The sequence below is a fragment of the Enterobacter sp. ECC-249 genome, from assembly GCF_043965265.1.
Taxonomy (GTDB): Bacteria; Pseudomonadota; Gammaproteobacteria; order Enterobacterales; family Enterobacteriaceae; genus Enterobacter; species Enterobacter quasiroggenkampii.
The window spans coordinates 4136925-4252267 of record NZ_CP143660.1 but is presented as its reverse complement, the minus strand read 5'-3'; the positions used below and the strand labels follow the sequence as shown (position 1 = coordinate 4252267).

The following is a 115343-nucleotide window of genomic DNA, read 5'->3' as shown; positions in this document are numbered from 1 at the left end:
TCCCCTATGGGGAGAGGGTTAGGGTGAGGGGTATTAACGTTCTAAACGCAACTGCTGTAAATTCCCATCCAGCTGTAAATCCGTCTGTAGCGTTGCGATTTCCCGGCAGATAAACGCCATCTCTTTATGAGCCTCCAGCTTCTTGCGCCACTTTTCTGGCACCTCATCCAGACGGGCGTAAATCCCTTCCAGACTCTGAAAATCGATCAGCAGCTGCGCGGCGCTCTTCGGCCCAATCCCGGCGACACCCGGAACCTTTGAGCTGCTGATGCCTGCCAGGCCCCAGTAATCCGGCAGTTGCTCAGGCGAGACGCCGAACTCGCTGGCAATAAACGGCGCGTCCAGCCAGCGTTTTTGAAAATAGTCGCGAATGCGGATAGTCGGGGAGAGCAGCTGGCAGTAGCCTTTGTCAGTTGAAACGATAGTGGCCTGATGCCCGGCACTCGCCACCTTTACGGCCAGGGTGGCCGCGAGATCGTCGGCTTCATTTCCCTGAGCGCCCCAGCAGGGGACGCCCCGCTGTTCAAATGCGGCGCGCAGCATGGGTAATTCAGCGTGAAGATCGTCCGGCATCGGTGCGCGTCCGGCTTTGTAGTCCGGCAGACGCTGATGTCGCCAGCCCGTGTTGCGGGCTTCGTCATCAAATACCGCGACCGCGTGGGTGGGCTCACTGTGGCGGATAAGCTGTTCCAGCGCGTGCAGGCATGTGTCTTTACAAGGCGTCCCCTGTACCGCATGGATACGGCGAATCAGGTTAAGAGCATCGACGATAAGTAAATGAACGGCCACAGATAATCTCCCTTCTATCTAATGCGTGAAGGGTAACACTGTCAGCAGCATGAAACTATGAATGGTGGGGAAAACAGGAAGAAGCCTCGCAAAACGAGGCTTCCCGAGAGGCTTAATCGCAGGTCACGATCTTCATCGCCAGGCCGCCGCGAGAGGTTTCGCGGTATTTGGCGTTCATATCTTTACCCGTTTCGTACATGGTTTCGATAACCTTATCGAGACAGACGCGCGGCTCGCTGGTGCGGCGCAGCGCCATACGTGCCGCGTTTACCGCCTTCACGGAGGCAATCGCGTTACGTTCGATGCACGGCACCTGTACCTGTCCGGCCACCGGGTCACAGGTCAGCCCCAGGTTGTGTTCCATGCCGATTTCCGCAGCAATGCACACCTGCGCCGGGCTTGCGCCCAACAGCTCCGCCAGACCCGCCGCCGCCATGGAACATGCCACGCCGACTTCACCCTGACAGCCCACTTCCGCACCGGAAATGGACGCGTTCATCTTATACAGGGAACCAATCGCACTGGCGACCAGCAGGTAGCGCGCCAGTGAGTTCGCGTTCACTTCACGGATAAACTTGTCGTAATACGCCAGCACCGCCGGAACGATACCGCAGGCGCCGTTAGTCGGCGCGGTGACCACACGGCCCCCTGCGGCGTTCTCTTCGTTTACCGCCAGGGCGAACATGTTGATCCAGTCTACGACGGCCATCGGGTCCGTTGTCGTTTTATCGGTGCTCACCAGCATGCGGCGCAGCGCAGCAGCACGACGCGGCACGCGAAGCTTGCCCGGCAGAACGCCTTCGGTGGTGATCCCGCGCTCAATACCGCCGCGCATCACTTCCCAGACGTTAGTGAAGTGCTGTTCGAGCTCTTCTTTACTGTGCAGGGCCAGCTCGTTTTTCATCATCAGGCCGGAGAGGGAAAGGCCCGTCTCCTGGCAGTGACGCTGAAGGTCTGCCGCAGTTTTGTACGGATACGGCACCTCAACAGAAGAGGTATTGGTTTGACCAAAGTGGTCTTCGTCGACGATAAAACCGCCGCCGATAGAATAATACGTCTGGCTGTATACCGCTTTGTCGCCGGCCAGCGCGGTAATGCGCATGCCGTTTTCGTGCAGCGACAGGTTGTCCGCATGGAAATTCATGCAGTGGTCAACCGGGAATTCCACTTCGTGTTCACCGTTTGCCAGCAGCAGGCGACCGTGGGTATTAACGTCCTGGATGAAACCAGGGATCGCATCAATATCAACGGTATCCGGCAGGTTTCCCGCCAGGCCCATGATAATGGCGATATCGGTATGGTGGCCTTTCCCGGTCAGGGAAAGCGAGCCGTATACATCGACAACCACGCGGGTAATGTCATGCAAGATGCCGCGTGCAATCAAGTCATCCGTGAACTGCTTACCGGCTTTCATTGGTCCGACGGTGTGAGAGCTGGAAGGACCAATACCGATTTTGAAGATATCGAATACGCTAATCATGATGCGTCCATTGCTTTCAGTCAGAGAGGGAGGAGTGCGCCGTCCGAAGACGGCGCGGGTGATAATCAGAACATGGTGTACAGGGAGTAGAAGATCGCAGAGATTGCGATAAGACCCATGATAACCACAAAGGCGTTGCTCACATGACCGCTGTACTTACGCATAGCTGGGACTTTCTGAATCGCGTACATCGGCATCAGGAACAGAATCATCGCGATGACCGGGCCGCCCAGGGTTTCGATCATGCCCAGGATGCTTGGGTTCAGCGTTGCTACCGCCCAGGTGGTGAGCAGCATGAACAGTGCAGTGATTTTGTTCAGCTTGTTGATTTCAATGCTCTTGCCTTTACCGCGCAGAGATTTAATCACCATACCGTTGAAGCCTTCACGTGCGCCGAGGTAGTGGCCCAGGAAGGATTTGGTGATGGCGATAATCGCGATGATAGGTGCCATCCACGCAATGACCGGTGCGTTAAAGTGGTTTGCCAGGTAAGACAGAATAGAGATGTTCTGCTCTTTCGCTGCCGCCAGGTCCGCCGGGGAGAGGCTCAGTACGCAGCTGAAGACGAAGAACATAACGGTCAGAACCATCATGATGTGAGCGCGTGCCAGGATGCTGGAGCACTTCTTCTCTGCGCCATTACCGTACTCTTCACGTTTCGCAACGGCGAAAGAAGAGATGATTGGGGAGTGGTTGAAAGAGAACACCATCACCGGAATCGCCAGCCAGAGGGTCATCAGCAGGCCGTTACCGGTTGCCGATGCGCTGCTCAGGGACAGGGTTTCCAGCGCTGCACCGTTCCACTGTGGGATCAGGTAGCAAGCCAGTACCATCAGAGCAATCACGAACGGGAAGACCAGTACGCTCATTGCTTTCACAATCATCTGCTCACCGAAGCGCACGATGGTCATCATGCCCACAATCAGGATCAGAGACAGAATCGCACGCGGTGGCGGCGTCATGTGCAGCTGGTGCATCATGAAGCTTTCTACGGTGTTGGTGATCGCCACGCTGTAGACCAGCAGAATAGGGTAAATCGCGAAGAAGTAGAGCAGGGTAATCAGCTTACCTGCGCCAACGCCGAAATGCTCTTCAACCACTTCAGTGATGTCTTCGCCCGGGTTTTTACCGGACAGCACGAAGCGGGTCAGACCGCGGTGTGCAAAGAAGGTCATCGGGAAAGCAATGATAGCCATAATGATCAGCGGGATCAGACCGCCGACGCCTGCGTTGATAGGAAGGAACAGTACACCAGCGCCGATTGCTGTGCCGTAAAGGCCAAGCATCCACATGGTATCCGTTTTGCGCCAACCACTTCGGGATTCAATCGAAGCAACGGTGCTGGTTTGAGTGGTTTCCATCTGTATCTCCTGGAGGAAGCGAATTGTCAGGTTTTTAGTCAAATCCGATGAAAAAGTGCCTGACGGTAATATGAAATTCGTTCAGTGACGGTTTTTTAATAATTTTTGCCCGTAACTATTGGCGGGCGGAAAGATACATTCTAGTAATGAATCTATCAGTGATCGTGATCCCAAATGCAATAATCCACTTATGATGTGGGCATCTTTAGACCATTTATCTGTTAAAAAAACATCAAAGAGAATTTACGGGCGCGAAGGCTACCACCAACGACATGTGAGCTGAAAGACTGAGCCGCGATATAGGTGTCTTTAGCTGTAAAGAAATGGGTTTTTAGTATTTTCTGGCAGGTAATTTGGATTAAGGCTGATAACTCACGGTTGTAAAAATGAGGTAATCGTTTGCGTTTGTGATAATTTTGTAAAAGATATAAGTGATACCTATGAATTACATCGGGAATAAAAAAAGCCGGGACGCGCGACAGGGCGACCCGGCTTTAATGAGATACCGCTAAGCGTTATGTGCAGATTTCGTAGCAAGGAATATAGGCAGAGCCCGGCAGCTTCATGCGGTGCTGGGCGACAAAGCCCTGCAGCATGTCGTCCATACGGCGCATCATCTCCGGGTCGCCGTGGATCTTGTACGGACCGTACTGCTCAATGGCGCGGATGCCCACCTCTTTGACGTTGCCCGCCACAATCCCGGAGAAGGCACGACGCAGATCGGCGGCCAGAACCTCCACCGGCTGGTCCGGGTAGAGTTTCAGGTTCGCCATGTTCTCGTGTGAAGGCTCGAACGGGATCTGCAGATCCGGCGCAATGCGGATTGACCAGTTAAAGCTGTAGGCATCACCGGTATCGCGACGGTTCTCTTTCACCAACGGCATCGCTTTCTTCATCTGGCGCGCCACTTCTGCGGCATCGTCAATGATGATGCGATAGTGACGACGTGCGGCTTCCCCCAGCGTGTGCACGATAAATTCGTCCAGCACGCGGAAGTAGTCGGCGCTCTCTTTTGGCCCGGTCAGGATCAGCGGCAGAACCTGATCTTTGTTGGCCGGATTCATCAGAATACCCAGCAGGTAGAGCAGCTCTTCCGCCGTCCCCACGCCGCCCGGGAAGATGATAATGCCGTGGGCGATACGGACAAACGCCTCAAGACGTTTCTCGATATCCGGCATGATAATCAGTTCGTTGACCAGCGGGTTAGGTGGCTCAGCGGCGATGATTGACGGCTCGGTCATGCCGATAAACCGCCCCTCTTTATAACGCTGCTGCGCATGCCCAACCGCCGCACCTTTCATTGGCGCTTCCATCGCACCCGGACCACAGCCGGTACAGATATTCAGCTCGCGCAGGCCGAGCTGGGTACCCACCCGACGCGCATAAAGGTATTCGGTTTCGTTAATGGAGTGACCGCCCCAGCAGACGACCATGTTCGGTGCTTCACCAACGTGCAGGGCACGGGCGTTACGCAAAATGGAGAACACCAGGTTGGTGATATGGACCGAGCTTTCCAGGTCAAGATGCTGGAAACGGCCTGCGTTGTGGATCTGCCCGTTAACAAACAGGATGTCACGTAGCACGGCAAACAGGTTAGCCTGAAGTGAACGAATGATGCGTCCGTCGACAAACGCCTCTTCCGGCGGGTTGATGACTTCAAGCTTCACGCCGCGCTCGCGGCGCAGCACGTTGATATCAAAGCTTTCGAAGCGGGACAGCAGTTCTTTACTGTTATCTGTCAGGCTTCCGGAGTTCAGAACGGCAAGTGAACAGTTACGAAACAGTTGATAAAGATCGCTGCTGGCCGTGCGTTTAAGCATGTCCACTTCCAGTTGCGACAACATATCCATTGAGCCAAGCGGGCTAATATGTGTAATCAAGTGAGCTCCTTACGGGACGATTATCGTCTTTCCCTGTTGATTACAATAGCCCTGGCGCGTGACGTTTCACAACCTAAAGCGCGGAAGATACCGCGCATATTGTGAAAATATTTATATTACTGACGCACCAGCCGGCCCGTTGCCGGCACAAAATCGGTGTTGGTGCGCCACGGGTTGATGTCCAGACCGCCGCGGCGGGTGTAGCGCGCGTAAACGCTCAATTTTTCTGGCTGGCAGAAGCGCTGGATATCGCTAAAGATACGCTCCACGCACTGCTCGTGGAATTCATTGTGATGGCGGAACGACACCAGGTAGCGCAGCAATTTTTCCCGGTCAATTTTCGGGCCGCGGTACTGGATCTGCACCGAGCCCCAGTCCGGCTGATGCGTGATCAGGCAGTTGGATTTCAGCAGATGACTGACCAGCGTCTCTTCAACCACCTTGCCGCTCGCCGCGTCTTCGAGGTAATCGGCGCTGAATTCATAATTTTCCACTTCAATATCCTGATCGTCGATGCAGGTTCCGTTGAAGTGGGCGACAGGCTGCCCTTCCAGCTCGTGCAGGCGATACAGCGAGACGCTCACCTTTCCCTGCGCGCAGGCGCTTAAATCACGTTCCAGGGTGTGCTGAACGTCGTCCCAGCTGTTGAATTTTGTCTGGTTAAAGCTGTTGAGATAGAGCTTAAAGCTTTTGGACTCGACGAGATTTACGCTGGCGTGGTCCAGCTCAACGTGGCCCACCGCCACCTGCGGCAGGCCGCGCGCGTTGAGCCACGAGAGTTCGTACAGCGTCCAGATATCGCCGCCGACAAACGGCAACGCGTCAGCATGCAGGCCCAGAGGATCGCGGTTCAGGCTGCGCGGCACGCCCTGCAGCAGGCTCGCATCGTAGGTATCGCGGTAATCGGTCGATTTACCCAGCGTTAAGCCGGTTAACGCCTGATGATTTTCGTAAGACATGTTTCATAGCCACTTTACAGGTACACTTATGGGCTGAGTTTATCCTGTCTGACAAGAAGAGAGAAATCGGTGGACATCGAAACTGCAAATGCCCTCACTACCTTCACGACCCGCTATTGCGACGCATGGCATGGAAAGCAGGGATCGTGGCCGCAAAGTACTGATTTATATGGCGTACCCTCGCCGTGCATTATCTCTTCGCTCGACGATTGCGTTATCTGGCAGCCGAAGCCCACTACCGGCGAGCAAAATGTAAATGCGGTTGAACGGGCAATGGACATTGTGGTACAACCAGCGGTTCATGCGTTTTATACCACGCAGTTCGCAGGGGATATGCCCGCGCGCTTTGCTGATATCACGCTGACGCTGTTGCAGACCTGGAGCGAAGACGATCTGCAGCGTGTTCAGGAAAACCTGATTGGTCATCTGGTCACACAAAAGCGCCTGAAGCTTTCTCCGACGCTCTTTATTGCCACGCTGGACAGCGAACTTGACGTTATCTCCGTCTGTAACCTGTCAGGTGCAGTGGTTAAAGAGACTATCGGCACCCGCAATCGCGAGACTCTCGCTCCCTCTCTTGCGGATTTCCTCACCCGACTTGAGCCCCTTCTGTAATCCATGCTGCTAGAGCGCGTGTGAGAGATCTCTTACAAGGTTTGTGAGAGATCGCTGGAACATTCAGTATTACCTCATTAAATTCAGATTAATATCACTCTATTTTTCAATGGATTAGTTGTTCATCCTATTATTTTTAGGGAGTCACTGCGTCTTACAACGCTGGCTGAGTGGGTTGTAAGACGAAGCGGAATAGCGGATTCTATCTCCGTCGACAGGAAGCCGACACGAGAAACGAACATCAGGATGATGGCGTTTCTCACTCAGGACTCGTCAGGATGGCGCTGCAGGAAGGCTTCAGGATGAAGCGAAGTGGATAACGCAGGATGCGTAAGGGACACCTCCAGGAAGGAGAACGAGAGCCGGTCAGGATGGTCGGTGGGTCAGGAAGGCCAGGACGTTTCAGGATGAAACAAACACGTCAGGAAGATGTGTGAAGGATGCAAAAGGTAGACGGATGACCAGGCCTTCGGGCTTCAGGAAAAGTTGTCACGGATGAGCAGGGAGCACGAATTGTAGCTGGAATGCTGCGGAACGAACCGGGAGCACTGTTTTTACAGTGCTCCCTTTTTTTATTTCTGCCTTTCGCAATGCTATGCTGCGCGCCGTTCACTTTTTCAGTTGAGGTTACTATGACGCAACACGATAGCGTTCGTGCTCAGTTGCACGCCATCGAAGCCCTTTTGCGCCAACATCAGCTGTGGCAGGAGACCGCGCCGCAGCCAGAAGCGTTCGCCAGCACCCAGCCCTTTTGCCTGGATACGCTGGCGCCTTTCGAGTGGCTGCAGTGGGTGTTAATTCCGCGCATGCACGCCCTGCTTGAGGGGGGGCACCCCTTGCCCCAGGCGTTTGCTGTCTCTCCCTATTATGAAATGGCGCTCGAGGCGACGCACCCTGCGCGCGACGTCATGCTGGTCGAACTGGAAAAACTGGATGCCCTGTTTGCCGGTGAAGATGCATGACGCTTGAGATCCTCTATCAGGACGAGTGGCTGGTGGCGGTGAATAAACCGTCAGGCTGGCTGGTGCACCGCAGCTGGCTGGATCGCGACGAGAAAGTGGTGGTGATGCAGACCGTTCGCGACCAGATTGGTCAGCATGTTTTTACCGCCCATCGTCTCGACCGGCCGACCTCCGGCGTGCTGCTGATGGGGCTTTCCAGCGAAGCTGGCCGTCTGCTGGCGCAGCAGTTTGAACAGCACCAGATCCAGAAGCGCTATCACGCGATCGTGCGTGGCTGGCTGACCGAGTCCGCCACCCTGGACTACCCGCTGGTGGAGGAGCTGGACAAAATCGCCGATAAATTTGCCCGCGATGACAAAGGCCCGCAGCCCGCCGTGACGGATTATCGCGGCATGGCGACGACGGAAATGCCGGTGGCCACCAGCAAATTTCCGACCACACGCTACAGCCTGGTTGAGCTTCTGCCCAAAACCGGGCGTAAGCACCAGCTGCGACGCCACCTTGCGCATCTGCGCCACCCGATTATTGGCGACAGCAAACACGGTGATTTACGCCAGAACCGCAGCGCGGCCGAACACTTTGGCTGCCATCGTCTGATGCTACACGCAAGCGAGCTCAGCCTGACGCACCCGTTTACCGGCGAGCCGCTGACTATCCGCGCGGGGCTGGACGACGTCTGGATGCAGGCGCTGTCACAGTTTGGCTGGCTGGGACAACTCCCCGAAAATGAAAGGGTTGAGTTTGTACCGGGCAACGTTCAGGATGAACAGTAAACGCATTCATTATGGGAAAATAGCATGGCTGAAGTAGGCATTTTTGTCGGCACAATGTACGGCAACTCGCTGCTGGTCGCGGAAGAGGCGGAAGCGATTCTGGCAGGCCAGGGCCATAAAGCCACGGTCTATGAAGATCCGGAGCTGGCGGACTGGGAAAAGTATAAAGATAAATACATTCTGGTGGTGACCTCCACCACCGGGCAGGGCGATCTGCCGGACAGCATCATGCCGCTGTTCCAGGGCATTAAAGACCAGCTTGGCTATCAGCCAGATGTTCACTACGGCATCATCGCCCTCGGCGACAGCTCTTACGCCAACTTCTGCGGCGGCGGGAAGCAGTTTGATGCGCTCCTGCAGGAGCAGAGCGCCCAGCGCGTTGGCGAGATGCTGCTGATTGATGCGGGTGAGCACCCGGAGCCAGAAAGCGAATCAAACCCGTGGGTCGAACACTGGGCAACGCTGCTTAAATAACCCTGCGCGATACCAATGGTAGGCCGGGTCAGGCGTAGCCGCCACCCGGCATTACATCCCGCACCAAACGCCATTTCCGTGAACTACCTTCCACTCCTCTGGGCTTATGCCCTAAACAACCTCCCTCACACCCTTTAATACTGTGTTTTTGCACGGTGAGTAGAAGCGCCACTCCTTCATATACTTTTCCGGTCACTATAAAACGGCGTCAGGCCGTACCAAAACGACAAAACCAATCTCATTCTGCTTACCCTACCGGTGCTGTACAGAATGAACCAGGCGAAAGCTATGTTTCAGGAGTGCAACAATGAGTACATTAAGCCACGCGGCGAGCAGCGCTGAAAAGCGCACCAATGCCCGCTACTGGATAGTGGTGATGCTGTTTATCGTCACGTCCTTTAACTATGGTGACCGCGCCACGCTGTCGATTGCCGGTTCGGAAATGGCAAAAGATATCGGCCTCGATCCGGTGGGCATGGGTTACGTTTTCTCCGCATTCTCATGGGCCTACGTCATCGGGCAAATCCCTGGCGGCTGGCTGCTGGACCGCTTTGGCTCTAAACGGGTCTATTTCTGGTCCATCTTCATCTGGTCTGCCTTTACCCTGCTGCAGGGCTTCGTCGATATCTTCAGCGGCTTCGGCATTATCGTGGCGCTCTTCACGCTGCGCTTCCTGGTAGGGCTAGCGGAAGCGCCTTCCTTCCCGGGTAACAGCCGCATTGTGGCGGCCTGGTTCCCGGCGCAGGAGAGGGGAACGGCGGTGGCAATTTTTAACTCCGCACAGTACTTCGCGACGGTGATCTTTGCGCCCATTATGGGCTGGCTGACCCATGAGGTGGGCTGGTCGCACGTGTTCTTCTTTATGGGCGGACTCGGGATCGTCATCAGCTTCGTCTGGCTGAAAGTGATCCACGAACCCAACCAGCATCCCGGCGTGAACAAAAAAGAGCTGGAGTACATCGCGGAAGGCGGCGCGCTGATCAACATGGATCAGAAATCCTCGACGGCGAAAGTCCCGTTCAGCCAGAAATGGGCGCAGATCAGGCAGCTCGTCGGCTCGCGCATGATGATAGGGATCTATCTTGGCCAGTACTGTATCAACGCCTTAACCTACTTCTTCATCACCTGGTTCCCGGTATACCTGGTGCAGGCACGCGGCATGTCGATCCTGAAAGCGGGATTTGTCGCCTCGGTCCCTGCCATCTGCGGCTTCGTGGGGGGCGTGCTCGGCGGGGTGATCTCCGACTGGCTGATGCGCCGCACGGGCTCGCTGAACATCGCGCGTAAAACGCCTATCGTGCTCGGCATGCTGCTCTCCATGACTATGGTGTTCTGTAACTACGTCAATGCCGAGTGGATGATTATCGGCTTTATGGCGATGGCCTTCTTCGGCAAAGGCATTGGCGCGCTGGGCTGGGCGGTGATGGCGGATACGGCCCCGAAAGAGATCAGCGGCCTGAGCGGCGGTCTGTTCAATATGTTCGGCAACATCTCCGGGATTGTTACGCCCATCGCTATCGGCTACATCGTCGGCACCACCGGATCGTTCAACGGTGCGCTAATCTACGTGGGTGTGCATGCGCTGGTGGCGGTACTGAGTTACCTGGTGCTGGTGGGGGATATCAAACGCGTCGAACTTAAACCTGTTGCGGAGCGTGGATGATGACAACGCAATCGAGCCCAACCGTCACTGAGATGAAAGTCATCCCGGTGGCCGGGCAGGACAGCATGCTGCTCAATATTGGCGGGGCACATAACGCCTGGTTTACCCGTAATATCGTCGTGCTGAAAGACAGCGCAGGGAATACCGGCGTGGGTGAGGCTCCTGGCGGAGAGGTGATTTACCAGACGCTGGTCGATGCCATGCCGCAGGTCGTGGGGCAAGAGATTGCTCGCCTGAACAAGGTGGTTCAGCGGGTGCATAAAGGCAACCAGTCGGCAGACTTTGATACGTTCGGAAAAGGTGCCTGGACGTTTGAACTGCGCGTCAACGCGGTCGCCGCCCTGGAAGCGGCTCTGCTTGATTTACTGGGGAAGGCGCTCAGGGTTCCGGTCTGCGAACTGCTGGGGCCCGGCAAACAGCGCGATGCGGTCACCGTGCTGGGCTATCTGTTCTACGTTGGCGATCGCAATAAAACCGATCTCCCCTATCTGGCCCGAACCGCGGGCGACCACGACTGGTATCAGTTGCGCCACCAGGAAGCGCTCTCCAGCGACGCGGTAGTGCGGCTGGCCGAGGCGGCGCAGGATCGCTACGGCTTTAAAGATTTCAAGCTGAAGGGCGGCGTGCTGCCCGGCGAGCAGGAGATTGAAACGGCCCGGGCGCTGAAAAAACGCTTCCCGGATGCACGGATCACCGTCGATCCCAACGGCGCATGGCTGCTGGATGAAGCGATTAGCCTGTGCAAAGGGCTGGGGGATGTCCTGACCTATGCGGAAGACCCCTGCGGCGCGGAGCAGGGCTTCTCGGGCCGCGAAGTCATGGCCGAGTTCCGTCGCGCCACCGGGCTGCCGGTCGCGACCAATATGATCGCCACCAACTGGCGCGAAATGGGTCACGCGGTGATGCTGAACGCGGTCGACATACCGCTGGCGGACCCGCACTTCTGGACGCTCTCCGGCGCAGTGCGCGTGGCCCAGCTGTGCGATGACTGGGGACTCACCTGGGGCTGTCACTCGAACAATCACTTTGATATTTCGCTGGCGATGTTTACCCACGTTGGCGCCGCAGCGCCGGGTAACCCGACCGCCATCGACACCCACTGGATTTGGCAGGAAGGGGAAGCCCGCCTGACGAAAAATCCGCTGGAAATCATCAATGGCAAAATTGCCGTACCGGATGAGCCGGGCCTGGGCGTGGAGCTGGACTGGGATCGGATCCATAAAGCCCATGAGGCGTATAAAAAGCTGCCGGGCGGCGCGCGTAACGATGCGGGCCCGATGCAGTACCTTATCCCCGGCTGGACATTTGACCGTAAGCGCCCTGTGTTTGGACGTCACTGATAAAAGGATTACACGATGAGTACTTTTACGACCCCTGTCGTTACTTCCATGCAAATCATTCCGGTTGCGGGCCATGACAGCATGCTGATGAACCTGAGCGGCGCGCATGCGCCATTCTTTACCCGCAACATTGTCATTATCAAAGACAATTCCGGCCATACCGGCGTGGGCGAGATTCCGGGCGGGGAGAAGATCCGCAAAACCCTGGAAGATGCCATTCCGCTGGTGGTGGGTAAAACGCTGGGCGAGTACAAAAATGTCCTCAACACCGTGCGCAATACCTTTGCCGATCGCGATGCCGGAGGCCGGGGCCTGCAGACCTTCGATCTGCGCACCACTATCCACGTGGTGACCGGAATTGAAGCCGCGATGCTGGATCTGCTGGGTCAGCATCTGGGCGTTAACGTTGCGTCGCTGCTGGGCGAGGGGCAGCAGCGCAGCGAAGTGGAAATGCTGGGCTATCTGTTCTTTGTCGGTGACCGCAAGCTGACGCCACTGCCGTATCAGAGCCAGCCCGAAGAACAGTGCGACTGGTACCGGCTTCGCCATGACAAGGCCATGACCCCGGATGCGGTGGTGCGCCTGGCGGAAGCCGCTTACGAGAAATATGGTTTCAACGATTTTAAACTGAAGGGCGGCGTGCTGGCCGGGGTAGAAGAGGCGGAAGCCATCACCGCGCTGGCAAAACGTTTCCCGCAGGCGCGCGTGACGCTGGATCCGAACGGAGCATGGTCGCTTGATGAAGCGATCAAAATTGGTAAACAGCTGAAAGGCGTGCTGGCGTATGCGGAAGATCCGTGTGGGGCTGAGCAAGGCTTCTCGGGCCGTGAAGTCATGGCGGAATTCCGCCGCGCAACGGGGCTGCCGACCGCGACCAATATGATTGCCACCGACTGGCGTCAGATGGGACACACCCTGTCATTGCAGTCTGTCGACATTCCGCTGGCCGACCCGCATTTCTGGACGATGCAGGGTTCGGTGCGCGTGGCGCAGATGTGCCATGAGTTTGGCCTGACCTGGGGTTCGCACTCCAACAACCACTTCGATATCTCTCTGGCGATGTTCACGCACGTCGCCGCCGCCGCGCCGGGGACAATCACCGCTATCGACACCCACTGGATCTGGCAGGAAGGTAATCAGCGTCTCACTAAGCAGCCGTTTGAGATCAAAGGTGGCATGGTGCAGGTGCCTTCCACGCCGGGGCTGGGGGTTGAGCTGGATATGGACCAGGTCATGAAGGCCCATGAGCTGTATCAAAAACACGGTCTGGGCGCGCGCGACGACGCGATGGCGATGCAGTATTTGATCCCGGACTGGACATTCGACAATAAACGCCCGTGCATGGTACGATAAACGCATTGGGACCGCTCCCATGAGCGGTCTTTTACGTGGTGTATGCTTAACGTAACGACTATGCGTAAGGATGGCTTATGAAAATTGTTATCGCACCGGACTCGTATAAGGAAAGTTTGAGTGCGCTTGAGGTTGCGACAGCGATAGAGCGTGGTTTTCGCGAGATCTTTCCCGAGGCGGTTTACGTCAAACTGCCGGTCGCGGACGGTGGCGAAGGGACGGTTGAGGCGATGATCGCGGCAACGCAGGGACGCATTGTGCATGTTCCGGTGACGGGCCCGCTGGGTGAACGCGTAGAAGGATTTTATGGCTTATCCGGTGACGAGCAGAGCGCCTTTATTGAAATGGCGGCGGCAAGCGGCCTGGAGCTGGTTGCGCCTTCGCAGCGTAATCCCCTGAAAACCACCTCCTGGGGCACGGGCGAACTGATTCGTCACGCGCTGGATGCGGGCGTTAAGCATATCATTATTGGCATTGGCGGCAGCGCCACCAATGACGGCGGCGCAGGAATGGTGCAGGCGCTGGGCGCTAAATTGCTCGACGCGAGTGAACAGCCTCTTGGGCTGGGCGGTGGCGAGCTGGGAAAACTCGCGCGTATCGACCTGAGCGGGCTGGACAGACGTCTGGCGGAGTGCCGGATAGAAGTCGCCTGCGATGTGACCAATCCGCTAACCGGGAAGGACGGTGCGTCAGCCGTATTTGGCCCGCAAAAGGGCGCCACCGCAGAAATGATTGTCACCCTGGACAACGCGCTTGCGCACTATGCGAGCGTCATTGCCCGGGATCTGGATATCGACGTGCTAAACCTTGCTGGCGGCGGCGCGGCGGGGGGTATGGGGGCCGCGCTGTACGCCTTTTGCGGCGCGCAGCTGCGCCAGGGCATTGAGATCGTGACCGATGCGCTACACCTGGCCGACCAGGTGGCCGATGCGGATTTGGTGATCACCGGTGAAGGCCGCATTGACAGTCAGACGATCCACGGCAAAGTCCCGGTGGGGGTGGCGAAGGTGGCGAAACGCTTTAACAAACCCGTCATCGGTATTGCAGGCAGCCTGACGGCGGACGTTGGCGTGGTACACGATCACGGCATTGATGCCGTGTTTAGCGTGATCTACACCATCTGCTCGCTGGAAGACGCGCTGGAAAATGCTGGCGAGAACGTCAGGATGGCCGCAAGAAATATCGCGGCGGTGCTGAAAGTGGGGCAGGGGATGTAGTTCTCCCTCTCCCCGTGGGAGAGGGTCGGGGTGAGGGCATCAGGCCGAACCCGCAATCGTAGGCCCGGTAAGGCGAAGCCGCCACCGGGCTTTTACCTCAGCTCCCCAACACCTTCATCGCTTCCCGCGTCACGTTATCCATTTCATCCAGCAGTTCCAGGAACTCCGGCTCAAGCTCCGATTCCGGCGTGCCCGCACGCAGCTGCTGCTCCAGCAGCTGGCAGAGGTTTTTTAGCCGCGGTACGCCGCTGTACCCGCAGCTGCCGTGCAGCTTGTGGATCGCGTCCAGCAGATCTTCCGGGTTTTCACCCACCAGCTGCTCTTCCACCTTATTGCGAATTTCCGGCAGAAACGCGACCAGCATTTGCAGCATATCGCGGGCGAGATCGGGTTTACCAGCCGCCTGGCGCAGGGCAAGCTGCCAGTCAAAGGTCGCGTTCTGGTTGACGCTGATTTCTACCAGCTCGCTGGAAACCGTGTACGTTCCGCCAATATGACCCGGCTTGTAGCGCAACAGCAGGCTATGAAGTTTCTCTTCATCGATGGGCTTTGCCAGATAGTCGTTCATCCCGGCGCTCAGCAGCTTCTCTTTCTGACCGGCCATCGCGTGCGCGGTGACCGCAATGACCGGCGTTTGCTGCTGATGTGGCAGCTGGTGGATCAGCTCGCAGGCCCGGATACCGTCCATATCCGGCATCTGAATATCCATCAGGATTAAATCGAACTGCATCTGCTTAGCCTGTTCAACCGCCTGCACGCCGCTGGTACACAGCTCAACATGCTGAACCTGGTCTTCCAGCAATGCGCCAATGAGCTTCAGGTTGGCCGGATTATCATCCACCGCCATTACGCTCATCGGCAATTTTTGCTCATCGTTAATTAGCGGAAGGGCATGCTGGCTAAGACGACAATACTCCGTGAGCGCGGGCAGAAGGCGGGTCGCGGTAAGCGGTTTTAACAGACAGGCGGCTGCTCCGTCATTTTTCAACTCCTCCGCATTAATCTGGGCGTGGCAGGGCAGCGCCAGCAGCAGGTAGTCGGTCATCGACGCGGCTTTCGCCAGCCGCTCCTGCTGCATGGTCAGTTCGCCGGTGAAGGTCACCGGGATCCCCATCAGCAGAATGTCGTAATGGTCAACGGCAAGCGCTGAGAAGGTTGGGCTGTAGACCACCTCCAGCGGCGTGGTGCTTAAGATATCGAGCGTACACTGCGCCGCCGCAGCGTTAGGTTCGACGTAGGCCAGACGTTTGCCCTTCAGGCAGTCCGTCACCGGGCCATCGGTCAGCACGTTCGGATTGAGATCCAGATTAATGTGGAACCAGAAGGTTGAACCGCGGTTTGGCTGGCTGTGGAAAGAGATATCGCCGCCCATCTCGTTCACCAGGCGTTGCGTGATCACCAGCCCCAGGCCGGTGCCGCCATGACGGCGGGAGATACTGGCGTCTGCCTGACGGAACGCCTGGAACAGACGCGACTGGTCCCGCTCCGGAATACCGATGCCGGTATCGCGGATCTGGACTTCTATTTGCACTTTATTGCTGCTGATCGAGCGTTTCTCTACCAGGACGTCGATATTACCGCTTTCGGTGAATTTAATGGCATTCCCGACAAGGTTAGTAATGACCTGCTGCAGGCGCAGCGGATCGCCAATGACGTTATCCGGCACGTCGTTTTTAATGTTAAGCGTCAGCTCAAGGCCTTTGTCGTGCGACGAGTGCGCGAGCAGCGTCACCACCTCATCCAGCGTGCTGCGCAGCGGGAAGGGGATACTCTCAAGGATCAGCTTGCCCGCTTCCAGCTTGGAGAAGTCCAGCACGTCGTTGATGATCGCCAGCAGGTTGTTGGCCGAGCGTTCAATGGTGTGCAGGTGATCGCGCTGAGTAGGATTCAGCTCGCTTTTCAGGGTCAGTCGGGTAAAGCCGATCACGCCATTGAGCGGCGTGCGCAGCTCGTGCGACATATTGGCAAGGAATTCCGATTTAATACGCGCCGCTTCCTGAGCGCGCTTTTTCGCCAGATCCAGCTCAACGTTCTGGATCTCCATCTGCTCCAGCGTTTCGCGCAGGTCGGACGTCGCCTGGTCAACGTTGTGCTGCATCTCTTCGTGATACGCCGCCAGCGACATCGCCATCGAGTTGATGCCGTTTTTCAGCATATCCAACTCGCCCAGCATAAACCCTTCCACACGGCTGTCGAGCTGTCCCCGGCGGATGCGGTCAACCGTGTTAACCATGTTGCGGATGGGGCCCGTCACGTCGCGCATCAGGCGCCAGCCGAAGATCAGCGCAATGCCGATGCAAAACAGCATCATCACGCCGGAGATGAAGATCTCTTTGTACTGCTGTAGCCGGACCGACTTGAGATCCAGCTCCAGCGCCACATATCCCAGCATATTATTGCTGGATTTGGCGTCGGATTGCGCAGACTCATCGGGGGAATAGCTTTCCGATACGATCGGCGTGCGCAGGATCATGATATCGCCGCGCCGCAGTACGGTGAGGTGGCGCGGGAACGGCGTACCGTCCGGGATCTTTAAGGCCGCCGGATCGAGATGAAAATTCGAGGTGACAAACAGGCGGTTATGTTCGTCGTAAACCGAAATGGCGCGTACGATGTCCGAGTGGCGGCGGTGGAGTACGCTGATTAACTGCCCAATGGATTCGCGGTTTTGCAGATTCATGCCGTACTCGCTGGAGACGGCAAGCGGTTCGATAATGCTGGCGCCTGCATCCTCCAGCTGTCGCTGCAAATCGTTATAGCGGTGCACCACAAAGAAGATACTCAGCAGCAAACCGATGAGAACGGTGGGGGCGAGGATCAAAATCATCATGCGCGCGCGCAGGCTGTAGTTGGTCATGGCGTTCCGTTATGGGACAATTAAGATAATTATGTTTATGTGAGAAAAATCTCGGCAATGGCGCAATTCTACTCTGCAAAACGACGCGTGACGACGCGTCAAATCATCACTGTTGAAGCCACGGATCTCGATCCGTTTGGTCAGGGAGTGGCACGCCACAATGGTAAGGCTCTGTTTATAACAGGTTTACTGCCAGCAGAACGAGCAGAAATTACGCTGACGGAAGATAAACGCCAGTTTGCGCGCGGGCAGGTTAAGCGTCGCCTCAACGATAGCCCGGAGCGTGTGGCGCCCCGCTGTCCCCATTTTGGCGTGTGCGGCGGCTGCCAGCAACAGCATGCGAGCACAGAATTACAGCAAAAAAGCAAAAGCCGCGCGCTGGCGCGTCTGCTTAAACATGACGTTAACGAAATTGTCGCCGATATGCCCTGGGGCTATCGTCGTCGCGCGCGCCTGAGCCTCAGCTATCAGCCAAAAACGGAGCGGCTGGAGATGGGGTTTCGCAAGGCCGGCTCCAGCGACATCGTTGACGTGAAGCAGTGCCCCATTTTGGTGCCCCATCTTGAGGCATTGCTTCCGGAAGTGCGCATCTGCCTCTCCGGGCTGGACGGCGTTCGCCACCTCGGGCACGTCGAACTGGTCATGGCAAACAATGGCCCGCTGATGGTGCTGCGCCATACCGCGCCGTTGTCGAAAAAAGATCGCGAAAAACTGGAACGCTTTTCGCATTCCCACGACCTGGCGCTTTTCCTTGCACCACAAAGCGAGATACTTGAACAGGTTACCGGTGAGGCGCCCTGGTATGCCTCAAACGGGCTACGCTTAACGTTCAGCCCGCGGGATTTCATTCAGGTGAATGATGGCGTTAACCAGCAGATGGTGGCGAAAGCGCTGGCGTGGCTGGATGTTCAGAAAAGCGACCGGGTGCTCGATCTGTTCTGCGGAATGGGGAACTTCACGCTGCCGCTGGCGCGAGAAGCGGCCAGCGTCGTCGGCGTGGAAGGCGTTGAGGCGCTGGTGGCGAAAGGGCAGGAGAACGCGCGGCAGAACGGCTTGCAAAATGTGACATTCTTTCATCAAAATCTTGAGGAAGATGTCACCCAACAGCCGTGGGCAAAGCAGGGCTTTGATAAAATTTTGCTCGACCCGGCACGCGCCGGTGCCCCGGGCGTGATGGCACATATTATTAAACTCGCGCCGAAGCGTGTGGTCTATGTTTCCTGTAATCCGGCAACGCTTGCCCGGGACAGCGAGGCATTACTCAGCGCGGGTTACCAGATTCAGCGTCTGGCAATGCTGGACATGTTCCCGCACACTGGGCATCTGGAATCGATGGTGTTGTTCGAGCACATCTAATTTGTTTGGCTTGTCGACTTCGACAGGCCCTGGTCCCTAAAGGAGAGGACAATGGTTGCGGTAAGAAGTGCACATCTCAATAAAGCTGGGGAGTTTGACCCACAAAAATGGATCGCAAGTCTGGGAATTTCCAGCCAGCAGTCGTGTGAACGCTTAACCGAAACCTGGGCCTATTGTCTGCGCACCACGCAGGGGCATCCCGACGCCGATCTTCTCCTGTGGCGCGGCGTGGAGATGGTTGAAATCCTGTCCATGCTGAACATGGACATCGAAACGCTGCAGGCCGCGCTGCTCTTCCCCCTCGCGGATGCGGACGTGGTCAGCGAAGACGTGCTGCGCGATAGCGTCGGGAAATCCGTCGTCGCGCTGATCCACGGCGTGCGCGATATGGCGGCTATCCGCCAGCTCAAAGCCGCGCACACCGATTCCGTCTCCTCAGAGCAGGTCGATAACGTTCGCCGGATGCTGCTGGCCATGGTGGATGATTTCCGCTGCGTGGTCATCAAGCTGGCCGAGCGTATTGCACACCTGCGAGAGGTGAAGGATGCGCCGGAAGACGAGCGCGTGCTCGCCGCCAAAGAGTGTACGAACATCTATGCGCCGCTGGCGAACCGCTTAGGGATTGGTCAGCTGAAATGGGAGCTGGAAGATTATTGCTTCCGCTATCTGCACCCGGCGGAATATAAACGGATTGCCAAACTCCTGCACGAGCGCCGCATTGACCGCGAGCACTATATCGAGGAGTTTGTCGGCGGCCTGCGTCAGGCCATGAAAGAAGAGAACGTGCGCGCCGAAGTCTACGGTCGACCTAAGCACATCTATAGCATCTGGCGCAAAATGCAGAAGAAACACCTCGCCTTTGACGAGCTGTTTGACGTGCGCGCCGTGCGTATCGTGGCGGAGCGTCTGCAGGACTGCTACGCCGCGCTAGGGATAGTGCACACTCACTTCCGTCATCTGCCCGATGAGTTCGATGACTATGTCGCCAACCCAAAACCGAACGGCTACCAGTCTATTCATACCGTGGTGCTTGGCCCTGGAGGCAAAACGGTCGAGATTCAGATCCGCACCAAACAGATGCATGAAGATGCCGAGCTGGGCGTTGCCGCGCACTGGAAATACAAAGAAGGCACGTCCGGCGGGGCGCGTTCAGGCCACGAAGACCGCATTGCCTGGCTGCGTAAGCTGATTGCGTGGCAGGAAGAGATGGCCGATTCCGGCGAGATGCTCGACGAAGTGCGCAGCCAGGTCTTTGACGATCGGGTGTATGTCTTTACGCCGAAAGGGGACGTTGTCGACCTACCGGCCGGATCTACGCCGCTCGACTTTGCCTACCACATCCATAGCGATGTGGGGCACCGCTGCATCGGGGCGAAAATTGGCGGGCGTATCGTACCGTTCACCTATCAGCTGCAGATGGGTGACCAGATTGAAATCATTACCCAGAAGCAGCCGAACCCGAGCCGGGACTGGCTTAACCCGAACCTGGGGTATGTCACCACCAGCCGCGGACGCTCGAAAATTCACGCCTGGTTCCGTAAACAGGACCGTGACAAGAATATCCTTGCCGGTCGTCAGATCCTCGACGACGAGCTGGAGCATATCGGAATCAGCCTCAAAGAGGCGGAGAAATTCCTGCTGCCGCGCTACAACTTCAACGAGCTTGACGAGCTGTTAGCGGCGATTGGCGGCGGTGATATCCGTCTGAATCAGATGGTGAACTTCCTGCAGGCGCAGTTCAATAAGCCAAGCGCGGAAGAGCAGGACGCGGCGGCGCTGAAGCAGCTGCAGCAGAAAACCTACGCGCCGCAGCAGCGCAGCAAAGACAACGGCCGCGTGGTGGTCGAAGGTGTAGGTAACCTGATGCACCACATTGCCCGCTGCTGTCAGCCAATCCCAGGGGACGATATCGTCGGCTTTATCACCCAGGGGCGCGGAATTTCGATTCACCGTTCTGACTGCGACCAGCTTGCCGAGCTTCAGTCCCATGCGCCGGAGCGCATCGTGGAAGCGGTCTGGGGGGAAAGCTATTCCGCTGGCTACTCGCTGGTGGTGCGCGTTACCGCCAACGACCGCAGCGGCCTGCTGCGCGACATCACGACCATTCTCGCCAACGAGAAGGTCAACGTGCTGGGCGTTGCCAGCCGCAGCGATACCCGCGAGCAGCTTGCCACCATCGATATGACTATCGAAATCTACAACCTGCAGGTGCTGGGCCGCGTGCTCGGTAAGCTGAACCAGGTGCCGGATGTGATTGACGCGCGTCGTCTGCACGGCGGCTAAGATTTCCCTCTTTTGTAGGCCGGGTAAGGCACAAGCCGCCACCCGGCATTTTTTCATCAGGACATAACCATGACTCAAATCGACCGCCTGCTCGGCATCATGAAACGCCTGCGCGACCCGGAAAACGGCTGCCCGTGGGACAAAGAGCAGACTTTCGCTACCATCGCCCCGTACACCCTTGAAGAGACCTACGAGGTGCTGGACGCCATTTCCCGTGAAGATTTTGACGACCTGCGCGGCGAGCTGGGCGATCTGCTGTTCCAGGTGGTGTTCTACGCGCAGATGGCGCAGGAAGAAGGGCGCTTTAACTTTGACGATATTTGCGCTGCCATCAGCGACAAGCTTGAGCGCCGTCATCCCCATATTTTCGGTGATGCTACCGCAGGAAACAGCACCGAAGTTCTGGCCCGCTGGGAGCAGATCAAAAGCGCCGAGCGGGCAGAAAAATCCCAGCACTCGGCGCTGGATGATATTCCGCTGAGCCTGCCCGCGCTGATGCGCGCGCATAAAATTCAGAAACGCTGCTCCGCCGTCGGTTTTGACTGGACCTCCCTCGGCCCGGTGCTGGATAAAGTGCACGAAGAGATTGACGAGGTCATGCACGAAGCGCAGCAGGCGGTGGTGGATGAAGCAAAGCTTGAGGAAGAAATGGGCGACCTGCTGTTTGCGACCGTCAACCTTTCTCGCCACCTGGGTGTAAAAGCGGAAACGGCGCTGCAAAAAGCCAACCTGAAATTCGAACGCCGCTTTCGCGAAGTGGAGCGGATTGTCGCCTCACGAGGCCTGGAAATGAGCGGTATTGACCTCGACGCGATGGAAGAAGTCTGGCAGGAAGTAAAGCGCCAGGAATCTGATCTCTAACGAAATTTTGCGATCAAGCGCAATTTGTGTGATTTTTTAAATGACAAGCGCTTGATTTGCGTCAAAAACATTTACCCAAAAGGGGCTATTTTCTCACTCCTTATGTTTGTCATGGCCTGGAATGGAGACGGAGAATGAAAGTTTGTGGCGCTCGCCGTGTTCGGGTATACTACTTTCCCGTCCTGGTTATTCCATCGTTTCACCCTAACTTCTCAGGTTCAGCATGACAACGAACTATATTTTTGTGACCGGCGGGGTCGTATCCTCTCTGGGTAAAGGCATTGCCGCAGCCTCCCTCGCAGCCATTCTTGAAGCCCGTGGCCTCAATGTGACCATGATGAAACTGGATCCGTACATCAACGTCGATCCGGGCACCATGAGCCCAATCCAACACGGGGAAGTGTTCGTTACTGAAGACGGCGCTGAAACCGATCTGGATCTTGGCCACTACGAGCGTTTCATCCGCACCAAAATGACCCGTCGTAACAACTTCACGACCGGTCGCATCTACTCCGACGTTCTGCGTAAAGAGCGCCGTGGTGATTATCTTGGTGCCACCGTTCAGGTTATCCCGCACATCACTAACGCCATCAAAGAACGTATTGTTGCGGGTGGCGAAGGCCACGACGTGGTGCTGGTTGAAATCGGCGGTACCGTGGGTGATATCGAATCCCTGCCATTCCTGGAAGCGATTCGTCAGCTGGCGGTAGACATTGGCCGTGAACACGCGCTGTTCATGCACCTGACTCTGGTGCCGTACATGGCCGCTGCAGGCGAAGTGAAAACCAAACCGACTCAGCACTCTGTTAAAGAGCTGCTCTCCATTGGTATTCAGCCAGACATCCTGGTTTGCCGTTCCGATCGTGCTGTGCCGGCGAACGAACGTGCGAAAATTGCATTGTTCTGTAACGTGCCTGAAAAAGCCGTTATTTCAATGAAAGATGTCGATTCCATTTATAAAATCCCGGGCCTGTTGAAATCTCAGGGCCTGGACGATTATATTTGTAAACGATTCAGCTTGAACTGTCCGGAAGCTAACCTGTCTGAATGGGAACAGGTTATTTACGAAGAAGCCAATCCGGCAGGCGAAGTGACTATCGGTATGGTCGGCAAGTACATTGAACTGCCGGATGCCTATAAGTCAGTGATCGAAGCGCTGAAACACGGTGGTCTGAAGAACCGTGTCTCCGTGAACATCAAGCTGATTGATTCGCAGGATGTTGAAACGCGTGGCGTTGAAATCCTGAAAGATCTGGATGCTATCCTTATCCCTGGCGGCTTCGGCTACCGTGGTGTAGAAGGCAAGATCGCCACCGCGCGCTATGCGCGTGAAAACAATATTCCATACCTCGGCATCTGTCTGGGTATGCAGGTTGCGCTGATCGAATTTGCGCGTAACGTAGCGGGAATGGAAAACGCGAACTCTACGGAATTTGTGCCAGACTGTAAGTACCCTGTTGTGGCGCTTATCACCGAATGGCGTGACGAAGAAGGTAACGTCGAAGTCCGTACCGAGAAGAGCGATCTGGGTGGCACCATGCGTCTTGGCGCACAGGCCTGCCAGCTGACTGATGATAGCGTGGTTCGCAAGCTGTATGGCGAGCCGGTCATCACCGAGCGCCATCGTCACCGCTATGAAGTCAACAACATGTTGTTGAAACCGATTGAAGCCGCGGGCCTGCGTGTTGCGGGACGCTCCGGGGATGATCAGTTAGTCGAGATCATTGAAGTGCCAAACCATCCGTGGTTTGTCGCCTGCCAGTTCCACCCGGAATTTACTTCAACGCCACGTGACGGGCATCCGCTGTTTGCAGGCTTTGTGAAGGCCGCCAGCGACTACCAGAAGCGTCAGGCGAAGTAAAAAAAGTTAGAACGGCAACGCGTACCTTTGGTACGCGTTGTTTGTCTGGAGTTTTAGTTTAACTTGTACTGAGGAAAATCTAATGTCCAAAATCGTTAAAGTCATCGGTCGTGAAATCATCGACTCCCGTGGTAACCCGACCGTTGAAGCCGAAGTTCACCTGGAAGGTGGTTTCGTTGGTATGGCTGCTGCTCCATCAGGTGCTTCTACCGGTTCCCGCGAAGCGCTGGAACTGCGCGATGGCGACAAATCTCGCTTCCTGGGTAAAGGCGTACTGAAAGCGGTTGGCGCTGTAAACGGTCCTATTGCTCAGGCAATCATTGGCAAAGACGCCAAAGACCAGGCTGGCATCGACAAGATCATGATCGATCTGGACGGTACTGAAAACAAATCTAACTTCGGTGCGAACGCAATCTTGGCTGTTTCTCTGGCAAACGCCAAAGCGGCTGCTGCTGCTAAAGGTATGCCACTGTTCGAGCACATCGCTGAACTGAACGGCACCCCAGGCAAATACTCCATGCCTGTACCAATGATGAACATCATCAACGGTGGTGAGCACGCAGACAACAACGTTGATATTCAGGAATTCATGATTCAGCCAGTTGGCGCGAAATCCCTGAAAGAAGCGGTACGTATGGGTTCTGAAGTGTTCCACAACCTGGCTAAAGTTCTGAAAGCTAAAGGTATGAACACGGCTGTTGGTGACGAAGGTGGCTATGCGCCAAACCTGGGTTCTAACGCAGAAGCTCTGGCTGTTATCGCAGAAGCAGTAAAAGCAGCTGGCTACGAGCTGGGCAAAGACATCACCCTGGCGATGGACTGTGCAGCATCTGAATTCTACAAAGACGGTAAATACGTTCTGGCTGGCGAAGGAAACAAAGCGTTCACCTCAGAAGAGTTCACTCACTTCCTGGAAGATCTGACCAAACAGTACCCAATCGTGTCTATCGAAGACGGTCTGGACGAGTCTGACTGGGCTGGCTTCGCATACCAGACTAAAGTACTGGGCGACAAAATCCAGCTGGTTGGTGACGACCTGTTCGTAACCAACACCAAGATCCTGAAAGAAGGCATCGAGAAAGGCATCGTTAACTCCATCCTGATCAAATTCAACCAGATCGGTTCTCTGACCGAAACTTTGGCTGCGATCAAAATGGCGAAAGACGCTGGCTACACCGCTGTTATCTCTCACCGTTCTGGCGAAACTGAAGACGCTACCATTGCCGACCTGGCTGTGGGTACCGCTGCAGGCCAGATCAAAACCGGTTCTATGAGCCGTTCTGACCGTGTTGCTAAATACAACCAGCTGATTCGTATCGAAGAAGCGCTGGGCGAAAAAGCACCATACAACGGTCGTAAAGAGATCAAAGGCCAGGCATAATCGCTTAAGCCTTAAAACGAAAATGCCAGTCGAATGACTGGCATTTTTTTTGGCTATTTAAAATCAACCGCCATTTGCTCCGGAATGGTCAGCCCCTGGGTGGTTTGCACGCAGCGGGCGATATAATCCGTAAACCGGGGCGGCTTCGGCATTCCCATGCTCAGCAGCTTATCGTTGCTGAAGCGCACGTTAAGCGTGGCAAACGCACCGTATAACCGCATGGCTTTCAGCATCAGACGTTCGTTGCACGGGCCAAAAATATGTTTCAACTCGCGGCGCATTCTGACCAGCGTTTCGTAACTGACCTGCGCATATTTATCACCGACGGGGGCTTTCTCCAGCGCCTGCGCCATTGCCTGATCGATATCCGCAAAGCGAACGCTGTTCTCTTCACCCGCAGAAATATGCACCACTTCCCCCGGACGCGCGTTGCTGTTCAGCAGCATTAACATCGCGTCGGCGCAGTAATCCACCGGAACAACGTCGATCCGGTCTTCCATAGAGCACATAAACTTCTGCAGCATCAGGCCCATGCTAAAGACCCAGAAAATGCTGCTCGACGGCGTGCAGCCGTGACGGGTATGGCCAACGACGATGGACGGACGGGCGATGAGCAGCGGTAGGTTAGGGCACTCCTGGCGCATCAGCTGTTCGATGGTTGACTTCGAAAACGTGTATTCCACCAGGTGTTCAGCATTCTCTCTGAATTCAGCGCTTTCGGCGACCAGGGAATCCTGCTCCGGCGTACATGACATCGCTGTGCCGACGTGGAGGAAACGTTGTAGCGTTGAAACCTGCTCCATACGGCGCGCCAGCGCCAGCGTACCTTCAACGTTGACCTTCCAGATCAGCGGGTTATTACCAAATGAGGCTACAGCCGCACAGTTCACGACGTGCGTGACCTGATCCAGACGGGGATCGTTCAGAAAGGCTTCAGGCTGGCTGAGGTCGCCAATCAGGATATTATCCACGCTCAGGGAGGCCAGTTTGTCCTCAGGAACGTTGAACTTGCGCATATTCTCCAGCACCCGCTCCAGACCGCTCTGCGGATCGCCGGCGCGCGCAAGCAAAAGGAGTTCTACGGATTGATCGTTGGTCAGGATTTTTTCAAGAACTGCACCACCCAGAAATCCGGTCACGCCTGTAATCAATAACATCTTCATTAATACCGTCTCATTATGATTGATGAGGCGGATTGTAGGCGCGCAAAAGTAAACGGCATTTAAATAATAAATCGCCGAAACTGACAGCATCTTAAGCTTATTTTAAGGAAAGGAAATCGGGTGGATATATTGGACATTAGCGGAAGGGTAAAAATTCAGTCTAATGAGATTTAAATTTTAACCTTTTGAATTTAATGTTGTTTATGGGCTGGGTTCCGAATGGTAAAGTTAATTCAAAATGTAATAAATATAATAATTTGTTACACCAAACATTTACCAAATAAATGATTTAAACCCCACTTAACGAAAATCAGACAATATAAGCCGCAGGCCGATTTATTTAGCCTGCGAATGATTTTCAGAGCAAAAGGGGAAGCGTGGCGCTGGCTGTTTGCTGGCTAACGTCGCCGTAATGACCATCCAGCGCAATCATGGACGTGGTCAGCAGCTCGACCAGCAGCATCACCCCAACCTTAGCATTGAGTGCGCCTGCGCTAAGGGGACCCTCAGGTTTGGCGGCAACCAGCAGCATGTCGCTCAAGGACGCCAGCGGGCTGCGGGGCGTATTGCTGAGTGCCAGAACCTGAACGCCGCGCTTGCGGGCAAGCTTCACCACGTGGAGTAAATCCCGCGTTGAACCCGAGCTGGAGATAGCCACCACCAGGGTCTCTTTTGAAAGCGTTGTCGCATTCATGGCCGCGCGGTGCATATCGCTAAACAGCTGTGCGGGTTTCCCCAAACGCAACAGCTTGTAGTGGAGATACTCCCCGAGGATCGCGCTGGCCGCAACGCCATAAATCTGCACCGACTGCGCCTGATGCAGCGCCATTGCGGCCTTTTCAAGCAGCGTGCGATCAAGGAGCCGGGCGGTATCCTGCAATGCCTGCACTGACTCATCAACCACATTATCTATCTCATCTCCCGCCTGACGCGCGGGCTGGCCCTGCTGAATATCCAGCGCAAGCGCCATTTTAAATTCGTTATAGCCCTTGCAGCCCAGCGTGCGGCAAAGGCGCGTGACGCTGGCCTCACTGGTGTGGCTCTCGCGCGCCAGCTCGGTGATCGTCAGGTAGAGCACCCGGGCAGGATCGCTGAGGACAAACTCACCGAGTTTTTGTTGTGTTGGGCTGTACCCGGAAGCCTCCTGGCGTAGCTTCAGCAGCAGGTTTTCATGGTCTGACATGCTCGATCCTTAATGCGTTTCTCTGCGACTAGTGTGGCGGAAAGCGGGGGAAAGATGCCAGTCATTTTGAAAAAGTATGATCGTCGTCCTGGTTATTGATGATAATTTTCACTATTTAATATTTATGTGGTAAAAATTTTCATCTTTTAGCGGGGGAATGAAAAAATGATGCAAATATTCAGTGGAGCTTCTTCAGGAGGATGGTTTGAAAAAGCGCAGCGCTTTGGCAAATCTTTCATGTTGCCGATTGCCGTGTTGCCTGCGGCGGGTCTGCTGCTGGGGATAGGCGGCGCGTTATCGAATCCCAACACGCTGGCGGCCTATCCGTTTTTAGACGTGAGCTGGCTGCAGGCTATTTTCACCATCATGAGCAGCGCAGGATCCATCGTGTTTGCGAACCTCTCGGTGCTGTTTGCGGTTGGTGTTGCCGTCGGGCTGGCAAAAAGCGATAAGGGCACCGCCGGGCTGGCGGCGTTACTCGCGTTTCTGGTGATGAATGCCACCATTAACGCGCTGCTGATCCTCACCGGCAAACTGGCGCATGCGAACCCGGGGGCCGTGGGGCAGGGCATGACGCTGGGTATTCAGACGCTGGAAACCGGCGTGTTTGGCGGCGTGGTGATTGGGCTGGTGACCTGCGCGCTCCATCATCGGTTTAATAAAATTGCCCTTCCGCAGTTCCTCGGGTTCTTTGGCGGTTCGCGCTTTGTTCCCATTATCAGCTCGCTGGCGGCAATACTCGTTGGGGCCGCAATGACCGTGGTTTGGCCGCATTTCCAGAAGCTGATTTTTGGTCTGGGCGGGCTGGTGGATGCGACCGGCTATCTGGGCACCCTGCTGTACGGCTTTATTCTCCGCATGCTGGGCCCGTTTGGTCTGCACCACATCTTCTATCTGCCGTTCTGGACCACCGCGCTTGGCGGGAGTGAAATCGTCAACGGCCATCTGGTGGAAGGCACACAGCGGATCTTCTTCGCCCAGTTGGCCGATCCGACCACGCGTCAGTTTTACGAAGGCACGTCACGCTTCATGTCAGGGCGCTTTATCACGATGATGTTTGGCCTGCTCGGCGCATGTCTGGCGATGTACCACACGGCAAAACCTGAGAATAAAAAGCGCGTTGCCGGGCTGCTGCTCTCTGCGGCGTTAACCTCGTTCCTGACCGGGATTACCGAGCCTATCGAGTTCTCCTTCCTGTTTATTGCACCGGTGCTTTACGTCATTCATGCGCTGTTTGACGGGCTGGCGTTCATGCTCGCACACATGCTGCATATCACCATCGGGCAAACCTTCTCCGGCGGTTTTATCGACTTCGTGCTGTTCGGCATTTTGCAGGGAGAGGCCAAAACCAACTGGATGTTCGTTCCGCTGGTCGGCGTGCCGTGGTTCTTCCTTTATTACTTCACCTTCCGCTACCTGATTAACCGCTTCGATTTTGCTACGCCGGGTCGGGAAAAGGAGGCGATAGCCGATGAGGTGACCTTCTCGCAGAGCGAGCGCGCGGTTGCGGTAATCGCCGGATTAGGCGGAAAAGACAATCTGGAAGAGGTGGACTGCTGCGCCACGCGTCTTCGCGTCACGGTGAAAGACGGTAGCAAAGTGAATGACGCGGCGCTGAAAGCCACCGGTGCGCGCGGCGTCATCGTGCGCTGCAACGGTGTTCAGGTCATCTATGGACCGCACGTCACGATTATCAAAAACGAAGTGGAAGAGATCTTATCGTAATGAAAACTGTACTGGATAACCTTAAGGGAAAACTGGTCGTCTCCTGTCAGGCGCTGGAAAATGAACCGCTGCATAGCCCGTTTATTATGTCGCGAATGGCGCTGGCGGCGGCACGGGGCGGGGCCGCGGCAATTCGTGCCAACAGCGTGGTGGATATCGAGGCCATTAAGCAGCAGGTATCTTTGCCGGTCATCGGCATCATCAAACGGGATTATCCGGAAAGCGAGGTGTTTATCACCGCCACGATGAAAGAGGTGGATGAGCTCATGAGCGTCTCCCCGGAAATCATTGCGCTTGATGCGACGGCGCGGGAGCGGCCCGGCGGAGAATCCCTGGAAACGCTTGTCTCGCGCATTCGCTCACGCTATCCCGCGGTACTGCTGATGGCGGATATCTCCTGCGTGGACGAAGCCGTTACGGCGCAGGCGCTGGGCTTCGACTGCGTCGGCACCACGCTTTACGGCTATACGGCGGAAACGGCGGGCCATTCGCTTCCTGAGAACGACTGCGCGTTCCTGAAAGCGGTGCTGGCGGCCGTGACGGTTCCCGTGGTTGCCGAAGGCAACGTGGATACGCCTGAACGCGCGGCCAGATGCCTGGCGCTGGGGGCGCATACGGTCGTCGTCGGCGGCGCGATCACCCGACCGCAACAAATCACGGAACGGTTTATGGCGGCGATTGGCGCGCAAAGCACCGATGGAGCATGACCATCCGGCGGGGATCTGCGATACTTATCGTTTATCCCCTTTACTGAGATGACTATGCAGTACCCGATTAACGAGATGTTCCAGACCCTGCAAGGCGAGGGTTACTTTACCGGCGTTCCCGCTATTTTCATTCGTTTACAGGGATGCCCGGTTGGCTGTGCCTGGTGTGATACCAAACATACGTGGGATAAGCTCGCAGATCGGGAAGTGTCGCTGTTTAGCATTCTGGCGAAAACCAAAGAGAGCGATAAGTGGGGCGCGGGCAGTTCCGAAGATCTGCTGGCCATTATTGGTCGTCAGGGCTGGACGGCGCGCCACGTGGTGATTACCGGCGGTGAACCCTGCATCCACGATCTGACCCCGCTGACCGAGCTGCTCGAAAAGAACGGCTACAGCTGCCAGATTGAAACCAGCGGCACCCATGAAGTGCGCTGTTCACACACCACCTGGGTGACGGTATCGCCAAAAGTGAATATGCGCGGCGGGTATGACGTGCTGTCTCAGGCGCTGGAACGCGCGGATGAGATTAAGCACCCGGTAGGGCGCGTGCGTGATATCGAAGCGCTGGATGAACTGCTGGCCACGCTGACGGATGAAAAGCAGCGGGTTATTGCGCTACAGCCGATCAGCCAGAAAGACGACGCCACGCGCCTGTGCATTGAAACCTGTATTGCGCGTAACTGGCGCCTGTCGATGCAGACGCACAAGTACCTGAATATTGCCTAAAAAAAAGCCCGGTTTAGCCGGGCTTTTTTTATTCCCCGCGATAGATACAGCCAGCGGTGCAGGTCTCTTTGATCATCACCGCGCTCAGCAGCGGTACCAGCGGCTTCATCTGATCCCAAATCCATTTTGCCAGCACTTCGCTGGTCGGGTTTTCAAGGCCCGGGATCTCATTCAGGTAGTAGTGATCCAGCCGATCGTAGGTCGGCTTAAACGCCGCCTTCAGCTCGGCAAAATCCATGATCCAACCGGTATGCGGATCAACTTCACCGGTGATCTCAAGACGCACCATGAACGAATGCCCGTGCAGACGGCCGCATTTATGCCCTTCAGGGACATGCGGAAGGTGGTGGGCGGCTTCGAAGGTGAAATCTTTAAACAGTGTGGTGGACATGATCGCTCTCAGTAATGCGGAAAAAACCGCCGCATAGTACCGGAAAGCACAATTTTTAGCATTAACTAAAACGGCTCAATAGGTACTGAGCCGCTAAATGCCCAGTTTTTGTTGATTTTTGTATTACATTTCAATGAGTTGATTAATCGGTTTTACTGTTAAGAACGATAAGTAAAACAGGTTAGTCCATTTGGTTATTTATTATTTCCATCCCTTCTTTAATTGTTATTATCCTCGCCGTTAACCTTATCTTCAGTTTGGATTTATTCGCTTAAAGTCCGCTTGGCTACTGGAACATAACGACGCATGACAACACAGGCCCCACCTTCAAATTTGCTTCCCCTGAACCCGGAGCAACTGGCGCGCCTTCAGGCTGCCACCTCTGATTTTTCTCCCACTCAGCTTGCCTGGGTCTCCGGTTATTTCTGGGGAATGCTCAATCAGCAGCCTGGCGCTGTGGCCGGTGCCCCGGCTACGGCCGTTGAAATTCCGGCCATTACCCTGATTTCCGCCTCGCAGACCGGCAATGCCCGCCGCGTGGCCGAAGCGCTGCGTGACGACCTGCTGGCCGCCAGGTTGAACGTGAACCTGGTCAACGCCGGGGATTATAAATTTAAGCAAATCGCGTCGGAAAAACTGCTGGTGGTGGTTGCCTCTACGCAGGGTGAAGGTGAACCCGCTGAAGAAGCGGTGGCGCTGCATAAGTTCCTGTTCTCGAAAAAAGCGCCGAAGCTGGATGGCACGGCGTTTGCCGTCTTTGGCCTGGGCGATACTTCCTATGAATTCTTCTGCCAGTCCGGTAAAGACTTCGACAGCAGGCTGGCGGAGCTGGGCGCGGAGCGCCTGCTGGACCGCGTTGACGCGGATGTCGAATACCAGGCCGCCGCCGCCGAATGGCGCGCCCGCATCGTTGAGGTGCTAAAAGCGCGCGTGCCGAAAGAGACGTCGACGCAGGCCGCGTTCACCGCGACGGGTGCCGTTAACGACATCCACACCAGCCCGTACACCAAAGAGGCGCCGCTGGCGGCGAGCCTGTCGGTGAACCAGAAAATTACCGGCCGCGACTCGGAAAAAGACGTGCGCCATATCGAAATCGATCTCGGCGACTCCGGCCTGCGCTATCAGCCGGGCGATGCGCTGGGCGTCTGGTATCAGAACGATCCGGCGCTGGTGAAAGAGCTGGTTGAGCTGCTGTGGCTGAAAGGCGACGAGCCTGTCACGGTTGACGGTAAAACGCAGCCGCTTTCTGAAGCGCTGCAGTGGCATTTTGAGCTGACGGTGAACACCCCGAATATCGTCGAAAATTATGCCACCTTGACGCGCAGCGAATCCCTGCTGCCGCTGGTGGGCGACAAGGCGAAACTGCAGCATTACGCCGCGACGACCCCAATTGTCGATATGGTGCGTTTCTCTCCGGCTCAGCTGGATGCCGATGCGCTGATCGGTCTGTTGCGTCCGTTGACCCCGCGCCTGTACTCGATTGCCTCTTCGCAGGCCGAAGTGGAGAGTGAAGTGCATGTTACCGTCGGCGTGGTGCGCTACGATATCGAAGGCCGCGCCCGTACGGGTGGGGCATCAGGCTTCCTGGCGGATCGCGTGGAAGAAGAGGGCGAAGTGCGCGTCTTTATCGAGCACAACGATAACTTCCGCCTGCCGGCAAACCCGGAAACGCCGGTCATTATGATTGGCCCGGGCACCGGCATTGCGCCGTTCCGCGCCTTTATGCAGCAGCGCGCGGCAGATGAAGCGCCGGGTAAAAACTGGCTTTTCTTCGGCAATCCGCACTTTACCGAAGATTTCCTCTACCAGGTTGAGTGGCAGCGCTATGTGAAAGAAGGCGTACTGACCCGCATCGATCTGGCCTGGTCCCGCGACCAGAAAGAAAAAGTATACGTACAAGACAAGCTGCGCGAACAGGGCGCAGAGCTGTGGCGCTGGATCAATGACGGTGCCCACATTTATGTCTGCGGCGACGCCAATCGCATGGCGAAAGACGTTGAGCAGACTTTGCTGGAAGTGATTGCCGAATTCGGCGGTATGGATGCCGAAGCGGCGGACGAATTTTTAAGTGAGCTGCGCGTCGAGCGCCGTTATCAGCGAGATGTCTACTAATGAGCGAAAAACATCCAGGGCCACTGGTGGTCGAAGGTAAACTGACAGACGCCGAGCGCATGAAGCTGGAAAGCAACTACCTGCGCGGCACCATTGCTGAAGATCTGAATGACGGTCTCACCGGCGGTTTCAAAGGCGACAACTTCCTGCTGATCCGCTTCCACGGCATGTACCAGCAGGACGACCGCGACATCCGCGCCGAGCGTGCAGAGCAGAAGCTGGAGCCGCGTCACGCGATGCTGCTGCGCTGCCGTCTGCCGGGCGGGGTGATCACCACCAAACAGTGGCAGGCGATCGACAAGTTTGCCGGTGAAAACACGATCTACGGCAGCATCCGTCTGACCAACCGTCAGACCTTCCAGTTCCACGGCATTCTGAAGAAGAACGTCAAGCCGGTGCACCAGATGCTGCACTCCGTTGGGCTGGACGCGCTGGCGACCGCCAACGACATGAACCGTAACGTGCTCTGCACCTCGAACCCGTATGAGTCCGAGCTGCACGCCGAAGCGTACGAGTGGGCGAAGAAGATCTCTGAGCACCTGCTCCCGCGCACGCGCGCCTATGCGGAGATCTGGCTCGATCAGGAAAAAGTCGCGACCACGGACGAAGAACCGATCCTTGGCCAGACCTATCTGCCGCGTAAGTTTAAAACTACGGTGGTTATTCCACCTCAGAACGATATCGACCTTCACGCCAACGACATGAACTTCGTGGCGATTGCCGAAAACGGCAAGCTGATTGGCTTTAACCTGCTGGTGGGCGGCGGCCTGTCCATCGAACACGGTAACAAGAAAACCTACGCCCGCACCGCGAGCGAGTTCGGCTTCCTGCCGCTTGAGCATACGCTGGCCGTGGCGGAAGCGGTAGTGACCACCCAGCGCGACTGGGGCAACCGTACCGACCGTAAAAACGCGAAAACCAAATACACCCTGGAGCGCGTGGGCGTCGAAACGTTCAAAGCGGAAGTTGAGCGTCGCGCGGGGATCAAGTTTGAGCCGATCCGCCCTTACGAATTCACCGGGCGCGGCGATCGCATTGGCTGGGTGAAGGGTATCGACAATAAATGGCACCTGACGCTGTTTATCGAAAATGGCCGTATTCTGGATTATCCGGGCCGTCCGCTTAAAACCGGTCTGCTGGAAATTGCGAAGATCCATAAGGGCGAGTTCCGCATTACGGCTAACCAGAACCTGATCATTGCCGGCGTGCCGGAAAGCCAGAAGGCGAAGATCGAGAAGCTGGCGCGCGAACATGGGCTGATGGATGCGGTGAAGCCGCAGCGCGAAAACTCAATGGCCTGCGTGTCGTTCCCGACCTGCCCGCTGGCGATGGCGGAAGCGGAACGTTTCCTGCCGTCGTTTACCGACAAAGTGGAAGCGATTCTGGAAAAACACGGCATTCCGGACGAGCATATTGTTATGCGCGTCACCGGCTGCCCGAACGGCTGCGGTCGCGCGATGCTGGCCGAGCTCGGACTGGTGGGGAAAGCGCCGGGGCGTTACAACCTGCACCTGGGCGGTAACCGTATCGGCACGCGTATTCCGCGTATGTTCCGCGAGAACATCACCGAGCCGGAAATTCTTGATTCCATCGACGAGCTTGTCGGGCGCTGGGCGAAAGAGCGCGAAGCGGGTGAAGGCTTCGGCGACTTTACGGTGCGTGCGGGCATCATTCGCCCGGTGCTCGATCCCGCAAGGGATTTCTGGGAGTAACCACGAGAGGTAATTATGTCCGTACTCGATCTAAACGCCCTAAATGACCTGCCAAAAGTCGAACGCATTCTGGCGCTGGCAGAAACCAATGCCCACCTTGAAAAGCTGGACGCCGAAGGGCGGGTGGCGTGGGCGCTGGAAAACCTGCCGGGCGACTATGTGCTCTCGTCGAGCTTTGGTATTCAGGCGGCGGTCAGCCTGCATCTGGTGAATCAGATCCGTCCGGACATTCCGGTGATCCTCACCGATACCGGCTACCTGTTCCCGGAAACCTACCAGTTTATAGACGAGCTGACGGATAAGCTCAGGCTTAACCTCAAAGTTTACCGCGCGACGGAAAGCGCGGCCTGGCAGGAGGCGCGCTACGGCAAGCTGTGGGAACAGGGCGTTGAGGGCATTGAGAAATACAATGAAATCAACAAAGTTGAGCCAATGAATCGGGCGCTGAAAGAACTCAATGCGCAGACGTGGTTTGCGGGTCTGCGCCGCGAGCAGTCCGGTAGCCGGGCAACCTTGCCGGTGCTGGCGGTGCAGCGCGGGGTGTTTAAAGTGCTGCCGATAATCGACTGGGATAACCGGACGGTGTATCAGTACCTGCAAAAGCACGGGCTGAAATACCATCCGCTGTGGGACCAGGGCTATCTGTCGGTGGGAGACACCCACACCACGCGTAAGTGGGAACCGGGAATGGCGGAAGAAGAGACGCGATTCTTCGGGCTGAAGCGCGAGTGCGGGCTGCACGAAGGGTGATAACCTTTTTGCCCGGTGGCGCTGCGCCTTACCGGGCCTACAAAGGCTCGTTCCATATGTAGGCCCGGTAAGGCGTAGCCGCCACCGGGCTTAACGGCCTCAGGCTTTCCCCGCTTTCGCCAGCTCCTTCACCAGCGGCAGCATCACCTTCACCACATCACGACTGCGGTGTTCAATCCGCTGCGGCAGCGCGCGATCGATGTGCTGCTGATTGTCCAGCATCACGTTGTGCCAGCTTGTCCCGTCCGGGAAGGCCTTCGATTTAGCCCGCTGCTGGTAGCCATCTTTTTTGCCCAATGCCCAGTTTGTCGCTTCGACATACAGCACCGGAATGCCCGCCTTATCGAACACTTCCCCGTCGTTGCAGCAGCCTGTGCCACGCGGATAATCCGGGTTACCGCCAGGGTTGCTGGTGGCATAAACACCATGGCTGCGGGCTATCGCCAGGGCCCGGTCGCGCGTCAGTTTCCGCACGGTACCCGGCGTACTCTGCCCGCTGTTGAAATAGAGCTTGTCGCCGACGATCAGGTTATCGAGGTTGATCACCAGCAGCGTATTTTTCTTCTCCTCAGCGCTCATGCGTTTAAGGAGATTCTCAGCGCCGAGTTTGCCCTCTTCTTCACCGCTGGTGGCAACAAAACGAATGCCATATTGGGTGGGAATATCTTTCATCCGCTCGGCCAGTTCGAGCATCACGCCCAGGCCTGCGGCATTGTCGTCCATGCCCTGCAGCGTCAGCCCGCCAAGATTATTATCCGTATCGGCGTCGCTCATCGGGGCGTAGGTATCAAGGTGCGCCATAATAATAATTTGCTCTTTTGCGCTACCTTCATGTGCCGCAATAACCGTACTGCCGGTCACGTTATGCCAGTTTTTGGTTTTATTTCGTGAGGTATAGACGTAGCGGCTGTTAAACGACCGGATATCGCTCTGGTAGCCCATCCCGGCAAACTGCTGGCGAAGATAGTCTGCGGAGAGCATCTCCGCAGGCGAGCCGGTCATGCGTCCGGGGAAGACGGTGGCAATATGCCGCGCCTGCATATTGGCGATTTCACCATAAGGTTGGTTTTTTGCCTGAGCAGGAAAAATAAAGCAAACGCCGAGCGCCAGGGCAGCGATACGGTGGCGCATTGCGGAAAACATAGTGAGTCCTTAAAAACAGAGCAAAATATTAACCCGCCTAGTATGAAACTGTGATCGCCCATACACAATTTGAATTGCTCTTAAATGCCCGAAATTTCGCGTGTTAAGCACTTTTTGGTATTAGCTTTTTCACGGCGTTATTCCATTGAGTAACTACTCATTCCAATTCGTAATTTCATTCGGTCTAAGCCGCCCCCTATAGTCCCTCTATTCCTCGTTGTTAGTGAGTTGTTGCTTGTGGACTATCTGCCCTTATTTGCCGCGATAAAAGAAAAACCGGTGCTGGTTGTAGGCAAGGGTGAAATTGCCGATCGCAAAATCGCGTTTCTGCAGCGCGCAGGGGCGCAGGTGCAGGTAGTGGCAGAAGCGGATTTTGACGAATCACAAATCGACAGCGTAGTGCTGGTGATTGCGGCAACCGAAGATCGCGATCTGAACCGGCGGATTTCCGACGCCGCTCAGGCCCGTTACCGCCTGGTGAACGTGGTGGACGACCAGCCATTATGCTCGTTTATCTTCCCGTCAATTGTCGATCGCTCGCCGCTGCTGGTGGCGATCTCCTCCGGCGGTACCGCACCGGTGCTGGCGCGCGTGCTGCGGGAAAAAATCGAAGCGCTGCTGCCGACCAGCCTCGGGCGCATGGCGGAGAAAGCCAGCTACTGGCGCAACCATCTGAAAACCCGCCTGACCAGCGTGACGGAACGCCGTCGCTTCTGGGAACGCGTGTTTCGCGGCCGCTTTGCCAGCCTGATGCATGCCGGTAATGAGACGGCGGCGCAGAAAATTCTTGAAGACGAACTGGATAACCCTGGCAGTACGGGCGGGGAGATCATTCTGGTAGGCGCAGGGCCGGGCGATGCCGGGCTCCTGACGCTGCGTGGCCTGCAGGTGCTGCAGGACGCGGACGTGGTGTTCTACGACCACCTGGTCACCGACGGCGTTCGCGAGCTGATCCGTCGCGACGCGGAGCAAATCTGTGTCGGCAAACGGGCAGGTGAGCACTCTGTGCCGCAGCACGACACCAACCAGATGCTGGTTGACGCCGCCAAAGCGGGTAAAACCGTGGTGCGCCTGAAAGGGGGAGACCCCTTTATCTTCGGTCGCGGCGGCGAAGAGCTGCAGGCGGCAGCCGAAGCGGGCGTACCGTTCCAGGTGGTGCCCGGCATCACGGCGGCCTCTGCGGTGACGGCTTACGCCGGTATTCCGCTCACCCATCGCGATTACGCTCAGAGCGTCACCTTTGTGACCGGCCACTATAAGGCGGACAGCACGCCGTTTGACTGGTCGCATCTCGCCCAGAGCCGCCAGACGCTGGCGATTTATATGGGCACGATGAAGGCGGCGGATATCAGCGAACAGCTTATTCAGCACGGTCGCGAGGCGACGACGCCCGTTGCCGTCATTTCTCGCGGCACGCGCGTCGATCAGCACGTTGCGACGGGCACGCTGGAACATCTTGCAACCCTGGCGAAAGACGCCCCTATGCCCGCCCTGATCGTGGTGGGGGAAGTGGTGCAGCTGCACAGCACGCTCGCCTGGTTCCAACACACAACCGATACAGAAGGCTTTGGTTCTTCTGTTGTAAATTTGGCTTAAGGAACGGTTATGGACCAAAAACGTCTTACACACCTGCGGCAGCTCGAAGCGGAAAGTATCCATATTATCCGCGAAGTGGCCGCCGAGTTTTCTAACCCGGTGATGATGTACTCCATCGGTAAAGATTCCAGCGTCATGCTGCATCTGGCGCGTAAAGCGTTTTATCCGGGCACGCTGCCGTTCCCGCTGCTGCACGTGGATACCGGCTGGAAATTCCGCGAAATGTACGAGTTCCGCGATCGTACTGCAAAAGCCTACGGCTGCGAGCTGCTGGTGCATAAAAACCCGGAAGGGGTGGCTATGGGCATTAACCCGTTCGTGCACGGCAGCGCCAAACACACCGATATCATGAAAACCGAAGGGCTGAAGCAGGCGCTGAATAAATACGGTTTTGATGCGGCCTTCGGCGGCGCGCGCCGTGACGAAGAGAAATCCCGCGCTAAAGAGCGTATCTACTCCTTCCGCGACCGCTTCCACCGCTGGGACCCAAAAAACCAGCGTCCGGAGCTGTGGCACAACTACAACGGTCAGATTAACAAAGGCGAAAGCATCCGCGTCTTCCCGCTCTCCAACTGGACCGAGCTGGATATCTGGCAGTACATCTATCTGGAAAACATCGAGATCGTTCCGCTGTATCTGGCCGCCGAGCGTCCGGTGCTGGAGCGCGACGGCATGCTGATGATGATCGACGACGATCGCATCGACCTGCAGCCGGGCGAGGTGATCAAAAAACAGATGGTCCGTTTCCGTACCCTCGGCTGCTGGCCGCTGACCGGCGCGGTGGAGTCCAGCGCGCAGACGCTGCCGGAGATCATCGAAGAGATGCTGGTGTCCACCACCAGCGAGCGACAGGGGCGCGTGATTGACCGCGACCAGGCAGGCTCCATGGAGCTGAAGAAACGTCAGGGTTATTTCTAAGGAGCCGCCATGAACACCACTATTGCTCAACAAATTGCCAAAGAAGGCGGCGTGGAAGCGTATCTGCACGCGCAGCAACACAAAAGCCTGCTGCGTTTTCTGACCTGCGGCAGCGTGGATGACGGGAAAAGTACCCTGATTGGCCGCCTGCTGCACGATACGCGCCAGATTTACGAAGATCAGCTCTCTTCCCTGCATAACGACAGTAAACGTCACGGTACCCAGGGTGAAAAGCTCGATCTGGCGCTGCTGGTGGACGGCCTGCAGGCGGAGCGCGAGCAGGGCATCACCATCGACGTGGCCTACCGCTATTTTTCTACCGAGAAGCGCAAATTTATTATTGCTGACACCCCGGGGCACGAGCAGTACACCCGCAATATGGCGACCGGCGCGTCCACCTGCGACCTGGCGATCCTGCTGATGGATGCCCGTAAAGGCGTGCTGGATCAGACCCGTCGCCACAGCTTTATCTCCACGCTGCTGGGGATCAAACACCTGGTGGTGGCGGTCAACAAGATGGATCTGGTGAACTTCAGCGAAGAGAAGTTCGAGGAGATCCGCCAGAGCTATCTGACCTTTGCCGAACAGCTGCCGGGCAACCTGGATATCCGCTTTGTGCCGCTCTCGGCGCTGGAAGGGGATAACGTCGCCTCCCAGAGCGCGAACATGCCGTGGTACAGCGGCCCGACGCTGCTGGAAGTGCTGGAAACCGTTGAAATCCAGCGAGTGGTCGATACCCAGCCGATGCGCTTCCCGGTGCAGTACGTGAACCGTCCTAACCTCGATTTCCGTGGTTTCTCGGGCACCCTCGCGTCAGGCTCCGTGAAGGTCGGTCAGCGCGTCAAGGTGCTGCCATCCGGCGTGGAATCCACCATCGCCCGCATCGTCACCTTCGACGGTGACCTGCAGGACGCTGGCGCCGGTGAAGCGGTAACGCTGGTGCTGAAAGACGAAATTGATATCAGCCGGGGCGATCTGCTGGTCGACGCGCAGGAAACGCTGGCCGCCGTACAGGGGGCTTCCGTGGACGTGGTGTGGATGGCGGAGCAACCGCTGACGCCGGGCCAGAGTTACGACATCAAAATTGCCGGCAAGAAAACCCGCGCCCGCGTGGACGGTATTCAGTTCCAGGTGGACATCAACAACCTGACCCAGCGTGAGGTCACCGAGCTGCCGCTGAACGGCATTGGTCTGGTCGATCTGACCTTCGACGAACCGCTGGTGCTGGATCCGTATCAGCAGAATCCGGTGACGGGAGGACTGATCTTTATTGACCGCCTGACGAACGTCACCGTCGGCGCGGGGATGGTCCGTGAGCCAAACGAACAGGCGTCCACGGCTTCAGAATTCAGCGCCTTTGAGCTGGAACTTAACGCGCTGGTGCGTAAACACTTCCCGCACTGGGGCGCGCGCGATCTGCTGGGAGGCAAGTAATGGCTGCCCATGATGAGAACGTCGTCTGGCATCCTCATCCGGTCACCGTCGCCCAGCGCGAAAAGCTCCACGGTCACCGTGGGGTTGTGCTGTGGTTTACCGGGCTGTCCGGCTCGGGTAAATCGACGGTGGCGGGCGCGCTGGAAGAGGCGCTGTATCAGCAGGGCGTGAGCACGTACCTGCTGGATGGCGACAACGTGCGCCACGGCCTGTGCAGCGATTTAGGGTTCAGCGACGACGACCGCAAAGAGAACATCCGCCGGGTCGGGGAAGTCGCCAGCCTGATGGCCGATGCCGGGCTGGTGGTGCTGACCGCGTTTATCTCGCCGCACCGCGCGGAGCGCCAGATGGTGCGCGAACGCGTGGGTCACGAGCGCTTTATCGAGGTGTTTGTCGATACGCCGCTGGAGATTTGCGAAGCGCGCGATCCAAAAGGGCTGTATAAGAAAGCGCGTGCCGGAGAACTGCGCAACTTCACCGGAATTGACGCGGTATACGAAGCGCCTGAATCGCCTGAAATTCACCTGGAAGGTCAACAATTGGTAACAAATTTAGTAAGCCAATTATTAGACCTGCTCAGACGGGACGATATTATCAGATCCTGAGACGGTATCGTTCGGGAGCTGTCTTCCCGAACGATGAGTCACGGTCACAGGACTAGCTATGCGCAACAGTGAACATTACATCACCACTACCGGGTCGGAGCCGCTTGCGACCGACGACGAAACGACCTGGTCATTTCCTGGGGCCATCATTGGCTTCGTCTCATGGTTGCTGGCGCTGGGTATCCCGTTTCTCATCTACGGCGGTAACACGCTGTTCTTCTTTCTCTACACCTGGCCTTTCTTTCTGGCGCTGATGCCCGTGGCGGTTGTCGTCGGCATTGCGCTGCACTCGCTGCTCAACGGTAAGCTCCTGTATAGCACCGTGGTCACGATTGTGACGGTGGTCCTGATGTTTGGTCTGTTATTTTTGTGGCTCATGGGCTAACTTCAGCCATAATTCAAACCGTAACCAACTGTGTAACGATATTGTGCAGGACGATTCTGCGGAAAAAATGTGGTACATTTGCCCGCGATGTTGCGGCATCTCTGTTACCCCGGCGTAGTGCTCTGGGGAAGTCTTGGGATGATGATGCCGTTTTTCAGGGGGCAGGATGGGTAAACTAACGCTGCTGTTGCTGGCTTTGCTAATCTGGCTGCAATACTCGCTGTGGTTCGGTAAGAACGGACTGCACGATTATAGCCGGGTGAGCGATGACGTCGCGGCTCAGCAGGCAACAAACGCCAAACTTAAGGCGCGAAACGATCAACTCTTTGCTGAAATTGATGACCTCAATGGCGGGCAAGAGGCGATTGAGGAACGCGCACGCAATGAACTCAGTATGACTAAGCCGGGCGAAACCTTTTATCGTCTGGTTCCGGATGCGTCTAAACGCAATCAGGGCTCAGCACAAAACAATCGATAATCAGGCCCAGGATTACGACATGGCAGTAACTTTTTCGGACGTATGCGCCGTGGTGCCGGCCGCAGGTTTTGGCCGGCGCATGCAGACAGAATGTCCCAAGCAATACCTCTCTATTGGCGATAAAACGATCCTCGAGCACGCCGTGGCGGCGCTGCTAGCGCACCCGCGGGTGACGCGGGTGATCATCGCTATCAGCCCGGGCGATGCGCGCTTCGCGCAGCTGCCGCTGGCTAATCATCCACAGATTACCGTCGTTGACGGTGGCGCCGAGCGCGCCGATTCCGTTTTGGCAGGCATTCAGGCTGCCGGTAACGCACCGTGGGTACTGGTGCATGACGCGGCGCGTCCGTGCCTGCATCAGGACGATCTCGCTCGCCTGCTGGCATTGAGCGAAACCAGCAAAGTGGGTGGCATTCTGGCCGCCCCCGTGCGCGACACCATGAAGCGCGCCGAGCCGGGCGAACAGGCTATCGCCCACACCGTCGATCGCGTCGATCTATGGCACGCGCTGACGCCACAATTTTTCCCCCGCGAATTACTCCACGACTGCCTAACGCGCGCGCTTAACGAAGGTGCGACCATTACGGACGAAGCCTCTGCGCTGGAGTATTGCGGTTTCCACCCTGAGCTTGTTGAAGGACGTGCTGATAATATTAAAGTGACGCGTCCGGAAGATTTACAGCTCGCGGAATTTTATCTTACCCGTTCGACCCATCAGGAGAAGGCATAATGCGAATTGGACACGGTTTTGATGTACACGCCTTTGGCGGCGAAGGCCCAATTATCATTGGCGGCGTGCGCATTCCTTATGAAAAAGGACTGCTGGCGCATTCTGATGGCGACGTGGCGCTGCATGCGCTGACCGACGCGCTGCTGGGCGCTGCCGCGCTGGGTGATATCGGCAAGCTGTTCCCGGACACCGACCCGGCATTTAAAGGCGCGGACAGCCGCGAGCTGCTGCGCGAAGCGTGGCGCCGTATTCAGGCGAAAGGCTACACCCTCGGCAACGTCGACGTGACGATTATTGCCCAGGCCCCGAAAATGCTGCCGCACATACCTCAGATGCGCGTGTTTATCGCAGAAGATCTGGGCTGCCATATGGACGACGTGAACGTCAAAGCGACGACCACCGAGAAGCTGGGCTTCACCGGTCGTGGCGAAGGGATTGCCTGTGAAGCCGTAGCGCTGCTGGTGAAGGCGAGCAAATGACGGACTTCGACAACCTGACATATCTGCACGGCAAACCGCAGGGGAACGGGGTGCTGAAAGCCAGCCCGGAAGATTTCCTCGTGGTGGAGGATCTGGGCTTTGAGCCGGATGGCGAAGGCGAACATATCCTGGTACGTATTCTGAAAAATGGCTGTAATACCCGTTTTGTGGCCGACGCGCTGGCAAAATTCCTCAAAATTCATGCCCGCGAGGTGAGCTTTGCCGGGCAGAAAGATAAACACGCCGTCACCGAACAGTGGCTCTGCGCGCGCGTTCCCGGCAATACGATGCCTGATTTAAGCAAATTTGAGCTTGAGGGCTGTAAGGTACTGGAATATGCCCGCCACAAGCGCAAGCTGCGTCTGGGGGCGCTGAAAGGGAACGACTTTACGCTGGTGCTGCGTGAGGTGACCCACCGCGAAGACGTTGAAAAACGTCTGAACGCCATCAGCGACCGCGGCGTGCCGAACTACTTTGGCGCGCAGCGCTTCGGGATTGGCGGCAGCAACCTGCAGGGCGCACTGCGCTGGGCGCAAAGCGACGCGCCGGTGCGGGACAGGAATAAACGCAGTTTTTGGTTGTCGGCGGCCCGCAGTGCGTTGTTTAATCAGATTGTGAGCGAAAGGCTGAAAAAACCGGACGCGAATCAAGTTGTTGTTGGCGATGCGCTACAATTAGCGGGACGCGGAAGCTGGTTTGTGGCAACGGCCGAAGAAATGGCCGATGTGCAGTCGCGCGTGGACGCAAAAGCGCTGATGATTACCGCCGCGTTGCCCGGTACGGGCGACTGGGGAACACAGGGCGACGCGCTGGCCGCCGAGCGGTCAGCCGTAGCGGATGCGCCAGAGTTGCAATCCTTGCTGGTGCGGGAAAAAGTTGAAGCGGCACGCCGCGCGATGCTGCTCTATCCGCAGCAGTTAAGCTGGAACTGGTGGGATGACGTAACCGTCGAGTTACGCTTCTGGCTACCGGCAGGTAGCTTTGCCACCAGTGTTGTCAGGGAACTTATCAACACCTCGGGTGATTATGCGAATATTGCTGAGTAACGATGACGGGATCCACGCGCCAGGCATTCAGACCCTGGCGAAACACCTCCGTGAATTTGCGGACGTGCAGGTCGTGGCACCCGATCGTAACCGCAGTGGAGCGTCTAACTCTCTGACGCTGGAGTCGTCGCTTCGCACCTTTACCTTTGAAAATGGCGATATTGCCGTGCAGATGGGCACGCCAACCGACTGCGTTTTTCTGGGCGTGAACGCGCTGATGCGTCCGCGTCCGGATATCGTCGTCTCCGGCATTAACGCCGGTCCTAACCTCGGCGATGACGTGATTTACTCCGGTACCGTGGCGGCCGCAATGGAAGGGCGCCATCTGGGGTTCCCGGCGCTGGCGGTCTCGTTGAACGGCTACACGCACTACGACACCGCTGCCGCGGTAACCTGCTCGATCCTGCGGGCGCTCGGCCGCGAGCCGTTGCGTACCGGGCGCATCCTCAACATCAACGTGCCGGATCTTCCTCTCGATGAAATTAAAGGCATTCGCGTCACCCGTTGCGGGAGCCGACATCCTGCCGACCAGGTGATCCCGCAGCAGGATCCTCGCGGCAACACGCTTTACTGGATTGGCCCTCCCGGCGATAAGTGCGATGCAGGTCCGGATACCGATTTTGCCGCCGTAGAGGAAGGCTATGTTTCGGTTACTCCGCTGCACGTAGATTTAACCGCGTATAGCGCGCATGATGTGGTGTCGGGCTGGCTGGATCGCGCAGGAGTGAACGCGCAATGGTAAACAAACGTGTACAAACTCTTCTGGAACAACTCCGCGCGCAGGGGATCCGCGACGAGCACGTGCTCGAAGCGCTTGCTCAGGTTCCGCGTGAGAAATTTGTAGACGAGGCGTTTGAGCACAAAGCGTGGGAAAACGTAGCGCTGCCCATCGGGCAGGGCCAGACGATTTCGCAGCCTTACATGGTAGCGCGTATGACGGAACTGCTGGAGCTGACGCCCGACTCCCGCGTGCTGGAGATTGGCACCGGATCGGGGTATCAGACCGCGATCCTGGCGCATCTGGTGCATCATGTTTGCTCCGTTGAGCGGATTAAAGGTTTACAGTGGCAGGCGCGTCGTCGCCTGAAACAACTTGATTTACATAATGTTTCGACACGACACGGTGATGGATGGCAGGGTTGGAAAGCTCGCGCCCCGTTTGACGCTATCATCGTGACGGCGGCCCCGCCTGAAATTCCTGCTGCCCTGTTGTCGCAGCTGGACGAGGGGGGCATTCTGGTTCTGCCTGTCGGGGACGAGCAGCAGCTGTTGAAGCGCGTTCGTCGGCGCGGCGGCGAGTTTATTATCGACACCGTGGAAGCCGTGCGCTTTGTGCCTCTGGTGAAGGGGGAGTTGGCCTGAGACTCGGAATTATCCAGGGTTATTAAGGCAAATTCAGCGTATGGTGTGGCGCGAAAGATTCGTGCCATCACGGTAAATTTTAAGTCACTGGTAGTTAACACATTCCTGGGGGATAAATGAGCGCGGGAAGCCCTAAATTCACCATCAGCCGTGTTGCGGCATTATCACTGGTTTCGCTCTGGCTGGCAGGCTGTACAAGTTCTAACAACGCGCCTGCGCCCGTCAGTTCCGTCGGCGGAAACAGCGGCTCCGGTAACACGTCCAGCGGAATGTTAATCACGCCGCCACCTAAAATGGGAACTGCTGCGCCGCAGCAAACACCACAAATTCAGCCTGTGCAACATCCTGTTACACAGCCAATGCAGGTTCAGCCAGTTGAACAGCCTGTTCAGACCCAAAATGGCCGCATAGTCTATAACCGCCAGTATGGGAACATTCCGAAAGGCAGCTATACCGGTGGCAGCACCTATACCGTGAAACGCGGCGATACGCTGTTCTACATTGCGTGGATCACCGGGAACGATTTCCGTGACCTCGCGCAGCGCAACAACGTCCAGGCCCCATACGGTCTGGAAGTCGGGCAAACGCTCCAGGTGGGCAACGCGACGGGCACGCCGCTGACCCCTGGCAACACGGTTTCAGCGGCGGATGTAACGGCTCAAAATAACAGCGTTAAGCCTGCACAAAAATCCACCACGGTGGTTGCTTCACAACCTGTAATTACGTATTCTGAGGATTCAGGTGATCAGACTGCTAACAAAATGTTGCCGAATAATAAAGGTACTGCGACTGCTGTCACAGCACCGGTAACGGCACCTGTGGTTAGCTCTACTGAACCGACTGCCAGCAGTATGACCTCCAGTTCGCCGATTTCTGCATGGCGCTGGCCGACTGACGGCAAGGTTATCGAAAACTTCTCTTCCTCCGAAGGGGGAAATAAAGGGATCGATATCGCAGGGAGTAAAGGACAGGCTATCATCGCGACCGCAGACGGGCGCGTTGTGTATGCCGGTAACGCTCTGCGCGGTTACGGTAATCTTATCATCATCAAACACAACGATGATTACCTGAGTGCCTACGCCCATAACGACACAATGCTGGTCCGGGAACAACAAGAAGTTAAGGCGGGGCAAAAAATCGCTACCATGGGTAGCACCGGAACCAGTTCTACACGCTTGCATTTTGAAATTCGTTACAAGGGGAAATCCGTAAACCCGCTGCAGTACTTGCCGCAGCGATAATTTGACGGGGCATGCCAGCCAGGGTGTCTCGTTCAGGGATCACGGGTAGGAGCCACCTTATGAGTCAGAATACGCTGAAAGTTCATGATTTAAATGAAGACGCGGAATTTGATGAGAACGGAGTAGAGGCTTTTGACGAAAAAGCCTTAGTAGAAGAGGAACCCAGTGATAACGATTTGGCTGAAGAAGAGCTGTTATCGCAGGGTGCCACACAGCGTGTACTGGACGCGACTCAGCTTTACCTTGGGGAGATTGGTTACTCCCCACTGCTAACGGCCGAAGAAGAAGTCTATTTCGCACGTCGTGCTTTGCGTGGTGATGTTGCCTCGCGTCGTCGCATGATTGAAAGTAACCTGCGACTGGTCGTGAAAATTGCCCGCCGTTACGGCAATCGTGGTCTGGCTCTGCTGGATCTGATTGAAGAGGGCAACTTAGGTCTCATCCGCGCAGTTGAGAAGTTTGACCCGGAACGCGGGTTCCGTTTCTCAACCTACGCGACCTGGTGGATTCGTCAGACCATCGAACGGGCTATTATGAACCAGACCCGTACGATCCGCCTGCCGATTCACATCGTCAAAGAGTTGAACGTCTATCTGCGCACCGCGCGCGAGTTGTCCCATAAACTGGACCACGAGCCAAGCGCAGAAGAGATTGCCGAACAACTCGATAAACCGGTTGATGACGTAAGCCGTATGCTGCGTCTCAACGAGCGCATTACCTCCGTCGACACCCCGCTGGGTGGCGACTCCGAAAAAGCGCTGCTGGACATCCTGGCCGATGAAAAAGATAACGGTCCGGAAGACACCACGCAGGACGATGACATGAAACAGAGCATCGTCAAATGGCTGTTCGAACTGAACGCCAAACAGCGTGAAGTGCTGGCACGTCGTTTCGGTTTACTGGGGTATGAAGCTGCGACACTGGAAGACGTCGGCCGCGAAATTGGCCTGACCCGTGAACGTGTTCGTCAGATTCAGGTTGAAGGTCTGCGCCGCCTGCGTGAAATCCTGCAGGGGCAAGGTCTGAATATCGAAGCGCTGTTCCGCGAATAAGCAACCTTTCGTCAAAAAAGGCCCGTCGTGAGACGGGCTTTTTCTTTTGTGTTACGGCTGTGCCGCCGTCTCGTGCAGCAGACGCCACGTTATTTTGTCGCTTTCCTGACTAAGCACCGCGGTTGACCAGCGCACGTTAACGGGCTGGTCCGGCCGGGTTTGCGTCTCCCGGTAGTGAAGTACTGCACCTCGATCGCTGCTCTGGATCGTGGTTAATTCGTCAATGACGATCTTCAGCCCGGGACGGCTTCCGCGCTGTTTTTCCAGAAAACTGGCCAGGCCGCGATAGTCGATCTGCACACCGCCCGGCGGGATCATCAGAAAATCGGGACGGAAACGGGAGAGCAGGGTGTCGGGATCGCCTTCACCATTGCCTAGCCAGTCTTCAAGCGCAATGTGGAGGTCGATAATGTCGTGTTCGAAAGGCGTCATGAATTCTCCTGTCGCAGCTGGTTTAGCACCTGCGTATTGTTAAGACGAAAAACGTACGGTACAGGCAGCAAGGTCATGCCTGCGGCAAAAATAAACATTGCGTGCCAGGCGTCGTGCGCTGTCAGCCACGACTGCGCCAGGTTCAGCACCTGCGCAAGCAGCAGGGCACCGGCAAAAAAGCTCAGCTGGCGATTGAGATTCCATAGCGCGCTGGCATCCGGCATCTCGTCCCGGCGCGTTGTCAGAAACGCGCTGCTCTGAGCCGTACTGCTGCACAGGCTTCCTCCCGCGCCCATCAGGGTAAACGCGACGACAGGCAACAGCGTTGACGAACTGACGTCAATCAAAAGCAGAATACCCGCCGCCTGCAACAGGCAGCCGATGACGATCAGCGGCCGGGGGCCGATACGGTTAAAATAACGTCCCGTCGCCGTAATGGCGATAAACGATGCCACCGACCACGGCAGCATGAGCATTCCCGTTGCGGCTGGGCTCATGTTCGCCTCGTGCTGAAGATAAAACATGCCCGTGACGTTCACCCCAATAAATATGCCGGGGACGCATAAATAGACAAGCATGGAAAAACGCAAAAGTGGGTTCTCGAGCAGGGGCAGGTTTAACAGTCTGGCCGCGTTCATCGTGGGTTTTTCGTGTTTAAGCCACAGACAGGCCAGAACAAAGGTCACGATAGCCACCGGGAGCGTGACGAAAAAGATCCATCGCCAGCCCAGCGTCTGCACCAGCATGCCGCCGACAGCCGGGGAGCAGGCCGGGGCAAGCAACGCAACCAGCATCACCGCCGAGGAGAGTTTGGCGCGCTCGTGAGGCTTAAACTGTTGCCAGGTCAGCGCCTGTCCGACCGGGATCAGTAAGCCTCCTCCAACGCCCTGAAGCACTCGCCAGGCGATCAGCGTTTCCAGCGTTGCAGACAGGCCCGCCGCAGCTGAGGCTGCACTGAACAGAAAAAGCGAAAGCAGAATAATGAGCTTTGGCCCGATGCGGCGCGCCAGCACGTTGCTGAACGGGATCGCCAGCGTCAGGCCGGCAATATACCCGTTACTGACCCAGGCAAGCACAGAAGGCGTGGCAGTAAAGGCGTGAGCCATTGCCGGGAACGCGACGCTGGCAATAAACATGTTGATCAAATCAAGAAAAAAGCCCAGCAAATAGACAACGGCAACTTTGCTGCGATACGTCATGGTGGATCCTCCGGTGAGGTGGCGTATCGTATCGATCCGGGAAGCACGGATAAACCTGACAAAGCGCGATATACTGTCAAAAATATTTTGACAGTAAAAGGCGTGAGGATGATTAACCTACAGCGGGCGCAGATGTTTGTCGCGGTTGCCGATACCGGCAGTTTCACTGCCGCAGCCGAGGCAATGGGGCTGACAAAAGCTGTGGTCAGCTTCAATATCCGCCAGCTTGAAGATGAGCTGGGCGTTACGCTGCTGCTGCGCTCCACCCGCCGCCTGACGTTAACCGAGGCTGGCGTGCTGTTTCATCAGCGCTGCGTGGCGCTTTTGAAGGATGCCGAACGGCTGCAGGAAGATGTCCGCGCGAACCATGCAGGACTTACCGGTGAACTGCGGATCACGACTACGCCTGAATATGGCTCCCGGGTCGTGGTGCCGCTGCTGGCCAGGTTTAGCCAGCAGCACCCGGATCTTCGCGTGCGACACGTTTCGTCGTCTCTGCACGCCGACCTTATCTCGGAGCGCTTTGACGTCGCCATCCGGCTGGGGACGCTTGTCGATTCGCGCAACCACGCCGCACTGATTTCTCACTTTTCTATTCTCCCCGTCGCAACGCCCGAGTGGCTTGCGCGAAACCCGATCGAATCGCTTGCGCAGCTGGCGCAAGCCGACTGGATCATCCACGAGCGTCTGGCCTCGCCGCTGCGCTGGCAGGTGAAAGATGCCAGCGGTGCACCTGATATGCTGGAGATAAAAAAAGCGCCGCGCCTGTTTGCCGACAGCGCTCAGGCCCTTATGGCTTTTGCGCTCGCAGGCGGTGGCGTGGCGTTACTGCCGGAATGGCTGGTGCGCGATGCGCTTGATGCGGAAGAACTGGTCCCGGTGTTACCGGAATATACTTTTGCGCGGCAGGGCATCTATGCGGTCTATCCTGATGCCCGGCATGTGTCAGCAAAGGTGCGCACCTTTATCGATTTTATGCGCACCTGCGTGAATTAATCGTGCATCATCTTTTTGATGAGAGCCGAGAACTGCTCTCGCTCGGCCTTGTTCAGGCGGCCTAAAAAGGCCTCATCAACCTCATTGCCTACCGGCTTACAGTCTGCAAGCAGGGCCTCACCTTCTGGGGTCAGGAAGACAAACCGTCGTCGCTTATCGGCCGGATCGTGCTCGCGTTTGACCAGCCCGCGCGCCTCCATGCGGCTGAGCATCTCAGCCAGGGTCGCTTTCGTGCTGACCGCGACTTCAGTCAGTGCCACCTGTTCGATGCCCGGATGCTCGGCAATGGAGCGCATCACCGCATACTGCGGCTTGGTCAGCTCCGGTAATGCATGTTGCCACTGGGCGGTATGCTGTTGAAAAAGCTGACGTAACAGGTGGAACGCCTCTTGTCTTAGTTCCATGAACACTCCGACGGAAAAAATCTCCCTCTATGATAGCCGCTCTTGCTCTGGATTTTAACGCGGCATTTTTTAGCAATTCGTGTGATCGTATGCGAACAATCTTGTCAGGAAATCGATCCGGGAGTAGTTTACTCACAATGTTCGTGTACGAACAAATTGATTGAGGTGTTGAATGAGATTAATCGTGGGAATGACGGGGGCAACGGGTGCTCCGCTGGGCGTGGCGCTGCTGCAGGCGCTGCGGGAAATGCCGGAAGTAGAGACGCATCTGGTGATGTCAAAGTGGGCAAAAACCACCATTGAGCTGGAAACGCCATACGCCGCGCAGGACGTTGCTGCGCTGGCTGACGTTGTCCACAGCCCGGCTGACCAGGCCGCCACTATCTCTTCTGGTTCGTTTCGTACCGACGGCATGATCGTCATTCCCTGCAGTATGAAAACGCTGGCCGGGATCCGCGCGGGCTATGCCGAAGGGCTGGTGGGCCGTGCGGCGGATGTGGTGCTGAAAGAGGGGCGCAAGCTGGTGCTGGTGCCCCGTGAAACTCCACTCAGCACCATTCATCTGGAGAATATGCTTGCGCTCTCCCGCATGGGCGTGGCGATGGTGCCGCCTATGCCTGCGTATTACAACCACCCGCAAACCGCCGATGACATTACCCAGCATATTGTGACCCGCGTGCTTGACCAGTTTGGTCTGGAGCATAAAAAGGCGCGCCGCTGGAACGGGTTGCGGGAGGCGAAACATTTTTCACAGGAGAATAAAGATGGCATTTGATGATTTGAGAAGCTTCCTGCAGGCGCTCGATGAGCAAGGGCAACTGCTGAAAATTGAGGAAGAGGTAAACGCCGAGCCCGATCTGGCGGCGGCAGCCAACGCGACCGGCCGCATCGGTGACGGCGCGCCCGCGCTGTGGTTCGACAACATTCGCGGGTTTACCGATGCCCGCGTGGTGATGAACACCATCGGCTCCTGGCAGAACCATGCCATCTCGATGGGGCTGCCTGCGAACACGCCGGTGAAAAAGCAGATCGACGAGTTTATTCGCCGCTGGGATAAATTCCCGATTGCGCCAGAGCGCCGCGCCAACCCTGCCTGGGCACAGAATACGGTGGACGGCGAAGACATTAACCTGTTCGATATTCTGCCGCTGTTCCGTCTGAACGACGGCGACGGGGGTTTTTATCTCGATAAAGCGTGCGTCGTCTCGCGCGATCCGCTCGATCCGGATCACTTCGGCAAGCAGAACGTCGGCATCTACCGCATGGAAGTGAAGGGCAAGCGCAAGCTCGGTCTGCAGCCGGTACCTATGCACGATATCGCTCTGCATCTTCACAAAGCGGAGGAGCGCGGCGAAGACCTGCCGATCGCGATCACCCTTGGCAACGATCCGATCATTACGTTAATGGGCGCGACGCCGTTGAAATACGATCAGTCAGAGTATGAAATGGCCGGCGCGCTGCGTGAAAGCCCATATCCGATTGCCACCGCGCCGCTGACCGGCTTCGACGTGCCGTGGGGTTCTGAAGTGATCCTGGAAGGGGTGATTGAAGGCCGTAAGCGCGAAATTGAAGGTCCGTTCGGCGAGTTTACCGGGCACTACTCCGGTGGCCGCAACATGACGGTTGTACGTATCGACAAAGTTTCTTACCGCACCAAACCGATTTTCGAATCCCTTTATCTCGGTATGCCGTGGACCGAGATTGATTATCTGATGGGGCCGGCTACCTGCGTGCCGCTCTACCAGCAGCTGAAAGCGGAGTTCCCGGAAGTGCAGGCGGTGAACGCGATGTACACCCACGGCCTGCTGGCGATTATCTCCACCAAAAAGCGTTACGGCGGTTTTGCCCGCGCGGTCGGCTTGCGCGCCATGACCACGCCGCACGGCCTGGGCTACGTGAAGATGGTGATCATGGTGGATGAGGATGTCGACCCGTTCAACCTCCCGCAGGTGATGTGGGCGCTGTCATCGAAGGTCAACCCGGCGGGCGATCTGGTGCAGCTGCCGAACATGTCGGTGCTGGAACTCGATCCAGGATCCAGTCCGGCGGGCATTACCGACAAACTGATTATCGATGCGACCACGCCTGTCGCACCGGATACCCGGGGCCACTATAGCCAGCCGGTACAGGATCTCCCCGAAACCAAAGCCTGGGCTGAAAAACTGACCGCGATGCTGGCTGCACGCCAATAAGGAGGAAAAGATGATTTGTCCACGTTGTGCCGATGAGCATATTGAAGTGATGGCGACGTCACCGGTGAAAGGGGTCTGGACCGTTTATCAGTGCCAGCATTGTCTTTATACCTGGCGCGACACTGAACCGCTGCGCCGTACCAGCCGCGAGCATTACCCGGAAGCGTTCCGCATGACGCAGAAGGATATTGATGAGGCGCCGCAGGTGCCGACGATCCCGCCGCTGCTGTAAAGAAAGCCCGGTGGCGCTGCGCTTACCGGGCCTACGGGTTTTGTAGGTCGGGTAAGGCGAAGCCGCCACCCGACAAAACAGACCGCAGAAAACTAAACCAGACTCTTCAAGCGATAAATCCACTCCAGCGCCTGACGCGGCGTCAGTGAATCCGGGTCGAGGTTCTCCAGCGCTTCCACGGCAGGCGATGTCTCTTCCGCTGGCACCAGCAGCGACATCTGCGTGCCATCAATCTGCGTCGCCGCCGCATTTGGTGACAGGCTTTCCAGTTCACGCAGTTTCTGACGCGCGCGCTTGATCACCTCTTTCGGTACGCCTGCCAGCGCCGCTACGGCCAGGCCATAGCTCTTGCTCGCCGCGCCATCCTGCACCGTGTGCATGAAGGCAATGGTATCGCCGTGCTCCAGCGCATCCAGATGAACGTTCGCAACCCCTTCCATTTTCTCCGGCAGCTGCGTCAGCTCGAAGTAATGGGTGGCGAACAGCGTCATGGCTTTGATTTTATTAGCAAGGCTTTCCGCACAGGCCCATGCCAGCGACAGTCCATCATAGGTTGACGTTCCGCGTCCGACTTCGTCCATCAGCACCAGGCTGTGCTCCGTCGCGTTATGCAGAATGTTTGCCGTTTCTGTCATCTCGACCATGAAGGTTGAGCGACCGCTCGCCAGATCGTCCGCAGCTCCGACACGGGTAAATATGCGGTCGATGGGGCCAATCTCCACATTTTGCGCCGGAACGTAGCTGCCGATATAGGCAAGCAGGGCAATCAGCGCCGTCTGACGCATATAGGTACTCTTACCGCCCATGTTCGGACCGGTAATGATCAGCATTCTTCTCTGCGGGGACAGGCTCAGCGGGTTGGCGATGAACGGTTCGTTCAGCACCTGCTCGACCACCGGGTGACGGCCTTCAGTGATGCGAATGCCGGGCTTGTCGGTAAAGGTTGGGCAGGTGTAGTTCAGCGTTTCCGCGCGCTCTGCCAGGTTCACCAGCACGTCCAGCTCAGCCAGCGCGCTGGCGCTCAGCTGCAGGTCGGCCAGGTGCGGCATCAGCATGTCGAACAGCTCTTCATAGAGCTTTTTTTCCAGCGCCAGCGCTTTCCCTTTCGAGGTTAGCACTTTGTCCTCGTACTCTTTCAGCTCGGGAATGATATAGCGTTCGGCGTTTTTCAACGTCTGGCGACGAACGTAGTGAATCGGCGCCAGGTGGCTCTGCCCGCGGCTGATCTGAATGTAGTAACCGTGTACCGCGTTATAACCCACTTTCAGGGTGTCGAGCCCAAGACGCTCTCGCTCGCGGATTTCCAGCTTATCGAGGTAGTCCGTCGCGCCGTCGGCCAGCGCGCGCCATTCGTCCAGCTCCTCGTTGTAGCCCGGAGCAATCACGCCGCCATCACGCACGAGAACCGGAGGCGCATCAATAATGGCGCGCTCCAGCAGCTCGCGGAGTTCGGTAAATTCACCCATGGTTTCGCGGAGTTTCTGTACCGGCGCGCTGTCAACGTCACTCAGCTGCGCACGCAGTTCCGGCAGCTGCTGGAAAGCATGACGCATCCGCGCGAGGTCGCGCGGTCGTGCCGTGCGCAGCGCCAGACGAGCAAGGATACGCTCCAGATCGCCCACCTGGCGCAGGACAGGCTGCAGCTCGCTATAGCGATCCTGCAACGCAGCAATCGTCTGCTGACGACAAACCAGCGTTGCGGTATCGCGAATCGGCATATGCAGCCAGCGTTTCAGCATGCGGCTGCCCATTGGCGTGACCGTACTGTCGAGGACCGACGCGAGCGTATTTTCTACGCCACCCGCCAGGTTCTGCGTGATTTCCAGGTTACGGCGCGTGGCGGCATCCATGATGATACTGTCCTGCTGGCGCTCCATGGTGATAGAGCGAATGTGCGGCAGGGCAGTGCGCTGGGTATCTTTCACGTACTGCAGGAGGCAACCGGCCGCACACAGCCCGCGCGGAGCGTTTTCAACGCCAAAGCCAATCAGATCGCGGGTGCCAAACTGCAGATTCAGCTGCTGGCGCGCGGTATCAATTTCGAATTCCCACAGCGGACGACGGCGCAACCCGCGACGACCTTCAATCAGCGCCATTTCGGCGAAATCTTCGGCGTAGAGCAATTCTGCCGGGTTGGTGCGCTGAAGTTCGGCAGCCATTGTTTCACGGTCAGCCGGTTCACTCAGACGAAAACGCCCGGAGCTGATGTCCAGCGTCGCGTAGCCAAACCCTTTACCGTCCTGCCACAGCGCTGCCAGCAGGTTATCCTGTCGCTCCTGTAACAGGGCTTCATCACTGATGGTGCCAGGCGTGACGATGCGCACGACTTTGCGTTCCACCGGGCCTTTTGAGGTTGCCGGATCGCCGATCTGTTCGCAGATGGCAACGGACTCACCCTGATTCACCAGCTTCGCCAGGTAGTTTTCTACCGCGTGGTGCGGAATGCCTGCCATCGGGATGGGCTCACCTGCCGATGCGCCACGTTTGGTCAGCGAGATGTCGAGCAGCTGCGATGCACGCTTAGCATCGTCATAAAACAGCTCGTAAAAATCGCCCATACGGTAAAACAGCAGAATTTCCGGATGCTGTGCCTTCAGCTTCAGATACTGCTGCATCATCGGCGTATGTGCGTCGAAATTGTCGAGTGTGCTCATGGAGTTATGATGTCCATTTCTTTGAATATAAACCGTTTTGAGCGGCTCAGTGGCCGTTTGTTCCTTCTATTGTCGCATGAAAAAAAGGTCCGGCGCAGAAAAATGTCGTGGCTTTACGAGGCATCTTCCGGCATTAACTCAATCACTATTTTTCCATGCTCTACGCCTACCCGAACCCGGGAATGGGTGGCAAACCCCGCCTGTTCAAGCCAGTCTCCTTTTAAGCTCAGCGCCGCATGCACGCTGTAGCGCTTCGGTATCTTGGTATTGCGGTCTTCATGGCGCTTTCTGAAATATCCCACTGTTAAATGGCGATAGGGTTTGTTGATAGCGATGTCTTGCATAGGGTCTCCCAACGGCACGGATAAAAAAGTCATTACTGATACCTGTATAAAATACCAGTGATTATCGGTCGGTGCAGGGCTAAAACTGGAATCAGGCTTCAGGAAACGAAATGCAACCGCTGAAATCCAGCGTTGAAAAGTGTATTGTTAATGCACTTTATTGTTCGGTAAGCCGTTATGTCCGGTAAACGTATCTCACGAGAAAAAGAGACTATCGCGAAAATGATCGCATTGTATGAAAAGCAGTGCCCGCAGGCATCTCAGGAGGAAGGGCATTATCAGGCGCTCAACGCGTATGCCGATAGGCGCCTGGATAAGTGCGTTTTCGGTGAGGAAAAGCCTGCCTGCAGGCAGTGTCCCGTACACTGCTATCAGCCTGCCAGACGTGAAGAGATGAAGCAGGTTATGCGCTGGGCTGGTCCGCGTATGTTATGGCGTCATCCTATCCTGACCGTTCGTCACCTTATGGATGACCGCCGTCCCGTGCCGGAACTGCCGGAGAAGTACCGACCGAAAAAGTGATCGTTTCAGCGTCTCAGCGGGCGGCAAATCACACTCAGGGCTATCGCGCTGCAGAGCGGGAAGAGGGCCAGCAGCAGCCAGGGATAGATTGCCTGCGTTGAGGGCACCAGCGCGCTATCCAGCAGACTGCCAAACAGCAAATTCCCCGTCAGTACCGCGACTCCGCCAGCGGTGGCGAGTGCACCGTAATGCGCGCCAAGCGTGGATTCCTCGGCAAACCGGGGGATCAGATCTTTAGCCGATGGCACCAGCAGCATCTGTCCCAGCGTCAACAGCGTCACAAAGCAGACGGAAGGCAATAAGCGCAGCCAGCCTTCCGGCGGCGTCATTGGGGCGAACGTTGCCACGCTCGCAAAGGCGGCTGAAAGCAGCAAAAATCCCACCGGCAAAATTCTCACCGCGCCCAAGCGACGGGCGAAACGCGCCAGAGGCAGCTGTAAGGTGATGATCAGAACGGAGGCCAGCATAAAAAGCGGGCCGAGATCTTTCTCGTCACCGCCAGAACGCTGGATCTCCACCGGCAGCGCCAGATAAAGCTGGTTATAGCTTAACAGCCACGAGCTGTAGGCAATGATAAAGGCAACAAAGCGCGGCTGACGAAACGTTGTCCACCAGGGCTGCATTTTCAGCGTTTGTGAACGGTGACCAGCAGCAGGCAGGCAAAAGTAGAGCACCACTAGCGCAATGACAAACACGCCTGCGCCCGCCAGCGCCACCTGGCGAAAGCCCAGGCCGGTGAGCAGGGCGCCGGCAGCCGGGCCCAGTACCGCGCCGAGTTCCCCGCAGACGGCAAAGAGCGCAAACCACTCCGCGCGGCTTCGTTTACCTTTCGCCTCGCTGTGCGTGCCTGATTTCGCCAGCAATGCTTCAATCGACGGAGAAAACAGCGCGCCGCCCACGCCCGTCAGACACGCGCCCAGAATAATCGGCCAAAGCGATCCTCCGAACGCCAGCAGCAGATACCCCGCAACGCGAACAATACAGCCGCTCAGGATCACCACTTTCGCGCCAAACCTGTCCGAGAGCGCACCGCCGACGATAAACATCCCCTGCTGAGAGAACGTGCGCAGGCCGAGGATCAGCCCGATCAGCCCGCCGGAGAGCAGCATGTCGTCGCGCAGGAATATCGCCAGGAAGGGAACAACGGCGTAAAAGCCAATGTTAAAAACAAACTGGCTACCCAGTAAGACGGGCGGCCAGAGCGTGTTGGCAGGGCGAAGGGGCATCGTTGTTCACTCGCCCCTAAACGATAAAGTGAATGTGCTTTTTGCCATGGAACGGTGAGATCTCGATTTTGGTTTTGACCCGGAAGACATCCCACAGCAACGACTCGGATAAGATGTCCTGCGGTGTCCCCGTCGCCACAATGTGTCCTTTCTGCATCACAATCAGCGAGTCGCAGAACATCGAGGCATGGTTGAGATCGTGGATGGCGACAATGCTGGTGACCGGTAATTCGCTGATCAACTGCATCAGCTGCATCTGATGATGAATATCCAGGTGGTTGGTCGGCTCGTCCAGCAGGATTTCCGTCGGGTTCTGGGCCAGCGCGCGGGCAATGTGGACGCGCTGGCGCTCACCGCCGGAGAGGCTCAGCCACCCCTGGTCACTTTTATCCAGCATATCCACGCGCTGCAGAGCGGCGGTGATGGTCTCATCATCGTGCGTGCTCCAGTTGGAAAAGGCGGAGTGGTGCGGAATCCGCCCGAGTTTGACCACGTCGCGCACGCGCATGTTGGCGTCCGTCATGCCGTGCTGCTCCACGAAGGCGACCCGTCGCGCCAGCTGCTTTTTGGCGATGCGGCAGATGTCCTGACCGTCCAGGGTAACGCGGCCAGCATCCGGGCGACGCAGCCCCGCGAGGATACGTAAAAGAGACGATTTACCGCAGCCGTTAGGGCCAAGCAGCCCTACCGTTTCGCCCCGTGACACCTTCAGCGAGACGTCATTAACGATGACTTTTTTGCCGACCTTCCAGGTAATATTTTCCGCGCAGATGCTCATCACTTATTCCTTGAACGGTAGATAATCACGGCAAAGAAGGGGACGCCAACCAGCGCGGTGACCACGCCGACGGGCAGGCTTTGCGGCGCAATCAGCATGCGTGAGGCAATGTCTGCCAGCACCATCAGGATCGCCCCTGCCAGCGCGCTGGCAATCAGCAGCGTGCGGTGCAGCGGCCCGAACAGGAAACGCATCACGTGCGGCACCACCAGCCCGACAAAGCCGATTGACCCCGCCATGCTGACGATGGTCGCGGTAATCAGCGCGGTGGTGGTAAAGAGCGCCAGGCGCACCCAGGGAACGGCAATGCCCAGCGACGCCGCGGCGTCGTCACCAAACGTAAAGGCATCCAGCGCCCGGGAATAGTAGAGGCAAATGGCTAACCCAATCAGCACCACCACCAGTGCCAGCTGGAATTCAGGCCAGCGTACGCCGCTGAAGCTGCCCAGCAGCCAGAACATCACGTCGCGCGCCTGCTGGGCGCTGGCGGAGGTGCTGATGGTGTAGGCGGTAATGGCGTTAAAAAGCTGCGAGGCGGCGACGCCTGCCAGAATAGTACGTTCATTCCCGCCGCGCGCGCCGTTCGTCAGAAACGCGACAAACGCAAACGCGGCGAATGCCCCGGCGAAGGCACCGGCAGAAAGGGAGACCGCACCGGTGCCGATCCCCAATACGACAACAGAAACCGCCCCGGTCGACGCGCCCGCGGACACGCCAAGCACGTAGGGTTCCGCCAGCGCGTTCTTCAGCAAGCTCTGCAATACGGCACCGCAGATGGCCAGCCCCGCGCCGCAGCAGGCCGCCACCAGCGCGCGGCTCAGGCGAAAGTCCCAGATGACGCTCTCGTAGATGCGAGTGAGCGGAACCTCGGTGAGCCCCATTTTATTGCTGATGGCGTAAAACACGTTATCCAGCGGGATGGACAGCTCGCCGACGCTGACGCTCAGGGCGATCACCAGAAATAGCAGTACCAGGGCGAGCAAAGCCGAGGTCGTCAGAACCAGGCTCTGCCGGGCCTGAAGAACGGCGGTTGTCATTAGTTCAGCCCCAGCTTTCTGAGCTGTTCGCCGACCTGCTCAGCCCCGTAAATCGTGCGGATCGTCGGGTTCATCGCCTGGCCGTCCATTACCACGATGTGGCCTTTTTTCACGGCGTCCAGCTGGCTGACCGCCGGATCGCTCTTCAGGAATTTGATTTTTTCTTCCGCGTTATCCAGTGCCCAGCGGTTGCGGTCCAGGCTGGACACCACAATGACATCCGGATTGGCGGCAATAATGCTCTCCCAACCCACGGTTGGCCATTCGGTCTCGGAGGTGATGGCGTTATGCCCGCCCATCAGGCTGGCGATAAACCCGGAGGGGCTATTTTTACCGCCGACGTAGGCGTCCGCAGAAGGGGACGAACTGGAGAACCAGAAGACAAACGAGAGGTCTTTTTTGTTCTTGCCGAATTCCTTACGCAGGTCGGCCTCGCGTTTTTTGAAATCGGCAATCACGGCCTGACCGCGGTCTTCAACGTTAAAGATTTTGGCGAAATCCTCAATCTCCTGATAGAGATACGTCATATCCCACAGTTTCTGGCGGCTGCCGTACATATCGCCGGTGGCTTTTTTGGTCGCGCACATGCCCGGGGACACGTAGCTGTTCACGCCCAGGGTCATCAGATCGTCGCGTTTTGCGACCTTGCTTTCCGGCCCCAGCAACAGCGGCGTTTGGGCGGGGACAAAGTCGGGATTTTGCGCAAGCACGGATTCAAGGGTAGGGATTTCAACCGTCAGGGTTTTGATTTTTGCATTCTGCTCCGCGAGCTGCGGCAACACTTTCGTCGGCCAGAAGGCGCTGGCCTTCACCTTATCTTCCAGCCCCAGCAGGAGCAAGATTTCGACGGTATTCTGGCCCAGGGCCACGACGCGTTCCGGCGCTTTGGTGAATGTCTCTTTATAGCCACAGTTTTCAATGGTCAGAGGATATGTGGTTGCCAGAGCAGAACTAACCGACGCAACCGCCAGGCCTAACGCGCAGATGACCTTCTTCATGAAACGCTACCCTTGATTAATATTATTTTTGATGCAAATGAAACTCATTATTAAGGCGGAATTTTATACAGAGGAAACGATTTTGTGTCAATGAGGGACAATTGCGCAGGGTAACGAAAGGCGGTGTCAGAACAACACCGCCGGATTGGGGGCTTAAACCAGGCTCTCTTTATCGATCCCGAGACGCTTCATGCGCGACAGCAGGGTAGTGCGTTTTAACCCTAAACGCTGGGCGGCACCTTTCGGCCCGGCGACCACGCCGTTGGTCTCTTTGAGTACGCGCATAATGAGCTGATATTCATCTTCTCCCTCTTTCGCTGTCTCGGCGGCGGGCACGCTCACGTCAGGCAGCGTCAGTTCAGGCAGGGAGAGCTGCAGCACGTTACCGCGCGTCAGCAGCACCGCACGTTCGATGACGTTTTCCAGCTCGCGCACGTTGCCGGGCCACTCCATCGATGAAAGGGTACGTAACGTCTCGGCAGGAATGCTGTCGATATTTCGACCCATCCGTCGCGCGATCTTGGCGGTAAACGCTTTGACCAGCAGGGGAATATCTTCCGGGCGCTCGCGCAGCGGCGGCAGGAAGATCGGGAACACGTTCAGGCGATAGTAGAGATCGCTGCGAAACTCGCGGTCGGCGACCATCTTTTTCAGGTCGCGGTTGGTCGCGGCAATCAGCCGCACGTCGGTCTGGATAAGCTTGTTGCTGCCAAGACGTTCAAACTCCTGCTCCTGCAGGACGCGCAGCAGTTTCGGCTGTAGCTCCAGCGGCATATCGCCCACTTCGTCGAGGAACAGCGAGCTTTTGTCCGCCAGCTCAAACCGACCCAGCCGCTGGCTGCTTGCCCCGGTAAAGGCGCCCCGTTCGTGGCCGAACAGGTCGCTTTCCAGCAGCCCTGCGGGCATCGCGGCGCAGTTCATCTTCACCATCCGTCGGCTGTTGCGGTTGCTCAGGTTGTGGATGGCGCGGGCAATCAGCTCTTTACCCGTACCGGTTTCGCCCAGTATCAGCACCGTGCTGTCGCTTTGCGCCACCATCTCAACCTGCTTGAGCACGTTGTACATGGCGTCGCTACGTCCGATGATTTCACCAAACTCGCTGTCCACGTTGTTGAGCTGTTCGGTCAGGGCCAGGTTCTCATCCACCAGCCGCTCCTTCAGACGATGAATTTCCTGATAGGCGAGGGCGTTATCCAGGGCGATGGAAATACGCTCGGCGATCTGACGCAGCAGCTTCAGGTTGGCGGTGGTGAAGACGCCTTCCTCGCACTGCGCCAGCTTAAGCACGCCCAGCATGGTGTTGCCGGACATCAGCGGCAGCAGGCACAGGGTCTGAATTTTGTTGCCCCAGGTGTTAAACAGCATCCGCTCGTACGGTGCCACCGGATCCTGTTCGTTGAGGTTGATCAGGAGGATCTCTTTGCTTTTGAAGACCCGCTCCGAAAGGGTCCCCGCTTCATCCACTTCACTCTGCTCGTGTGCCGGGTTAGCTTCATCGAGATAATGCGTGGAGTAGATGTTCAGCTTGCCCTTGCGATGGCCGCGAAGCGCAATGCTGATGGCGTCGATTTTGAAATAGTGGTGGATCTCTTTCGACACTTCGCTGACCAGCTCGTCCATATCGAGCCGTGACAGCACGGCGTTGGTGATGGCGACCAGAATGCGGAAGTTGTCGCGTTCGCGGCTCAGCAGGTCGTAATCCACATTATTGGTCACGCGGCTTTGGATCTGCTCCGCGACGACGGCCACAATCTGGGTAAAGGTATGCAGGCGCTCGTATTCCGCCTCGCTCCAGGGCTGGTCGGTCGTGCGGATAAACTCGCAGCCGCCAAAAATCTGACCCTCTGCCGCCAGCGGCAGCATGCAGTAATGCCCGAAAGGCTGATAGAGGTTACTCTCCGCGAGCCGCGGCCACGCCTGCCGGAACTCCTCAAAGTTACAGTGCAGCACTTCAGGTCGGGAGAGAATGCGGCGCACCGGGCCATGCGCGAGATACGTTTCGTCTTCGTATTCAAACGTTTTGCCATTGTCACGCGTTGAGTAGTAGCTCGCGCGGTGCGTTCCGCTATGCCAGAGCACAATCGCGGCGCTGTCCGCCAGCGCCGACTGCCTGACCAGCCGCGTCAGGGCATCGCTCAGCGCGCCGAGATCGGGCTGCTGTAAAAGTGTGCGCGTGATGTCAAACAGGCCCTGCTGTCCAAGATCGCTCATCGGTGTATACGGCATAGTGCTTTCCAGTAGAAACGAGCAAAAAAATCCATGCTGGCCGCTTGTGGCGCGGCCTAGCAAATACGGGGTAAGGGTTCAGCGTGCGGCAGATCCAGCGTGCGCTTCACGCCATAAAGTCCGGTCAGGCGCACCCCTTTGCGCTCGACCACTTCACCAATCATCGCCGCCTCTTTTCCTGACGGATGAGCCCGCAGCTTTTCAAGAACGACTTCCGCTTCCGCGCGTTCAACGCCAATCACCAGCTTGCCTTCGTTGGCAAAGTTGAGCGGGTCCAGCCCCAGCAGTTCGCAAAGCCCACGAACGGCGGGCTTAACGGGCAGGCTGCGTTCGGTGAGTTCAATCCCGCATCCGCAGCTTGCCGCAAACTCATGGACCACGGCATTCACGCCGCCTCGCGTGGCGTCCCGCAGGGCCTTCACGCCGGGGAACGCGCGTAGCGTCTGAATCAGCGGGGTGAGTACCGCGCAGTCGCTGCGCAGTTCACCGTCCAGCCCCAGGCCTTCGCGCAGGTTCAGGATGGTCGCCCCGTGGCAGCCCAGCGTTCCGGTCACGATCAGCACGTCGCCCGCGCTGAGGCGCTGCGCGCCCCAGCGAATATCGGCGGGGATCGCGCCCATGCCGGCGGTGTTGATAAACAGCTTGTCGGCCGCGCCGCGCTGCACCACTTTGGTGTCGCCGGTGACGATAGCTATCTCCGCCTCGCGCGCGGTCTGCGCCATGCTGTTGACCACGGCCGTGAGCGTCTCCATCGGTAAGCCCTCTTCGAGGATAAACCCGCAGGAGAGGTAGCGCGGGATGGCGCCGCTGACGGCAACGTCGTTGGCCGTGCCGCAGACGGCAAGCTTGCCGATGTCGCCGCCCGGGAAGAACAGCGGATCGATCACGTAGCTGTCGGTGGAGAAGGCCAGCCTGTCGCCCTGGGCGGTGAGGGTGGCGAGATCAATGCGCGCCTGGTCTTCCTGTTCGGCGAGCCAGGGGTTGTTAAAGGCCTCTATGAACAGCCGGTTAATCAGCTGCTGCATCGCCTGTCCGCCGCTGCCGTGCGCCATTTCCACCGTATTCATGCTTCACTCTCCTGGTTGCGATACTGATACCACGCGGCACACGCCCCTTCGGAGGAGACCATCAGCGCGCCAAACGCCGTTTGCGGGTTACAGGTATTGCCAAATAACGGACACTGATGCGGTTTGCATTTGCCGGTGAGCACCTCGCCACAGCGTGCCCGGGGATCGTCGCAAACCTGCTGCGGCTGCGGGCGGAAATGCGCTTCGGCATCGAACGCGCGATAGGCTGGCGTCAGGCGCACGCCGGATTCGGCAATCAGCCCCAGGCCTCGCCATTCGCTGTCGCCCTCAACGCTAAACACGTCGGCTATCGCCTGCTGAGCCCGTTCATTTCCCGCATCCGGCACAACGCGGCGGTACTGGTTTTCGACCGCGCTCAGGGCCGCTATTTTCTGCTCAACCAGCATGGTGACACCTTGCAGTAGATCAAGAGGTTCGAAACCAGCGACCACTAACGGACGATTGTACTGTTCAGCGATAAAACCGTAGGCGTCTGTGCCAATCACCATGCTGACGTGGCCCGGTGCCAGAAAGGCATCAATGCCGTTACCTGGCTCTTCCAGCAGGCTGCGCAGGGTGGGGATGAGCGTAATGTGCTGGCAGAAGAAGAAAAAGTTATCGACGCCGCGCGCTTTCGCCTGCTGCAGCGTGATGGCGGTGGCGGGCATGGTGGTTTCAAACCCCAGGCCAAAAAACACCACCTTGCGCGTGGGATTACTCTCTGCCAGCGTCAGGGCATCCATCGGCGAATAGACGATCCGGATGTCGACTCCGCGCGCTTTCGCCTGCAGCAGCGAGCCATTTTTCCCCGGCACGCGCATCGCGTCGCCAAAGGTGCAGAAAATGACGTCGGGCTGGCTGGCAATTTCGATACAGCTGTCGATGCGCCCCATCGGCAGCACGCAGACCGGGCAGCCGGGGCCGTGGATAAACTCGATGTTCTCCGGCAGCAGCTGGTCGAGGCCAAATTTGAAGATCGCGTGCGTGTGCCCGCCGCACACCTCCATGATCCGCAGCGGCCTTTCTTTCGTGTAGTCCAGCAGCGCTGCGCGCGTTTTCAGATGGCCGATAAGCTGCAGCACCTGCTCCGGCGCGCGATATTCATCAACGTAACGCATGATTACCGCTCCTCGCCGTACAAAAGCGCGCCCACGTCCGGCTCCACGTCGAACATATTTTGCAGGGCGTCGAGCGTGTCGCGGGCTTCCGCTTCGTTAATCACGCTCATGGCAAACCCCACGTGGACCAGCACCCACTGGCCGAGACGCGAGGCGCCGCTTTCATCGGTGCTGCCCACCAGCGTCAGGTCCACGTCGCGCAGGATGCCGCAAACCTCGACTTTGGCCTGATTACCGTCGATGGCGTAAATTTGCCCAGGTACGCCTATGCACATCGTTCGCTCTCCAGCCACTGTAGCCAGCCGTCCATGCCGTCGCCGCGCGTGGCGGAGACCAGCAGGATCTCAATCTCCGGGTTCACCTCGCGGGCATACGCCAGGCACTTATCCACGTCGAAATTCAGGTACGGCAGCAGGTCGACTTTGTTCAGCAGCATGATGGACGCGGCGGCAAACATATGCGGGTACTTCAGCGGTTTGTCTTCACCTTCGGTCACTGAAAGCACCGCCACCTTGTGCCGTTCGCCCAGGTCGAAGCTCGCCGGGCAGACCAGGTTGCCGACGTTTTCAATAAACAGAATGCCGTTATCCGCCAGCGGCAGACGCGGGGACGCATCGGCAATCATCTGCGCATCAAGATGGCAGCCTTTGCCGGTATTGACCTGAATCGCCGGGGTGCCGGTTTCGCGAATGCGCGCCGCGTCGTTAACGGTTTGCTGATCGCCTTCAATCACCGCACAGGAGACGCGCCCGTTCAGGCGTTTGAGCGTTTCCGTTAACAGCGTAGTTTTGCCGGAGCCGGGGCTGGAGACCAGGTTCAGTACCAGCTGTTTGCGGGTGGCGAAGCGCGCGCGGTTGCGGGCGGCGATCTGGTTATTTTTGTCCAGCACGTTGATTTCCACTTCCAGCATCTGGCGCTGGCTGATGCCCGGCGCGTGGGTGCCCGCTTCGCCGTGGCCGTAATGCAGATCGCCCGCAGCGGACCGTTGCGGGGCGAAAGTGATACCGGTCAACGCCGCAGAAGGGCGCGGGGCAGGTGAAAAGGGCGCGGAGCGAAACGCGGAGTGGGGGCGATGTTCATCCCCTTCTATATACAGGTTGCCTTCGGCGCAACCGCAGGTACTACACATACTTTACTCCTTCTCGATTTCGAGGCGTTGGATCTGCATGCCGTCATCCGCCACGATGCGCAGCCCGCCGCTCTGACACTGCGGGCAGCGCTGTACCTTCGATGAGAGCAGGGTGACGTACTGCTGACACTGCTCGCACCAGCACTCCGCCTGCTGCTCTTCGATATGGAGCTCGCAGCCTTCCGCCAGCGTGCCGCGGCAGACCAGCTCAAAACAGAAGGTCAGGGCGCTGGTCTCGACGCAGGAAAACGCCCCGACCTTCAGCCAGACGCCGGTGACGCGCTTCGCATGGTTTTGCACTGCCTGCTGTTCGATAAGTTCCAGAGCCCGCTGGCAGAGGGTGATTTCGTGCATGACGCCTCCTCAATGAATTGCCCCGGTAATGCAATAACGGTGCCAGCTTGATTTTTGTTAAGGCGTGACGATGTCAACGCTGTCGAAATGACACGTCGACACCGCGGCGTTGACAGCGATTTTTAAGTTAAATCCATTGAGAATCAAAAAGATAAAAACTGGCATGGAAACTGCTTAATAGCCGCTATCTCCATTAAACGGATACCTTCTATGACTATTTGGGAAATCAGCGAAAAAGCAGATTACATCGCGCAGCGTCATCAGCAGCTGCAGGACCAGTGGCACCTTTACTGCAACTCTCTGGTTCAGGGCATAACCCTCTCGAAAGCGCGTCTTCACCACGCGATGAGCTGCGCGGCGCAGGGCGACATGCGCTTCGTTCTGTTCGGCCATTTCACGATCAACGTGACCCTGGCGGATAACTTCAACAGTCACACCATTGAGTACTACCTCGAGACAAAAGACGGCGAAAAACAGTGTATTGCGAAGGCACAGCTGATGGCCGACGGTATGGTGGACGGCCACGTCAGCAACCGCGATCGCCAGCAGGTGCTGGAGCACTATCTGGAAAAAATCGCGCCGGTTTATAACGGCCTGTACGCCGCCGTTGAGCACGATCTTCCGGTCAACCTGAAGCAGCTGATGGATGGAAATGCCTCAGCAAACGTGGCCTGACCCATCCGTGTCGAGAAGTGTCGACAAGACAGTTTTTCGTCAAAAATGACTATCACCAGAGGATAACCCGGTGAACCGTTTTGTAATTGCTGACTCGACGGTCTGTATTGGCTGTCGAACCTGCGAGGCGGCGTGTTCGGAAACGCATCGCCTGCATGGGCTGCAGTCCATGCCGCGCCTGCACGTCATGCGTAATGAAAAAGAGTCTGCCCCGCAGCTCTGCCATCACTGTGAAGATGCCCCGTGCGCGGGTGTCTGCCCCGTAAATGCCATCACCCGCGTGGATGGCGCTGTCCAGCTGAACGAAAGCCTGTGCGTAAGCTGCAAGCTGTGCGGCATTGCCTGCCCGTTCGGCGCGATTGAATTTTCCGGCAGCCGTCCGCTGCACATTCCGGCGAACGCCAACTCGCCAAAAGCCCCGCCCGCGCCCCCGGCTCCGGCACGCGTAAGCACGCTGCTGGACTGGGTGCCCGGCATCCGTGCCGTGGCGGTGAAGTGCGACCTGTGCAGCTTCGATGAACAGGGCCCGGCCTGCGTGCGGACCTGTCCGACGAAAGCGTTGATTCTGGTAAACATTCGCGACATCGCCCGTACCAGCAAGCGCAAGCGCGAGCTGACCATCAACAGTGATTTTGGCGACCTTTCTCTGCTACAGGCGCTTAACGAGGGGGCGAAATGAACGCGGCAATGATGATTACCGGCGCGGTAGCCTGTTTTATTGCCGCAGCTATTCTGGCGCCGATCTTCTCCTTCCATAAAACTCTCAGCGGCGCGATAGCCGGGCTCGGCGGGGCGGTAGCTAGCCTTATGACGCTGGCGGCAGGCGGCGTTGTCCTGCTCGGCGGCCAGTCCGCAGAAACCGTGATGCCGCTGATTCGGCACACCGTTGAGATCACGCCCCTGAACGCCATCTGGCTGGTGACGTTTGGCCTGTGCGGGGTGTTTATCAGCCTGTTCAATATCGAGTGGCATCGCCACCCGCACGCTAAAGCCAACGGCCTGCTGGTGAACCTGCTGATGGCGACGGCGGTCTGCACCGTTATCGCCAGCAATCTCGGCGCGCTGGTGGTGATGGCGGAAATCATGGCGCTGTGCGGCGTGTTCCTGACGGGCTGCAGCGCCTCCGGCAAGCTGTGGTTTGCGCTGGGACGCCTCGGAACGCTGCTGCTGGCGCTGGCCTGCTGGCTGGTGTGGCAGCGCTTCGGCACGCTGGACTTTGCTGCGCTCAACGGGCATCCGCTGGGGAATGACGTCTGGCTGTTGGGCGTGCTCGGCTTTGGCCTGCTCGCCGGCATCATCCCGCTGCACGGCTGGGTGCCGCAGGCGCATGCGAATGCCTCCGCGCCCGCCGCCGCGCTGTTTTCTGTGGTGGTGATGAAGGTTGGTCTGTTTGGGATCCTGGTGATTACGCTGACCGGCGGACAACCGCCGCTGTGGTGGGGCGTGGTGCTGTTGATTGCGGGCATGATCACCGCCTTCGTCGGCGGCCTGTACGCGCTGATGGAGCACAATATCCAGCGTCTTCTGGCGTACCACACGCTGGAGAATATCGGCATCATTCTGCTCGGCATTGGCGCGGGCGTGACCGGGCTGGCGCTGAATCAACCGGCGCTGATTGCGGCCGGTTTTATCGGCGGTCTTTATCACCTAGTCAACCACAGCCTGTTTAAAAGCACCCTGTTCCTCGGGGCGGGCAGCGTCTGGTTCCGCACCGGCCATCGGGATATCGAAAAGCTCGGTGGGATTGGCAAAAAGATGCCGGTGATTTCACTGGCGATGCTGGTCGGGCTGATGGCGATGGCCGCGCTGCCGCCGCTGAACGGCTTTGCCGGGGAGTGGGTGATCTATCAGTCCTTCTTCGCCCTCGGCCAGAGCGATGTCTTTATCGCGCGCCTGCTCGGCCCGCTGCTGGCGGTCGGGCTGGCGATTACCGGGGCGCTGGCGGTGATGTGTATGGCGAAAGTCTACGGCGTGACCTTCCTCGGCGCGCCGCGTACCCGCGAAGCGGAAAACGCCTGCTGCGCACCGCTACTTATGGGCGTAAGCGTGGTCGCGCTGGCGCTGTGCTGTATCGCGGGCGGCGTCGCCGCGCCGTGGCTGCTGCCGCTGCTGGGCATTGCCATTCCGCTGCCGCTGACCGTGGCGAATACCACCGTTTCCCAGCCCACGATCGCGCTGCTGCTGATAGGCGCACCGCTGCTGCCGCTGGTGCTGATGCTGTTCTTCAAACGCGACCGGCTCACCTCCCGCTCGCGCGGTGCGGCGTGGGCCTGCGGCTACGAACACGAACAGTCGATGGTCATCACCGCCCACGGTTTCGCTATGCCGCTAAAAGAGAACTTCGCCGCCGTGCTGAAGCTGCGCCACTGGCTGAATCCGGTGGGCTGGGTACCCGGCTGGCAGAGCGCCGCCGCGCCCGCGCTGTTCCGCCGTCTGGCGATCATCGAGCTGGCGGTGCTGGTGGTCATTGTGATTTCACGAGGAGCCTGACATGAGTCTGTTACTGGCAATTCTTCAGGCGCTGGTGCTGTTCGCCGCCGCGCCGCTGCTGTCGGGCATCACGCGCGTGGCGCGCGCCCGGATGCACAACCGTCGCGGGCCTGGCGTGCTTCAGGAGTATCGCGATCTCTTCAAGCTGTTTTCTCGCCAGAGCGTGGCGCCGGATGCCGCAGGCTGGGTCTTTCGCCTGACGCCGTTCGTGATGGTGGGCGTGATGCTCACCATCGCCACCGCGCTGCCGGTGGTGACGGTGGGATCGCCGCTGCCGGCGCTCGGGGATCTGATTACGCTGATATACCTGTTTGCCATCGCCCGCTTCTTCTTTGCCATTGCGGGCCTCGACACCGGGAGCCCGTTTACCGGCATCGGCGCCAGCCGCGAGGCGATGCTCGGCGTGCTGGTTGAGCCGATCCTGCTGCTGGGGCTGTGGGTCGCCGCGCAGGTTGCGGGCTCAACCCATATCAGCTTTATCACCCACACCGTTTACCACTGGCCGGTGGCCCGCTCCCTTCCGCTGGTTCTGGCGCTGTGCGCCTGCGCGTTCGCCACCTTTATCGAGATGGGCAAGCTGCCGTTCGATCTGGCCGAAGCCGAGCAGGAGCTGCAGGAAGGGCCGCTCACCGAGTACAGCGGCTACGGCTTCGCGGTGCTGAAGTGGGGCATCAGCCTCAAACAGCTGGTGGTGCTGCAGATGTTTGTCGGCGTCTTCTTCCCGTGGGGGCAGATGACGCACTTCTCCGCGGGCGGTCTGCTGCTGGCCGTCGTGGTTGCCGCCCTCAAGCTGCTGGTCGGCGTGCTGGTGATTGCCCTGTTTGAAAACAGCATGGCGCGACTGCGTTTTGTCGAAACGTCACGCATCACCTGGGCCGGTTTTGGTTTTGCATTTTTAGCGTTCGTCTCCTTGCTGGTGGCGTGATTAAAGAGAGTATTTATGTCTGAAGAAAAGAAAGGTCAGCAGTATCTCGCCGCGTTGCATCAGGCTTTCCCCGGCGTGGTGCTGGAGGAGTCCTGGCAAACCAAAGACCAGCTAACCGTCACCATTAAGGTGAACTACCTGCCGGAAGTGGTGGAGTTTCTCTACTACCGGCAGGGCGGCTGGCTGTCGGTGCTGTTCGGCAACGACGAGCGCCAGCTGTGCGGTAATTACGCAGTGTACTACGTAATGTCGATGGAGCAGGGCGAGAAGTGCTGGCTCACCGTGCGCGTCGAGGTTGACCCGAATAAGCCGGAATACCCGTCCGTTACGCCGCGCGTTCCCGCCGCCGTCTGGGGCGAGCGCGAAGTGCGCGACATGTATGGCCTGGTGCCGGTCGGCCTGCCGGACGAGCGCCGTCTGGTGCTGCCGGACGACTGGCCGGACGAACTCTATCCGCTGCGCAAGGACAGCATGGACTACCGCCAGCGTCCGGCCCCGACCACCGACAGCGAAACCTACGAATTCATCAACGAGCTGGGCAGCAAAAAGAACAACGTGGTGCCGATCGGCCCGCTGCACGTCACCTCCGACGAGCCGGGCCACTTCCGCCTGTTCGTCGACGGCGAGAATATCATCGACGCCGACTACCGCCTGTTCTACGTCCACCGCGGCATGGAAAAGCTGGCGGAAACCCGCATGGGCTATAACGAAGTGACGTTTCTTTCTGACCGCGTGTGCGGCATCTGCGGCTTTGCTCACAGCACCGCCTACACCACCTCGGTGGAGAACGGCATGGGGATCGTGGTGCCGGAGCGCGCGCAGATGATCCGCGCCATCCTGCTGGAGGTGGAGCGCCTGCACTCGCACCTGCTGAACCTCGGGCTGGCCTGCCACTTCGTCGGGTTTGACTCCGGGTTTATGCAGTTCTTCCGCGTGCGTGAAGCGTCGATGAAGATGGCGGAGATCCTCACCGGGGCGCGCAAAACCTACGGTCTGAACCTGATCGGCGGGATCCGCCGCGACCTGCTGAAGGATGACATGATCCAGACCCGCCAGCTGGCGCAGCAGATGCGCCGCGACGTGCAGGAGCTGGTGGACATGCTGCTCAGCACGCCCAACATCGAGCAGCGCACCGTCGGCATTGGCCGCCTCGATCCGGAGATAGCCCGCGACTTCAGCAACGTCGGCCCGATGGTGCGCGCCAGCGGGCACGCCCGCGACACGCGTGCCGATCACCCGTTCGTCGGCTACGGCCTGCTGCCGATGACCGTGCACAGCGAGCAGGGCTGCGACGTCATCTCCCGCCTGAAGGTGCGCATCAACGAGGTGTTCACCGCGCTGAATATGATCGACTTTGGTCTGGACAACCTGCCGGGTGGCCCGCTGATGGTGGAGGGCTTCACCTACATTCCAAATCGCTTTGCCCTCGGTTTTGCCGAAGCGCCGCGCGGGGACGATATTCACTGGAGCATGACCGGCGACAACCAGAAGCTCTACCGCTGGCGCTGCCGTGCGGCGACCTACGCCAACTGGCCAACCCTGCGCTATATGCTGCGCGGCAACACGGTTTCCGATGCGCCGCTGATCATCGGCAGCCTCGACCCGTGCTACTCCTGCACCGACCGCATGACCGTCGTGGACGTGCGCAAGAAGAAAAGCCAGGTGGTGCCGTACAAAGAGCTTGAGCGCTACAGCATCGAGCGTAAGAACTCGCCGCTGAAATAAGGATTCGTCATGTTTACCTTTATTAAAAAAGTGATCAAAACCGGCACGCAGACCAGCAGCTATCCGCTGGAGCCGATGCCGGTCGACAAAAACTTTCGCGGCAAGCCGGAGCACAACCCGCAGCAGTGCATAGGCTGCGCGGCCTGCGTCAACGCCTGTCCGTCGAATGCCCTGACGGTGGAAACGGATCTCAAAACCGGCGAGCTGGCCTGGCAGTTTAACCTCGGGCGCTGCATCTTCTGCGGCCGCTGCGAAGAGGTCTGCCCGACGGTCGCCATCCGCCTGTCGCAGGAGTACGAGCTCGCGGTGTGGAAGAAAGAGGATTTCCTGCAGCAGTCGCGCTTTGAGCTGTGCAGCTGCCGCGTCTGCAGACGCCCGTTCGCCGTGCAGAAAGAGATCGACTATGCCATCGCGCTGCTGCAGCACAACGGCGACGCCCGCGCGGAGCATCACCGTGAAAGCTTTGAAACCTGCCCGGAGTGCAAGCGTCAGAAGTGCCTGCTGCCGTCCGACCGCATTGATATCACCCGCCATATGAGAGAGGCCAGCTGATGGAAAACCTACTGGGCCCGCGCGACGCTAACGGCATTCCGCTGCCGATGACGGTGGACGAATCCATCGCCAGCATGAAGGCGTCGCTGCTGAAAAAAATCAAACGTTCGGCCTACGTTTATCGCGTGGACTGCGGGGGCTGCAACGGCTGCGAGATTGAGATCTTCGCCACCCTGTCGCCGCTGTTTGACGCCGAGCGCTTCGGCATCAAAGTGGTGCCGTCCCCGCGTCATGCGGACATCCTGCTGTTCACCGGGGCCGTCACCCGCGCCATGCGCTCGCCCGCGCTGCGCGCCTGGCAGTCCGCGCCGGACCCGAAAATCTGCATCTCGTACGGCGCCTGCGGCAACAGCGGCGGCATCTTCCACGACCTTTACTGCGTCTGGGGCGGCACCGACAAAATCGTGCCGGTGGACGTCTATATCCCGGGCTGCCCGCCGACGCCCGCCGCAACGCTGTACGGCTTTGCCATGGCGCTCGGCCTGCTGGAGCAGAAAATCCACGCCCGCGAGCCGGGCGAGCTGGACAACCAGCCGGCCGCCATTCTGCACCCGGATATGGTGCAGCCGCTGCGCGTGAAGGTCGACCGCACGGCGCGCAGGCTGGCGGGCTATCGCTATGGCCGTCAGATTGCCGACGACTATCTGCGTCTGCTGAGCCAGGGCGAGCATCAGGTGGCGCGCTGGCTGGAGGCGGAAAACGATCCGCGCCTCAAGGAGATTGTGGCGAACCTGAACAGCATCGTCGATGAGGCGCGTATCCGATGAGTGAAACGGTGGTGTTCAGCCAGCTGAGCCGTAAGTTTATTGATGAGAACGATGCCACGCCGGATGCGGCGCAGCAGGTGGTCTATTACAGCCTGGCGATTGGGCATCACCTCGGGGTGATTGACTGCCTGGAGGCGGCGCTGAGCTGCCCGTGGCCGGAATACCTGGCGTGGATCGCCACGCTGGAGGAGGGCAGCACGGCGCGGCGCAAGATGGAGGGCGTGCCGAAGTACGGCGAGATCGTGATCGATGCCAACCACATTGCAATGCTCGCCAACGCCTTTGACGCAGCGCTGAACAGGCAAACCCCCGAGCAGCAGGCGTGGAGCAAAACGCTGCTCGGCATGCTGCATGATATTCATCAGGAGACCGCCATCTACCTGATGGTGAGGAGATTACGTGACTGACGTTTTACTGTGTGTCGGCAACAGCATGATGGGCGACGACGGCGCGGGCCCGCTGCTGGCGGAGATGTGCGCCGCAAACCCGCAGGGCAGCTGGGTGGTGATTGACGGCGGCAGCGCGCCGGAAAACGACGTGGTTGCCATTCGCGAGCTGCGTCCGGACAGGTTGTTAATCGTCGATGCCACCGATATGGGGCTCAACCCCGGCGAGATCCGCCTGATTGACCCGGACGATATCGCCGAGATGTTTATGATGACCACCCACAATATGCCGCTGAACTACCTGGTCGATCAGATTAAAGACGACGTGGGCGAGGTGCTGTTTTTGGGGATTCAGCCGGACATCGTCGGGTTTTATTACCCGATGACGCCGCCGGTGAAGGAGGCGGTGGAAGTGGTTTATTCACGGCTTGCCGGATGGGTTGGGGATGGCGGTTTTGAACCCCTCACCCCGACCCTCTCCCCAGAGGGGAGAGGGTGAAAACCGCACCGAGCAGTACATTAGCCCTTGAATGAAGAGGGTGAAAACCGCACCGAGCAGTACATCAGCCCTTGAATAAAGAGGGTGAAAACCGCACCGAGCAGTACATCAGCCCTTGAATAAAGAGGGTGAAAACCGCACCGAGCAGTACATCAGCCCTTGAATAAAGAGGGGTAAAAACCGCACCGAAACAGTCCCCTCTCCCCTCTGGGGAGAGGGTTAGGGTGAGGGGCTACGCCAGATCCCCCCCGTTACTCGCAATCACCTTCTTATACCACCAGAACGATTTCTTACGTTTCCGCTCCAGCGTGCCGTTCCCCGCGTCGTCGCGGTCAACGTACACAAACCCGTAGCGCTTGCTCATCTCCCCGGTTGAGGCCGAGACAAGGTCAATGCAGCCCCAGGTGGTGTAGCCCATCAGCGGCACGCCGTCCTCAATCGCGTCGCCCATCGCGCGGATGTGCTCGCGCAGATAGCTAATGCGGTAGTCGTCGTTGATCTCGCCGTTTTTATCAACGACATCTTTCGCCCCCAGGCCGTTTTCCACCAGGAACAGCGGCTTCTGGTAGCGGTCGTACATCATGTTCATGGTGATGCGCAGGCCGAGCGGGTCGATGCCCCAGCCCCATTCGCTCACCTGAATGTGCGGGTTGCGCAGAGATTTGACGATGTTCGCCGCATTGGTATTGTTCGCGTTCATGTCCGCCGAGGCGCAGCGCGAGGCGTAATAGCTGAACGAGACAAAATCGACGGTGTTTTTCAGAAGTAGATCATCGCCCGGGTCTTTAACAATCACGACGCCTTTCTCGCGGAACACGCGGGCAGAATAGGCCGGATAGCTGCCGCGCGCCTGCACGTCGATAAAGAACAGGTTCTCGCGGTCTTTCTCCAGCGCCATCCACACGTCTTCCGGCTTGCAGGAGTATGGATAGAAATTTCCGCCCGCCAGCATGCAGCCGACCTGGTTTTCCGGGTTCACCTCGTGAGCGATTTTGGTTGCCAGCGCGCTCGCCACCAGCTCGTGGTGTGCGGCCTGGTATTTCACCTGGTCTTCGTTTTCGCCTTCCTCAAACACCAGCCCCGCGCCGGAGAACGGGCTGTGCAGCATGATGTTGATTTCGTTGAAGGTCAGCCAGTATTTCACCAGCCCGTTAAATTCTTCAAAGCAGGTGCGGGCGTAGCGGGCAAAGAAATCGACCATCTTACGGTTGCGCCACGAGCCGTACTCCGTCACCAGGTGCATCGGCACGTCGAAGTGGCAGAGGGTCACCAGCGGCTCGATATTGTACTTTTTGCACTCCTCGAACACCGCGCGGTAGAAGGCAATGCCCTCTTTGTTCGGCAGCGGCTCGTCGCCGTTCGGATAGAGGCGGCTCCAGGCAATCGAGGTGCGGAACACCGTAAAGCCCATCTCCGCCATCAGGGCGATGTCTTCTTTATAGCGATGGTAAAAATCAATCGCTTCATGGCTCGGGTAAAACTCGTCATCACGCAGCGAAAAACGCTTTTCCTTACCCAGCTTCACCGCCAGGCGATTCGCGCCGTGGGGGATCATATCGACCGTCGTCAGCCCTTTGCCGCCCTCACGGTAAGCGCCTTCACTCTGGTTGGCGGCAAGCGCGCCGCCCCATAAAAATCCTTGTGGAAAAACAGACATTCTTACCTCGCTTTCAATTTATGCTTTTGCTGCGTTGTTCTGTACCGGTGCGGTCTGCAGGGCGCGCGCTTTTTCAGCGTCGTCTTCGACCGGAATATCCTCAAAGCCCAGTATCAGGGTCAGAACAAACGACAGCACCACTGCCAGACCCATTACGCCAAACACCCAGACGATGGTCATCGGGTTCGCCGGATCGAAGAACTGTACGCTGGTAAACAGCCCCGGTGCCGCCATCGAGTGGCTGGCAAGACCTGCGATACCGGCAACCGCGCCGCAGATAAAGCCGCTGATCAGGCTCGCAATCAGCGGGCGTTTCAGACGTATTGCGACGCCGTACAGGGCCGGTTCAGAGATCCCCGCCATGATGGCGGAGGCCGCCGCCGCCAGCGCCGTCTGGCGCAGCTCCGGGTTTTTAGTTTTCCACGCCACCGCCAGCGACGAGCCGCCGAGCGACAGGTTGGCGCCGATTTCCGACGGCATAACCATCCCTTCCTTGCCCGTTTCGGCGATGGTCTGAATGATGGTTGGCGTAAACACGCGGTGCATGCCGGTCATGACCAGCAGCGGCCACAGCGCGCCCATGATGGCCACGGAGAGCCAGCCGAGATAGCCGTGAATGGTGTAGACCAGCGCGGAGATGGCGCTACCAATCCAGATGCCCAGCGGGCCAATCAGCACGATGGCGAGCGGGGCGGCAATCAGCACGATCAGCATCGGCTTGAGGAAGTTTTTGGTCACCGCCGGGGTGATGCGATCCACCCAGCGTTCGATGTACGACAGGCACCAGGTCATTACCAGCGCGGGGATGACGGTGTAGGTGTATTTCACTGCCGTCACCGGAATAAAGGCGAACTCAACGTGCTCGCCCTGCGCGGCTTTCGCCATCAGCTCGATAAAGCTCGGGTGCACCAGCACGCCCGCGATGGCGATCGCCAGCGACATGTTGGTTTTGAATTTCACCGCCGCCGAGGCCGCCACCATCAGAGGCAGGAAGAAGAACGCGCCGTCACCGATGACGGTCAGAATAGTCAGCGTCGGCGCGCCTTTTGGCAGCACGCCGGTCATCTCAAGGATCATCGCCAGCAGCTTGACCATTGAGCCGCCGATGATCGCCGGGATCAGCGGGGACATGGTGCCGATCAGTGCGTCGAGGATCCCCGCGCCAATCCGGCGGAGCGTCAGCTTCTGCGGGCCTTCCTGCACTGCGGGCTGCAGTTCCGTGGGCAGCAGGCTCACCACCTCGCGGTACGCCTGAGAGACGGTATTGCCAATAATGACCTGGCACTGGTTGTCGCTGCGCACCACGCCGAGCACGCCGCTGATGCTTTTCAGGCGCGCGGCGTCGGTGAGGCTTTCATCTTTCAGAACAAAACGCAGACGCGTCATGCAGTGGGTGACGGCGACGATGTTCTCTTTGCCGCCCAGGGCGCTGACAACGTCGTTCGCCAGCGCGGCGTAATTTTTGGCCATCGGATGTAATCCTGTTATCGTTGTGTGAAATGTAGGAAACCGGTTTCACATAATCATCATCAGTTTCTTTGAGTGAAACAAGATCGCTTTTTGACCATTTTTTTATTTCGTGACGCCGATCACCAGCAGGAACCCAAAGCGTGATGTCGCCGCTGCGACAATTTTTCTGCAGTGCAGTACACTGCGCTCCATCAGATTCAGACGGAATAACAACATGACCACGATGCTTGAAGTGGCGAAGCGGGCAGGCGTTTCGAAAGCCACGGTGTCCCGGGTGCTGTCGGGCAATGGCTATGTCAGCCAGGAGACCAAAGACAGGGTATTTCAGGCCATTGAAGTGAGCGGCTATCGCCCAAATTTGCTGGCGCGCAACCTGGCGACCAAACGCACCCAGACACTGGGCCTGGTGGTGACGAACACCTTGTATCATGGCGTCTACTTTAGCGAGCTGCTGTTTCACGCCGCGCGCATGACGGAAGAGAAAGGGCGGCAGCTGATCCTCGCGGACGGCAAGCACAGCGCCGATGAGGAGCGCGAGGCGATCCAGTATCTGCTCGATATGCGCTGCGACGCGGTGATCATCTATCCGCGTTTTCTGAGCGTGGAAGAGATGGATCAGATCGTCGAGAAGTGCGAGCAGCCCATTATGGTGCTCAACCGCCGCCTGCGGAAAAACAGCAGCCACAGCGTGTGGTCCGATCATAAAGCCTCCAGCCAGGACGCGGTGTCACGGCTGATTACGAAAGGGCATCGTGAGATCGCCTTTATCACCGGCTCGCTGGATTCTCCCACCGGGGTTGAGCGTCTCTCCGGCTATAAGGACGCGCTGGCGCAGCACGGTATTCCGCTGCGCGAGGGGCTGATTGCGCAGGGGAAGTGGAACCCCGACAGCGGCGCGGCGGCGGTGTCCGAACTGCTTGCTCGCGGTGAGCGCTTTACGGCGCTTGTAGCGAGCAATGACGATATGGCAATCGGTGCCATGAAGCAGCTGCACGACAGCGGCGTGGCCACGCCGGACGCGGTGTCGGTGATTGGTTTCGACGACGTGGCCATCGCGCCTTACATTGTGCCGTCGCTCTCCAGCGTCCGCATTCCGGTAACGGAGATGATCAAAGAGACCATCAGCCGCCTGATCTTCATGCTCGACGGCGGTGAGTTTAAATATCAGCAAACCTTCTCCGGCGAGCTTGTCCTGCGCGACTCGGTTATTGACGGCCCGCACCGCTGATGTCGACAGCTGTCATCGTCATAAGTGACGATGACAGCAGCGATTTGATTTTTAAAATCAAATAAAATCAATAAGTTAATTATTGGCACGGTTTATGAATATCTCCGCGCATAACTGTAATGCTGGAGAAGCAGATGAACCGTTTTATTATGGCCGATGCCAGTAAGTGTATTGGTTGCCGTACCTGTGAAGTGGCGTGCGTGGTTTCCCATCAGGCGGAGCAGGACTGCGCGTCGCTTACCCCTGACACCTTCCTGCCGCGCATCCACGTCATCAAAGGCGTGAATATTTCTACCGCCGCCATCTGTCGCCAGTGCGAAGACGCACCGTGCGCGAACGTCTGCCCGAACGGGGCGATTAAACGCGAGAAAGGCTTTGTGCACGTGATGCAGGAGCGCTGCATTGGCTGCAAAACCTGCGTGGTCGCCTGCCCGTATGGCGCGATGGAGGTGGTAGTCCGTCCGGTGGTGCGCAAAAGCGGCATGGGGCTGAGCGTGCGCGCGGACAAAGCCGAAGCCAACAAATGTGACCTGTGCTACCACCGCGACGCCGGCCCGGCCTGTATGGAAGCGTGCCCGACGCACGCGCTGGTCTGCGTGGATCGCGACAAGCTTGAGCAGATGAGCGCCGAAAAGCGCCGTCGCGCGGCGTTCGACACCTCGTCATCACTGCTGTTCTGAACCGTATGAGCAGCAACGGCGTTCAGCTGCGGGTGCGCGGCAAAGTGCAGGGCGTCGGGTTTCGTCCCTTCGTCTGGCAGCTGGCGCAGGCGCTTCAGTTGACCGGTGACGTCTGCAATGACGGAGAGGGCGTGCTGGTGCGCCTCGCGGGTAATGGGGGGGCCTTTACCGCGAGGCTGCATCAGGACTGCCCGCCGCTGGCACGCATTGATCGAGTGGAAACGCAGCCGTTTTCCTGGGCGCGCGTGCCGGAGGATTTTACCATCCGCCACAGCGCGGCCGGGACAATGGACACCCAGATTGTCCCCGATGCGGCGACCTGCCCGGCGTGTCTGGCTGAGATGGGCGATCCACGCGAGCGCCGCTATCGCTATCCGTTTATCAACTGTACCCACTGCGGGCCGCGGTTTACCATTATCCGCGCCATGCCCTACGACCGCCCGGCCACGGCAATGGCGCCGTTCCCGCTCTGCGGGCCGTGTGAAGCAGAATACCGCAATCCTGCCGACCGCCGTTTTCACGCCCAGCCGGTAGCCTGCCCGGACTGCGGGCCCGCGCTGGAGTGGCGTGCGGGCGACATGACCGCCGAGCGCGAGGCTGCGCTGCGCGCAGCGGTAGCGATGCTGAAAAGCGGCGGTATTGTCGCGGTCAAAGGACTGGGCGGGTTTCACCTCGTCTGCGATGCGCAAAACCCACAGGCGATAGTGAAATTACGGTCACGCAAGCAGCGCCCGTCGAAGCCGCTGGCGGTGATGATCCCAAATGCGGACGGCGTGCCGGAGGCGATCCAGACGCTGTTACGCTCCTCCGCAGCGCCGATTGTGCTGACCCCAAAAGCCTCGCTTCCCGGGTTTCCCGAAGAGATTGCCCCGGGGCTCGATTGTATTGGCATCATGCTTGCCGCGAATCCGCTGCAGCATCTGCTGATGATGGACTGCCAGCGACCGCTGGTGATGACCTCCGGCAACCTTAGCGGCAGGCCGCCTGCGATGACCAACCGGCAGGCGCTGGATGAGCTCGGCGACATCGCAGACGGCTTCCTGCTGCACAATCGCGAAATCCTGCAGCGGATGGATGATTCAGTGATGGATCGCGACGGCGCGATGCTTCGCCGCGCGCGCGGTTTTGTGCCTGATGCCATCACGCTGCCTGCCGGGTTCGACAATATCCCCGCCATGCTGTGCACCGGGGCGGATATGAAAAACACCTTCTGCCTGGTGCGTGGGAATCAGGCGGTGCTGAGCCAGCATTTTGGCGATCTCGGTGACGAGGGTGTCGAAGCGCAGTGGCGTTCCGCGCTGTCGGTGATGCAGGACATTTACGCCTTCCAGCCGGAGCGCGTGGTGTGCGACGCCCATCCGGGGTACCGCGCGCGCCAGTGGGCGCAGGCGCAGGGGCTGCCCGTTGAAACCGTGCTGCATCATCACGCCCATGCGGCGGCGTGCCTGGCGGAGAACGGCTGGCCGCTCGACGGCAGAGACGCAATTGCCCTGACGCTGGACGGGATCGGCATGGGTGAAAACGGCGCGCTGTGGGGGGGGGAGTGCCTGCGGGTGAACTATCTTGAGTGCGAGCGTCTGGGTGGCCTGCCGGCCGTTGCGCTGCCGGGCGGCGATCTGGCGGCGCGGCAGCCGTGGCGTAATTTACTCGCCCACTGCCTGGCGTTTGTCTCTGACTGGCAGCAGCACCCGGAAACCCACGCGGTACGGCGCCAGAACTGGCCGCTGCTGGCGACGGCGATCCGGCGCGGCATCAACGCGCCGCAGGCCTCGTCCTGTGGTCGCCTGTTCGATGCCGTCGCCTGCGCGCTGGGTATAGAAACCCAATCCTGGGAAGGTGAAGCCGCCTGCAGGCTGGAAGCGCTGGCGGCACAGTGCAACGGCGTCGAACACCCGGTTACGCTGTCGGTGGAAGACTTCGCGCTTTTCTGGCAGCAGTGGCTGAGCTGGCAGGCTGAGCCCTGCGAGCGCGCGTGGGCGTTTCACGATGCGCTGGCTAAAGGGCTGGCGCATCTCGCCGCGCTCCATGCCCGACGCTTGTCGCTGTCGACAATCTGTCTCTGCGGCGGCGTGCTGCACAACCGTCTGCTGCGCGCGCGCCTGCGTCATTATCTTTCTGACTTTACGCTTCTTTTTCCTTCGCGCCTGCCCGCAGGTGACGGAGCGATCTCCTTCGGGCAGGCGGCGATCGCCGCCGCCCGGTCATGTTCACAAAGGACTTAAAATGTTACGACTCTTACGCAATGAACCTCGCGCCGCGCTTCTGCTGCTGGCTCTGGTAATGGCAAACCTGCTGGCCTGGGGATGGGCATGGCACGCTTTTAACGGCAGCACGGCTCTGATGGCCGCGAGCCTGCTGGCGTGGTGCTACGGGCTGCGTCACGCGGTGGACGCTGACCACATCGCGGCCATTGATACCGTGACGCGTAAGATGATGCAGCAGGGCAAACGTCCGTCCGGCGTGGGGGCGTGGTTCTCGCTGGGGCACTCCACCATCGTGGTGCTGGCCTCCATTACTATCGCCGCTACCGCGACGGCGTTTCAGAAGAACATGGAATGGTTCCACGAAACCGGCAGCCTGATTGGTACAGCCGTTTCCGCCACTTTCCTGCTGGCGATGGCGCTGGTAAACATGGTGATCCTGCGCGGCGTCTGGCGCAGTTTTCAGGCGCTGAAACACGGCAGGCCCGTGCAGGGCGACATCACGCTGCCTGCCCAGGGCGGGGTGATGAACTGGCTGTTTGGCAAGACCTTCCGCCTCGTCAATAAAAGCTGGCAGATGTACCTGGTGGGATTCCTGTTTGGTCTCGGCTTTGACACGGCCACCGAGATCGGCGTGCTGGGGATCTCTGCCGCCAGCGCGTCCAGCGGGATGTCGGTGTGGTCAATCATGATCTTCCCTGCACTCTTCGCCAGCGGCATGGCGCTGGTGGATACCCTCGATAACCTGCTGATGGTCGGCGCCTACGGCTGGGCGTTTAACAAGCCGCAGCGCAAGCTCTACTACAACATGACCATCACCGGTACCTCCGTGGTGGTGGCGCTGTTTATCGGCGGGCTGGAAGCGCTGGGTCTGCTGATGGATAAATTTGCCCTCAGCGGCGGCGTCTGGGATCTGATTGGCGCGGTGAACGACAACCTGGGCAACGCCGGGTTTGTGGTGGTCGGGCTGTTCGTTGCCTGCTGGCTGATCTCCATGGTCAACTACCGCTGGCGCGGCTACGACGCGCTGGTGTTGCGTTCCTGATCCGGCGGCAGCCAGGCACGGGTAAAATCAAGCCAGCCGCTGGCGGTCAGCACAATGTCCTGCACGTTTTCCAGGGTGTTAAGACGATAGCGGTAGTGGAACAGCGGCGTGCAGGCGCCGCTTTCCAGCAGGCGTTGAAAGAAGGCGGGCAGGTGTTTTCGCAGGCTCTCTTCGCTTTCGCAGTACGCCATCAGGGTCTGCTTCGCTTTTTGCCAGGCGGTCTGCCCCAGCGCTGTGGCCCACGCGGGCTCTTCGGTAAACCACTCTGCCAGCGCGAATTCCGCCGCTTCGCCCGCCAGATAATCCCCCAGTAAAATATCCCCCTGCGCCAGCGCGTCGGGGGCGTGCCACGCCTCGCGGTCCTTCCGCTGGATGTTAACGTCACAGCCGCGCTTTTTCAGGCGCGTTTGCAGCATGCTGGCCAGATCGCACAGCCCCGGCGTGTCGTAACAGATCAGAGAAAGGCTCGCGGGGAGCGCCACGTCGGAGGCATCCGCAAATGCGGGCGTTTTGATGCCGGGCAGAATTTCGGTGCGGGTATCGACATCCTCGCGACAAAGGTACTGCTGGTTAAGATGCTGAATTTCCTGACGCAGCCAGGCGGCCAGCGGGTGTGCCAGGCCGCCATTCAGCATCAGCCAGGCAAACCCGCCGCTGGTTGTTGTGACGGACTTACGGGCATTTTCGCCTTTCCCCACGGTGATCCACGCCGATTTTTCCGCCTCGCTGCGGGTTCGCCAGAACTCAATCGCATGCAGCAGCGGGTGCGCCGCAAAGTACCAGGGCTGACGCTCAAGTCTCAGGAAGTGCGAGTGGTGATGGGCGATAACAAATGGGCCCGCGCCGATAGTCGGCTGCTGTGGATGCGGCAGCCGACAGGCGTGATGCGCGAGACGATGCGCCAGCATGGCATCGGGCGCGATCAGCACAATCTCCAGACACCAGGGGGCGACAAGCGACACCATTTGAACGTGCGCAAACCCCGCGCTGCGCGCCGGATCGGCCAGCATCTGCCGCATCGCGCTGAGAACATCTTCATCGCTGATGGCCTGCCCGTTATGCCAGTGCGCGCCGCTGCGCAGGTAAAAGCGCCAGCGACGTTTGTCGTCACGGGTATCCCAGTGATGGGCTAAATCCGCTACCGGCTGATTGTGGCCGGGCGCGTAGCGCGTCAGCCCTGCGTGAACCGCACAGATAATATGCTGTTCGGCGCGGCGGCGCTGAAGGGCAGGATGCAGCGAGGTCAGCGGGCGATACCACGGAATGCGCAGCGTTGGCTGATGCTTAAGCCATTTGCCGCCTAAAAACGGGGTGATGATGTGGTGCAGGCTGGCCGGATCGCCGTCGGCCAGCTGCAGCGCGCTCTGGTAATCTCCTTTTTCCAGACAGGCGTGCATAAGCGGCGCGCTCAGCTCGCTGGTTGTGGCCAGGCAGTGCAGGGTGGCACGGTGTCCGCGCCCCGGCTGCGCGTCCCAGCTTAGCCAGCCGCTTTGCGCGAGCTGGCGCAGCAGGGTGCGCGCATGACGTTCGCTGCACAGCGCAATTTCCGCGACTTCAGAGAGGGTCGTGGACGCAGGCGATGCGCCGTAGTGCTGATAAAGCCGTTGATACTGACGGATTTTCTGAAGCTGGCGCATAGCGGCATACCGGTAAAAAGAGGGATGCTGAGAGTGTAGGGCTTTTTGCGGAATAAATAAGGCCGGGATGGATAAAGTGTTCCGGTTTTTTTGCCCGGCGGCGCTACGCGGGCCTGCGGGCTTTGTTGGCTGGGGAAGCGTAGCGCCACCTGGCAATTACCGCTCATGTTCACTGAACGGCATCATCAGCTCACGCAGACGCTCAATGCGCGCCTCAGGGCTCAAATAAAGCCAGCGAAATAATATATGTTCAGCATGCTTTGCTTTTTTAAAATAGCGAGAAAGATAATTGAGTTCTTTATGAAAAGTCGTCATGATTTGTCTCCGGCTGATTAATACCTTTTCAGACTAAGCCGGATGCAAATAATAAAACAGGGTGATGTTTTTAAGCTGTTCCGCATTTAAGTATTAATGGAAATAATAAATAAGGAATTAATGGCGATGATATATCTTCTTTGCATTTTTTTGATGAATAGAATGCGTAAAAAAAAGCGCCGGAATATTGGGGCGGTGAATAATAAAATCCAAAGGTTAAGTCAGCGCAGATTTGTTGTTGGCCGGGTAAACGAAGCGTCACCCGGCAAAACGAGGGTTAAGCAGGCAACAGTTTCAGCAGAGCGAAAGCCTCCTTCATCCGGTCTTCACTAACAACAAAAGCGCGAATCTGACCCTCGTTATCTGCGCCGCGCGCGACCATTCCCTGCGGTTCGAGGGTAATTTGCCAGTTCAAATCATGACGCTGCATTTCACCGGCAAGATGCAGCGGTAATTCCGGCGTTTTGACTTTAATCAGCATGGCGGGTAATTTTATCGGCGCGCTGTCGCCGAGCAGGTTTTTCGCCAGATACATCGCACTTAATTGAATTGGCTGTAAAAAGGGCAGCACCTGACCGTTAATTTCAGCGCAGTCACCTAACGCGTATATATCGGGCTGGGTGGTTTGTAGAAAGCTATTAACCTTCACGCCACGTCCTGTTTCGGCGCCTGCGCGATGCGCCAGCGCGGTTTCCGGGCGCAGGCCCGTTGCCGCGATAACCGCATCCACCTCAACGCTGCGGCTGCGGTCGAGCGTGGCACGAATGCCGCCTTCGGTTTTGCTCAGACTCAGTAGCTGCGATTTGAGCAGCAGATGCACCCCCATGTCGGTCAAACGATGCTGTAAGCGACTGCTTACTTCTGCGGGCATCAGCGACGACAGGATGCTCGCCGCATGGTCGACCAGTGTCACGGATTTACCCGCCCGGCAGAAATCCATCGCCAGCTCGGTACCTATCAGCCCGCCGCCGACAATCATTACCCGTTGCGCGTCGCAAAGCGCCGTTTCGCTGGCCTGATACTCCTGCTGGCTGTTGAGGGTGATCATCAGCTCGCGACCCTCAACCGGCGGCACAAACGCAGAGGCTCCCGTCGCCAGCACCAGCCTGTCGTACTGCCAGGTTTTATCTTTCGCTATCACCACGTGGGCGCTGGCGTCGATATCGGTGACCCAGGTGTACGGAAACAGACGCAGGTTAAATTGTTCTGCGAACTCCCCCGCCGTCTGGCGGGTGAGGTCTTCGGCGCGCTGATTCTGGCTAATGACGTGGCTTAAATCAGGCTTGTTGTACTCATCCATGCTGTCGGCGGCAATCACCGTCAGCGGTACGCTGGCATCCTGCTTGCGGATGTTTTTCACCAGCTGGCGGGCGGCGAAGCCCGATCCGATGATGACGATACCGTTGCTCATTTTGCCTCCGTACCCAGTTCGTCAAAAACGTCTTTTCCGAGGGAGCATTCCGGGCAGAGGAAGTTATCCGGTACGTCGCGCCACGGCGTGCCCGGGGCAATATCCTGCAGCGGCTCGCCCAGTTCAGGGTCATAAATCCACTGACATACGCTGCACTGCATGCGCGGTCCGGGATTGGCGGCTACCGCGGCTGCACAGGCGCATGTTTCCTGCTCTTCGGTTGGTTTTGCCGCCACTTCCGGCAAAGGTGCGAGCGCCCACTGACGGGCGATGTCGCGACCGTGCTGGCGGCAGATCTCCAGGGCGTCGATATCCGGCCGCCATTTCGCCTTCAGGCTCAGGGACATTTCAAAACCGGCATCCTGTAAACGGGTGGAAAGGCGGTCGACCGCGCCGCCGCTCCAGCCGTGGGAGCCAAAGGCGCTGGCGCGCTTGTTGCGGAAACGCAGGCCGGTCATCTCTTCGACCAGACCGGCAATTTTCGGCATCATCACGTTATTCATGGTGGAGGTGCCCACCAGCACGCCCTTAGAGCGGAACACGTTGGTCAATACCTCGTTCTTATCGCTACGCGCCACGTTGAAGATTTTCACCGCCACGTTGGGATCCACTTCGTTGATGCCCTGGGCAATGGCGTCCGCCATCATGCGGGTATTGTTGGACATGGTGTCGTAGAAGATCGTGATGCGGTCTTCCTGATAATCCGCCGCCCACTTCAGATACAGCTCGACGATCTGGGTAGGATTTTCACGCCACACCACGCCGTGAGAGGTGGCAATCATATCCACCGGCAGATTGAAGCCGAGGATTTCGGTAATTTTGGGCGTCACCAGGCGGCTGAACGGAGTCAGGATGTTGGCGTAGTACCGCTGGCACTGTTCGAACAGTTCGGTCTGATCCACTTCGTCATTAAACAGGCGTTCGTCGCAGTAGTGCTGGCCGAAGGCGTCGTTGCTGAACAGCACCGCGTCGCCGGTCATGTAGGTCATCATGCTGTCCGGCCAGTGCAGCATTGGGGTTTCCACGAAGATCAGCTGTTTGCCGTTACCGATATCCAGCGCGTCGCCGGTTTTCACGGTGTGGAAGTTCCACTCCGGATGGTGGTGGTGGCCGTTGATGGAGTCAATGGCGTTAGTGGTGCAGTAGATAGGGGTATCCGGAATGTGGGACATCAGCTCGGTCAGCGCCCCGGCGTGATCCTCTTCCGCGTGGTTGATGATGATGTAGTCGATGGCGTTCAGATCGATTTCACCGCGCAGGTTCTGCACGAACTCGCGGCTAAATTTGTGATCGACGGTATCGATCAGCACGTTTTTTCCTTCGCGGATGAGATAGCTGTTGTAGCTGCTGCCGCGCAGCGTTTTATATTCCGTCCCGTGGAAATCGCGCACTTCCCAGTCACGTTGCCCCACCCAATGAATGTTATTTTTAACCAGAATAGACATAGCAAACCTCAGCGTAATATCGCGTTTTTCAAATAAGATGGTTTGCTTATATCAAGCCGCGTGCCAACTTTTAATTTGTTGATTTTATTTGATTAATATTTTTATGATCCGTAATGGGTAGTCATTATGACTATCAAAAACAGTGTCAATATGACAAGATGGATTGTCAAAATGACAGCGAGGTCAAGATGAGCTTTTCCGTAGACGTGCTGGCGAAGATCGCCATTGAACTGCAGACCGGTATCGGCCATCAGGACCGCTTTCAGCGGCTGATCTCCACGCTGCGCCACGTGCTGGCGTGCGACGCCTCGGCGCTGCTGCGCTACGAAGGGAGGCAGTTTATTCCCCTGGCGATCGACGGCCTGGCGAAGGACGTGCTCGGGCGGCGCTTTACCCTTGAAGGCCATCCGCGTCTGGAAACTATTGCCCGCGCGGGTGACGTGGTGCGCTTCCCGGCGGACAGCGATCTGCCCGATCCGTACGACGGGCTTATTCCCGGACAGGAAAGCCTGAAGGTGCACGCCTGCATCGGACTGCCGCTGTTTGCCGGGCAGAACCTGATTGGCGCGTTAACCCTCGACGGCATGTCGCCGGACCAGTTCGATACTTTCAGCGATGAAGAGCTGCGCCTCATTGCCGCCCTGGCTGCCGGGGCGCTGAACAATGCCCTCCTGATTGAACAGCTGGAGAGCCAGAACATTCTTCCCGGCAGCCCGGCGGCGTTTGAGCAGGTCACGCACACGGAGATGATTGGCCTCTCGCCGGGCATGGCGCAGCTCAAAAAAGAGATTGAGATCGTCGCCGCGTCCGATTTGAACGTGCTGATCTTCGGGGAGACCGGCACCGGCAAGGAGCTGGTGGCGAAGTCCATTCACGAAGCTTCGCCGCGTGCGGTCAATCCGCTGGTGTACCTCAACTGCGCCGCACTACCGGAAAGCGTGGCGGAAAGCGAGCTGTTTGGTCACGTCAAAGGGGCGTTTACCGGCGCCATCAGCAACCGCAGCGGCAAGTTCGAAATGGCCGATAACGGCACGCTGTTTCTGGATGAAATAGGCGAGCTCTCCCTGTCGCTACAGGCCAAACTTCTGCGCGTATTGCAGTACGGCGATATCCAGCGCGTGGGGGATGACCGCAGCTTAAGAGTGGATGTGCGCGTGCTGGCGGCGACCAACCGCGACCTGCGTGAGGCGGTGCTGGCCGGGCAGTTCCGCGCCGACCTGTTCCACCGCCTGAGCGTGTTCCCGCTTACCGTGCCGCCGCTGCGCGAGCGCGGGGACGACGTGGTGCTGCTGGCGGGCTATTTCTGCGAACAGTGCCGGCTCAAAATGGGGCTTTCCCGCGTAGTGTTAAGCCCGGGGGCGAGGGCGCATCTGTTGCGCTACGGATGGCCGGGCAACGTCCGTGAGCTGGAGCATGCGATTCACCGCGCTGTGGTAGTGGCGCGGGCGACGCGTTCGGGAGAAGAAGTGGTGCTCCACGCGCGTCATTTTGCGCTCCAGGATGAAACCGTACCGGCTATCGCCCAGGCTGTACCAGAGATAGCGAATGAAAATCTGCGTAGCGCCACGGAGGCGTTTCAGCGTCAGATGATTACCCGCGCGCTGGAGCAGAATAACCGCAGCTGGGCGGCGTGCGCCCGGGCGCTGGAGATGGACGTCGCCAACCTGCACCGGCTGGCGAAGCGTCTCGGGCTGAAGGGTTAGATAATCCCGGCCTGATAAAAATCCTGCAGGTTGATGGCGCCGCACAGCCTGCCGGCGTCATCAACCACCGGTGCGGCGGTGATTTTGCGCTTCATCAGCACCTCTTTGGCTTCAATGGCGCGGCTCTCGGCGTTCAGCGTCAGCCCGCCCTGGGTCATAGCGTCCGATACGTTTGTGTCCAGCTTGCCGCCGCCCACCAGCCAGCGTCGCAGGTCGCCGTCGGTGAACACGCCTTTGACGTACCCGTCGTCATCGCACACCGCCACCAGCCCCAGACCGGTGCGGCTGAGCTCCAGCATCGCGTCCATGACGCTGGTATCGAGTTTGACCTGCGGAATCGCATCGTCAGTGCGCATCAGGTGGTGAACCTTGTTGAGCAGGCGTGCGCCGAGCGCCCCCGCCGGATGCGAGCGGGCGAAATCTTCTTCGTTAAACCCGCGCGCCTGCATCACCGCCATCGCCAGCGCGTCGCCCATCATCAGGGTATTGACGGTGCTGGAGGTCGGGGCGAGGTGCATCGGACAGGCTTCTCGCTCAACGGAAATATCCAGCGTCGCTTTGGCGGCCAGCGCCAGCGGCGAGCGGGATTTCCCGGTCATCGCCAGCAGGGCGACCGATTTTTCCTGCAGGCGCGGAATAATCAGGTCCAGCTCTTTGGCCGAACCGGAGTAGGAGATAAACAGCATTACGTCGCGGCTCTCAATCATCCCCAGATCGCCGTGCAGCGCTTCTGCAGGATGCACGAAGAACGCCGGGGTGCCGGTGCTGGCCAGCGTTGCGGCAATCTTTTTGCCGATGTGGCCGGATTTACCGATGCCCGCCACGATCACTTTGCCTTCGCAGTGGATAATGGTGTTGGCGGCGCGGACAAAATCCTCGCCCAGACGTTCCGGCAGGCGGCTGGCCTCCTGCAGCTCCAGCATCAGCGTCTGGCGGCCCGTTTCTAACAGAAAATCACTCATCTCTCTCTCCGGTTACAATCACGTCGATGCCTTTCTCTTCCAGCGCTTTCCTGAACGCCGGATCGATACCCGCGTCGGTAATCAGCTTATCAACGCTTTCCAGGCTACAGACAATGTTGGGGCTTTTGCGGCCAAACTTCGACGAGTCTGCCATCAAAATCACTTCCCGCGCGGCGTTGCACATGGCTTTACTGACGCTGAATACCTCGTTGAAGGTCGTGACGCCCGCGTTCAGGTCGATGCCGTCGGTGCCCATAAACAGTTTATCAAAGCTGAAGTGGTCGAAGGCGTTCTCCGCCAGCTGTCCGTGAAACGACGCCGATTTTTTGCGGAAGGTGCCGCCGGGCATCAGGATGGTCTGCTCGCAGTCGTTCTCCGACAGGGCGTTGACGATGTGCAGGCTGTTGGTCATCACCGTGATGTTGTTAAAGCGGCTGAGCAGCGGGATCATCTGCAGGACGGTACTGCCGGCATCCAGAATGATGGAGTCGCCATCGTGGATAAATTTCACGGCGGCTTCGGCAATCATCGCCTTCTGGTGGGTATTGATCAGCGTTTTATGGTCGATAGGCGGGTCGGCTTCGTCTTTATTCAGCACCACGCCGCCGTAGGTTCGAATGACGGCACCAGAGTTTTCGAGCAATACGAGGTCCTTGCGTATCGTCGTGCCGGTGGTGTCAAAGTAGTGGGCCAGATCCTCTACAGAGCATTTTCCCTGCTTTTGCAGATGCTCGAGAATGGCCGCCTGCCGCTGACGAGGTTTCATAGGCGCTTCGTTCCTTAGGTTGCGAAATGATAATTTCGCAAGTCTATATCTTTCAAAACGAAATTATCCATGTTTCAGATTAAGCGCTAATGATAGTGCATTCTGACAGAGTGGATCATGGGGAAAGATCACATCAGGCTGTAATTCCTGCAGCGAAATGCCGTTGATTGCCTGGATTTTCACCGGACGGGCAAAGACGGTCATGCCGCGCATGATGAGGGAATCGCAGACGTTATTGTTTTCATCCAGCGCAATAGCCACGACGACGCGTGGTTTAAAGCGTCCGCCGGAACGTCCGACGCCCACGCGGCCTTTCTGGCACAGGGCATCAAACGCGCGGTTAAACTGGTGGATTTGCCAGCCGCCGAACGCCATCTGGCAGAGCCAGGCGAGGGCGGCGACGGTGATGAGTGCGGTGACCATATCGACTCCTTTAATTGCCGGGTGGCGGCTGCGCCTTACCCGGCCTACGGTTTGAAGGTTTTTGTAGGCCCGGTAAGCGGTAGCGCCACCGGGCAATACCGCTCGATCAGAACATCACCTGCCCACCGGTGACGTTGATCGACTGCCCGGTGCAGTACGAGGCTTTCGGGCTGGCGTAAAACAGCAGCATGTTCAGCACGTCCTGGTAATCGCACCCGCGCTTGAGCGGCACTTTATCGATGTAGTACTGCTCCACTTCTTCCGCCTTAATGCCGAGCTTGGTGGCGTACTGCGGCAGCAGGGACTGGAACATCGGCGATTTAAGCAGGTTGCCCAGCATCAGCGAGTGAACGGTAATGCCGTATTCGGCCAGATCCAGCGCCAGAGACTGCGTCAGCCCCACGCCGCCAAACTTCGCCGCGCTGTAGCCGGAGTTATGCTTGCTGCCCACTTTCCCCGATTTAGAGTTGATCTGAATGATGCGCCCCTGAATGCCGTCGCGGATCATCAGGCGGGAAAACTCGCGGGCGCAGAGGAAATAGCCCACCAGATTGACCTGCAGCGAACGGTCAAAATCCCCCAGCTCGAAATCGCTGATAAAGGCCGCTTTCGCAATCCCCGCGCTGTAGACCAGCAGGTCGGTACGGCCAAAAATCTCGTCCACGCCGCGGGCCAGCGCCATCACGCTCTGCTCGCTGGTGGCGTCGGCGCCAAACCCGTACGCCATTCCTTCGCCAAACTCGGTGTTGATGGTGTCCGCCACTCGGGCGGCTTTTTCGCTCTGAATGTCCACTACCGCCACGCGGTAACCCTCTGCGGCAAGCCCACGGCAGAGGAACTCGCCTAAGGTTTGTCCTCCACCAATGACAACGGCAACCTGACTCATGTGTTTCTCCTTAATTACGCAACAAATTTTAACGTGCAGCCTGGGGTGACAGCCTGCGGAACCGGACCCTCAACGTGAACCGTACCGGGATACTCCGCCTGCGGCTGGCCGTCGAAACGCAGGGTGATGTGGCCCAGCTCGCGCAGGTTTTGTTCAGCGACGTCGCCAACGGCGGTGATGGCATAGCGCGCCTCGCCCAGCTCCAGCTGGCTCCCGGCCTTCAGCTCACCGTTCAGCTCGCCGTGGCAGTGGATAAAGCAAAACTCTTCGATATCCGCAGGGGCACCTTCGCGAAAGGTGATCAGCATCCGATCGCTCAGCGCATCCGCCGCGCTCTGGCCGATGCGGGTAATGGTGGTCTGGTAAATCACGGTCATGGCAGGAACCTCTTATTGATAAATAAAGCCGGAGACAAACCAGGCAATCAACACCGTCGGCGCGCCCGTCAGGAAGCGGCTGACCAGCACGGACGGCACGCCCACGCGCACGGTGTCCTGGCGCGCTTCCGCCAGCGACAGCCCCACGGGGATAAAGTCGCACGCAGCCTGGGCGTTAATGGCAAACAGGGCGGGCAGGGCGAGGTGCGGGGGAATGTTCCCCAGACCAATCTGCACGCCAATCAGCACGCCGATGACCTGAGCAATCACCGCGCCCGGGCCGAGGAACGGCGACAGCAGCGGGAAGGAGCAGATCAGCGCCAGCGTCACCAGCCCAAGCGGGTGGCTGGCTAGCGGGGCGAGGCCATGGGCAATCCAGTCGCCCAGGCCGGAGGCCATGATGATGCCGATCAGCGCAGAGACGAACGCCATAAACGGCAGAATGGTCTTCAGCACCGTGTCGATGGTGTCGCGCCCGGACTGGAACAGCACTGCCACGGCGGACCCCATCCCCATCCCGACTTTCGCCAGCAGGCCATCGCTCTGCTCGGTAATTTTCTTGCTGGTGTCGTACTCGCGCGGAGCCGCTTTTTGCGGTGCAGACGTCCCCTTCACCAGGGTGATGTTGTCTTCCTTGACGCCCGAGACATAAATGTCTTCAAGGATGTACTGCGCCAGCGGGCCGGATTTCCCGGTGGAGTGAATATTTACCGTCGGAATACGGCGCTTCGGATAGATACCGCAGCGCAGCGTGCCGCCGCAGTCGATCACCGCCACGCCGATTTCCGCCTCCGGCGGTTCCCCTTCTTTGAAGCCGTCGACCGCTTCCCAGCCCGTCAGCTCGCGCAGCCTGTCGACGATCGCCGGGCGGGTACCCGCGGTGATGTAAACAATCTTTTTGCCTTCTGTGGCGTCGAACTCCAGCGGGCCGCCCCAGCCGCCCGTGCCTTTCTCAATGCGGATCCGGTTCATGCTGTGGCTCCTGAAAGATGGACCTTCTGTTCAAGCTGGATGCCCATTTTTTTCTCGAAAATAGCGGTGGTGAGGTCGGTCACCCAGCCACGGAAGAAGTTGGTGACCAGGCCGACCAGCAGGTAGCTCACCGCCAGCGGGCCGAGCGGCAGGCCAAGCGTGGTAAGGCCGCTGGCGATCCCGAGATAAACGAACAGCTCGCCGGGGTTGATGTGCGGGAACAGGCCGTTCATCGAATGGCAGCTGTAGGAGGCGGCGGCGTAATAGCTCGGCTTGTACTTCTCAGGCATAAAGCGGCCGAGGCTTAAGGTCATCGGGTTGCAGAACACGAAGGTGCCGATAAAGGGCAGTATTAGGTAGCGGGACAGCGGATTCCCGGCACAGCGCTGGGCGAAGCGTTCAATGCGCTGCTGGCCGATAAAGTTAATCAGCGCGTTCATGATCACCAGAAGGCTGATCAGCAGGGGCAGGATCCCGGTCACCATGCCGGTGAACACTTCTCCGCCTTTCTGAAACAGCCCGATGAACCACTCGGCGCCGTGGGTGATGGTTTCTATCATTCTTCTCTCCTGTGAGGCTTTTTTGTTTTTGTCTGGCTGGGCTAATAATAATCACTTTGAAAGGTTTTAAAGTGTTAGTTAGATCTCACAATGAAAGAAAAATGGATTATTTTGAAAGTTTATTGATGAAGGCAAGGATTTTCGGTGGAAAAAAGCGCGGATTTGCGTAGGGGAGGTGCGTACCGCTTCCTTGAGGTGTTGTGGATGCTTTACCATACTGGGTTCTTATCGAACCCGTTAAATGGATGTCTCATGTTCAAGCGTCGTTATGCAGCGCTGTTGCCTGCGCTTATTCTGCTGTCTGCCTGTAGTAGTAAACCTAAGACCGAAGCCGTTCAGCAAACGGCGGGCGCGCCTTCCGGAGGATTCCTGCTGGAGCCGCAGCACAATATGATGCAGATGGGCGGCGACTTCGCGAATAACCCGGCGGCCGAGCAGTTCATCGATAAAATGGTGAGCAAACACGGCTTTGACAGACAGCAGCTGCACGAAATTTTGTCTCAGGCCAAGCGTCTGGACTACGTGCTGCGCCTGATGGACAGACAGGCGCCGACGGCCCAGGTGCCGAGCGGGCCAAACGGAGCGTGGCTGCGCTATCGCAAACAGTTCATTACCCCGGACAACGTGCAAAACGGCGTGGCGTTCTGGAATCAGTATGAAGATGCGCTCAATCGCGCGTGGCAGGTGTACGGCGTACCGCCGGAAATCATCGTCGGGATTATCGGCGTGGAAACCCGCTGGGGCCGCGTGATGGGCAAAACCCGCATCCTTGACGCGCTGGCGACGCTCTCCTTTAACTATCCGCGCCGGGCGGAATATTTCTCTTCCGAGCTGGAAACCTTCCTGCTGATGGCGCGCAACGAGCAGGACGATCCGCTCGATCTGAAAGGGTCGTTTGCCGGCGCGATGGGCTACGGCCAGTTTATGCCGTCGTCCTACAAACAGTATGCCGTCGACTTTAACGGAGATGGTCATATCAACCTGTGGGATCCGGTGGATGCCATCGGTAGCGTGGCGAACTACTTCAAAGCGCACGGCTGGGTGCCGGGCGGCCAGGTGGCGGTGCAGGCGAACGGCGAGGCGTTTGGTCTGGAAAACGGCTTTAAAACCAAATACAGCGTTGCACAGCTGACGGCGGCAGGCTTAACGCCAACCCAGCCGCTGGGCAATGTCGAGCAGGTGAGTCTGCTGCGTCTGGATGTGGGAACCGGTTATCAGTACTGGTACGGCATGCCGAACTTCTACACCATTACCCGCTATAACCACAGCACCCACTATGCGATGGCCGTATGGCAGCTGGGGCTGGCGGTATCGCAGGCCCGCGTGCCAGCGGCGTCACCGTTTAGTCAGTAAGCCGCTCCGACGGGTAGGCCGGGTAAGGCAACGCCGCCACCCGGCATGGCTGCGCGCAGGGTGCGGCCTGATGCCCTCACCCTGACCCTCTCCCACGGGAGAGGGAAGTTTTGCAGAAACATTTCGCCACACTCCCTTTTCAAACCTGTCATTTACATCTTAACCACCTTTTATTATTGTTATGTTATAACATTTAAATTGGTGTCGAAATGTCAACCTCCCTTTTTTCTCTGTCTGCTCCGGTTCGGCTTTTGCTGGCGCTGGTGCTTATTGTCTTTCTCGGGCTGGCCGTGCGCTGGGCGGTGGCGTTGCCATGATTGTGATGAATGAACTGGTCGCGGGTTATGAACGCCAGCCCGTTACGCGGCCTCTCTCGGGCACGATTGAGCGCGGAAGTATGACCGCGATTGTCGGCGCTAACGGCTGCGGGAAATCCACCTTACTGAAAACGCTCGCCGGGTTTATCCCGCCCGTCAGCGGCGGCTTCCGCTGGCAGGGTAAGCGTCCGGTAATCGGCTGGCTGGCACAGCGCCACGCGCTGGAGGCGCAGTTTCCGTTAACCGTACGGGACGTGGTAAGCATGGGCTGCTGGCCGGGCATTTCGCTTTTTTCCGGATTTCGCCGCGAAACGCGGCTGCGCATTGCCAGCGCGCTTGAGCGCGTTGGGCTTGAGTCCATGGCGTTATCCACTATCGATGAACTCTCCGGCGGTCAGTTTCAGCGCATGCTGTTTGCCCGCGTCCTGGTGCAGCAGGCGCCGCTGGTGATGCTGGATGAGCCCTTTACCGGGGTCGATGAAGCCACCTGTAACGTGCTGATGGATGTGATGCTGGAGATGTATATGCAGGGGCAAACGCTGCTCGCGGTACTGCACGACAGCGAGCGCGTGTCGCGCCATTTCCCGCAGACGTTACGGCTGGATGCTGACGTTCCCCTGTGGAAAACCGAGCGGGTGAGAGTGGCATGATCTGGCATCTCTTTTTTCAGCCGTTTATTGAATACGGCTTTATGCGGCGCGCGCTGGTGGTTTGCCTGGCGCTCTCGGTCAGCACCACCGCGCTCGGCGTGTTTCTTCAGCTGCGCCGGATGAGCCTGATGGGCGATGCCCTTTCTCACGCCATTTTACCGGGCGTCGCCGCGGGATACTTGCTCAGCGGCATGTCGCTGCTGGCGATGAGCATTGGCGGTTTTATCGCGGGCATTACCGTGGCGCTGCTGGCCGGTCTGGTCAGTCGACGCACGCCGCTTAAGGAAGATGCCAGCTTTGCCGGGTTTTATCTTGGCTCGCTGGCGCTGGGGGTCACGCTGGTGTCGCTTCGTGGGTCGAATGTCGATCTGCTGCATCTGCTGTTTGGCTCCATCCTCGCCGTGGACAACGACGCCGCGCTGTTTGTCACGGGCGTGTGCATGTTCACCCTTATCGTGCTGGCGCTGTTCTATCGTGGGCTGGTTACCGAAGCGTTTGATACCGCCTGGCTACAGGTGAACGCCCGCTGGCTGCCTGGCCTGCTGCACGGACTTTTTCTGGCGCTGCTGGTGCTTAACCTGGTGGCCGGTTTTCAGGTGCTCGGCACGCTGATGGCCGTCGGGCTGATGATGCTTCCGGCCGTGGCGGCCCGCTGCTGGGTGCGCACGCTACCGGCGTTACTGCTGATGGCGGGCATCAGCGGTATTTTCTGCGCATGGCTGGGGCTGAGCCTCTCCTGGGCGATGAGTCTTCCCGCCGGGCCATCCATCGTGCTCACCGCCAGCGCGCTGTTCTTTATTTCCATTTTATTTGGTACGCGAAGCAGGCTCGCTGGCAGTCTGCGGGCGTATTTTTAACGCAAGGGGAAACGATGAAACGTACAGGATTAGTAGTGGCGCTCGCGCTGGGAATGATGTCGCACGGCGTGATGGCGAAAACGCTGAATGTGGTTACCAGCTTTTCGATACTGGGGGATATCACCCAGGAGGTGGGCGGTGACCATGTGAAGGTGACGACGCTGGTGGGGCCGGACGGCGATCCGCATACCTTCGAACCGTCGCCGAAAGACAGCGCGGCGCTGAGCAAGGCCGATGTGGTGGTGGTGAACGGTCTGGGGCTGGAGGGCTGGCTCGATCGGCTGGTGAAGGCCTCCGGGTTCAAAGGGCAACTGGTCGTCGCCTCAACCGGGGTGAAAACCCACACGCTTGAGGAAGATGGAAAGACCGTGACCGATCCGCACGCGTGGAACAGCGCGGCGAACGGGGCGCTGTATGCACAAAATATTCTGAACGGGCTGGTGAAAGCCGATCAGGATGACAAAGCCGCGCTGGAAGCCTCTGGCAAAACGTATATCGCACAGCTTAGCCAGCTGGATAACTGGGCCAAAACGCGCTTTAGCCAGATCCCGTCGGCGAAGCGTAAAGTGCTGACCAGCCATGACGCGTTCGGCTATTTCAGCCGCGCCTACGGCGTGACGTTTATGGCGCCGCAGGGGCTGTCGTCTGAGAGCGAGGCCAGCGCGGCGCAGGTCGCTGAAATTATCAATCAGATCAAAGCCGGCGGCGTGAAAACCTGGTTTATGGAAAATCAGCTCGATCCGCGTCTGGTTAAACAGATTGCGTCGGCGACGGGCGCACAGCCGGGGGGCGAGCTTTACCCCGAAGCGCTGTCGGCAAAAGGCGGGGTGGCAGACACCTACGTTAAGGCGTTTCGCCACAATGTGAACACTCTCGCTGACAGCATGAAATAACCTTTCCATCGCCGGTGCGTCCGTACCGGCTTTTTTCTGAAGCCCCCTCGTAAAACCTGAAGTGCATCCCCACATCTGACGAGAAAGTGCTATCTTGTGCAGCACGTTTTTCTGATGCCTGGAGCGAGAATGACTGACCATGAATTGATGCAGCTTAGCGAGATCGTTGGCCTTGCGCTGAAGCAGCGTGGCGCGACAATCACCACTGCGGAATCCTGTACCGGCGGCTGGGTGGCGAAAGCGATTACCGATATTGCCGGCAGTTCCGCCTGGTTTGAACGCGGTTTTGTGACCTACAGTAACGAAGCTAAAGCACAGATGATTGGCGTGCGTGAATCCACGCTGGAACAGCATGGGGCGGTCAGCGAACCGGTGGTCATCGAGATGGCGATTGGCGCGCTCAAAGAGGCGCGGGCCGATTACGCGATTTCCATTAGCGGCATTGCGGGCCCGGACGGCGGCAGCGACGTGAAGCCTGTTGGCACCGTCTGGTTTGGGTTCGCCACGTCCAAAGGGGAAGGGATCACCCGCCGGGAGTGCTTCAGCGGCGATCGCGAAAGCGTGCGTCGTCAGGCAACCGTTTATGCGTTAAAAACGCTCTGGCAACAATTTCTACAAAACACTTGATACTGTATGACCATACAGTATAATTGCACCAACAGAACAGAAATCCACGGTGAAGCACAGTCGCTTCTCCCGGCATGACAGGAGTAATAATGGCTATCGACGAAAACAAACAGAAAGCGTTGGCGGCAGCACTGGGCCAGATCGAAAAGCAATTCGGTAAAGGCTCCATCATGCGCCTGGGTGAAGACCGTTCCATGGATGTGGAAACCATCTCCACCGGTTCGCTTTCTCTGGATATCGCGCTGGGCGCTGGCGGTCTGCCTATGGGCCGTATCGTAGAGATCTACGGGCCAGAGTCCTCCGGTAAAACCACCCTGACGCTGCAGGTCATTGCCGCAGCACAGCGCGAAGGTAAAACCTGTGCGTTTATCGATGCCGAGCACGCGCTGGACCCTGTGTACGCCCGTAAGCTGGGCGTCGATATCGACAACCTGCTGTGTTCCCAGCCGGACACCGGTGAGCAGGCGCTGGAAATTTGTGACGCGCTGGCGCGTTCTGGTGCCGTTGACGTTATCGTGGTCGACTCCGTTGCCGCACTGACGCCAAAAGCCGAAATCGAAGGTGAAATCGGCGACTCTCACATGGGCCTCGCGGCGCGTATGATGAGCCAGGCGATGCGTAAGCTGGCCGGTAACCTGAAGCAGTCCAACACGCTGCTGATCTTCATCAACCAGATCCGTATGAAAATTGGCGTGATGTTCGGTAACCCGGAAACCACTACCGGTGGTAACGCACTGAAATTCTACGCCTCTGTCCGTCTGGATATCCGCCGTATCGGCGCGGTGAAAGAGGGTGAGAACGTCGTCGGTAGCGAAACCCGCGTGAAGGTTGTGAAGAACAAAATCGCCGCGCCGTTTAAACAGGCTGAGTTCCAGATCCTCTACGGCGAAGGGATCAACTTCCTCGGCGAGCTGGTTGACCTGGGCGTGAAAGAGAAGCTGATTGAAAAAGCGGGTGCCTGGTACAGCTACAACGGTGACAAGATTGGTCAGGGTAAAGCGAACGCGATCTCCTGGCTGAAAGAGAACCCGGCTGCAGCGAAAGAGATTGAGAAGAAAGTGCGTGAGCTTCTGCTGAACAACCAGGACTCCAAACCTGATTTCGTGGTGGATGCCGCGGATGCTGAAGAAACTAACGAAGACTTTTAATTCTTTCGTTTAAAAATGAAGGGCTGCTGATGCGGCCCTTTTTGCATTTCTGAATCAGCAGGTTTTTATGAGTGAACCGACAACACGTCGACCCGCGTATGCACGCCTACTGGACCGCGCGGTGCGCATCCTGGCCGTTCGTGACCACAGTGAACAGGAGCTGCGGCGAAAGCTGTCGGCACCGGTGATGAGTAAAAACGGCCCGGAAGAGATTGATGCCAGCGCGGAAGATTATGACCGCGTGATCGCCTGGTGCTATGAGCATCGTTATCTCGATGACGAGCGCTTTGCCTCACGATTTCTCGCCAGCCGCGGCCGTAAAGGGTATGGGCCCGCGCGCATCCGGCAGGAGCTGAACCAGAAAGGGGTGGCCCGGGAGTCCATCGAAAAAGCGATGCGCGAATGCGACATTGACTGGTGCGAGCTTGCAAAAGAGCAGGCCATTCGTAAGTACGGCGAACCGCTGCCGCGTGAATTTTCAGAAAAAGTCAAAATCCAGCGCTTTTTGCTCTACCGCGGCTTCCTGATGGAAGATATTCAGGATATCTGGCGTAATTTTGCCGATTGAACGCATGCGGGATTTTACTTCCCACCAAAGAAAACTTATCTTATTCCCACTTTTTCCAGTAGCTGGTCCGTCCAACGGTTTACCGACACAGGCTGGCTACGACATTTCGTTAGCTTGATTTCAGGATAATTATGAGCAAGAGCACCGCTGAGATCCGTCAGGCGTTTCTCGATTTTTTCCATAGTAAGGGACACCAGGTTGTTGCCAGCAGCTCCCTGGTACCGAACAACGATCCGACTCTGCTGTTTACCAACGCCGGGATGAACCAGTTCAAGGATGTATTCCTTGGTCTCGACAAGCGTAATTATTCCCGCGCCACAACCTCACAGCGTTGCGTGCGTGCGGGCGGTAAACACAACGACCTGGAAAACGTCGGTTACACCGCGCGTCACCACACCTTCTTCGAAATGCTGGGTAACTTCAGCTTCGGCGACTACTTCAAACACGATGCCATTCAATATGCGTGGGAACTGCTGACCGGTGAAAACTGGTTCAACCTGCCGAAAGAGCGTCTGTGGGTTACCGTCTATGAAACCGATGACGAAGCCTACGAAATCTGGGAAAAAGAAGTCGGGATCCCGCGCGAGCGTATTATTCGCATCGGCGATAACAAAGGCGCGCCATACGCGTCTGACAACTTCTGGCAGATGGGTGACACCGGTCCTTGCGGTCCGTGCACCGAGATCTTCTACGATCACGGCGACCACATCTGGGGCGGCCCTCCAGGCAGCCCGGAAGAAGACGGCGATCGCTACATTGAGATCTGGAACATCGTCTTCATGCAGTTCAACCGTCAGGCCGACGGTACGATGGAGCCGCTGCCGAAGCCTTCCGTCGATACCGGTATGGGCCTGGAGCGTATTGCTGCGGTTCTGCAGCACGTTAACTCCAACTACGAGATTGACCTGTTCAGCACCCTGATCAAAGCCGTTGCCGAAGTGACCGGTGCGACCGATCTGAACAACAAATCACTGCGCGTTATCGCGGACCACATTCGTTCCTGTGCGTTCCTGATTGCCGACGGCGTTATCCCGTCGAATGAAAACCGTGGCTACGTGCTGCGTCGTATCATTCGTCGTGCTATCCGTCATGGCAACATGCTGGGCGCGAAGGACACCTTCTTCTATAAACTCGTTGGGCCACTTATTGGCGTGATGGGTTCTGCCGGTGATGAGCTGAAACGCCAGCAGGCGCAGGTAGAGCAGGTTCTGAAAACCGAAGAAGAGCAGTTTGCCCGTACGCTGGAGCGCGGTCTGGCGCTGCTGGACGAAGAGCTGGCGAAGCTTAAGGGCGACACGCTGGATGGCGAAACTGCTTTCCGCCTGTACGACACCTACGGCTTCCCGGTTGACCTGACGGCGGACGTTTGCCGCGAGCGCAACATCAAAGTTGACGAAGCGGGCTTCGAAGCCGCGATGGAAGAGCAGCGCCGTCGTGCGCGTGAGTCCAGCGGTTTCGGTGCAGACTACAACGCGATGATCCGCGTTGATAGCGCGTCTGAATTCAAAGGCTATGAAGCGCTGGAACTGACCGGCAAAGTGACCGCTCTGTTTGTTGACGGTAAAGCCGTAGACAGCATCAGCGCGGGTCAGGATGCGGTTGTCATTCTGGACAAAACGCCGTTCTACGCCGAATCCGGCGGCCAGGTTGGCGATAAAGGCGAACTGAAGGGCAATGGCTTCAGCTTCAGCGTGACCGACACCCAAAAATACGGTCAGGCGATTGGTCACCAGGGCAAACTGGTTTCCGGTTCTCTGAAAGTGGGCGAGGGCGTCCAGGCTAACGTTGATGAAGCTCGCCGCGCGCGCATTCGTCTGAACCACTCGGCAACCCACCTGATGCACGCAGCCCTACGCGACGTGCTCGGTACCCACGTTGCACAGAAAGGTTCTCTGGTTAACGACAAAGTGCTGCGCTTCGACTTCTCGCATTTTGAGGCGATGAAGCCGTCTGAAATCCGTGCGGTGGAAGATCTTGTGAACGCGCAGATCCGTCGCAACCTGCCAATCGAGACCCATATCATGGATCTCGAGGACGCGAAGAAGAAAGGTGCGATGGCGCTGTTTGGCGAGAAATATGACGACCGCGTTCGCGTGCTGAGCATGGGCGACTTCTCTACCGAGCTGTGCGGCGGTACGCACGCCTCGCGCACCGGTGATATCGGCCTGTTCCGCATTGTTTCCGAATCAGGTACGGCGGCAGGCGTGCGTCGTATTGAAGCGGTGACCGGTGAAGGTGCGATTGCCAGCCTGCATGCGCAGAGCGATCAGCTGCACGACATCGCGCAGCTGCTGAAAGGCGATAGCCAGAACCTGGGCGAGAAAGTGCGCGTTGCGCTGGATCGCACGCGTCAGCTGGAAAAAGAGCTGCAGCAGCTTAAAGAGCAGGCTGCGGCGCAGGAGAGTGCAAACCTCTCCAGCAAGGCTGTAGACATTAAGGGCGTCAAACTGCTGGTCAGCGATCTGGCGGGCGTTGAGCCTAAGATGCTGCGTACTATGGTCGACGATCTCAAGAACCAGCTTGGTTCTACCGTTATCGTGCTGGCGACAGTGGCAGAAGGTAAGGTTTCTCTGATTGCGGGCGTCTCTAAGGATGTGACCGACCGCGTAAAAGCAGGGGAACTGATTGGTATGGTCGCTCAGCAGGTGGGCGGCAAGGGTGGCGGTCGTCCGGACATGGCGCAAGCCGGTGGTACGGATGCGGCGGCACTTCCTGCGGCATTAGCCAGCGTTGAAAGCTGGGTAAGCGCGAAACTGTAATAACTACAAAGCACAAGCAGACGCCATAGCGGTAACGTTATGGCGTCTTGTTCACTGTGCTATCGATAACGATAAAGTCAGGTTGAGTTTGTGTATATCGGCTAAACTTACGTTTAACAGAATGTGATGCCGTGACTGCTTACACTTTACGTGTTTGTCATCGCTTACTTTTTGGCGTTATATGATGGATAATGCCGGGATACAAGAGACCCGACTCTTTTAATCTTTCAAGGAGCAAAGAATGCTGATTCTGACTCGTCGAGTTGGTGAGACCCTCATGATTGGGGATGAGGTCACCGTGACAGTTTTAGGGGTAAAGGGTAACCAGGTACGTATTGGTGTTAACGCTCCTAAAGAAGTATCTGTCCACCGTGAAGAGATCTACCAGCGTATCCAGGCTGAAAAATCCCAGCAGTCCAGTTACTGATATTGTCGCGTCTCGCTGTCGGGCGAGACGCAACCCTCCTGTCATTTTTCCTGCTCAACGTTACCGTTTAATTTCAAACGCTCTCTTTTTAACCACTTCGTTACCCTAAACTCGCCCTTACGCCGCCATTTCTGCAGAGGTTTTCTGTGAAGATGCCTGCAAAATCCGCTTATAAAACACCCTCTTTGCGGCTTTTACATGCGAATTGCGTGTGATTTGTGCAAACGATAAAAGCTTTTGGAAAATTGTTTGACTTATAAGTCCCAGAAAGTAATATATGCGCCACGCAGCGACGAGAAGCTCTTAACGAGTAACTCGAAGCACTCGAAAGAGGCGTTGTGTGGTGAGGTGGCCGAGAGGCTGAAGGCGCTCCCCTGCTAAGGGAGTATGCGGTCAAAAGCTGCATCCGGGGTTCGAATCCCCGCCTCACCGCCATTTTGCATCCGTAGCTCAGCTGGATAGAGTACTCGGCTACGAACCGAGCGGTCGGAGGTTCGAATCCTCCCGGATGCACCATCTATTACTTCATATTGCTTTAGAAGTGATATGAATATCGAGCAGTACAGTAGTAAATCCCGATGCATCCGTAGCTCAGCTGGATAGAGTACTCGGCTACGAACCGAGCGGTCGGAGGTTCGAATCCTCCCGGATGCACCATCTTCTCCGAGATAACAGCAAGGCTGTTGTTTCGAGGTCTGCGGATTAGCCGCGAGCACCAGGGAGGATAACGTTGCTTTAGCAACGGCCCGAAGGGCGAGGCGCAGCCGAGTAATGCTCCCGGATGCACCATTTACTATTTCTGAAAGCAGTACCCTGATGCATCCGTAGCTCAGCTGGATAGAGTACTCGGCTACGAACCGAGCGGTCGGAGGTTCGAATCCTCCCGGATGCACCATTACTGTTTCTAAAAGCATTTCCCGATGCATCCGTAGCTCAGCTGGATAGAGTACTCGGCTACGAACCGAGCGGTCGGAGGTTCGAATCCTCCCGGATGCACCATCTTCTCCTTCTTTGTTTATTCCTTCGACGTTCCGTCAGCAATCACACTCTCTGTCAGCGACAAAAACCACCATTTACGATAAAGTAATGCTTTGTTAATCGGTTAGCGAGAGCACGATGTACGCACAGTATGACGGTTTGATCTTCGATATGGATGGTACCCTTCTGGATACCGAACCCACGCATCGTCAAGCCTGGACCGACGTCCTGGGCCGTTACGGCATGCGTTTCGACCTTCAGGCGATGATCGCGCTCAACGGCTCCCCAACCTGGCGTATTGCACAGGCCGTGATTGAACTGAATCAGGCCGATCTCGATCCGCACCTGCTCGCACGCGAAAAAACCGATGCGGTAAAAGCCATGCTTTTAGATACCGTACGTCCTTTGCCGCTGATTGATGTGGTAAAAGAGTGGCACGGGCGTCGCCCGATGTCGGTGGGGACGGGCAGCGAAAGCGCAATTGCAGAGGCATTACTCAATCATCTTGGCCTGCGCCACTATTTCTCTGCCGTGGTTGCCGCCGATCATGTTAAACACCACAAGCCCGCACCGGACACCTTCCTGCTCTGCGCAGAATTAATGGGCGTCCCGGCGGCAAAATGTGTCGTATTTGAAGATGCTGATTTCGGCATCCAGGCCGCGCGTGATGCCGGAATGGATGTGGTGGATGTGCGCTTACTGTGAGTGACGCGCTGTCACTTGCCTCATTATTCGCCAGCAGTTTTCTCAGCGCCACGCTGTTACCGGGCAATTCGGAAGTGGTGCTGGTGGCGATGCTGTTGTCCGGCGTGAGTCAGCCCTGGCTGCTTGTATTAATAGCAACAATGGGTAATAGCCTTGGAGGGCTGACTAACGTTATTCTTGGGCGTTTCTTTCCGCTGCGTAAAAAATCGCGCTGGCAGGAAAAGGCAGTCGGCTGGCTAAAACGCTATGGCGCTGCCACGCTGTTATTAAGCTGGATGCCTGTAATAGGCGATTTACTGTGTCTGCTGGCGGGATGGATGCGCATCTCCTGGGGACCGGTGCTCTTTTTTTTGTGCCTTGGCAAGGCGTTGCGTTATGTCCTCGTGGCATGGGCAACGCTGCAGGGTATGACGTGGTGGCACTAATTGGTGGAATGAATACGCGACCTTCAATCGTCAACCATTACAATTATGCTGAGTAACATTACTTTGACAGGCGGGAGGTCAATTTGATCCCGGACGTATCTCAGGCGCTGGCCTGGCTGGAAAACCACCCTCAGGCATTGAAGGGTATTCAGCGTGGTCTTGAGCGTGAAACGCTGCGCGTTAACGCGGACGGCAGTTTAGCGACGACGGGTCACCCGAAGGCGTTAGGCTCGGCGCTGACACATAAATGGATCACAACCGATTTCGCTGAAGCGCTGCTGGAGTTCATTACCCCAGTAGAGGGTGATATTGATCATATGCTGACGATCATGCGCGATATCCATCGCTACACCGCGCGCAACATGGGCGACGAGCGCATGTGGCCCCTCAGCATGCCGTGCTATATCGAGCAGGGCCAGGAGATTGAGCTGGCACAGTACGGCACGTCAAATATCGGCCGGCTGAAAACGCTCTACCGTGAGGGGCTGAAAAACCGCTACGGCGCGTTGATGCAGACCATCTCTGGCGTGCACTACAACTTCTCGTTGCCGATGGCTTTCTGGGAAGCGAAATGCGGTGAAACGGATAAAGACGCGATCTCTGAAGGCTATTTCCGTCTGATCCGCAACTATTACCGTTTCGGCTGGGTGATCCCGTATCTGTTTGGTGCCTCCCCGGCGATCTGTTCTTCGTTCCTGCAGGGAAAACCGACGACGCTGCCGTTCGAGAAGACTGACTGCGGAATGTACTATCTCCCGTACGCTACCTCTCTGCGCCTGAGCGATCTCGGCTATACCAATAAATCGCAAAGCAATCTCGGTATTACGTTTAACGAATTGCACGAATATGTGGCAGGATTGAAGCGGGCGATCAAAACCCCGTCGGAAGAGTACGAGAAAATCGGCCTCGAAAAAGACGGCAAGCGTCTGCAGATCAACAGCAATGTCCTGCAGATTGAAAACGAGCTGTATGCGCCTATTCGTCCTAAGCGCGTGACGCGCAGCGGCGAAACCCCGTCGGATGCGCTGCAGCGCGGCGGGATTGAATACATTGAAGTGCGCTCGCTGGATATCAACCCGTTCTCACCGATTGGCGTTGATGAACAGCAGATTCGCTTCCTGGATCTGTTTATGGTCTGGTGCGTGCTGGCGGATGCGCCGGAAATGAGTTCAGACGAACTGCTCTGTACCCGTACAAACTGGAACCGCGTGATTCTGGAAGGGCGCAAGCCGGGTCTGACGCTGGGTATCGGCTGCGAAACGGCACAGTTCCCGCTGACCAAAGTCGGCAAAGATCTGTTCCGCGATCTGAAGCGTGTTGCCCGGACAATGGACAGCATCGACGGCGGAGATGCGTATCAACAGATCTGCGACCAGCTGGTGGCGTGCTTTGATAACCCGGAACTGACGTTCTCAGCACGCATTCTGCGTTCTATGATTGATCAGGGCATTGGCGGCACGGGGCGTTCACTCTCATCGGAGTATCGTGAGATGCTGATGCAGGAGCCGTTAGAGGTGCTGAGCGAAGCGGATTTTGTAGCGGAACGCGATGCGTCCGTTGTGCGTCAGAAAGAGGTTGAAGCGGCGGATACCGAGTCGTTTGAGGCGTTTCTGGCGAAACAGGCTTAAGCAGAAAAGAAAAAGGCCACATCGCTGTGGCCAAAATATACATCTCTGAATTCAGGGATGATGATAACAAATGCGCGTCTTTCATATACTCAGACGTGCATTCTGTAGAAGAGTTCAGTTTATTTTAAAAAAAATCACTATCGGAGGTGACGTATGCCGTTATTAGATAGCTTTACTGTCGACCATACCCGTATGGAAGCACCTGCAGTCCGCGTGGCGAAGACCATGCACACCCCGCACGGCGACACGATCACCGTCTTCGATCTGCGTTTCTGCGTGCCAAACAAAGAAGTGATGCCGGAGAAAGGCATTCATACGCTGGAACACCTGTTTGCTGGCTTTATGCGTGACCACCTGAACGGCAACGGCGTGGAGATCATCGATATCTCTCCGATGGGCTGCCGTACCGGTTTCTACATGAGCCTGATTGGCGTGCCTGATGAGAAGCGCGTCGCAGATGCGTGGAAAGCGGCGATGGAAGACGTGCTGAAGGTGAAAGAGCAGAACCAGATCCCTGAGCTAAACGTTTACCAGTGCGGTACCTACCAGATGCACTCTCTGGAAGAAGCGCAGGAAATCGCGCGTCACATCATCGAGCGTGACGTTCGCGTGAACAGCAACGAAGAGCTGGCGCTGCCAAAAGAAAAACTGCAGGAACTGCACATCTAGTGCACCTTACCCCTCTCCCTCAGGGAGAGGGTCGGGTGAGGGTGGTTTAATCCCATGACCACAGCCTTAACTTTCTCCTTTACCCACCGTCCCCTCGTTCCGTTTGCCCATGATTACGTTCATGGTGACAGCGAACCCTGGCACAAGCACGACTGCGCGCAGCTGTTGCACACCCTGAGCGGCGTGGTACGGGTAGATACCGCATCGGGCTGTTGGGTTGTTCCTCCCGGTCGCGGCGTCTGGCTGCCGGCGGGCACGCAGCATTCCCTGCGCATTACCGGCAACGTGGCGGCGCGAACCCTGTTTATCGATCCGCTGGCGCGTGCCGATCTCCCGGCCACCTGCCAGATCGTTCAGATCTCGCCGCTGCTGCGCGAGCTGATCCTCGTCTGCCTTGCTTTACCTGAATCGTACTTACCCGGAAGCCGGGATGAACGCGTCTATGAGCTCATTCTCGATGAAATTCGCATTATGCCGGTGCTGCCGTTTCACCTGCCGGAGCCGGAAAGTGAGGCGCTACGTCGCCTGTGCCTGCATATCCGGCAAAACCCGGGGGAAAGCTGGAGCAGCGCGCAGGCCGCGAGCATGATGAACATGAGCGAGCGCACGCTGAACCGCCATTTTCAACAGCAGACGGGATTAAGCTACGGAGAGTGGCTGAGAAGGGCGCGCCTGCTGGAAGCTTTAGTGCGGCTGGCGCAGGGCCAGCCGGTATTGCGCGTGGCGCTGGATCTGGGCTACAGCAGCCACAGCGCCTTTACGGCCATGTTCCGTCGGGTGATGGGCGTCTCCCCCAGCGATTACTTTAAGAACGACTGACGGCGTTAAACAGCGCCTGAAGCGACGCGCGCGCCACGTCGCTGTCAATGCCCACGCCCCAGCGGCTGCTGCCGTCCTGGAACAGGCAGCGGATGTAGGCTACCGAGCGGCTGTCGCTGCGTTCGCCCAACGTATGCTCGTGATAATCCTTAATCACGAACGGGGCGTTGACCCAGCGGCTTAAGCCCTGAGCGGCGGCGGAGAGCAGGCCGTTACCCTGACCTTCCAGCTGGCGCGTTCCTCCCTGTGTGGCGACGCTGGCCGTCAAACGCAGCTGGCCGTCCTGCTGGCTATCGCTGCGGTAGGATTGCAGCGCATAGTGCGGCGTTGCTACCAGGCCGTAGCGGGTGCGGAACAGCTGCCACAGCGCATTTTGCGTCATCTCTTTTCCGTGACGATCGGTTTCCTGCTGCACGTGCTGGCTGAAATCCTGCTGCAGGGCGCGGGGTAGTTTCAGCCCATGATTCTGTTCGAGCAGCCACGCGCTGCCGCTTTTCCCTGACTGGCTGTTCACGCGAATCACCGCTTCGTAGGTACAGCCGATATCCTGGGGATCGACGGGAAGGTAAGGCATCTCCCAGCGATCGCCTGGCCTGCGGGCATCAAAACCTTTTTTTATCGCGTCCTGGTGCGAGCCGGAGAAGGCGGTATAGGCCAGACGGCCCGCCCACGGATGGCGCGGGTGGACCGGCAGCTGATTGCAGGTTTCCACCACTTCCACCACCCGGTTCATATCGCTAAAGTCCAGATTCGGGCTAATTCCCTGGCTGTAGAGGTTCATTGCCAGCGTCACCAGGCAGACGTTGCCCGTACGTTCCCCGTTACCAAACAGACAGCCCTCCACGCGGTCAGCTCCCGCCATTACGGCCAGCTCCGCGCAGGCGACGCCGGTACCGCGGTCGTTATGCGGATGCACGCTGATGCAGACATCGCGGCGGCGGCTGAAGTGGCGGCAGAAATACTCGATCTGGTCGGCATAGACGTTCGGCGTGCTCACTTCGACGGTGGCCGGTAGGTTGATCACCATCGGCCGCTCGTCGCACGGCTGCCAGATCTCCGCGACGGCTTCACAAATCTCCAGCGCAAATTCCGGCTCGGTAAAGCAGAAGGTTTCCGGAGAGTATTCGTACTGCCAGCGGGTGTCCGGGTTCTCTTCACACTGCTGACGAATAAGCCGCGTGGAGCGCGTCGCCAGCTCGACGACCTGCGCTTTCTCCATGCCGAACACTAGGCGGCGGAACAGCGGGGCGGTGGCGTTGTAGAGATGGACGGTGGCCTGTTTCGCGCCGCGCAGGGATTCGAAAGTGCGATGGATGAGATCTTCCCGTGCCTGAGTCAGCACCTGAATCGTCACGTCATCCGGGATGCGATTCTCTTCAATCAGCTGGCGAACGAAGTTGAAATCCGTCTGCGAGGCGGAAGGAAAGGCAACCTCGATCTCTTTAAACCCGCAGCTCAGCAGCAGTTCCCAGAACTGCAGCTTGCGCGCGCTGTCCATCGGCTCGGCAAGGGCCTGGTTGCCGTCGCGTAAGTCGGTGGAAAGCCAGCGCGGCGCGCGGGTGATGCGTTGCTCCGGCCAGAGGCGGTCGGGCAGGGAAAGGGTTGGATAGGGTTGGTACTTGTCGGCGGGGGTGTTCAGCATGATGCGCTCCTGTTGTCTTTTCACTATCGTGAATCGATTTCAGGCGCGCTGCTTTATCGGAACTGACAATGGCTGTCGCGTTCTGGACACGGTGGCAATGGTTGCCCGGTGGCGCTGCGCTTACCGGGCCTACGGAAGTGCCCGGTTATCGTAGGCCGGGTAAGGCGTAGCCGCCACCCGGCAACCCGCGCGCAGGACTAGTGCGCGCCACCGCCGCCGCTACCGGCGCCAAACGGTGGTTTAGCAAACCACACCAGCCCCAGCAGGATGATAAAGATCCCCGCCGATACCCAGAAAATCTCGTTGGCCGAGATAATCAGCCCCTGATTGGTGATCTGCTGGGCAATCCACCCTGACGCCTGCTGCTCCGTCATCCCCATTCCCTGAAGCTGGTTGTACATCTCCCGGGAGTTCGGGTTGAACGGGTTCACCGCTTCGGTCAGCTGGGCATGGTGCATCGATTCACGGTTCGTCCACAGGGTGGTAGTGATCGACGTACCAATCGAGCCCGCCAGCGTTCGCGTAAAGTTCGACAGGCTAGATGCCGCCGCCATGCGCTCAGGCGGTAAACCGGAAAGCGTGATGGTGGTCAGTGGCATAAAGAAACACGCCACGGCAAAGCCCTGAATAAACTGCGGCCACGCGGACGCGCCAAAGTCCATTCCCGGTTCGAACGTATACGCGCGCCAGTAGAAGCACACGGCGTACATGATAAAGCTGAACGTCACCAGCCTGCGCATGTCGAGCTTGTGGGCGAAACGGCCAATAATAGGCGACAGCAGAACCGGAATCAATCCAACCGGCGCCGAGGCTAAACCTGCCCAGGTTGCGGTATAGCCGTATACCTCCTGCAGCAGCTGCGGCAGCAGTACAATCGCGCCGAAGTAGAGCATGTAGGCGAGACTGATACACAGACAGCCTATGGTGAAGTTTCGCGACTTAAACAGCGACAGGTCGACTATCGGGTTATCGTCCGTCAGCTCCCAGACAATCAGGAAGCTCAGCGACACCACCGCGACAATCGTCAGGATGATGATCTCCCGGGAGTTGAACCAGTCCAGCTCTTTGCCCTGGTCGAGCATGACCTGCAGGCTACCGATGCCAACAACCAGCAATGCCAGACCAATGGCGTCGATACGCCGCTGTTCCGTCCGGGTTTCTCTACCGCGCAGCGACTGGAGCGTCATCATTACCACGACGGCGCCAATCGGTACGTTGATAAAGAAGATCCAGCCCCAGTGATAGTTATCGCTGATGTAGCCACCGAGAATCGGTCCGCAAATCGGGGCGACAATCACGGTCATTGACCACAGCGCCAGCGCAATCGAGCGCTTGGCGGGCGGGTAGTTGTTCAGCAGTAAACTCTGCGACAGCGGAATCAACGGCCCGGCGACAATCCCCTGAATAACGCGGAAGAAGATCAGCATCGTCAGGCTGCTGGACATGCCGCACGCCCAGGAGGCAAGCACGAACAATACCGTCGACCAGAGGAACAGCTTCACCTCACCGACGCGCTTTGCCAGCCAGCCGGTAATCGGAATGGAGATGGCATTTGCCACCCCAAACGAGGTAATGACCCAGGTCCCCTGGCTCAGCGACGAGCCAAGGTTACCGGCGATGGTCGGGATCGCCACGTTCGCGATGGTGGAGTCCAGCACCTGCATGAATGTCGCAAGAGAGAGCGCGATGGTCATAATGACCAGCTGCGCCCCTTCCAGCGGTTTTTGCGGCTTTTGCTGTTGCATAACGCTCACCTTCGGATTAACCGGCGTTTGCCTTCACGATGTCATCGATCAGCTTGTTGACCGGATCGAGGCTAATTTCACGGGCGTTACTTTCATAAGCCGGGCTGCTACGCACCTGGCTTGCGAGGATCTGACCGTCGCGGTTGGCGGTGTCAACCGTCACCAGCGTAGAGAGGCCGATACGCAGCGGGTGATCCGCCAGCTGTTTAGCATCCAGCTCAATACGCACGGGCAGACGCTGAACCACTTTGATCCAGTTACCGGTGGCGTTCTGCGCAGGCAGCAGGGAGAAGGCGCTGCCGGTCCCCATATCCAGGCCGACAACTTTACCGGTGTACTTCACGTCATCGCCGTAAATGTCGCTGACAACCGTCGCGGTCTGGCCGATACGCATATGGGCAAGCTGCGTCTCTTTAAAGTTGGCGTCGACCCACAGGTTGTCTGCCGGCACGACCGCCATCAGCGGCGTGGTTGGGCTAATCTGCGCTCCTGGCTGGACGGAACGACGGGAGACATAGCCGGTCATCGGGCTGACGATTTTGGTACGCTGCAGGGCAAGCCACGCGTTACGGACTTCGGTCGCCGCCTGCTGAACGGCGGGCTGGTTTTCCAGGCTGGTGCCCAGCACCATCGCCTGGTTGGCGTTGTACTGTTGAATGGCCACATCCAGCTGTGCCTGAGCGCTGGCGACGGCGTCGCGGGCGTGCTGCAGCTCTTCACGGCCAATCAGGTTGGCCGTGCCGAGCGGCACGCGGCGGTTCAGATCGCTCTGCGCCTGTGCGAGTGCGGTTTTCTGCACGTCGATGTTAGCCTGCAGCTGCTTGCTGTTGATCATCAGCTGGCGGGTCTGACGGACGCTCGAGGCGAGCGCGGTCTGTGCTTTTTCAAACGCCTGCTGGGCGTCGGTTGGATCGAGGGTCACCAACACATCGCCTTTTTGCACAAAGTCGGTATTGTCAGCCCAGACTTTCGTCACGCTGCCCGACACCTGCGCCATAATTTGTACCTGGTTCCCTGCCACGTACGCGTCGTCAGTCTCTTCAGCATGACGCAGTACTAAAAACCAATAGATCCCATATGCCACGGCAATAATGATAAAGAGCAAGGTCAACAGAAGAAGGGCGCTCTTACGTTTGCCTTTCTTGTTGGCCGGTTGCTGCGGGGTAGTGCTCTCCGCATTTGCGCTCATTGTAGTTCTCCACGATCTTCTTATTTTCACATCGGCTGAGCCGACCTGTTGTCAGAAAGGCCAGCAGTGTGACGTGCTGGCCTGTCGGTTTTCTTATGAATCTGGAATGGTGAGCGTGTCGTCGCGTTAGCGCAGCGCCTCAAGAACGGCGCCGTCTTCATCCATCTGGTCCAGACGGGTGAGCAGCTTGCGAGTGATGTGCTCAAGCTGGTCACGCTCGGCGGTGCTGAGGGCGGACCAGAGTTTGTGCAGGCAATTGTGCTGAGGTGGCAGCACCTCGCGCAGGAACTGGTGACCTTTATCGGTCAGTTGCAGATGCAGGCAGCGGCGATCGTTGTCGCTTTCACGGCGCTCAATCCAGCCACGCTTTTCGAGCTCATCGGCAATTCGGGTCGCATTGGTACGGGAGGAGCCCAGCGCGCAGCTCAGTTCGGAAGGCTGAATGCTGTGATTTTCCTGAGACTCCAGCGTAATCAACGCCATAAACAACGTCTCGTTAATCCCTTGAGCTTTCAGCATTTTATTACGGTTTTCCAGTAGCTTACCCTGCATGTGCATGCACAAACGGGTCAGCAGGATTTCCTGGTACGGGAAGTCCTCATGGCGACTGGCGCGGAATTTAAGCATTTGTTCAATGGGCGTAAACGAACTATCCATTTGGGCATAACCTCATTAATTACAGCCGATATAGTAACGATAGTGACAAATAATGTAAATGAATTATTTGTGCGGTTATATCCGCCAAACTTATGTCACCATCAGAAAGCGCCGGGTAAGTCCGTGACCCGGTGAGCACAGAAAGAGTAGGGTGTGAACCCGCTGAAGAGAGGATGTGAGGACGGGGGTCTGAACTATTCATGCCGATCGTAAATATGT

The 115343-nt window shown here is 57.8% G+C and carries 107 protein-coding genes and 5 tRNA genes; 70 read left to right on the top strand and 42 right to left on the bottom strand.

Annotated elements, in window-relative coordinates:
- Positions 1–33: 33 nt before the first annotated feature.
- The 5 genes from xni to queF form a co-directional block, all read right to left on the bottom strand.
- Entirely contained in the window at positions 34–789 is a 756-nt protein-coding gene (gene xni, locus V1587_RS20185) for a flap endonuclease Xni (protein WP_094934826.1), read from the bottom strand.
- 112 nt (positions 790–901) lie between these two features.
- Positions 902–2269 (bottom strand): L-serine ammonia-lyase II, encoded by a 1368-nt coding sequence (sdaB, locus tag V1587_RS20180; RefSeq protein WP_249576924.1) that lies wholly within the window; start codon positions 2267–2269, stop codon positions 902–904.
- Between the two features lie 65 nt (positions 2270–2334).
- Complete coding sequence (locus V1587_RS20175) at positions 2335–3630, bottom strand: HAAAP family serine/threonine permease (protein ID WP_371897902.1); 1296 nt, start codon at positions 3628–3630, stop codon at positions 2335–2337.
- A 515-nt stretch (positions 3631–4145) separates the two neighbouring features.
- Positions 4146–5510 carry a nucleotide 5'-monophosphate nucleosidase PpnN gene (ppnN, locus tag V1587_RS20170; protein WP_008499641.1) on the bottom strand — a complete coding sequence of 455 codons (1365 nt, stop codon included), beginning with the start codon at positions 5508–5510 and terminating at the stop codon, positions 4146–4148.
- 116 nt (positions 5511–5626) lie between these two features.
- Entirely contained in the window at positions 5627–6469 is an 843-nt protein-coding gene (gene queF, locus V1587_RS20165) for an NADPH-dependent 7-cyano-7-deazaguanine reductase QueF (protein WP_371897903.1), read from the bottom strand.
- Positions 6470–6538: 69 nt separating this feature from the next.
- On the opposite strand from queF, the gene syd reads away from it, so the two are divergent.
- The 8 genes from syd to V1587_RS20125 all read left to right on the top strand — a co-directional run bounded on the left by syd (position 6539) and on the right by V1587_RS20125 (position 14866).
- Complete coding sequence (gene syd, locus V1587_RS20160) at positions 6539–7084, top strand: SecY-interacting protein (RefSeq protein WP_371897904.1); 546 nt, start codon at positions 6539–6541, stop codon at positions 7082–7084.
- Between the two features lie 632 nt (positions 7085–7716).
- Positions 7717–8046, top strand: a complete 330-nt coding sequence (locus V1587_RS20155) for a YqcC family protein (protein ID WP_023309024.1) — start codon at positions 7717–7719, stop codon at positions 8044–8046.
- Positions 8043–8819, top strand: coding sequence for a tRNA pseudouridine(65) synthase TruC (gene truC / locus V1587_RS20150; protein WP_371897905.1), 777 nt, complete (start codon positions 8043–8045; stop codon positions 8817–8819). Before V1587_RS20155 ends, truC begins: the two co-directional genes overlap by 4 nt.
- A gap of 24 nt (positions 8820–8843) precedes the next feature.
- The gene (locus V1587_RS20145) at positions 8844–9293 is read left to right on the top strand and encodes a flavodoxin (protein ID WP_371897906.1); all 450 of its coding nucleotides are present in this window, start codon (positions 8844–8846) and stop codon (positions 9291–9293) included.
- A 307-nt stretch (positions 9294–9600) separates the two neighbouring features.
- Positions 9601–10956 carry an MFS transporter gene (locus V1587_RS20140; protein ID WP_371897907.1) on the top strand — a complete coding sequence of 452 codons (1356 nt, stop codon included), beginning with the start codon at positions 9601–9603 and terminating at the stop codon, positions 10954–10956.
- Complete coding sequence (locus tag V1587_RS20135) at positions 10956–12296, top strand: enolase C-terminal domain-like protein (protein ID WP_395314594.1); 1341 nt, start codon at positions 10956–10958, stop codon at positions 12294–12296. The genes V1587_RS20140 and V1587_RS20135 overlap by 1 nt, the downstream gene beginning before the upstream one ends.
- Before the next feature lie 15 nt (positions 12297–12311).
- Entirely contained in the window at positions 12312–13649 is a 1338-nt protein-coding gene (gudD, locus tag V1587_RS20130; RefSeq protein ID WP_371897908.1) for a glucarate dehydratase, read from the top strand.
- A 77-nt stretch (positions 13650–13726) separates the two neighbouring features.
- Positions 13727–14866: a glycerate kinase gene (locus V1587_RS20125; RefSeq protein ID WP_371897909.1), complete on the top strand. Its 1140-nt coding sequence runs from the start codon at positions 13727–13729 to the stop codon at positions 14864–14866.
- A gap of 97 nt (positions 14867–14963) precedes the next feature.
- Here the strand turns inward: V1587_RS20125 and barA are convergent, their stop codons facing one another.
- A complete protein-coding gene (barA, locus tag V1587_RS20120; protein WP_371897910.1) occupies positions 14964–17723 on the bottom strand; it encodes a two-component sensor histidine kinase BarA in 2760 nt (919 codons plus the stop codon).
- A gap of 57 nt (positions 17724–17780) precedes the next feature.
- On the opposite strand from barA, the gene rlmD reads away from it, so the two are divergent.
- From rlmD to eno, 5 genes are all read left to right on the top strand, one after another.
- Positions 17781–19079 (top strand): 23S rRNA (uracil(1939)-C(5))-methyltransferase RlmD, encoded by a 1299-nt coding sequence (rlmD, locus tag V1587_RS20115; RefSeq protein WP_371897911.1) that lies wholly within the window; start codon positions 17781–17783, stop codon positions 19077–19079.
- A 51-nt stretch (positions 19080–19130) separates the two neighbouring features.
- A complete protein-coding gene (relA, locus tag V1587_RS20110) occupies positions 19131–21362 on the top strand; it encodes a GTP diphosphokinase (RefSeq protein ID WP_008499628.1) in 2232 nt (743 codons plus the stop codon).
- 69 nt (positions 21363–21431) lie between these two features.
- Positions 21432–22223, top strand: a complete 792-nt coding sequence (mazG, locus tag V1587_RS20105) for a nucleoside triphosphate pyrophosphohydrolase (RefSeq protein WP_115876181.1) — start codon at positions 21432–21434, stop codon at positions 22221–22223.
- A 223-nt stretch (positions 22224–22446) separates the two neighbouring features.
- A complete protein-coding gene (gene pyrG, locus V1587_RS20100) occupies positions 22447–24084 on the top strand; it encodes a glutamine hydrolyzing CTP synthase (protein ID WP_032648095.1) in 1638 nt (545 codons plus the stop codon).
- Between the two features lie 82 nt (positions 24085–24166).
- Positions 24167–25465 carry a phosphopyruvate hydratase gene (eno, locus tag V1587_RS20095; protein ID WP_024909267.1) on the top strand — a complete coding sequence of 433 codons (1299 nt, stop codon included), beginning with the start codon at positions 24167–24169 and terminating at the stop codon, positions 25463–25465.
- Between the two features lie 53 nt (positions 25466–25518).
- Here eno and V1587_RS20090 read toward each other — a convergent pair whose 3' ends face one another.
- Both V1587_RS20090 and V1587_RS20085 read right to left on the bottom strand, forming a co-directional pair.
- Complete coding sequence (locus V1587_RS20090; RefSeq protein ID WP_371897913.1) at positions 25519–26628, bottom strand: SDR family oxidoreductase; 1110 nt, start codon at positions 26626–26628, stop codon at positions 25519–25521.
- A gap of 358 nt (positions 26629–26986) precedes the next feature.
- Positions 26987–27811 carry a MurR/RpiR family transcriptional regulator gene (locus V1587_RS20085; RefSeq protein WP_371897914.1) on the bottom strand — a complete coding sequence of 275 codons (825 nt, stop codon included), beginning with the start codon at positions 27809–27811 and terminating at the stop codon, positions 26987–26989.
- 165 nt (positions 27812–27976) lie between these two features.
- Here V1587_RS20085 and V1587_RS20080 point away from each other — a divergent pair, with 165 nt between their 5' ends.
- Genes V1587_RS20080 through queE form a run of 3 tightly spaced genes read left to right on the top strand, consistent with a single transcriptional unit; the run spans position 27977 to position 30969 of the window.
- Positions 27977–29536 (top strand): PTS transporter subunit EIIC, encoded by a 1560-nt coding sequence (locus V1587_RS20080; protein WP_395314468.1) that lies wholly within the window; start codon positions 27977–27979, stop codon positions 29534–29536.
- A complete protein-coding gene (locus tag V1587_RS20075) occupies positions 29536–30243 on the top strand; it encodes an N-acetylmannosamine-6-phosphate 2-epimerase (protein WP_371897916.1) in 708 nt (235 codons plus the stop codon). The genes V1587_RS20080 and V1587_RS20075 overlap by 1 nt, the downstream gene beginning before the upstream one ends.
- Before the next feature lie 54 nt (positions 30244–30297).
- Positions 30298–30969, top strand: coding sequence for a 7-carboxy-7-deazaguanine synthase QueE (gene queE / locus V1587_RS20070; protein ID WP_023333236.1), 672 nt, complete (start codon positions 30298–30300; stop codon positions 30967–30969).
- Positions 30970–30997: 28 nt separating this feature from the next.
- Here queE and queD read toward each other — a convergent pair whose 3' ends face one another.
- Positions 30998–31360 (bottom strand): 6-carboxytetrahydropterin synthase QueD, encoded by a 363-nt coding sequence (gene queD / locus V1587_RS20065; protein ID WP_111965448.1) that lies wholly within the window; start codon positions 31358–31360, stop codon positions 30998–31000.
- 306 nt (positions 31361–31666) lie between these two features.
- Here queD and cysJ point away from each other — a divergent pair, with 306 nt between their 5' ends.
- The 3 genes from cysJ to cysH are packed head-to-tail and all read left to right on the top strand — an operon-like array spanning position 31667 to position 35934.
- Complete coding sequence (cysJ, locus tag V1587_RS20060; RefSeq protein WP_371897917.1) at positions 31667–33472, top strand: NADPH-dependent assimilatory sulfite reductase flavoprotein subunit; 1806 nt, start codon at positions 31667–31669, stop codon at positions 33470–33472.
- Positions 33472–35184, top strand: coding sequence for an assimilatory sulfite reductase (NADPH) hemoprotein subunit (gene cysI, locus V1587_RS20055; protein WP_024909261.1), 1713 nt, complete (start codon positions 33472–33474; stop codon positions 35182–35184). The genes cysJ and cysI overlap by 1 nt, the downstream gene beginning before the upstream one ends.
- Before the next feature lie 15 nt (positions 35185–35199).
- Positions 35200–35934: a phosphoadenosine phosphosulfate reductase gene (cysH, locus tag V1587_RS20050; protein WP_032675427.1), complete on the top strand. Its 735-nt coding sequence runs from the start codon at positions 35200–35202 to the stop codon at positions 35932–35934.
- 99 nt (positions 35935–36033) lie between these two features.
- Here cysH and V1587_RS20045 read toward each other — a convergent pair whose 3' ends face one another.
- The gene (locus V1587_RS20045) at positions 36034–37077 is read right to left on the bottom strand and encodes an aminopeptidase (RefSeq protein WP_371897918.1); all 1044 of its coding nucleotides are present in this window, start codon (positions 37075–37077) and stop codon (positions 36034–36036) included.
- Positions 37078–37323: 246 nt separating this feature from the next.
- Here V1587_RS20045 and cysG point away from each other — a divergent pair, with 246 nt between their 5' ends.
- From cysG to rpoS, 13 genes are all read left to right on the top strand, one after another.
- Complete coding sequence (gene cysG, locus V1587_RS20040) at positions 37324–38673, top strand: siroheme synthase CysG (protein ID WP_371898027.1); 1350 nt, start codon at positions 37324–37326, stop codon at positions 38671–38673.
- 9 nt (positions 38674–38682) lie between these two features.
- Positions 38683–39591: a sulfate adenylyltransferase subunit CysD gene (gene cysD / locus V1587_RS20035; protein ID WP_006811770.1), complete on the top strand. Its 909-nt coding sequence runs from the start codon at positions 38683–38685 to the stop codon at positions 39589–39591.
- A 9-nt stretch (positions 39592–39600) separates the two neighbouring features.
- Complete coding sequence (cysN, locus tag V1587_RS20030) at positions 39601–41025, top strand: sulfate adenylyltransferase subunit CysN (RefSeq protein ID WP_371897919.1); 1425 nt, start codon at positions 39601–39603, stop codon at positions 41023–41025.
- A complete protein-coding gene (gene cysC, locus V1587_RS20025; RefSeq protein ID WP_371897920.1) occupies positions 41025–41630 on the top strand; it encodes an adenylyl-sulfate kinase in 606 nt (201 codons plus the stop codon). Before cysN ends, cysC begins: the two co-directional genes overlap by 1 nt.
- 58 nt (positions 41631–41688) lie before the next feature.
- Complete coding sequence (locus tag V1587_RS20020) at positions 41689–42015, top strand: DUF3561 family protein (protein WP_008499610.1); 327 nt, start codon at positions 41689–41691, stop codon at positions 42013–42015.
- 166 nt (positions 42016–42181) lie between these two features.
- Complete coding sequence (gene ftsB / locus V1587_RS20015) at positions 42182–42493, top strand: cell division protein FtsB (protein ID WP_008499609.1); 312 nt, start codon at positions 42182–42184, stop codon at positions 42491–42493.
- A 19-nt stretch (positions 42494–42512) separates the two neighbouring features.
- The gene (gene ispD / locus V1587_RS20010; protein ID WP_371897921.1) at positions 42513–43223 is read left to right on the top strand and encodes a 2-C-methyl-D-erythritol 4-phosphate cytidylyltransferase; all 711 of its coding nucleotides are present in this window, start codon (positions 42513–42515) and stop codon (positions 43221–43223) included.
- A complete protein-coding gene (gene ispF / locus V1587_RS20005) occupies positions 43223–43702 on the top strand; it encodes a 2-C-methyl-D-erythritol 2,4-cyclodiphosphate synthase (RefSeq protein ID WP_008499607.1) in 480 nt (159 codons plus the stop codon). The genes ispD and ispF overlap by 1 nt, the downstream gene beginning before the upstream one ends.
- Complete coding sequence (gene truD, locus V1587_RS20000) at positions 43699–44748, top strand: tRNA pseudouridine(13) synthase TruD (RefSeq protein ID WP_395314467.1); 1050 nt, start codon at positions 43699–43701, stop codon at positions 44746–44748. The genes ispF and truD overlap by 4 nt, the downstream gene beginning before the upstream one ends.
- The gene (gene surE, locus V1587_RS19995) at positions 44729–45490 is read left to right on the top strand and encodes a 5'/3'-nucleotidase SurE (protein ID WP_021241911.1); all 762 of its coding nucleotides are present in this window, start codon (positions 44729–44731) and stop codon (positions 45488–45490) included. The genes truD and surE overlap by 20 nt, the downstream gene beginning before the upstream one ends.
- Entirely contained in the window at positions 45484–46110 is a 627-nt protein-coding gene (locus tag V1587_RS19990) for a protein-L-isoaspartate(D-aspartate) O-methyltransferase (protein ID WP_023333224.1), read from the top strand. Before surE ends, V1587_RS19990 begins: the two co-directional genes overlap by 7 nt.
- A 116-nt stretch (positions 46111–46226) precedes the next feature.
- Positions 46227–47351 (top strand): murein hydrolase activator NlpD, encoded by a 1125-nt coding sequence (gene nlpD, locus V1587_RS19985; protein WP_008499601.1) that lies wholly within the window; start codon positions 46227–46229, stop codon positions 47349–47351.
- A gap of 59 nt (positions 47352–47410) precedes the next feature.
- Positions 47411–48403, top strand: coding sequence for an RNA polymerase sigma factor RpoS (gene rpoS / locus V1587_RS19980; RefSeq protein WP_008499600.1), 993 nt, complete (start codon positions 47411–47413; stop codon positions 48401–48403).
- 51 nt (positions 48404–48454) lie between these two features.
- Here the strand turns inward: rpoS and V1587_RS19975 are convergent, their stop codons facing one another.
- Both V1587_RS19975 and V1587_RS19970 read right to left on the bottom strand, forming a co-directional pair.
- On the bottom strand, positions 48455–48835 hold the full coding sequence (locus tag V1587_RS19975; protein ID WP_371897924.1) for a DUF4440 domain-containing protein: 381 nt from the start codon (positions 48833–48835) through the stop codon (positions 48455–48457).
- Complete coding sequence (locus tag V1587_RS19970) at positions 48832–50034, bottom strand: MFS transporter (protein WP_371897925.1); 1203 nt, start codon at positions 50032–50034, stop codon at positions 48832–48834. The genes V1587_RS19975 and V1587_RS19970 overlap by 4 nt, the downstream gene beginning before the upstream one ends.
- Positions 50035–50142: 108 nt before the next feature.
- Here V1587_RS19970 and V1587_RS19965 point away from each other — a divergent pair, with 108 nt between their 5' ends.
- The gene (locus tag V1587_RS19965; protein ID WP_371897926.1) at positions 50143–51030 is read left to right on the top strand and encodes a LysR family transcriptional regulator; all 888 of its coding nucleotides are present in this window, start codon (positions 50143–50145) and stop codon (positions 51028–51030) included.
- On the opposite strand, the gene V1587_RS19960 is transcribed toward V1587_RS19965, so the two are convergent.
- Positions 51027–51434, bottom strand: a complete 408-nt coding sequence (locus tag V1587_RS19960) for a MarR family winged helix-turn-helix transcriptional regulator (RefSeq protein ID WP_023294441.1) — start codon at positions 51432–51434, stop codon at positions 51027–51029. The two genes, V1587_RS19965 and V1587_RS19960, sit on opposite strands and share 4 nt — an antisense overlap.
- Positions 51435–51606: 172 nt before the next feature.
- On the opposite strand from V1587_RS19960, the gene V1587_RS19955 reads away from it, so the two are divergent.
- From V1587_RS19955 to V1587_RS19945, 3 genes are read left to right on the top strand one after another with little or no spacing between them, the layout of a single operon-like run.
- Complete coding sequence (locus V1587_RS19955) at positions 51607–52209, top strand: non-oxidative hydroxyarylic acid decarboxylases subunit B (protein ID WP_371897927.1); 603 nt, start codon at positions 51607–51609, stop codon at positions 52207–52209.
- Entirely contained in the window at positions 52199–53626 is a 1428-nt protein-coding gene (locus V1587_RS19950) for a non-oxidative hydroxyarylic acid decarboxylases subunit C (protein ID WP_048029223.1), read from the top strand. Before V1587_RS19955 ends, V1587_RS19950 begins: the two co-directional genes overlap by 11 nt.
- Before the next feature lie 10 nt (positions 53627–53636).
- Complete coding sequence (locus V1587_RS19945; protein ID WP_003862116.1) at positions 53637–53858, top strand: non-oxidative hydroxyarylic acid decarboxylases subunit D; 222 nt, start codon at positions 53637–53639, stop codon at positions 53856–53858.
- A gap of 92 nt (positions 53859–53950) precedes the next feature.
- Here V1587_RS19945 and mutS read toward each other — a convergent pair whose 3' ends face one another.
- Entirely contained in the window at positions 53951–56512 is a 2562-nt protein-coding gene (mutS, locus tag V1587_RS19940) for a DNA mismatch repair protein MutS (protein ID WP_395314466.1), read from the bottom strand.
- Between the two features lie 113 nt (positions 56513–56625).
- Positions 56626–56856, bottom strand: coding sequence for a SymE family type I addiction module toxin (locus V1587_RS19935; RefSeq protein WP_371898028.1), 231 nt, complete (start codon positions 56854–56856; stop codon positions 56626–56628).
- Positions 56857–57033: 177 nt separating this feature from the next.
- On the opposite strand from V1587_RS19935, the gene V1587_RS19930 reads away from it, so the two are divergent.
- Positions 57034–57378 carry a nitrous oxide-stimulated promoter family protein gene (locus V1587_RS19930; protein ID WP_371897929.1) on the top strand — a complete coding sequence of 115 codons (345 nt, stop codon included), beginning with the start codon at positions 57034–57036 and terminating at the stop codon, positions 57376–57378.
- Between the two features lie 5 nt (positions 57379–57383).
- Here the strand turns inward: V1587_RS19930 and V1587_RS19925 are convergent, their stop codons facing one another.
- The 10 genes from V1587_RS19925 to hypA all read right to left on the bottom strand — a co-directional run bounded on the left by V1587_RS19925 (position 57384) and on the right by hypA (position 67311).
- Positions 57384–58604 carry an MDR family MFS transporter gene (locus tag V1587_RS19925; protein WP_371897930.1) on the bottom strand — a complete coding sequence of 407 codons (1221 nt, stop codon included), beginning with the start codon at positions 58602–58604 and terminating at the stop codon, positions 57384–57386.
- Positions 58605–58620: 16 nt separating this feature from the next.
- Positions 58621–59382 (bottom strand): ABC transporter ATP-binding protein, encoded by a 762-nt coding sequence (locus tag V1587_RS19920; protein ID WP_371897931.1) that lies wholly within the window; start codon positions 59380–59382, stop codon positions 58621–58623.
- Complete coding sequence (locus tag V1587_RS19915) at positions 59382–60419, bottom strand: iron ABC transporter permease (protein WP_047743926.1); 1038 nt, start codon at positions 60417–60419, stop codon at positions 59382–59384. Before V1587_RS19915 ends, V1587_RS19920 begins: the two co-directional genes overlap by 1 nt.
- Positions 60419–61417 carry an ABC transporter substrate-binding protein gene (locus V1587_RS19910; protein WP_048029226.1) on the bottom strand — a complete coding sequence of 333 codons (999 nt, stop codon included), beginning with the start codon at positions 61415–61417 and terminating at the stop codon, positions 60419–60421. Before V1587_RS19910 ends, V1587_RS19915 begins: the two co-directional genes overlap by 1 nt.
- 153 nt (positions 61418–61570) lie before the next feature.
- Positions 61571–63643, bottom strand: coding sequence for a formate hydrogenlyase transcriptional activator FlhA (gene flhA, locus V1587_RS19905; protein ID WP_371897932.1), 2073 nt, complete (start codon positions 63641–63643; stop codon positions 61571–61573).
- Between the two features lie 56 nt (positions 63644–63699).
- Complete coding sequence (gene hypE, locus V1587_RS19900; protein WP_371897933.1) at positions 63700–64710, bottom strand: hydrogenase expression/formation protein HypE; 1011 nt, start codon at positions 64708–64710, stop codon at positions 63700–63702.
- Positions 64707–65828, bottom strand: coding sequence for a hydrogenase formation protein HypD (gene hypD / locus V1587_RS19895; protein WP_371897934.1), 1122 nt, complete (start codon positions 65826–65828; stop codon positions 64707–64709). The genes hypE and hypD overlap by 4 nt, the downstream gene beginning before the upstream one ends.
- Before the next feature lie 2 nt (positions 65829–65830).
- The gene (locus V1587_RS19890; RefSeq protein ID WP_371897935.1) at positions 65831–66103 is read right to left on the bottom strand and encodes a HypC/HybG/HupF family hydrogenase formation chaperone; all 273 of its coding nucleotides are present in this window, start codon (positions 66101–66103) and stop codon (positions 65831–65833) included.
- Complete coding sequence (gene hypB, locus V1587_RS19885) at positions 66094–66957, bottom strand: hydrogenase nickel incorporation protein HypB (protein WP_371897936.1); 864 nt, start codon at positions 66955–66957, stop codon at positions 66094–66096. The genes V1587_RS19890 and hypB overlap by 10 nt, the downstream gene beginning before the upstream one ends.
- Before the next feature lie 3 nt (positions 66958–66960).
- The gene (gene hypA, locus V1587_RS19880) at positions 66961–67311 is read right to left on the bottom strand and encodes a hydrogenase maturation nickel metallochaperone HypA (protein ID WP_039265546.1); all 351 of its coding nucleotides are present in this window, start codon (positions 67309–67311) and stop codon (positions 66961–66963) included.
- Positions 67312–67521: 210 nt separating this feature from the next.
- Between hypA and hycA the strand changes: the two genes are divergently transcribed.
- The 9 genes from hycA (at position 67522) to hycI (ending at position 75330) form a co-directional block, all read left to right on the top strand.
- The gene (gene hycA / locus V1587_RS19875) at positions 67522–67986 is read left to right on the top strand and encodes a formate hydrogenlyase regulator HycA (RefSeq protein ID WP_032653166.1); all 465 of its coding nucleotides are present in this window, start codon (positions 67522–67524) and stop codon (positions 67984–67986) included.
- 70 nt (positions 67987–68056) lie between these two features.
- Positions 68057–68665, top strand: coding sequence for a 4Fe-4S dicluster domain-containing protein (locus V1587_RS19870; protein WP_023308971.1), 609 nt, complete (start codon positions 68057–68059; stop codon positions 68663–68665).
- Positions 68662–70476: a formate hydrogenlyase subunit 3 gene (hycC, locus tag V1587_RS19865; RefSeq protein ID WP_371897937.1), complete on the top strand. Its 1815-nt coding sequence runs from the start codon at positions 68662–68664 to the stop codon at positions 70474–70476. The genes V1587_RS19870 and hycC overlap by 4 nt, the downstream gene beginning before the upstream one ends.
- Position 70477: 1 nt before the next feature.
- The gene (locus tag V1587_RS19860; protein ID WP_395314465.1) at positions 70478–71401 is read left to right on the top strand and encodes a respiratory chain complex I subunit 1 family protein; all 924 of its coding nucleotides are present in this window, start codon (positions 70478–70480) and stop codon (positions 71399–71401) included.
- A gap of 15 nt (positions 71402–71416) precedes the next feature.
- Positions 71417–73126 (top strand): formate hydrogenlyase subunit HycE, encoded by a 1710-nt coding sequence (gene hycE / locus V1587_RS19855; protein ID WP_371897939.1) that lies wholly within the window; start codon positions 71417–71419, stop codon positions 73124–73126.
- Positions 73127–73135: 9 nt separating this feature from the next.
- Complete coding sequence (locus V1587_RS19850; RefSeq protein ID WP_262770575.1) at positions 73136–73678, top strand: formate hydrogenlyase complex iron-sulfur subunit; 543 nt, start codon at positions 73136–73138, stop codon at positions 73676–73678.
- Positions 73678–74445 (top strand): NADH-quinone oxidoreductase subunit B family protein, encoded by a 768-nt coding sequence (locus tag V1587_RS19845; RefSeq protein ID WP_371897940.1) that lies wholly within the window; start codon positions 73678–73680, stop codon positions 74443–74445. The genes V1587_RS19850 and V1587_RS19845 overlap by 1 nt, the downstream gene beginning before the upstream one ends.
- On the top strand, positions 74442–74852 hold the full coding sequence (locus V1587_RS19840) for a formate hydrogenlyase maturation HycH family protein (RefSeq protein ID WP_371897941.1): 411 nt from the start codon (positions 74442–74444) through the stop codon (positions 74850–74852). The genes V1587_RS19845 and V1587_RS19840 overlap by 4 nt, the downstream gene beginning before the upstream one ends.
- On the top strand, positions 74845–75330 hold the full coding sequence (gene hycI / locus V1587_RS19835; protein WP_371897942.1) for a hydrogenase maturation peptidase HycI: 486 nt from the start codon (positions 74845–74847) through the stop codon (positions 75328–75330). Before V1587_RS19840 ends, hycI begins: the two co-directional genes overlap by 8 nt.
- Before the next feature lie 232 nt (positions 75331–75562).
- Here hycI and V1587_RS19830 read toward each other — a convergent pair whose 3' ends face one another.
- Positions 75563–76987 (bottom strand): 6-phospho-beta-glucosidase, encoded by a 1425-nt coding sequence (locus V1587_RS19830; RefSeq protein ID WP_371897943.1) that lies wholly within the window; start codon positions 76985–76987, stop codon positions 75563–75565.
- Between the two features lie 18 nt (positions 76988–77005).
- A complete protein-coding gene (gene ascF, locus V1587_RS19825) occupies positions 77006–78457 on the bottom strand; it encodes a PTS cellobiose/arbutin/salicin transporter subunit IIBC (protein ID WP_371897944.1) in 1452 nt (483 codons plus the stop codon).
- 214 nt (positions 78458–78671) lie between these two features.
- Here ascF and V1587_RS19820 point away from each other — a divergent pair, with 214 nt between their 5' ends.
- The 4 genes from V1587_RS19820 (at position 78672) to V1587_RS19805 (ending at position 83611) form a co-directional block, all read left to right on the top strand.
- Positions 78672–79685, top strand: a complete 1014-nt coding sequence (locus tag V1587_RS19820) for a LacI family DNA-binding transcriptional regulator (RefSeq protein WP_395314464.1) — start codon at positions 78672–78674, stop codon at positions 79683–79685.
- 134 nt (positions 79686–79819) lie between these two features.
- Positions 79820–80365 carry an electron transport protein HydN gene (hydN, locus tag V1587_RS19815; RefSeq protein WP_371897946.1) on the top strand — a complete coding sequence of 182 codons (546 nt, stop codon included), beginning with the start codon at positions 79820–79822 and terminating at the stop codon, positions 80363–80365.
- A 5-nt stretch (positions 80366–80370) separates the two neighbouring features.
- A complete protein-coding gene (hypF, locus tag V1587_RS19810) occupies positions 80371–82587 on the top strand; it encodes a carbamoyltransferase HypF (protein WP_371897947.1) in 2217 nt (738 codons plus the stop codon).
- Position 82588: 1 nt separating this feature from the next.
- Positions 82589–83611, top strand: a complete 1023-nt coding sequence (locus tag V1587_RS19805; RefSeq protein WP_395314463.1) for a HoxN/HupN/NixA family nickel/cobalt transporter — start codon at positions 82589–82591, stop codon at positions 83609–83611.
- Here the strand turns inward: V1587_RS19805 and V1587_RS19800 are convergent.
- The 4 genes from V1587_RS19800 to norV all read right to left on the bottom strand — a co-directional run bounded on the left by V1587_RS19800 (position 83584) and on the right by norV (position 88419).
- Entirely contained in the window at positions 83584–85248 is a 1665-nt protein-coding gene (locus tag V1587_RS19800) for an SgrR family transcriptional regulator (RefSeq protein WP_371897949.1), read from the bottom strand. The two genes, V1587_RS19805 and V1587_RS19800, sit on opposite strands and share 28 nt — an antisense overlap.
- 156 nt (positions 85249–85404) lie before the next feature.
- Positions 85405–85563, bottom strand: a complete 159-nt coding sequence (locus V1587_RS19795; protein WP_371897950.1) for a hypothetical protein — start codon at positions 85561–85563, stop codon at positions 85405–85407.
- A 277-nt stretch (positions 85564–85840) separates the two neighbouring features.
- A complete protein-coding gene (gene norW, locus V1587_RS19790; RefSeq protein ID WP_371897951.1) occupies positions 85841–86974 on the bottom strand; it encodes an NADH:flavorubredoxin reductase NorW in 1134 nt (377 codons plus the stop codon).
- A complete protein-coding gene (norV, locus tag V1587_RS19785; RefSeq protein ID WP_371897952.1) occupies positions 86971–88419 on the bottom strand; it encodes an anaerobic nitric oxide reductase flavorubredoxin in 1449 nt (482 codons plus the stop codon). Before norV ends, norW begins: the two co-directional genes overlap by 4 nt.
- Before the next feature lie 188 nt (positions 88420–88607).
- On the opposite strand from norV, the gene norR reads away from it, so the two are divergent.
- Positions 88608–90122 (top strand): nitric oxide reductase transcriptional regulator NorR, encoded by a 1515-nt coding sequence (gene norR, locus V1587_RS19780; protein ID WP_371897953.1) that lies wholly within the window; start codon positions 88608–88610, stop codon positions 90120–90122.
- On the opposite strand, the gene gutQ is transcribed toward norR, so the two are convergent.
- From gutQ to srlA, 7 genes are all read right to left on the bottom strand, one after another.
- On the bottom strand, positions 90119–91084 hold the full coding sequence (gene gutQ, locus V1587_RS19775; RefSeq protein WP_371897954.1) for an arabinose-5-phosphate isomerase GutQ: 966 nt from the start codon (positions 91082–91084) through the stop codon (positions 90119–90121). The genes norR and gutQ overlap by 4 nt on opposite strands.
- On the bottom strand, positions 91077–91850 hold the full coding sequence (locus tag V1587_RS19770; RefSeq protein ID WP_371897955.1) for a DNA-binding transcriptional repressor: 774 nt from the start codon (positions 91848–91850) through the stop codon (positions 91077–91079). Before V1587_RS19770 ends, gutQ begins: the two co-directional genes overlap by 8 nt.
- 63 nt (positions 91851–91913) lie before the next feature.
- A complete protein-coding gene (gene gutM / locus V1587_RS19765) occupies positions 91914–92273 on the bottom strand; it encodes a transcriptional regulator GutM (RefSeq protein ID WP_045908515.1) in 360 nt (119 codons plus the stop codon).
- A gap of 106 nt (positions 92274–92379) precedes the next feature.
- Positions 92380–93159, bottom strand: a complete 780-nt coding sequence (srlD, locus tag V1587_RS19760) for a sorbitol-6-phosphate dehydrogenase (protein ID WP_023294411.1) — start codon at positions 93157–93159, stop codon at positions 92380–92382.
- Between the two features lie 14 nt (positions 93160–93173).
- Positions 93174–93536, bottom strand: a complete 363-nt coding sequence (gene srlB, locus V1587_RS19755; RefSeq protein WP_395314462.1) for a PTS glucitol/sorbitol transporter subunit IIA — start codon at positions 93534–93536, stop codon at positions 93174–93176.
- Positions 93537–93548: 12 nt separating this feature from the next.
- The gene (locus tag V1587_RS19750) at positions 93549–94508 is read right to left on the bottom strand and encodes a PTS glucitol/sorbitol transporter subunit IIB (protein ID WP_039025237.1); all 960 of its coding nucleotides are present in this window, start codon (positions 94506–94508) and stop codon (positions 93549–93551) included.
- Positions 94505–95068 (bottom strand): PTS glucitol/sorbitol transporter subunit IIC, encoded by a 564-nt coding sequence (gene srlA, locus V1587_RS19745; RefSeq protein WP_003862164.1) that lies wholly within the window; start codon positions 95066–95068, stop codon positions 94505–94507. The genes V1587_RS19750 and srlA overlap by 4 nt, the downstream gene beginning before the upstream one ends.
- A gap of 252 nt (positions 95069–95320) precedes the next feature.
- Between srlA and mltB the strand changes: the two genes are divergently transcribed.
- The 19 genes from mltB (at position 95321) to V1587_RS19650 (ending at position 109891) form a co-directional block, all read left to right on the top strand.
- A complete protein-coding gene (mltB, locus tag V1587_RS19740) occupies positions 95321–96421 on the top strand; it encodes a lytic murein transglycosylase B (RefSeq protein ID WP_371897957.1) in 1101 nt (366 codons plus the stop codon).
- A 313-nt stretch (positions 96422–96734) separates the two neighbouring features.
- Entirely contained in the window at positions 96735–97388 is a 654-nt protein-coding gene (locus tag V1587_RS19735; protein ID WP_371897958.1) for a metal ABC transporter ATP-binding protein, read from the top strand.
- Positions 97385–98245, top strand: coding sequence for a metal ABC transporter permease (locus V1587_RS19730; RefSeq protein ID WP_371897959.1), 861 nt, complete (start codon positions 97385–97387; stop codon positions 98243–98245). The genes V1587_RS19735 and V1587_RS19730 overlap by 4 nt, the downstream gene beginning before the upstream one ends.
- A gap of 14 nt (positions 98246–98259) precedes the next feature.
- Complete coding sequence (locus V1587_RS19725) at positions 98260–99138, top strand: metal ABC transporter substrate-binding protein (protein ID WP_371897960.1); 879 nt, start codon at positions 98260–98262, stop codon at positions 99136–99138.
- Positions 99139–99267: 129 nt separating this feature from the next.
- On the top strand, positions 99268–99765 hold the full coding sequence (gene pncC, locus V1587_RS19720) for a nicotinamide-nucleotide amidase (protein WP_023308944.1): 498 nt from the start codon (positions 99268–99270) through the stop codon (positions 99763–99765).
- Positions 99766–99854: 89 nt separating this feature from the next.
- A complete protein-coding gene (recA, locus tag V1587_RS19715; protein WP_023308943.1) occupies positions 99855–100913 on the top strand; it encodes a recombinase RecA in 1059 nt (352 codons plus the stop codon).
- 67 nt (positions 100914–100980) lie between these two features.
- Positions 100981–101481, top strand: coding sequence for a recombination regulator RecX (gene recX, locus V1587_RS19710; protein ID WP_371897961.1), 501 nt, complete (start codon positions 100981–100983; stop codon positions 101479–101481).
- Positions 101482–101612: 131 nt separating this feature from the next.
- A complete protein-coding gene (gene alaS, locus V1587_RS19705; RefSeq protein ID WP_371897962.1) occupies positions 101613–104240 on the top strand; it encodes an alanine--tRNA ligase in 2628 nt (875 codons plus the stop codon).
- A gap of 241 nt (positions 104241–104481) precedes the next feature.
- Entirely contained in the window at positions 104482–104667 is a 186-nt protein-coding gene (gene csrA / locus V1587_RS19700) for a carbon storage regulator CsrA (protein WP_000906486.1), read from the top strand.
- Positions 104668–105009: 342 nt separating this feature from the next.
- A tRNA-Ser gene (locus V1587_RS19695) sits at positions 105010–105102 on the top strand.
- 4 nt (positions 105103–105106) lie between these two features.
- Positions 105107–105183 (top strand) — tRNA-Arg (locus tag V1587_RS19690).
- 64 nt (positions 105184–105247) lie between these two features.
- Positions 105248–105324 (top strand) — tRNA-Arg (locus V1587_RS19685).
- Positions 105325–105485: 161 nt separating this feature from the next.
- Positions 105486–105562: transfer RNA gene (locus V1587_RS19680), tRNA-Arg, on the top strand.
- A gap of 27 nt (positions 105563–105589) precedes the next feature.
- A tRNA-Arg gene (locus tag V1587_RS19675) sits at positions 105590–105666 on the top strand.
- Positions 105667–105783: 117 nt separating this feature from the next.
- Positions 105784–106350, top strand: coding sequence for a fructose-1-phosphate/6-phosphogluconate phosphatase (gene yqaB / locus V1587_RS19670; RefSeq protein ID WP_371897963.1), 567 nt, complete (start codon positions 105784–105786; stop codon positions 106348–106350).
- Positions 106347–106775, top strand: a complete 429-nt coding sequence (locus tag V1587_RS19665; RefSeq protein WP_371897964.1) for a YqaA family protein — start codon at positions 106347–106349, stop codon at positions 106773–106775. The genes yqaB and V1587_RS19665 overlap by 4 nt, the downstream gene beginning before the upstream one ends.
- An 83-nt stretch (positions 106776–106858) precedes the next feature.
- Positions 106859–108403: a glutamate--cysteine ligase gene (gene gshA, locus V1587_RS19660; RefSeq protein ID WP_371897965.1), complete on the top strand. Its 1545-nt coding sequence runs from the start codon at positions 106859–106861 to the stop codon at positions 108401–108403.
- A gap of 153 nt (positions 108404–108556) precedes the next feature.
- Positions 108557–109072, top strand: a complete 516-nt coding sequence (gene luxS / locus V1587_RS19655; protein ID WP_047646219.1) for an S-ribosylhomocysteine lyase — start codon at positions 108557–108559, stop codon at positions 109070–109072.
- A 54-nt stretch (positions 109073–109126) separates the two neighbouring features.
- Positions 109127–109891, top strand: coding sequence for a helix-turn-helix transcriptional regulator (locus V1587_RS19650; RefSeq protein ID WP_371897966.1), 765 nt, complete (start codon positions 109127–109129; stop codon positions 109889–109891).
- On the opposite strand, the gene leuA is transcribed toward V1587_RS19650, so the two are convergent.
- From leuA to mprA, 4 genes are all read right to left on the bottom strand, one after another.
- Entirely contained in the window at positions 109878–111533 is a 1656-nt protein-coding gene (gene leuA, locus V1587_RS19645) for a 2-isopropylmalate synthase (RefSeq protein WP_371897967.1), read from the bottom strand. The genes V1587_RS19650 and leuA overlap by 14 nt on opposite strands.
- 197 nt (positions 111534–111730) lie before the next feature.
- Positions 111731–113278 carry a multidrug efflux MFS transporter permease subunit EmrB gene (gene emrB, locus V1587_RS19640; protein ID WP_371897968.1) on the bottom strand — a complete coding sequence of 516 codons (1548 nt, stop codon included), beginning with the start codon at positions 113276–113278 and terminating at the stop codon, positions 111731–111733.
- Positions 113279–113294: 16 nt separating this feature from the next.
- Positions 113295–114467 carry a multidrug efflux MFS transporter periplasmic adaptor subunit EmrA gene (gene emrA / locus V1587_RS19635; protein ID WP_045909303.1) on the bottom strand — a complete coding sequence of 391 codons (1173 nt, stop codon included), beginning with the start codon at positions 114465–114467 and terminating at the stop codon, positions 113295–113297.
- 126 nt (positions 114468–114593) lie between these two features.
- Positions 114594–115124 carry a transcriptional repressor MprA gene (mprA, locus tag V1587_RS19630; protein ID WP_023308933.1) on the bottom strand — a complete coding sequence of 177 codons (531 nt, stop codon included), beginning with the start codon at positions 115122–115124 and terminating at the stop codon, positions 114594–114596.
- Positions 115125–115343: the final 219 nt, after the last annotated feature.

Coding starts and splice junctions, on each gene's coding strand:
- sdaB (WP_249576924.1), bottom strand. CDS start 2,269: ATGATTAGCGTATTCGATATCTTCAAAATCGGTATTGGTCCTTCCAGC.
- V1587_RS20175 (WP_371897902.1), bottom strand. CDS start 3,630: ATGGAAACCACTCAAACCAGCACCGTTGCTTCGATTGAATCCCGAAGT.
- queF (WP_371897903.1), bottom strand. CDS start 6,469: ATGTCTTACGAAAATCATCAGGCGTTAACCGGCTTAACGCTGGGTAAA.
- V1587_RS20155 (WP_023309024.1), top strand. CDS start 7,717: ATGACGCAACACGATAGCGTTCGTGCTCAGTTGCACGCCATCGAAGCC.
- truC (WP_371897905.1), top strand. CDS start 8,043: ATGACGCTTGAGATCCTCTATCAGGACGAGTGGCTGGTGGCGGTGAAT.
- V1587_RS20145 (WP_371897906.1), top strand. CDS start 8,844: ATGGCTGAAGTAGGCATTTTTGTCGGCACAATGTACGGCAACTCGCTG.
- V1587_RS20140 (WP_371897907.1), top strand. CDS start 9,601: ATGAGTACATTAAGCCACGCGGCGAGCAGCGCTGAAAAGCGCACCAAT.
- V1587_RS20135 (WP_395314594.1), top strand. CDS start 10,956: ATGACAACGCAATCGAGCCCAACCGTCACTGAGATGAAAGTCATCCCG.
- gudD (WP_371897908.1), top strand. CDS start 12,312: ATGAGTACTTTTACGACCCCTGTCGTTACTTCCATGCAAATCATTCCG.
- V1587_RS20125 (WP_371897909.1), top strand. CDS start 13,727: ATGAAAATTGTTATCGCACCGGACTCGTATAAGGAAAGTTTGAGTGCG.
- barA (WP_371897910.1), bottom strand. CDS start 17,723: ATGACCAACTACAGCCTGCGCGCGCGCATGATGATTTTGATCCTCGCC.
- rlmD (WP_371897911.1), top strand. CDS start 17,781: ATGGCGCAATTCTACTCTGCAAAACGACGCGTGACGACGCGTCAAATC.
- relA (WP_008499628.1), top strand. CDS start 19,131: ATGGTTGCGGTAAGAAGTGCACATCTCAATAAAGCTGGGGAGTTTGAC.
- mazG (WP_115876181.1), top strand. CDS start 21,432: ATGACTCAAATCGACCGCCTGCTCGGCATCATGAAACGCCTGCGCGAC.
- pyrG (WP_032648095.1), top strand. CDS start 22,447: ATGACAACGAACTATATTTTTGTGACCGGCGGGGTCGTATCCTCTCTG.
- eno (WP_024909267.1), top strand. CDS start 24,167: ATGTCCAAAATCGTTAAAGTCATCGGTCGTGAAATCATCGACTCCCGT.
- V1587_RS20090 (WP_371897913.1), bottom strand. CDS start 26,628: ATGAAGATGTTATTGATTACAGGCGTGACCGGATTTCTGGGTGGTGCA.
- V1587_RS20085 (WP_371897914.1), bottom strand. CDS start 27,811: ATGTCAGACCATGAAAACCTGCTGCTGAAGCTACGCCAGGAGGCTTCC.
- V1587_RS20080 (WP_395314468.1), top strand. CDS start 27,977: ATGATGCAAATATTCAGTGGAGCTTCTTCAGGAGGATGGTTTGAAAAA.
- V1587_RS20075 (WP_371897916.1), top strand. CDS start 29,536: ATGAAAACTGTACTGGATAACCTTAAGGGAAAACTGGTCGTCTCCTGT.
- queE (WP_023333236.1), top strand. CDS start 30,298: ATGCAGTACCCGATTAACGAGATGTTCCAGACCCTGCAAGGCGAGGGT.
- queD (WP_111965448.1), bottom strand. CDS start 31,360: ATGTCCACCACACTGTTTAAAGATTTCACCTTCGAAGCCGCCCACCAC.
- cysJ (WP_371897917.1), top strand. CDS start 31,667: ATGACAACACAGGCCCCACCTTCAAATTTGCTTCCCCTGAACCCGGAG.
- cysI (WP_024909261.1), top strand. CDS start 33,472: ATGAGCGAAAAACATCCAGGGCCACTGGTGGTCGAAGGTAAACTGACA.
- cysH (WP_032675427.1), top strand. CDS start 35,200: ATGTCCGTACTCGATCTAAACGCCCTAAATGACCTGCCAAAAGTCGAA.
- V1587_RS20045 (WP_371897918.1), bottom strand. CDS start 37,077: ATGTTTTCCGCAATGCGCCACCGTATCGCTGCCCTGGCGCTCGGCGTT.
- cysD (WP_006811770.1), top strand. CDS start 38,683: ATGGACCAAAAACGTCTTACACACCTGCGGCAGCTCGAAGCGGAAAGT.
- cysN (WP_371897919.1), top strand. CDS start 39,601: ATGAACACCACTATTGCTCAACAAATTGCCAAAGAAGGCGGCGTGGAA.
- cysC (WP_371897920.1), top strand. CDS start 41,025: ATGGCTGCCCATGATGAGAACGTCGTCTGGCATCCTCATCCGGTCACC.
- V1587_RS20020 (WP_008499610.1), top strand. CDS start 41,689: ATGCGCAACAGTGAACATTACATCACCACTACCGGGTCGGAGCCGCTT.
- ftsB (WP_008499609.1), top strand. CDS start 42,182: ATGGGTAAACTAACGCTGCTGTTGCTGGCTTTGCTAATCTGGCTGCAA.
- ispD (WP_371897921.1), top strand. CDS start 42,513: ATGGCAGTAACTTTTTCGGACGTATGCGCCGTGGTGCCGGCCGCAGGT.
- ispF (WP_008499607.1), top strand. CDS start 43,223: ATGCGAATTGGACACGGTTTTGATGTACACGCCTTTGGCGGCGAAGGC.
- truD (WP_395314467.1), top strand. CDS start 43,699: ATGACGGACTTCGACAACCTGACATATCTGCACGGCAAACCGCAGGGG.
- surE (WP_021241911.1), top strand. CDS start 44,729: ATGCGAATATTGCTGAGTAACGATGACGGGATCCACGCGCCAGGCATT.
- V1587_RS19990 (WP_023333224.1), top strand. CDS start 45,484: ATGGTAAACAAACGTGTACAAACTCTTCTGGAACAACTCCGCGCGCAG.
- nlpD (WP_008499601.1), top strand. CDS start 46,227: ATGAGCGCGGGAAGCCCTAAATTCACCATCAGCCGTGTTGCGGCATTA.
- rpoS (WP_008499600.1), top strand. CDS start 47,411: ATGAGTCAGAATACGCTGAAAGTTCATGATTTAAATGAAGACGCGGAA.
- V1587_RS19975 (WP_371897924.1), bottom strand. CDS start 48,835: ATGACGCCTTTCGAACACGACATTATCGACCTCCACATTGCGCTTGAA.
- V1587_RS19970 (WP_371897925.1), bottom strand. CDS start 50,034: ATGACGTATCGCAGCAAAGTTGCCGTTGTCTATTTGCTGGGCTTTTTT.
- V1587_RS19965 (WP_371897926.1), top strand. CDS start 50,143: ATGATTAACCTACAGCGGGCGCAGATGTTTGTCGCGGTTGCCGATACC.
- V1587_RS19960 (WP_023294441.1), bottom strand. CDS start 51,434: ATGGAACTAAGACAAGAGGCGTTCCACCTGTTACGTCAGCTTTTTCAA.
- V1587_RS19955 (WP_371897927.1), top strand. CDS start 51,607: ATGAGATTAATCGTGGGAATGACGGGGGCAACGGGTGCTCCGCTGGGC.
- V1587_RS19950 (WP_048029223.1), top strand. CDS start 52,199: ATGGCATTTGATGATTTGAGAAGCTTCCTGCAGGCGCTCGATGAGCAA.
- V1587_RS19945 (WP_003862116.1), top strand. CDS start 53,637: ATGATTTGTCCACGTTGTGCCGATGAGCATATTGAAGTGATGGCGACG.
- mutS (WP_395314466.1), bottom strand. CDS start 56,512: ATGAGCACACTCGACAATTTCGACGCACATACGCCGATGATGCAGCAG.
- V1587_RS19935 (WP_371898028.1), bottom strand. CDS start 56,856: ATGCAAGACATCGCTATCAACAAACCCTATCGCCATTTAACAGTGGGA.
- V1587_RS19930 (WP_371897929.1), top strand. CDS start 57,034: ATGTCCGGTAAACGTATCTCACGAGAAAAAGAGACTATCGCGAAAATG.
- V1587_RS19925 (WP_371897930.1), bottom strand. CDS start 58,604: ATGCCCCTTCGCCCTGCCAACACGCTCTGGCCGCCCGTCTTACTGGGT.
- V1587_RS19920 (WP_371897931.1), bottom strand. CDS start 59,382: ATGAGCATCTGCGCGGAAAATATTACCTGGAAGGTCGGCAAAAAAGTC.
- V1587_RS19915 (WP_047743926.1), bottom strand. CDS start 60,419: ATGACAACCGCCGTTCTTCAGGCCCGGCAGAGCCTGGTTCTGACGACC.
- V1587_RS19910 (WP_048029226.1), bottom strand. CDS start 61,417: ATGAAGAAGGTCATCTGCGCGTTAGGCCTGGCGGTTGCGTCGGTTAGT.
- flhA (WP_371897932.1), bottom strand. CDS start 63,643: ATGCCGTATACACCGATGAGCGATCTTGGACAGCAGGGCCTGTTTGAC.
- hypE (WP_371897933.1), bottom strand. CDS start 64,710: ATGAATACGGTGGAAATGGCGCACGGCAGCGGCGGACAGGCGATGCAG.
- hypD (WP_371897934.1), bottom strand. CDS start 65,828: ATGCGTTACGTTGATGAATATCGCGCGCCGGAGCAGGTGCTGCAGCTT.
- V1587_RS19890 (WP_371897935.1), bottom strand. CDS start 66,103: ATGTGCATAGGCGTACCTGGGCAAATTTACGCCATCGACGGTAATCAG.
- hypB (WP_371897936.1), bottom strand. CDS start 66,957: ATGTGTAGTACCTGCGGTTGCGCCGAAGGCAACCTGTATATAGAAGGG.
- hypA (WP_039265546.1), bottom strand. CDS start 67,311: ATGCACGAAATCACCCTCTGCCAGCGGGCTCTGGAACTTATCGAACAG.
- hycA (WP_032653166.1), top strand. CDS start 67,522: ATGACTATTTGGGAAATCAGCGAAAAAGCAGATTACATCGCGCAGCGT.
- hycC (WP_371897937.1), top strand. CDS start 68,662: ATGAACGCGGCAATGATGATTACCGGCGCGGTAGCCTGTTTTATTGCC.
- V1587_RS19860 (WP_395314465.1), top strand. CDS start 70,478: ATGAGTCTGTTACTGGCAATTCTTCAGGCGCTGGTGCTGTTCGCCGCC.
- hycE (WP_371897939.1), top strand. CDS start 71,417: ATGTCTGAAGAAAAGAAAGGTCAGCAGTATCTCGCCGCGTTGCATCAG.
- V1587_RS19850 (WP_262770575.1), top strand. CDS start 73,136: ATGTTTACCTTTATTAAAAAAGTGATCAAAACCGGCACGCAGACCAGC.
- V1587_RS19845 (WP_371897940.1), top strand. CDS start 73,678: ATGGAAAACCTACTGGGCCCGCGCGACGCTAACGGCATTCCGCTGCCG.
- V1587_RS19840 (WP_371897941.1), top strand. CDS start 74,442: ATGAGTGAAACGGTGGTGTTCAGCCAGCTGAGCCGTAAGTTTATTGAT.
- V1587_RS19830 (WP_371897943.1), bottom strand. CDS start 76,987: ATGTCTGTTTTTCCACAAGGATTTTTATGGGGCGGCGCGCTTGCCGCC.
- ascF (WP_371897944.1), bottom strand. CDS start 78,457: ATGGCCAAAAATTACGCCGCGCTGGCGAACGACGTTGTCAGCGCCCTG.
- V1587_RS19820 (WP_395314464.1), top strand. CDS start 78,672: ATGACCACGATGCTTGAAGTGGCGAAGCGGGCAGGCGTTTCGAAAGCC.
- hydN (WP_371897946.1), top strand. CDS start 79,820: ATGAACCGTTTTATTATGGCCGATGCCAGTAAGTGTATTGGTTGCCGT.
- hypF (WP_371897947.1), top strand. CDS start 80,371: ATGAGCAGCAACGGCGTTCAGCTGCGGGTGCGCGGCAAAGTGCAGGGC.
- V1587_RS19805 (WP_395314463.1), top strand. CDS start 82,589: ATGTTACGACTCTTACGCAATGAACCTCGCGCCGCGCTTCTGCTGCTG.
- V1587_RS19800 (WP_371897949.1), bottom strand. CDS start 85,248: ATGCGCCAGCTTCAGAAAATCCGTCAGTATCAACGGCTTTATCAGCAC.
- V1587_RS19795 (WP_371897950.1), bottom strand. CDS start 85,563: ATGACGACTTTTCATAAAGAACTCAATTATCTTTCTCGCTATTTTAAA.
- norW (WP_371897951.1), bottom strand. CDS start 86,974: ATGAGCAACGGTATCGTCATCATCGGATCGGGCTTCGCCGCCCGCCAG.
- norV (WP_371897952.1), bottom strand. CDS start 88,419: ATGTCTATTCTGGTTAAAAATAACATTCATTGGGTGGGGCAACGTGAC.
- norR (WP_371897953.1), top strand. CDS start 88,608: ATGAGCTTTTCCGTAGACGTGCTGGCGAAGATCGCCATTGAACTGCAG.
- gutQ (WP_371897954.1), bottom strand. CDS start 91,084: ATGAGTGATTTTCTGTTAGAAACGGGCCGCCAGACGCTGATGCTGGAG.
- V1587_RS19770 (WP_371897955.1), bottom strand. CDS start 91,850: ATGAAACCTCGTCAGCGGCAGGCGGCCATTCTCGAGCATCTGCAAAAG.
- gutM (WP_045908515.1), bottom strand. CDS start 92,273: ATGGTCACCGCACTCATCACCGTCGCCGCCCTCGCCTGGCTCTGCCAG.
- srlD (WP_023294411.1), bottom strand. CDS start 93,159: ATGAGTCAGGTTGCCGTTGTCATTGGTGGAGGACAAACCTTAGGCGAG.
- srlB (WP_395314462.1), bottom strand. CDS start 93,536: ATGACCGTGATTTACCAGACCACCATTACCCGCATCGGCCAGAGCGCG.
- V1587_RS19750 (WP_039025237.1), bottom strand. CDS start 94,508: ATGAACCGGATCCGCATTGAGAAAGGCACGGGCGGCTGGGGCGGCCCG.
- srlA (WP_003862164.1), bottom strand. CDS start 95,068: ATGATAGAAACCATCACCCACGGCGCCGAGTGGTTCATCGGGCTGTTT.
- mltB (WP_371897957.1), top strand. CDS start 95,321: ATGTTCAAGCGTCGTTATGCAGCGCTGTTGCCTGCGCTTATTCTGCTG.
- V1587_RS19735 (WP_371897958.1), top strand. CDS start 96,735: ATGATTGTGATGAATGAACTGGTCGCGGGTTATGAACGCCAGCCCGTT.
- V1587_RS19730 (WP_371897959.1), top strand. CDS start 97,385: ATGATCTGGCATCTCTTTTTTCAGCCGTTTATTGAATACGGCTTTATG.
- V1587_RS19725 (WP_371897960.1), top strand. CDS start 98,260: ATGAAACGTACAGGATTAGTAGTGGCGCTCGCGCTGGGAATGATGTCG.
- pncC (WP_023308944.1), top strand. CDS start 99,268: ATGACTGACCATGAATTGATGCAGCTTAGCGAGATCGTTGGCCTTGCG.
- recA (WP_023308943.1), top strand. CDS start 99,855: ATGGCTATCGACGAAAACAAACAGAAAGCGTTGGCGGCAGCACTGGGC.
- recX (WP_371897961.1), top strand. CDS start 100,981: ATGAGTGAACCGACAACACGTCGACCCGCGTATGCACGCCTACTGGAC.
- alaS (WP_371897962.1), top strand. CDS start 101,613: ATGAGCAAGAGCACCGCTGAGATCCGTCAGGCGTTTCTCGATTTTTTC.
- csrA (WP_000906486.1), top strand. CDS start 104,482: ATGCTGATTCTGACTCGTCGAGTTGGTGAGACCCTCATGATTGGGGAT.
- yqaB (WP_371897963.1), top strand. CDS start 105,784: ATGTACGCACAGTATGACGGTTTGATCTTCGATATGGATGGTACCCTT.
- luxS (WP_047646219.1), top strand. CDS start 108,557: ATGCCGTTATTAGATAGCTTTACTGTCGACCATACCCGTATGGAAGCA.
- V1587_RS19650 (WP_371897966.1), top strand. CDS start 109,127: ATGACCACAGCCTTAACTTTCTCCTTTACCCACCGTCCCCTCGTTCCG.
- leuA (WP_371897967.1), bottom strand. CDS start 111,533: ATGCTGAACACCCCCGCCGACAAGTACCAACCCTATCCAACCCTTTCC.
- emrB (WP_371897968.1), bottom strand. CDS start 113,278: ATGCAACAGCAAAAGCCGCAAAAACCGCTGGAAGGGGCGCAGCTGGTC.
- emrA (WP_045909303.1), bottom strand. CDS start 114,467: ATGAGCGCAAATGCGGAGAGCACTACCCCGCAGCAACCGGCCAACAAG.
- mprA (WP_023308933.1), bottom strand. CDS start 115,124: ATGGATAGTTCGTTTACGCCCATTGAACAAATGCTTAAATTCCGCGCC.